Genomic DNA, 110,274 nt, shown 5'->3' on the forward strand with positions numbered 1-110,274 from the left:
CGGTCTATGCGTTCGCCGAGGACGGCACGGCCGACTGGTACACATGGCGCGGCTACAAGAAGTACGGCGCCAACTGTCTCCAGTGCCACGGTCCCGACGGCATGGGCTCGTCCTTCGCGCCGAACCTCCTCGAATCGCTCCAGACGATCGATTATTACGAATTCGCGGGCATCATCGTCGGCGGCCAGCAGAACCAGTGGGGCAGCAACAATTCGATCATGCCCGCCTGGGGCGAGGATCCGAACGTCATGTGCTCGCTGAACGCGATCTACACCTATCTGCGCGGTCGAAGCGACGGCGTGGTCGATCGCGGCGAGCCGAAGCGTCCGGGCAAGTCCGATCTGGCGCAGGCCGCTCAGCAGAAAGAATATGATTGCTTGGGCTTCTAGGATCATGACCAAAGCGACAACCCTGTCTGTCGGTCTCGCGAGCGCTTTTGCGCTCGCGATTTCGTGTGTGTTTGCGGGGCCGGTCTCGGCGCAGGACCGCGAGTTCGGCGGCGAGATCGAACTGGTCGATCCCGACGTGCTGCGCGTCTGCGCCGACCCCAACAACATGCCCTTCGCCAATCAGGCCGAGGAAGGCTTCGAGCAGGAAGTCGCCGAACTCCTGGCCGAAAAGCTCGGCCGCACGTCGGTCTCCTACACCTATTTCCCGCAGGCGACCGGTTTCGTGCGCATGACGCTCGGCTCGAACCTGTGCGACCTCATCGTCAGCTACCCCCAGGGCGACGAGCTCGTCCAGAACACCAACGCCTACTACCGCACGGCCTACGCGATCGTGGTACCGGCGGAAGGGGATCTGTCCGGCGTCACGAAGCTGGAAGACCCGGCCCTTCAGGGCAAGCGCCTCGGCATCATCGCCGGAACGCCGCCGGCGACCTATCTCGCCAAGGCCGGCCTCATCGGTCTGGCCAAGCCCTATCAACTGATGGTCGACACCCGCTACGACAATTCGGCCGAAGCCATGATGAAGGATCTGGAATCCGGCGAGATCGACGCGGCCGTTCTTTGGGGACCGCTGGCTGGCTGGTACGCCAAGCAGTCGGAGAAGGACTACAAGGTCGTTCCGCTGGTCAACGAAGGCCCGGGCCCGGCCATGGCTTACCGGATCACCATGGGCGTGCGCAGCGCCGACCAGGAGTGGAAACGCACGCTGAACGTCGCGATCCGCGACAATCAGGAAGCGATCAACGCCATTCTCCAGTCCTACGGCGTGCCGCTTCTGAACGAAGCCAATGAGCCGCTGCAGGCCGCCGCCGACACCGACGCCGAAGCGCCTGCCTCCGAAACGGACGGCGCGAGCGACGACGCCTCCGGACCACAGGACGCACCTGCGGCGGGCAACGGAGCGACGGCAACGGGCGCGACGGGCAGCCAGTCCGGCACGAACTGATCGCGAAGGACACTCTCGAGGAGGGACCATGCTGAGAAGGTGGAGCGTCTTTCGCCGCATGGCCCCTCTCCTGCTGCTCGCCTGTCTCAGCGGCGCGGCGGCCGCCGAAGCGATGGACGTCGACCGGGGCGACGATCTTCCGCTCTCGGTCGATACGGTGCCTGAGCCTGAAGGCTACCGGATGGACGACTATCGCGCTCCCGTGCCCTCGACGCTTACAGGCGGCACCGTCGCCGACATCGCCACTGTCAAGGCGCTTCACGACGAAGGCGTTCCCTTCGTCGATGTCCTGCCCCGCGCGCCCAAACCCGAAGGCCTGCCCGAGGGCACCTATTGGCGCCCGAAACCGCGCCTCAACATTCCCGGATCGGTCTGGCTCGTGGATACGGGCTACGGAAAACTGGCGCCGGTGATGGAAGACTATTTTCTCGAAGGTCTCGACGAAGCCGTCGGCAAGGATCGCTCCAGGCCGATCGTGATCTATTGCGACGACGATTGCTGGATGAGCTACAACGCCGCCCGGCGCGCCATCGAGAACGGCTTCACGAAGGTGTTCTGGTATCCGGAGGGCACGCAGGGCTGGGCGAAAGCCGGGTACGACCTGGTGCGGGCCGAGCCCCTCGATCGCCCGGACGAATAGCGGGCGTGACGTAAGGCGCGCCGTATGCGCCCGCCGGTGCATGGGATGCGCCGGCCGTCGGTGAGGTGACCCGTCTCGCTTGGCTCGAGCACCGGCGCGAACATCGGGATCGGTCTTCCGAAAGCCTGATGCATGACACCGGAGGGATGACTGGCGCAGCGCCCGGATGGTTCGACGCATCATGCTCTGGCCCCGATCCTCGGCAGCCTCTTGGCCTCTCTTCACGCGGCCCGCGCACGGATCTCACCGATGCCGGCGCGTCCGCTTTCGCAGGCGTTCGCGCCGGCCCTTGCCTAGAGCGAAATGCGATAAGTCTGGATCGACATTTCGCTCTAAGTATTTGTTTTTCCGCATGATGTTGTCCGAAAAGTCATGCAACTTTTCGGCATCATGCTCTAGATCAGATAGCGGATCGACAGGAAGCCGCCGATCAAAATGACCATGAAGAGGGTGAACAGGAGGCCGAGCCGACGCTCGATGAAGCTCTGGATCGGCGCGCCATATCGCTGAAGAAGCCAGGCGACAAGGAAGAACCGCGCCGCGCGTCCGACGATCGAAACCAGCGTGAAGACGACGATGTTGAGGCCGGTGACACCGGAAAAGATCGTCAGCACCTTGTAGGGAAACGGCGTGATGGCGGCGAACAGGACCGCCCAGCCGCCCCATTCGTTGTAGCGCGTGGTGAGCTCGGCGAACGAATCGGCCTTGCCGTAGATTTCCAGGATCGGCCGGCCGATGAGGTCGAAGAAGAAATAGCCGATCGCATAGCCGAGAAACGCGCCGAGAACGCTCGAAACGGTGCAGATCGACGCGATCCGTATCCACTTGTCGCGCTTGGCGATCACCATCGGGATCAGCAGGGCGTCAGGCGGGATCGGGAAGAAGGAACTTTCGATGAAGGAGATGGCGGCCAACGCCCGCTCCGCATGGCGCGTGGCCGACAGTGACATCACCCAGTCGTAAAGCTTTCGCAGCATGGCCCGTTCGTTCCGCTCATCGTCATCTTCGCGGTGCCGGCGCCATGCGGTCGCATCGCTCCGGCACTGTCAGTTCGTTTGTTGCCGCGCCGGATGGTGGAAAACCGGGTGCCGCGTCTTTGCCCGGAGCCGTGGGGCGAGGATCGAACCGCCCGCAGCGGACGAACCCTGGCGAGCCTCCCTTAGCCGAAAATGCTTTCCCGACACCTACTTTTCGCAAAACGGGGAACGTCGGGCCGCGATGGTCGCGGCAGCGGAGCGGCATCGCGCCTCCGGCCTCGCCTTGCGGCTCGTCCCGCGGCCGCCGGACGTCGCTTCGTCGGTTTGCGAAAGACCATACGATCGGCCGGCATGGATGCATCCGCGCCGGCGCCGGCGCGCTCATCGCCCGGTGGATGGAAACCATGTTGACCCCCGACACGGCGGCGTTGTATGCATCTGCCACGGGAAGCGGCCTCGCCGCCTCGTGCCCCTGTGGTGGAATTGGTAGACGCGCGCGACTCAAAATCGCGTTCCGAAAGGAGTGCTGGTTCGATCCCGGCCAGGGGCACCACCCATCGACGTCAAGCCGATCAGAAGCCTCGCCGACGCGATCGGGATCTTCCATCCCCGCCGCCTCGGCGTCCGGGTCGCATCGTCCGGCAGCCTCTCCCACATTCAGGCACTTTCGAAGGACGGACGCGACGGCGCACAGCTTTCGCCGACGGGCAACGCCCCCCCGCCGGGCCCGCGCTCCGCACTCCGCTCGGCCCCGTGCAAACGACCCTGGCGCCCACGGGGAAACCGGGCTTGACGCCGAATGCCGTAAAGCCTTACAGAGCGGGAACCGGGCGCGTAGCTCAGCGGGAGAGCACCTCGTTCACACCGAGGGGGTCACAGGTTCAATCCCTGTCGCGCCCACCATCAAATCAAGCACTTAGCCGATATCGCGAAAATCGCCGCTCAGATTGGTGCTCATTTACTCCGGTTTCTGAGCGCTGATCTCGGCTTGATCGAGTGGGGTGCGTGATGGGCTACAAGTTCAATCTGAAGCACCGCCCGGATTGGTGGGAATGCCCGTATTGCCTCAAGCCGGTTGGCCTCGTCGGGCGATGGGTCGCATGGCTTCTCGGCACAGGAGCGCATCAATGCACGTTCTCAAACGTCGTGCCGCCTGCAATCTCCCGACACCACCCCAACCATCAGGATGTCGATCGTGAAACTGACGAAACCTAATCCGTCATGGGTCATCGCAAAAAAAGTTTTTGCAGCATGGTATTCAAGCCGATCACCGCGCCCCACCCTGCTACAGGAGACCACCGATGTCTGATATGATCGGGCGCATGGCGAAGGCTATCATGGTAGCGCGCGACGATGGCGAATGCCTCGTCAAAGACTGGATGCGGGAAGGGGCCGAAAACCCGCATGTCGCCCAAGCTTTGCGCCAAGCCCGCGCTGCCCTCGCTGCTATCGAGGAAACGCATGTGGTGGTGCCGAGGGAGCCCACGAAGCAAATGGCGGTTGCCGGTGAAGATGCTATTCAGGAAGCCATAGACTACACGACCGACACCCATTCGACGTACATCATAGAACTGCCTATGGAATGGGCCATGGTTGGATACCGCGCCATGATCGCAGCGGCAGAGAAGCCGTGACCTTCCATCCAATCCACTATCTACGCGTGGCCTCTCACTTCTGGCCTTGGGAGCGGGCGTTCTGGCTGGCGCTGTTTCACGATGGCATCGAGGATGGGTGGGTTCCGATAAAGCCCTCATGGATCAGCGATCGTCGGACATTCTACGCGCAGATCCTATGCCTTTCGAGGCCGAAAGACGTACGATACTCGGACTATATCGCCATCATTTCCCGCATGGGCCATCAAAGTGATGTGGTTCGCATGAAGCGCGCCGACCTCGCCGAGAACTACGCCCGCGCCCCGGAATCTCTCCGCAAGCGCTACGCTAAAGCCATGGCGATGCTTGCTTGACCAGACAGTGACGCCTTTGTAGGGTGGCGTTGATAATAAGCCCCACGCTTCTCAACGATGCGCACCAGGGGCTTTTTCGTTTCAGGCGCTGACACGAATTTGGCCCGCGCCCTCAATCAAGAGAGACGCGGGCCGGGTAGGTCAGTGATGTCGGGGCAGCGCCTAGTTTGAACCGGGCGTAAACCGCGCAGGAAGGTCTGGAATGCCTTCGCCATACATTGAACCGGCGATGAAGCCGAACACGCACGCAATAACTGCGACGACGAGAACGACCCAACGCCAATTATTCGGCAACGATACACTGACGAACGTTGACGGCGACATCACCATCAAAAATGCACCTCCGACAGACCACAGCCGCATGAACCCGAGAAACGGACTAACGATCATCCAATCGGGATATCCGGTGTATCGCCATACCAACGTCCACAAAAGAATGCCGATGCTCGACAGCGCAAGCGAAACGATGCCGACCATTAACTGAGGACGGCCACCGGACCGCCCTTCCGCAAGATCCGCAAACGACACCGGAGCCCATCGATAGATCACGACCGCAAACATCCCGATCAAGGCCATGGTGACGATCTCAATTAGAAATCGACCCGGCACGAAGATCGCAAGCGACCAGTAAATCACGGTCACAAGGACCAAGCTCTGAACGAGCGTGTTTGAAAAGAACGCCCGAAAGCTGCGTTCCCTGTTTTCGGTTTTTTCAGACATTCCCGCCCCTATCGAACGCGGCCAACGTGTCATCGACAAGTCGCCGATGATCCTCCAGGCTGCGCTTAATGGACGACACCGTTCTACTATGCGCGATCCGGGCGTCGGCCAATTCGGCCTGTAAACTCATTATTTTATCCGTGTGAGGGACGACGAACGTGCATGACGCTCGCTTCTTTCGTCGGGAGAATGGCCACATTTACCGGCCCCTCCCCGACGAGATCAGTGTATCGAGGCTGGATTTTATCCCATCAAGTCGCCTTTCAAAGCTCGATTGCATGTCGTCCATGACCTCATCGCCCTTCCGAATGGAATCGATGGCCGATCGCATTTCATTTATCCTGCATGTCTGGATTTCTTCGATCCGCTTTTCTGCGGCGTCACGCACTGCGTCAGATGCCTTGTCGGCCTCCTTACGGTCTTTTCGCTCCATCCAGTAAAGAGTTGTCAGCGCAATCACCGCGATGCCGAGGACGCCATAACCGAATAGCTCTTTCGTCGCCGGCTCGATCAACGCCGTTATGTCCATTCATCCGCCCCCGGCTTGATGTGTTTGTTTCAGGCGTGCCGAGGCTTGCCACGGTTGAGGACGACCCACACAAGGCATCCATTCGGACTGCGGACGCAGATCATGCGCTGGCCTTCCCATTCGATCAGGGATGCCCTACCGGTGACGCCTTCGGTCTTGCATGATGGCATCGGGCGGGGCGTCGGGATCGGGACCACTTCGATGGGCGGGATGCGAGGCTCGGCATCGGCGCGAGTGACGAGCCCGAACAGGAACGCGAACGCGAGGATTGCGACGAAGACCGCGATGGGCCAGATTGCATTGCGCCACATGGTCAGGCCGCATTCTTGGGCGCAAAGAATGCTCCCACGTAGCCGCCGACCGCGAGCAGGAAGCCCGACAGAAGGATGACGGTCTCGGGGTCGGACGCGACTTCGGGCGGAATCCAGCCAAGCTTTGCGACAAGCGTGAGCAGGCCGGTGGCAACTGCAACGCCCGCAGCGCCTCCGTTGGCTTTCGCGCGAGGACCGCCGACAGGTGCCGGGGTGATGGGCTTCGGGGCTTCGACCATGGCGGGTTCGTCCTTCGGTTCGGCCCCGTACTTCGCAGCCTTGAGAGCGGTGAGCATCTGCGCTGCATAGCCTGCGATCATCGAAGCGCGGTCCGTGCCGTTGACCGTCCTGCGCGCGTTCACGTAGTCGGCCTTCGCATCGTTGATGTAGTCGGGGAGATCCTTGCCGGTGAACGTGCCGAGCATCATGCCCTCGACGCAAATGCGAGCCGCGATCGCGCGGTCTTTCACGAGCCCAGGGTTTGCAAGAAGATCCATGTCGAGGCGATCGGACCAGTCGGTATAGTTTGCCCGGCCAGTAATCATCACAAAGCCACGGCCCTTGAAGCGCTTCCCATCACCCGGTTCCGTGTTCCCGAGATCCTTCCGGCCCTCATAGGCGGCACCGCTGGCATATTCCTCCATTGACCGGAACCGATCGCACTCGTGAAAGGCCGTAGCGAGGATGTAGGCGAGCTTGCGCACGTCGCCGTCGCCATACTGGTCAAATGCAGCGATCAGCGCCGACAGGCCATCTACGGCACTCTGCGACAATGCCCCGCCAAACGGTCGGGCGCGAACGCTCTTGAAGAATGCGGCTCGATCCATGATGGTCTCCTGCGGACACGAAAAAGGCCCCTCGCGGAGCCTGTGGAAAGTCGGTTGTGGATTGCGGGGATTATCCGCCGCGCTGATAGGCCGGCCCGCCGCCGATCCTGACGGCCTGGTAGATCGCAGACCGCGCGAGTGCGGGGCACGTCTCCCGGCGCATCACGCCGTCCTCGTCATAGACACGGTACGGCAGACCGAGCGCCTCCCACAGGATCAGGTCGGCTGTCGCCCTGTCCATCTCGCGCGTGTGGTAGAGGCGATCGTGCAGCACATATGCCTGCGCCCAGAAATCATCGGACGACAGCCACCAGCGGGCGAAGGCCGGGATCGAGCCGAGGTCCGTAAGGAACCCGACCGGGACCGTGATCGAGCGCTGCGCCAGTTCCGAGTAGAACGTGAAGCCGGCCTCAAGCTCGTAGAGGCGCCGCCCGTTGCGCCAGTAATCGGTGGACCGGTAGGAGAGCGGTTCGGTGTATGCCGACATCAGCCCTGCCCGCCCAGCAACTGCGCCGCCAGCGCGTCGGCCTCGACGGTCAGCGCCGCCACCGCCTCGGCGATCTTCTCGGGCGTGTCGAGGCTCTCGTCGGTCAGCGTGTTCGTCGCGGTACGGCGCAGGTAGACCGCCGCGCGGAGCACCGACTGATAGCGCATGGCGTTCGTCCACACGTCGTCGGCGTAGGCCTCCAGCGTAATGCCCTTGTCGTCGGCGAGGCCGGGCAGGATCGCGTCCTCTCCCAGCGTGCCGCCGTCGCGGACGATCTTCGCCTCGTCTCGCTGCTGCGTCCAGGAGAACGGCTCGACGCCCGCCCACTGGTTGATCTCGCCCTGCGTGATGCGGTTGCCGTAGGCGATGGCGGTCGCGAGGGCTTCGGCACGCGCGGCAGGAGCGTCGAAGGGTTCGGGCTCGGGCGGCAAGAACTCGCCGTCTTCGTAGCGCCAACCTATGCCGATGCCTGCCGGCAGTTCGGGCCACCCTTGCGAGGCGGCGAAATCAGAAGTCGCCTCTGCCGCGTTAGCTACGACGCCGTTTTGAACTATTCCGTAAGCCATCAGATGATCCCCCACATGCGAACTTCCCCGGCTACGCCATCACCGCCCTTGGCTCCGGTCCCTGTTCCGCCGCCACCGGCAGACCTTCCGGTCCCATCTTCTCCTGAGGCAGCGATGCCCGAATTTCCACCACGAAATCCGAAGGTGGATCCTGGCTGTCCGATGGATGCACTGCCGCCAATCGCGTATGACCCGCCGGAGCCAGAGGAAAAGCTTTCGGCTCCACCCTGTGTGTCAGGGCCAGATTGACCGGCTTGAGACGTTTGCCCACCGACACCGCCGCTCGCGCCCAGTACTCCGACGAAAGTACCACCCCCCGCCGTACCGCTTGTGCCTACTGCCGTCGCACCTGACCCTGCGGCACCCACCGTAACTCCCGAACTCGATGCCAAGAACGACGACGCTATGCTAGGATAGATAATTACGGATCCTGCTCTGCCACCCTGCCCTCCGAGATTGCTTCCGTTACCCTTACCACCACCGCCGCCGCCGCCGAACAAGATGGCGCCGAACACGCCGTAGCCGGGGGGCTTGATGAAGTTTCCAGATGCGATGAACTCCTTGTAGAAGGGTGCCAGAACGATCGACCGCAACGTCGTCCCGTCGCACTGAAACAGACGCATCTCGCCCGGATACATGATCCAGTTGTTGCGTCCGTCCGAGGCGGGGATCGTTACGTCACCAGATCCGTTTTTAACGTAACAGAAGAAGCCGTCTCCAAGATCGGAGGGCGACGCGAACGTCTGCGTGAACGTGCCCGCCGTAATTTCGATCAGATTGCCCTGATCGGCCTTGACGATTTGCGTGTTCGACGTGCGAGCGGATCGGACGAGGGACGGCGTCGTATCGAGCGCAACAAATTCCGTGCCGGTTCCGTCCGCAGTCACGCGCCAATATTTCAGCGCGTCAGCTGCTGTGATCGGCGGGAGGTTCAGAGCCGCCGCGTAACCCTGCGCACGATCGGCCTCGGTCTTTGCTTTCGCCGCCCCGACTTTCGCCGAGAACAGCCCCGGCTCGACCTCGACCCCATCGTCCGCGCTCGCCCATGCCTGCGCCTTGTCGCGCGCGGTCTCCGCTGCGGTCCTCGCCGATCCCGCTGCCCCAGCCGACCCAGCCGCGCTCTCCGCCGCCGAGTTGGCGCTATCGGCCTTGTCCGCCGCGCCCTCGGCAACCGTTGCTGTATCCGTCAGCGCGGGGAAGAAATTGACCGGATGGCCGTCCTGGTCGAACCCGCCTGGATTCGTGGCCGGATTATAGGCGCCATTGTTGTACTTGTTCTTCAGACGGTCGATTGCGTCCAGGATGGTCTGGCCGAAGGGCATTACTGGATCTCCTTGATTTCGAAGGCCGTCGAGGCGCGCCGGTAGACGATCTGCTCAAGCGGGGACAGTTGGCGGAAGCGGCCGAGGAACGACGTTCGCGTGAGATTGACCTCGTCGCCCGGCTTCATGATGAGGAAGACCTCGCGGTCGATACCGGCTTGCCGCTGCAGGTCGAACGCCTTCTCAAGCGCCTCCTGCTCGGGCAGATAGTCCCAGCCGATCCGGGCGACGCGATAGGTCTTCCGCCGATCGAAGAACTCGTTCCCGCCGAGCGCTTCGTCGACGCGGGTCTTCGTTTCGAGCCCCAGGCCGCCCCCGTAGACGTAATTCATGCTCGGCTGGTAGCCGCCGGCCATGAACAGGCGGCCGATATCGAGATAGCCGTCCGGGTTGCCCTGGTCGTCGATCTCGATCTTCCAGTACCGCGCGAACGGGGCGGGATCGGGCAGATAGATCGCCTGTTGCGTCAGCCCTTCGAGGCTTTCCGAGGTCGGGCCGCCGAGCCAGAAGTTCGGATCGCGCCACGACAGGGACTTGGTGCTGTAGAGCCGCGGATAGACCCTGATCCACCCGCTGTTGTGGCGCTCGACCGTCATTTCAGGATCATCGAACGCCCGGATCCGCCACATGGCCGCGAGCGAGAAGTTGATGTTAGCCAAGGCCACCGCCTTCACGGTCTGCAGCCGGTCGAACGCGATGTCGAATTGCGTGTCGGCCAAGGCGGCGCTGGCGGAGCGCGCCACCCGCTTCAGGGGCGACGGGGCTTTGAGCCGATCCAGCGGGATCTGCCACTCGCCGCCGGTGATCACCGCCTTGTCCGCCCTGTTCGGGTAGAGGATCATCACGTTCTGCAAATTCACCCCCACAGGACGAGCGTGGTCTGCCCGTCCTCATAATTCGCCGTTTCGCCGAGCACTCGGAACAGCCGGCCCTCGTTCAGCCCGAAGCGCGACATCTGAAGTTCGACCACGCCGGCAAGGTCGATCGTCTCGATCTCGCGCCGCGTCACCGGCACCGAGAAGACGTCGCGCCGGACCGAATAGATCGGCGCCAGGCGGTTCGCCTCGGCGTGCGCGTCCGCTTCGTTGACGAACATCGTCTCGAAAGTCAGTTCCGGCGCGTCCGGCGAGATCGCGGCGACCGCGGCGTTCTCGATCTTCACCTGCCGCCACTCTTCCGTGGCGAACGCTCGGTATGCGTCCGTGGTGTCCGACGCGGTGCCGGTGTCCGTCACGAGCTCGTCGCGCCGCACCGGATAGTGGTTCAGCCCATACTTGACGGTGATCGTCCGCGCGGCCTTGCCGCTGCCCTCGTCGTCCGTGCCGATCCGGTCGATGCCGGATCCGCCGTCGAGGATCAGCACCTCATCAATGACAGCGCCGGGCTCGCCGGTTGGAAGCTCCAGCCGGCCAACGTGGAACTTGCCGGTCCGGTCCGGCAGGAGATAGCCGCCGACGCTCCCCAGAACTGCCGCGATCGCGTCCAGCGCGTCGACATCGCTGGTTCCGACCCAATACTGCACTTCGGCCGGGTTGAGAGCGTGGAGCGCTTCGAAGTCGGCCGCCTCGAAGTCCGTGCCGGCGACGAAGCCAGCGCGCTCTAGCATCCGCCGGGCGACGCGCGCCGCCGAGCGGTCCGCAGCCGTCGCACCCTCGCTGGCATCGACCGTGATCTGTCCGTCTGCCCGCGCGCCGAGCTTGATCAGCCCGAGCGCCACGCACGAGGCGTAGGTGCCTGCGGTGACGGTCGCCGCCTTGAGCGCGGCCAGCGTCGCGTAATCCGACCCTTTGGTGAGGGCAACGCCCCGGTCCCGGACAACATCTATGGACGCGAGCCCGTTCGCGGCGATCTGGTAGATGAGGTCGAACCGGTCCACCTCGACGGCCGGGACGTTCAGGACGCGCCCATAGGCTTCGGGCTTGGGCTTGTCCTTCAGGTCTTCGCCGCCTTCGGCGTCTGCCCTGCCCCCGCTGACGGTCTCGCCGGTGAAGGTCTCTTGCTGCAGTGTCTCGCGCAGCGCGTCCAGCCGGTCGCGGATGCTGACCGTCACTTCGGCGTAGCCGAACTCCGCGTCGTCGATCAGCCCCGAGAACAGAAGCTCCCGCGAGCCGAACGGCGCGCCGTCTTCGAGCGCCCAGATTTGCACCGGGCGTCCATCGAAGGTCATGTCGAGGAGGCCGTCGAGATCCCCGTCCGGATTGGCGAGCTTGATCACGCCGACCCCGATGTCGGATTCGCCATAGGTCCGGTTGCGGCCGAACAGATGACGCTCCAGATTGCCCGGATCAGACACCCGGCCCTCATATTCGGCATTGGCCGGGTCGTCGGTTGGCCGCGTGGTGTAGGCGCTCTCACCCCCGCAATAGCGGAGGACCACATCCCCGGCCGTTGCCGGATCGTAGCCTGTCAGTTCGACGAGGTAGATCATCCCACCTTAGCCTTCCGATCCAACGAGTTGCGCGTATTGGTCTTCGCAGCCGTTTTGGCCGCCTCTTTGCCCTCGCGTGCGAGTGACAAGTGTTCCAGCCCAAGGCCTGCAAGAGTTTCCGTTTGGCGATTGATCGCACGCTCCAGGCTTCGGACTTGCTCAAGAAGCTTGGTGTTGACCGCCGTCCCGCCGTCGTTCGCCGGCGCCGGCATCCGTGCCATGGTCGGCAGCTTCAGCCGGCCCTGATTTATGGCGTTCATGGTGGGCAGACCGTAGCTTTCGACCGCGGCGGCCCGCATCATGAACTCGCCGTTGGAAGCCCTGATATTGACGTCGTCCGAGGTGCCGGTGCCGGGGCCGGTGATCAGGCCGCCAGAGGCATAGGGGCGGCCCTCGACTTGGCCGAAGTTCTCGTAGTGCGCAGCGGCGATTGCGGATACGCTGGACCCCGCCGGCAGGCCGAAGGTGTCTCCACTCGATATGGCCTGCAAAACATCGGGGTTGCTCTGGAGATACGCGATGTTGCGGTCGACAGATGGAGACGGACTTCCACCGCCCGGGGCCGCAGGCGATCCGCCGCCGCCGCCGCCCGTTGAGCCGCCTGCCGCCGTCGTTGGGACGCCAACCGCCGTTTGTGCAGCGGTAAGGTTCGCCATAGCCGCAGTGAGCGCCGCCGTCAGTTCGCCAATGCTGTCATCCACGGTACGCATGGCGTCGAGTTGGGTCCTCGCCACATCAAGCTGAGACTTGGCGACGCCCAGTTCCGTAACCGCCGTGGCCTCGGCCTGTTCAAGCGTGGTCTGCACCTCGTTGAAGGCCGAATAATAGGCCTCGCTCGAAGCGTAGTAGGCGCGGAACTCGTTGAGATAGTCCTGGCTGGCCTTCGCCAGTTCCTCTTGCGCTTCCTCGTCGCCCCCGGCCGCACGCGCCGCCACGTCGCGGAAGCGGGTCTGCGCTTCCATGGCCTGCTGCAGCGGGCTCAATCCCGACAGTTCGTCATCAAGGCGCAGATCGCGCCGCAGGTCCGCCCACTCGCGAGACAGGCCTTCAAGCCGGCTGATCGTGCTCTCGATCTCCGACGTCTGCTCTTCGTAGGCGGCTCGCAGCCGCTCCTGGATCAGCACGACCTTCTCGGCGGCGAGCGCTGCGTTGAGCGTTGCCATGTTCTGGCCGCCGGCGTTTGCCTCCTGATAGCGCTCGATGCCCGACGCCCGATCGAACGCCTTCAGCGCGCCCGAGAGGCTGTTGTTGTCGTTCGTCGCCGCGAAATAGCGCTCCTGATAGTCGCTGAGACGGCGCGCCTGCTCCTGCACCGACTGCGCGAGAATCTGCGCCCGCTCGGCGGCGAGAGCCTTTTCGAGCTCGACGACGTGGTCGTTCCCCCGCTTGGCGACTTCTTCGCGCTCGCGGGCCGCCGACCGGTCGAACTCGGCAAGCTGACCTGCCAGCTTCGAATTGTCGTTCGTCGCGGCGAAGACGCGATCCCGGTACTGGTCGAAGACGCCGGATGCCTCTTCGACCACGCCCGCCAGCTTCGGAAACAAGGCGATCAGTTCCTTGAACGCTTCGCCGGCGATCCCGGCCCCGTCGACCATCGCCTGTGCCTGTTTCGCGAACCATGCGTCCACCAGAGAGGTGTCGACGTTGATCAGGGACGCGCCGGAAAACCGGTCTTCCAACTCCTTCGTGAGGTTGCGCATGTCGGCGAGGTAGCCCTTGCCGTCGAGGCTGGCGATCTCGTCCGTAAGGCCTTGCGAGACCTCCTTGCGCACCCGCTCGGTGCCCGCGGCAATGGCCTCCCCGATACGAACCTCCGCTTCGCCGGCCGAAAGCCCGAGATCCACGAGCGCGGTGCGCAGCCCCGCCGCGGCGCCCTGCATCTGGTCGAGCGCCTTCTCGATATCGGTCTGCTCCTTGCCGAGACCGGAGACGGTCTTGAGCAAGCCCTCGATCGCGGCGCTGCGCGCGTCAGCCAGGCGCTTCTCCGCGACAGCCAGTTCCTCGGCGATCGCTGCAAGCTGCGCGTCCCGGCGCGCCTCGGCCTCGGCCAGATCGACCGCCGAGCCACCGCCGCCACCTTTGCCGGCCTTCTCGAAGACCGTGTTGAACAGTCCCTGCACGCCCATGATGCCAGACGCGAGCGCGTCCTGTGCCTGCTGCTCCCGGCCCTTGATGACGGTATAGTCGTTGTACCGATCGCGAGCGGCGACCACTGCGCCCTCGGCCTGCGCGACGCGTGAGCCAGCGGAAGCGAAGTTGCCCTTGGCCGAGGCCTCCGCCTGGTCGAACTCGTCCATGATCCGCTTCTGCTCGGCGAACAGGTCGGCATAGGCGGTCGAAACGTCGTCCAGGAACCCGCGAAGCTGCTTGCCCTGTTCGAGGACCGCATCGCGAGCCTTGGTGAACTCGGTGTTCAGCCCAAGGCCGGCGGCCAGATCCTCGGTCATCTTCGGCAGCGACTTGCGGAAATTGTCGAACAAGAACGAGCGGTACTGCTCGGCGTCCTTGATGGCCGCGGCCACCTGGCTCTTGTTCCCGCCGTTGCCGGTCTTGTCAGCCAGCTTGCGGAACTGCTCAAGCGTCTGATCGATCGTGCGAAGCTCTTTCGTCAGCGGGCCGACCTCGATCCGCTGGACCGTGTCTCGGATCTCCGCGAACTGCGCGTAATTCTGTTCCCACGCGTCATGCGCCGCTTGGCGCTCCTGCTTCTGGCGCTCCTTTTTGGCCTTGGACTTGCCGAAGATACCGCCAAGGAGGCCGGCAGCGCCACCGATAAGCGCTCCAACGGGACCGAGGGGGGTCGCAAGGCCTGCGAGAGCGCCGGAGAAGGCGCCCCCGACCGGAGAACCTGACTGCATGCCGCTCGCAAAAGCGCCAATGCCCGCGAGCGCGGTCTGGCCGACGGGCGATTGAAGGAATCCGCCTACTGAGTTCTGCGGGAGGGATGCGGTGATGCCGCCAAGCCCGCCCCCACTTGCCGAGCGCATGCCGCTCCACGGATCACCGCCGGCAACCCGAATGCCACTCCAGGGATCGCCTGGGGAAACGGGAGCGGCGCCCGGAACTGCGCCTGAGACGATCTTGCGCTGGGCGTCGATGACGCCGGCGGAAACGTCGCCTGCGAAGCCGTACGTGGAAGACGACGAGAACTTCGACGATCCGCCGCCCATCCTCTTAAGTTCGCTGATGAACCTTTCGCCATAGCCGCCGACGGACGTGCCGAGCACATCCTTGCGCCCGAGCTTTCCGACCGAGCCGGGGCCGCCGAACCATGCCTGCGCCGCGCCCCGCTCACCAAATTTGGCGACGTAGCCTCCGAACTGGTTGTCGAAGATAGCGTCCTGCAGCTTCGGACTGCTCAAGAACTCCATCGAACTGACGACGCGCCCCAGCGCAGCCTTCGACCACTGCGGGATGTTCGCTTCCATGACCTGGTATCGGCCAAGGGCGCGCCCGAGCTTAGCGTTCGTTGGGCCGATCGCGGCATAGTCGCCCGATCCCCGGCTCTCGATTGCGGCGATCGCATCACGGTAGGCCACCGCCGAGCCGGTGATCTGCTTGTTGAGGCTCTTCAGCGATGAGCCGAGCCCCGAAACATCGCCGGTGATGTCCGGCAGCGGCGACCGAGTGATCTGCCCGACCGGCGATCCGAACTGCGGCGCGAACGGGGATGCGATCGGCGAGAATGCCGGCGCCCGGTTGATCATCTCGGGCAGCTTTGAAAGCGCCCCGATCACACTTGACGAAGACGACTGCGACCCATCCCCGAATAGGCCGCCGAACAGCTTGTCGAAGCCCTTGGCCGCGTTCGCGTTGCCCAGCTGGGCGAAAGCGGAAATGAACGTGTCGAGCGCGCCCTCGCCCCGGCCGAAAGCCTCGACGATGGTCTGGCCGACAGACTTCATCGCATCGTTCGTGCGCTTCGCCTCTTCCTGCGCCTTCTTCTGCGCTTCCTCGAACCGCTTCTCGCTTTCAGCGCGGGCGTCCGACAAGGCTTGCGTCTCGCGGATATATGCCGCGTATTGCTGACCGGCGGCGCTCTGCGCGTCGATGTCCGCAGTACGAAGGCGCGAATAGACCTGTTGCTCGTTTTGCGAACGCCCCGCCTGGTCACGTTCAAAAACAAGATCGTCGCGGAAGGACGACTCGGCGTCGAAAGCCTGCTTCGCCTTGGTTGCGGCATCCATCTGCGCGGTATATTCGCCGATCGCGGCGGCCGCGTCCTTGATGTACGCCGCCTCCTCTGGCGAGACCGCATAGCCGGCATCCGCCGCGGCGCGCTTCGCCGCTGCCAGAAGCTCGACCTCGGCGCGGTATGCTGCAGCTTCGCCCGCGGACATGCCGAACGTCTCGGCCTCCAGCTTCATGGAGGCGATCTGATCTTCGATGCTGCGGACGCGCGACGTGCTTGACTTCGCCCAGGCTTCCTCTGCCTTCCGGGCCGCCTCGACCTCCTTCTCGACGGCTTCCGCGATCTCTTCCGCGGCGTCGATCGAGGCCTGCTTCCTGATCGTTGCGAGCGCGACCTCTTTTTCGGTGCGCAGCGCCGCGACCCCGGCCGCATCATTGGTGGTCCTAATGTACTCCTGGATCTCCAGATCGTACTGCCGGGTCGTCGCATTGAGTTCCTGCTGCAACGGCGAAAGATCGAGATCGTTGAAGGCGCCCTGAACCTCGGAAAGGTTCTCGCGTGCATCGCGCGAAAGCTCTTCAAGCCCCAATTTGTAACGATCGCCGACAAGGGTCTCGTCCGCTTCGGTCGTCGCGTTCCGCATCGCCTCCCGGCGAAACTCTTCGAGCTGCTGGATTTGCGTCCGGGCAACGCCGCCCATCTTCGCGAGGCCGTCGATAGCCTCTTCGAAATTGATCTGCCGCATCTCATTCGCGGCTTCGCGAAGGGCAGTGATGGACGCTTCGGCTTCAAGGGCACGGTTGCCGACATCCCGAAGGCCATCAACAAGGGCGCGGACATCTTCCGGCGTATCGGCATCCAGCTTGATCTTCGAGATTTGGTCGATCAGCGAAGTCGCTTCGATCGTGCCCTCGCCGAAGCCGCGAACAATCTCTCGAACCTGCTCAACTGTTCGGGTGTAGTCAGAATCGAATAGGTTGCCGACCGCCCCGAGGCTTTCCAGGGTGGAGGGTGTCAAACCGAAGAAGCCCTTGCCGCCCATGGCTTCGGTCGCCACGGCTTCGGTCAGCGCCGACCGCGCCGCCTCGATCGCCTTCGTCTGATCCGATATGGCGGTCTGAAGTTGCGCGCGGATTGCGACAGGGGAAAGTTGCGAATTTCGGTCGAACACACGATCGGCCGCAGTGTTCGCAGCGTCTCCGAGACCTTCGAGCGATTTCTTGTAGCTGTCGGCCGCCTTGGCGCTGGCCTCCATGCTCTTTTCGGCCTCGGTCGATTTCATCGCGAGGTAGACAGATGCGCCGGCCACAGCCGTCAGCCCGACCGTGAGCGGGGTGATAAAGCGGGTGAGGCCCAAGACCTCCTTGCCGATCTCCTGCAATGCGGACTTCGCCCCGCGCTCCGTGTCCGCGAAGATTTCAACGATCTGCGCGCCCTGGCTGGAGAGGATCGCGAAGGGCGTCGCTCCCATCATGGACATGGTCGCGATGTCGCCACCCTGTCGAAACAGGTTGAGGCCCTGATCCGGGCGGAGCCCAGCACGCGCCAAGAGCCCGGCCTGCTTTTGCGTCTCGTTCATGCGCCGCAAGGCGGCGTTCTGAACGTCTGTCGCTTCGGCGGCCTTTACCCGTAGGACGGCCGCCTCGCTTGCGACGATCAAGCCGTCTTTTTCCAACGCCGTGATGGTCGCGACTTCCTCGCGGTATCGACGGCTGATAGCCAATGCTGGTGCATATTTCTCGCGAATAGACTGGAGCGCGCTGCCCTGGCGCTGGTATGCGGCATCCAGATCGCGCTGGGCCTTTGTGAGGCGGTCGCTCTCTTCGCGCAGCTTGCGCTGCTCTTCCGTCATCCTTGCGGCGGCGCGATCGGCTTCGACCATCGCCTTCGTCTCTTTGGCGAGCGCAGCGGAAACCTGATCGGCCGTCCCGCGCAGGTCTTCCATGGCCTTCTCGGCTTGCGACACACCCTTTGCGGCGGCCGCACCGGACGCGCCAACGCCGGCCATCGCGGCGCTCATCATCTTTTCGATGCGCAGCGCGGTCTCGTTCATTTTCCGCAGTTCGCGCTCGGCGATCGACATGCCGGCGCCAACCGCCTTGCCCGCCTCGCCGGCGGCTTTGCCGAACCCTTCTGCAGCCTTCTCCGCGCGCTGCGCAGCCGGTGCGACCTTTTCGAGATCGCGCAGGCCCTTTTCCATGCCCGACGAATCGATGGATAGGCCAAGAGCGGGTCCGGTCGTGTTGCTCATGTGGCCTCCTCAAGAAAAAGGCCCGCCAAGTTGGCGAGCCCGGAAATGCGTGATTATGTGCGCAAAGACCGAGTGGAGGGTGCTTTGAGCGATTGGAAGAAACGAGAACCGCGTGGCGAAGTGAATGTCGGAAAGTTCGGCCTGACAATCGCGGCCTTGGGGCTCATATCGCTGATAGGCGTCCGGTTTCTTGACGGACCTATAGGCATACCGTCCGCGATCTTCTTCTTCGCCATCCTGATCGGGATAGCGCTCTATCTTGGCGACCGCTGGCGCGAGAAGTAAGCCAGACGATTGCTGATCACGCGGGCTTTTTGAACCCGCGCATCATGGCCCGCATGGTCTCGCGAGCCTGATCGTTGAACTCTTCGACGGTCTCGGGAATATGCCGGGGCTCGTCCACTTTGAACCCGCCGATCCGGTATCGCTGCCGCCATTCTCGCGCGTCCGTCTCGCTCATGACCTCGACCGCGAACTGGAGACGGGCAAGGTCCATCTCCATGATGTCGCGATCGGACCATCCGCGAAGGGTGGTGACGGCAGCTTCATAAAGCTTCTCGCACCACTCCTCGAAGGTTACGAGACGTGGGGATCGTTTCCCTCATCGTCGTGGTCATCTTCGACATGGCCGATCGCCGGCGTGTCGCCGCGCTCTTCGTCGATCATGTCCTTCGGCACCTTGCCGCCGTTCTGGATGATCCGCAGGAAGCGGACGAGCGGCGTCAGCATGTTGCTCATGCCAGTGCGGTAGACCGCTTCGGCCGTGTCCGCCGTTGAGATGTTCGCGTCCTTCGGCAGTCCCGCGCGCGTGATGACGATGTATGCCTCGAGATCGGACTTCATCAAACCGTCCCATGCCGCCTGCATGTTGCCGAAGTGGCGGTTGATCGTGGTCGCAGCCTTGAGACTGGAGCGGAGGACGTAGTCTTCACCGTCCAGCGTGATGGGCGTGTCAGAGTTGAGTTTCGACATATCGGGTGTTCCTTGGTTGTCGGATTGTGCCGGGTGATGAAGGTCGGGTGGGGCGACGAGACCCGACGACGCGCCGCCCCTAGCTCACGTGAGCGTCGGTTAGGCCGCGAGGACTTCGATCGGGGCTTCCTGCGGCTGCATGCTGAAGGTGATCATCTGCGTGTCGTTCGGACCGCCGAGGCCGGTGTTCGCCGACATGACGAGGACCGAGGTGTAGTAGGTGTCGAAGGTGCCGGTCTCGGTCGGGATCTCGACCTTGACGTTGTAGGACGAGCGCGTTTCGGCCGCTGCGACCATGGCCTGCTGGCCCGGATCGTCAGAGCGGCGCGAGCAGACGAGCTCCATCGTGACGCCGTTCGCCGTGCCCTTGGCGTGACGGGTGCGGGGATCGTCCACTTCCTCGACGGTGATGTCCTGGAACGTGTCGCCGAACCCGGGCATGGTCCGGACGCCTTTGACCTGGATGTACGTGTCGGCCGCCAGCGCGACCTCGGTGTAATCTGCGGTGATGCCGCCGATGCTGAACTTGGCCGATGCGACTGGAAGGGGGTTGTTCGCCATGACCGTTTATCTCCTTGGATGGCACAAAAAAGCCGCCCCGAAGGACGGCCATGGTCTCGCGGAATGCGAGGATTGAAGCGCGATGGTCCGCGCTATTCGGGGTCGGCTTGGCCGAACGCCTTCTCGGCAGGGTCGACCGCCGCGGCCTTCTTGGCCGGCTTGGCGTCTTGGCCAACGCTGACGAGGCGTGCGTTCTCTTTGGCCTTCAGGCGGGTGTCGTCGCGATCGAGCGCGATCGACTTGGTTTCGCCCGGATCAAGATGGACGCGGGCGCCGGTGTTCGTGGTGAACGACTGAATTCGGTTGCTCGTGTTCGTGACTTTGATCGTCATGCGAACGTCTCCCATTCGATGGTGGTGGGGATCATCGCCAGAGCGCCGTCAACGAGCGTTGGTCCGACGCTGGGGCGCTTGGTGATGCGGGTGCGGACGCCGCCATCGGTCAGACGGAGGTCGACCGCGAAGTGATCGGCGATCTCACCGGCGAGCGCGACGTGATCCGTTTCCCCGGTGTTCTCGGGGGCGAAGACATCCACCTGGTAGAGGCCCATGTGCCTGTGCGGACCGTCGCTTGCGACGAACAAACGGCCAGTCTGGTTCGGAATGAGTGTTTCGCGCAGGTAAACGCCCGACGGCGCCGTGAACTGGCGGTTGGTGAAGGCGATCGGCAGGGTGCGATGCCGGGCGAAATCTATCAGGTGCGAGCGAAGGGCGCGGAGGATCGCAGGTTCCGGCGATGGCATCAGGGCTTCCAGCCTGAGCCGTCTGCAAACGTGATTTCGGCGAGTTCTTTCATCTCGCCCGTTGCAGGGTCCATCATGCGGAAAGAAGGGGCGGCGTCCAAGCGGTCTATCTCAACGGCTGAGAACGCAATGTCAGCACGAACGAAATCACAACCGACAATTCTGATGTCGATCTCGGTGATTCCGCGAATGCGCTCACCGGTCTCGCCGTTGAACACCTTTGTTTGGAAGCTTGTTCCGCCTTCGCTGACGACACGAACCGACTTCATGTGCTATCCCTTCCCGCGATGCCGAACCGCGAACCTTTGTCCGATGATGCCGCCTATGAGCGGCTGGCGAACGCTCTGAACGCCCTTGGCAACGAGCCGGGCGCGACCGTGCGGGCCGATACCGCGATCAAGGCCGCCAGGCGCTCGCTCAATCTGTTGATGTTCGGGCTTCTCGCCGCCCAGGCCGCAGGCTCCGATGAGGTGCCGGGGATCAAAGCCCCAGCCGCCTCTTCAGATCCCGCGTAACGTCGGCGACGATCTGCGGCCACCTCTGCGCAACCATCGTTACCCATGGCCGCGCCGGTCGCCCGCCAGATCCATAGTGGATGTACGCGCCATAGTTCGCGGTGTAGCCGAGGAAGATGGTCTCGCCGATCTCTGCGCCCTGGATGGCGAGTTCGATCGCTCCTTGATCGAGATCAGCCGCCACGCCGGGGTTCGCTCGTGACAGCGTCGGCATGGATGCTTTCGATGCCACGAGGGACGCCCGAAGGAAGCCGGTCCGCGCCTTGGCGTCCGGCGACTGCGGCCGCTCATAGACCAGCCGCTCGAGTTCAAGCGTCAGCTCCCGCGCAAGCCGTGATGCGCTCTCCCGAAAGATCGCTTCCATAGCGCCGGGGATCTTGTCCGCCCATGCGCCGACAGCTGCGGCGAAGCCGGCCATCAGGCGGCCTCCGCTCGGAACCGGCGAACCGTGCTGGCCAGATAGTCGACCTCCATCTGCAGGAAGCATCGGCAACCGACACGCTCGGATGCGGGCGCTCTCGGATCGCCGGGATATCTGATCGGCGCACCGGTGGCCGGCGAGATGAAGCTCTCGTTCAAGCCGACGGTCTGACCATGCAGAACGACATGACTGTCACGCACTCGCCTATCCCGCGCGTTCCGCCAGCCCTTCTTGACGGCCTGCGCGGCGACCTTGCCCTCTCGGACCTGCTGAAGGATCGCGTCCTCACGCCCCTTGTTCAGGACGCCGGTGGTCTCGGTGCGGGCGATGATCTCGCCGCGGAGTTCGAGGAGCCGGTCGGAATATCGTCCGACGATGCGGGTCGCGACATCGGCTGGGACCGGCTTGCCGGCCTCGATCGCTTTCTTCACGGTCGCGTCGAACCGCTTATCGCGGCGTGTGCGCGTCAGGTAGTGCCGCAGCGCTTCCGGATCGCCTGATGCGAGTTCGGCCCGCGCCGAGGCGACGAAGCGCTCCTGCGGGGCTGTGAGGCCGATGACGCCACCCTCGCGGCGGTTTGTCTGGCGTGATACCCGGCCAACCACGTCGAGGGCGGTCGAGCGCGGGTTGCGGCCTTCAGATAGGCCATCGGAGAGCGCGGCGCGGATTGCCTCGCGCTGGTCCTCGACGATGCGGGTGACGAGCTCGCTGGATTGCTGGCGAAGCTCTTGCTCGCCGATCGTGTTGCGCGTGCCGAACCGGAAGATGACGCGGGCGCCCTCAGGGTCGCGCAGGATCGGCAGGTTGTTGACCTCCGCCTGCCCGCCGGCGGCGTATGCTTCGGCCAGGACGCTCTCAAGCCGCTCGAAAGCGACAGGATCGAGGCCGATGGCTTCCACGGCGCCGGGGATGTCACCACGCTCGAGCTTTTCGACGACCACCCTGAGCGTGACCCGGTTCTTGATGTCGTCGACGGCGCGCAGGAAAGCTTCCGCAGCCTGGTCGCCGAACTGCGCGATGAGGCGTTCGATGGTGTCGCGGTGGGTCACGAACGGGCCTGCACTTCGAAGAGAATGTTCGTCGCGCCGTCCGGCGCCAACGGCTTGCTGTTTACCACCTCGTAGGTCTCACCGCCGAAGCTGATGCGATCTGAGCCGTTCGGCTGGTGGTCGAGCCCCTTGGCCGCGACAAGGATCTTGCAATCGCGGTTGCTGATCAGAGAGTTCTCGCGCTCGCCGAGGGTATATTCCACGCGGACCATCTTGGCCGTGAGCGGATCGGGCGTCGTGCCCGCGCCGTCCGGATCGTATGGATCTCGCGTGGACGGCCGCAGGATTTGCCCGTCGCCGCCGAACTTGTCGATCAATCGCAACGCCGTGGCCTGGGATCGGCCATAATCCTTCGTCGGCATGATCAGACAACCAGAATGGCGGGGCCATAGCCGGCCACTGGTACGAGAAGCGGGCGCAGCAAGCCGTCGATCGCAGTGATGCTCGGTATCGCGTCCTTGGCAGCGTCCGCGCCTTCGAAGAATTCGGTTTCCAGAGGCCCGACCTTCTCGCGCTTCACACGCTCGGCCGCGATGACCACCGGAGATAGAATGCCGGGATTGTTGATCTCGGCGATTGCCGCCTCATAGACCGCATATTCGACCCGAGCCGGGACGAGATCCGGAGTAATGACGTTGCCGTAGGTGTCTGAGGCACCAGTGCGCGGCCATTCACGGTCTTGGGCGGCCCCATCGGTTGGGCGTCCAGAGAAGCGGTCACCATAGACGCCGTCAACGAACAGGGAGCCCCGCTGGCGAGCGGCAGTTATGTTGCCGCCCGCTGGCATAATCAGGCCGTTGGCCGTCGCGTAGGCCGTCAGGCCGTCGTCTGTGCCATAGCCCGCCATGGGATCAGTCCTTGTTCGCTTCGACGAACGTGGCCTTCTCGTCCTCAGTCATGGCCGGAAAGAGTTCGACCGCATCCTTGCGCAGCGACTTCGTGACTTCCTCGCCGTCCTTCGTGACGGCGAACCAGCCGGCACCCTTCTCCTTCACCGCATAGGGCGATGGATCAGGCTCGCTCGCCGTGGTCGGTCCATTTGCAAGCTCGCGAAGCTCCGAGTGGCGAAGCCCGGCCCGGCCCTGATCGGCGGCGGGCTCGTCAGCGGTGATCGTTTCCGACTTCAGCCATGCGCGCACGGCCCCCGATGTGGAGGCCATGTGCCAGTTCTCGACCGTCCTCGACCCCTTGGGCGGGATGGTGACCCCGCCGACCTTGAGCGGCGACGTGTGGTTGTTCGTGACGGTCGCCATCAGATGCCATCCCCATAACGGACTTCCTTCGTAAGCCGGATGTCGAGGCCGCCCAGGCGGAAGATGCCGGGGATCTTGTAGGTGAGGCCGACGATCTGGACCGGCAAGAAGCGATGACGCATCGGGATGTGCATCTTCATGACCTCCGGCGCATTGCGATAGGCGATCATGCGCGTGGTACCGCCGGCGCCTGCCGTCTCCAAGCCGCGAAGCGACCGGATCGTGAGAGGCTGGCCGGTTTCGGCCGTGTAGGAGTTGTTCTGCTCCAGATAGGCGCGGATCGTCAGCGAGCCGTTGCCGTCGCCGAGCCGGCGCGAGCCGATGTAGCGGGTCTTCGACGGAGGAAGCAGAAGCGTGTCCGCCATCGCGACTTCGTTCGTGTCGGCCGCGACGCCTTCGAGAAGTTCGTTGACGTCGGCGAGGATCTGGTCCTCGGTGGCCGTTTCCCAGGAGCCCGTCAGGTCGCCATCGATCGTGATGCCGGGATAGTCGAAAAGGCCGTTGAAGCCCTTCGCCGCATCACCGGAGAACGCGATACGATCCACCATCCGCTCGTAGGCGAGGCGCGCGGTGTCCGCCTTCGTGGATTCGAGCGGGATCCCAAGCATCCGGGCCTGATTGATCTCTTCGAGACCGTAATCGTACCCGATACCGGCCATGTAGACCTGCGTGGACTGCTTGTCGTGCTGCATCCCGACGACGGGGATATCGTTCGCACGATCGGCTAGCCACTCGGCCTTGCCGGCCACGTCCATCGAGTAATAGTCGACGGTCTTGATCCATTCCGGGGCCGAGTAATCGACCGGAATGAGGCCGGTGTAGCGGATGGCGGCATAGCGGGTCTGGTAGACCTGCGTTTCCACGTAGGCGGTCTGCGACGTGACGAACCCGAGGTTCGACTGCATCGCGTCGTTGGTCATGAGCGTCTGCATATCGAGACCTCCTTACTTGAGCCGGAGCTGGGCGAGAGCGCCGTCGGCCGCGCTGGTTTCCCAGCGAGCGTTCGGCACAGCGAGAACACCGGCGCCGGCAGCTTTCGTGCCGTAGGCCCCGGTTGCGACGGTGACGGTCACGTCATCGCCTGCGGCGACAGCGCCGTCGGCCGTGACCCAGATGACGCCCTTGATGAGGATGGCGGCCGTGTCGCCCTGCGGATAGCCGTTGACGGTTGAGTTTTCGGTGGCGTTCGACAGGACCGAAACGCCCAAAGTGGACGCGTCGCCGGTCGTGGTCGGGTGGACGGACTTGTCGCCGGTGCCCTGGGTGACAGCCTTGCCGAACGGCAGGGCGGCGTCCTCGACCGTGCGAGAGATGATGTCCGCGAGCTCGGTGTTCGCGACCATGCCGGCGTAGGCGACCGGCATGTCATCGAGGTAGGTGGTCTGAAGCGCCATCGGTTAGGCCCCCTTCTTCACGTGCGCGCCGGTGTCGTGGGCGCAGAGTTCCTGGAACGCCTTTTCGCGCGCGGCGAAGGCGTCGGCGATCTGGACGACCGGGCCGCCTGCGATGGCGTCGGCGAAGCTGTCCTTCGGCTTGCCGGCGGCCTCAACTGCGAGATCGAATGCGGCATCGACATAGGCGTCGGACTTGCCAGCCATGGCGTCGGCGCCGCGAACGGCCGTGACGGCAGCGCGCCGGATCTCGGCGTCCGTCTTGCCGGAGAAATCGGCATCCTTCGCGAGCGTCTTCGCCTTGCCGACGAGTTCGGCCCGGGCGGCAACGCGCTTGTCGAGATCGGCGTCGGAAAGCACCTTGCCTTCCAGTTCGGCGATCTTCGCATCCTTGGTCGCGAGTTCGGCGTCCTTGGTCGCGAGCGCCTTGTCGTGATCCGAGACGAGAGCAGCCTTGTCGGCGGCGAACTGCGTCTTGAACTGTTCGATGATCGGGGCGTCCTTGTCCGTGACTTGCACGGCCTTGTCGCCCAGAACCACCGTCGTCAGATTGTCAGCCATGATGGCTTCCTTTCGGTCGTTGGTTTGGATCGGGGCAACGCCCCAAGATGAGGCCGCGGCCTCGGTATTCGCGCCGTCGCCGATGCGAAATTCATCACCCGCACGCGCCCGATCGACGATCGCGAGGTGGTTGAACCTGATGTTGCGCTGAACCGCCTGGTAGGACGCGCCATCTTCGGCAACGCCGTCCTTCCATTCGAGGTCGCAGACGTAGCCGGCGGACAGCTGGCGCTTGCCGGCCTTCACCTTGGCGACCGTGGCGGCGTCCTTGACGATGAGCGGAATGCGCAGGCGGCCGCCGTCACGCAGCACCTCGTCCGACACCTCGCCCTTGCCAAGGGACGCCCAATTCGCGGAGTCGACCGCGACCGATGGGTGATCATCCGTGACCGGGGCATGGGAGAGCGAGCGAAGGCTGTCAGCCGAGAACACTTCGCTCTCCGGGCGGTAGACGTTGACGGTCGCGAGATCCGATCGGCCGACTTCCGAGCCGAGATAGGTCTGCACGCCGGTCCGCAGCGCGAACGCGTCGGCGATCAGGTAGCCGTCAGCGGTCTCGCGCGCTCCGGTAAGCGGCGATGCGTCGGTGAAATTCATGGGATGCCCTCTTAGGCGGTGACGTGCTTGACCGCCCACATGACGGCTTCCTCGGTCTTCGTCTTGGCGATGGAAAGCTCGCGACTTCCGCCGATGCTTTCGATCAGCGTCAGAAGCTCCGCGCCCTTGTCCTTGACGGCGACCATCTGGGCCTTCTCGGCGTCGGACAGGACGCGATACTTGTGGCGCACGGCATTGTTCGAGGTGCGATCGTCGCTGGTGCTTTCGACTTCGGCCATGGTCAGTCCTCTCTCAACTCTTCGAAAATCTCGGGCCCCAGCATGATCTTGCCCCGATAGGGCAAGACCCCGGACAGATCGACCGGCGTCTTCGTCAGCGAGACGTGAGGCTGATAGTCGGGGAACCCGTGTTCGGCTCCGGCGTGAATGATGTCTTGGTGGCGCCATGACAGTTGCGACGATGCGAAAAGCAGAACGGCGGCCATGTTGCCGAGCGGCTCGACCGCACGTGGACCGCCCTCGGCGATGGTCAGGGTGTCCTTGCCGTCGCTGCCATACTCGTTGGCGTTGCCGGCCTTGATCCAATCCACCGGCGCCCGGCTGTAGATCAGGGTGACGTGAAGATCGTCGACGATGTCCGTCATGCCCTGCGACTTCGCCCAAGCGGTGATCTCGGCCGCGTTCACCACGTCCCGGCGCACATAAAGCGTGCGAGGCGCGGCGTCATTGGCCGGAGTTTGCATCTGGGCCGGCACCGCTGGCGTCGACGCCGCGGTGATCTCTTCCTCGCTCGGCTCTTCCTCGATCGTTCCGCCATACTCGTCGATTGCGGCGTCGAGACCTGGAAGAGCGCCATCCTCAACCAGCCGGTTCGCGAGAGCCTTGGAAAGCGGTTCAAGCGCGATGAGAGGCTTGTCCTGGCCGCCGCCGATGATCTTGCGCGCGGCCTCCGCCGTCTTCGAGAACACCTCGGCGCGCTCTTTCTCGTTCAGCGTCCAGAGCGGCGACCATTCGAAATAGACGTCCTTCGGTCGTGACCCGAGCGCAGACCTGATGATGACCTCGTCGAGCCGGTGAAGCTGCGGGGCAAGCTCCGTGCGCTGGCGGGCTCCGACGTTATCGTAATAGGTGATCAGCGCACTCTCGCCGTTCGATCCGAGACCAGATGGAGCCTCGCCGAGCAAGCGGATGGACGGGATGTCGGCCGCGCCGCACGCGACTTGAAGATATTGGCGGATCAGTTCTGGCATCTGGGCGAAGCTGATCTGCTTCTGCTCCCACTTCTCGCCCTGGGCGTTGTCGCCCGACGAGCCGTTACCCTCCAACAGGAGCGTCGAGAACATCGACCGCATCTGCGTGGCATAGGTGAAGCGCTTCGTGATCGCCTTCTCGCCGGCATCGGTCGCGACGGCCTTGGACAGACCCGGCACGTAAATGATGTCCGTCTTCAGTTCGGGGATCAGCGCCGCGATGTGTCCCTGTGCTGACGTGGCGTTCTTGATCGCCGAATAGGCGACCTGCAGGACGCTATCGCCCCACTGTTCAGTCTGCCGACCGGCGTCCTGCAAAACCTCCATTCCAACGAACCGGACCATGCGCGAAGGGTGGACGCGAGAGACCGCGCCGTTGGTGCCTTGCACCTCGTACCATTCCGGCTCGCCATGAAGCGGGCTGGTAACGTCGCGGATCTGCTGGCCTATGGTGACCTCGTCGCGCCCGAGCACGTGGAGATATTCGAGGTCGCCCGCCTTGATTCTGGCAGGGTCAAGCGGTTCGGCATGGTCCGCACCGCGGATGCCGATGAAGATGGCAGCGCCACCGCGCAGGCGGGCCTTGCGGAGAGCGCGGTTGACCTTGCGGGCCACATCGATCAGCGGGGCTTTCTCGACCGCCTCTATGGCCTCGATCTGGGGCTTCTCCGCCTGCCAGTCGCGCCATTCGCGCGTCATGTCATTCGGGATGATGTCGACGATCTTGCGAGACAGCCAATCGGCCCGGTACATCGCCTCGAGTTCGCCAATGCTGATCTGGTCGAAACCAAACCCGATGCCCGCGCTTTTGTCCTGGGTCGTGCCGAGGCCAACGGCGCCGGCCATTCCGACGACGAAGCTGCGAAGGCTGTCAGCAAGCATCATTCGACCACACCCAGCATGCCGTAATGGAAACCTTGTCGGATCATCGGGGAGACGGCGTAGCGAAGCGCGTCGATACCGTGATTGTGCGCGTCGACGATCGTCGGGAGAATGTCACCGGACAACCGATCGACCTTGTAGGAATAGAGCCGCATTTCGTCCTTGATGCCCTTGCATCGCGTGTGAACGACGATCTCGCGAAACGAGCGCAGGTATCGAATGCCGTCCTCGATACTGCCTTGCCACTTGTCGGTTGCGGTCGCCCTCGGCATCCCATGTCGGCTGATCAGTTCGATCGACCCGGGCGAAGCGCTGTCCCACCGGGACACGTATTCGGCATATCCGGGGATCTTCTCTTCGACGAACGCCGCCGTCCCATCGAGCGCAAGCTGCTTGGCGAATGCCTCGTGGCTCACATAGAGCCGGTCTCCGTCGATGTAGCACCGCACGGCCGCCGTCGGATCTTGGGAGAACCCGAAGTCACCGCCCTGGTATGGCCCGTCCCATGACGGGTTGATCTCGAAATCATCGACACGCCACTTGCCGGCGAACACCTGAGCGTCGGAATTGATGAGGTGCGCGCCTTCCCAGATGTGCGCGTAGGTGTTCGGGTCGAGCCGCGCCAGATCGTTCAGGCGCTCTTCGTCCAAGACGTCGGGGAACCACGGATTGTCCGTGTAATTGATCTGGACGATCTTCGAATTGTCGGGCGGCGCCTTGATAAACCGGTTGTGCGTCGGGCTGTCCGGTTTCTCCGGGTTCCACGTCACCCATATTTCGGACCCGTCCTCGCGAACGGTCGGAATGAGCTTTCGCCATGCCGTCTCGGAAACGTCCTCGGCCTCGTCGATCCATGCAACGATGATCCGCGCCTTGGACTTCAGGGATCCAACATTGTGGCGCAAGCCTGCGAATCGATAGTCGATCCGGCCCGGCAGGCCCTTTGTCCGAACGAACTTCTCGCCGATGTCGAACCACGGCGCCAGCCAGTCTGTCGCCTCGATCGCCGCCTTGATCTCGGGGAGCGAACTGTCGTCCAGCGAGTTGACGAACTCGCGGCCGCACAAGATGACACCGGACCGTCCCTCTGCCGCTGCCTGATATGCCTTCACGGCGGTCATCAGGGCAAAGGATCTGGTCTTGGCACTTCCGCGCCCGCCATGCGCCCCGCGGTATCGAGCGGGTCCGCTAAAGACGGGGATGAGTTTCGGCGGTAGCTCGACCTTAGCTGTCGTCATCGCCGGGGGCGACGAGTTCGATGCGGGTGGTGAGATTCAGCGGGGATCCATCCGGACCGGAATGCTCCATCGCCTGTGCCGGCTTGCCGAATGCCCGATCGAGGATCGCATTCGAAGCTGACACCCTGGCCGCCTCGCTTTCGCCGGTCATCGCGATCTGATGAAGGACGCCCATTGCGTCGTCGGCATAGCCGCGCGCCAGTTCTGCAATCGTTGCCTTCTGCCCCAACGTGGCAGCGTCTTGATTGCCCTTTTTGCGCCCAGCACCGGGGCGCTTGCCACCGCGCTGCGCCATTTTGATTTCCTTTGAAAAAATTCAAACCTGACAACAAAAGCCCCGCTTTTCGCGAGGCAAAGTTGCACAGAATTTCTGCATAGCTTCGCACATCGCCCCGCGCTACGCCTCGCTGGGGTCATCCGTCGCTAGAACTCTTTCGGGCCTCGGAAGGCGGGATGGTCTCTGGACGAATGTGCTATCGGATGAAGTTTCTAAGCGGCCTTCAGGAGATCGTCAAGAGGAACTACGGTTTCCTCGATCTTTCCGAACGCCTGGGTGATGACACGAGCCGCGTTCCTGCCTTCCAGTGCCGTGATCGCCGCAACGAATCCCTCGAACGCGCCAGACGCCAGAACGACAGGCTCGGTTGAAACCCTAACGCCTCTGCCCTTCAGCCATTTCTTCCGACGCTTGCGAAACTCTAGATCCTGTTCCAGCCAGTGGGATGCTTCCATCCGGCGGATGGCCTCGATGTCGCGATTGGAAATCGAGATCGGCGGGCACCAGTCACCCATCGGCAAGACACCCGCCACGCCGTCGCAGTCTCGGATCAGTCCGACGTCCGGCATCCCTGCATCCAGAAGCGCGAACACGTAGCCGACGATGAAGGGTGTGGTGCGAAGGATCGGCCGCTTCGACCGGGCGTCGTAGAGGCGCTTTCGATAGACTGGAGCGTAGGCGTGAACGCCGATCCGCAACATGGCCTCGATCGCCCGCATCTCGCATTGGGGATTGGTCTTGACGATGAACCATGCCTTACCAGCCAGGTCGGGCATCGAAATGAAATCACCGATCCGCCGATTGTGTTTCCTGGCGAGAGCGGCAATCCGCCCGCTTCGACCGACCGACTCATAGGTCCGAACGATCGCCGTGTATGGCCGACCAATTTCCGGCTTCGTCTTCGTGTCTGGCATTCTCGGCTTCCTCGATTTGATCAAATGGAAGCCTGCGGTGGTGCACTGACGAGGATGGCAGAGGGCGAATGGGAAGGCAAGGTGGGGAATGGCAAGTGGGGCGAGTGGCAACTGGCACTTTACAGTCCCCAATATATACCCATCCCCACGTGCATTTCATGCTGATTTATGCAACCTATTCGTTAAATCGTCGGACTATTCACCATCTAGTGTCACTTGAGCCACTTGATAATAATGTATGTATTTCAGTGCTTTGAGCCTAACCAAGTGGCAACTCAAGTGGCACCGACTGGAGCCACTTGCTATCGGTCAAGTGGCTCAAGTGGCACCAAGCGGCACCGCAAGAGGCACCAAAGAAAAACGGCCCGAAGGCCGCTAATTTCCAGTCAGGTACCACCGCTTTGGATGCCCTCCGTCATCGCGCTTTATCTCATCGACGGTGATGACGCCGCTGTCCGCCATGTGCGTCAGCAAGTCCTTCAGGTCCCGGCTGCGCATGTGCTTCATGCTCCGATAGATCGCTCGATATTCAAGCCTCCCGCCCTTCTCTCGGATCATGCGAGCAATCTTCTGCCAGTTCGCCTCCTGGTCATTCTCAGCCATGAAATCGGCCGCCCCTGCAATCATCGTGTCCGCGGATCGGCTTGCCAGCGTCATTCCATATTGCAGGTCTTCGAGATCAACCGTCTCAGACCCCCTTCCGATGGCAACGATGGTCGCAATTCGAACTGCCATCTCCGCCGTTCTGCCTCGAAGATCGGCCTGCGCCGGGTCGTCGGACATCAGGTCCTCAACCTGTTTCCTGTATTTTTTCCAAGCATCGCCGGCACCTTGTCCCCATGTCATATTCACCATGGAATCGGGGGCGGTCGTGGGGTCGAAATCAGCATTGTTCCGCTGGGATGCGTGCATCGTCCCCGATGCATTGTAGATGTCTTTGATTTGATCAATCAGCGATTTTGGGACGAGATCCCTTTGCGCTTGAGGATCGACGAATTTCGGCCGCCGCTCACCCTCCACGATCAGAAATCGATTGAGCGTTCCGTCGGCAACCGCCCCGTTCTCGAGCGCGGTATAGAATTGTTCGTGCGTAGACGCCCCGAACAGCGACAGGTGCGGCGCCGAAAGCGCTATACCCTCTCTGTCGGCCCATTCCGCCGTTCTCGCCTGGTCGAAGTTTGCACCCCACAAGCTCCTCAGAACCTTGGGGATTGCTCGGGCATGAATGGACCCCTTACGATCGAACACCCGGCGCATGAAGTCGCCGAACTCGTCCATGGGGGCGAGAACCAAAGCCCTGCGCGTCATCAAGTTGACGACCGACGAGAACGACATGAACTCGTCCGGCCCCAGATGATGACCAAGCGCCGCGGCATTCATGATGCGGCCGATTTGCTTGAGCGGCGTGTCCTTGCCCTGTGCGGTTGGGGCCAAGGCCAGAGCATAGAGCGCTGTTCCACCTCCCTCTGGACCTCGGAATTGACGGCCCGCCACGCACCCCACGACCGTAATTGCGGCAACGATCGAGATGGCTGGCTGAGGCTTGGTCGCCGTGGAAACGATCCATTTGGCGATATCCCCCACGAGGCCGGGTGGATAATCAAGCTTCGTCTGAGCAGGTGGATCCGTCTCCGTCGATGGATCATCGATCACCACCCCGTCCTGATCGACCAACGTCCCGTCATCGGTTTCTGTCAGATACCGAACGGGCGCCATGCCGACTGCTCGCGGCGCCTTGATCGTCCGCGCCACCTCCCGGCCGTGCATCACCATTGCCGCCCACTCCGGGTCTTCCGGCATATGGGCGATGCGAATGGCCGACAGATCGGCGCCGTTGTCTCTAGCGAGAGCCGCAAGGGTCGCGCCGGTGACGCCGGTCGACCTGAACGACGCCCACTTCTTCTCGACCTCGCCCGGCTTGTATTTCGAGCCCATGCGGCTCCAGTTGTCGGCGATCGCCAGCCCCTCGGCGGATCCTCCCGTCGCGGCGTGAACGGCCATCAGCGCGTTCAGCCAATCGTCATAGGGGCTGTCGGCCGGGATGGCGCTCAACAGATGGTCGATCTCGGAAAGACCCGTCGGGGAATTGGCCGTGTACTCGCCGAGGCGCAAGGGGATGACGTCGCGCGCCTGGTCGGCGCTGCCGATGACCTCGGACGCCGCCGCCAGAAACGCCCCTACCTGATCCTCGGTCACTTCCGTCAGCTCGTCAGCCGGCCAATCCTCGAGCGCCCGGTCCCATTGCAGGTCGACGCCGCTCGGGTGTTTGCCGTAGGCGACGAACTGCTGTCCCTTGCCCAGCACCTCGACCTTGCCCATCGCGCCCTTGATCGAACGCTTGCCCGGCTCCCCCTGGGCGGCCCGGTAGACCATCAGCCGGCGGCCGCTGTTCTCGCGGTGCCGGGTTGGCGCTCGCCCGAGCATTTCGCCGGCCATGCGCAACAGACGATCGGAGACGGATTGGTCGTCGACGTCGAGATCGATGACACGATATCCGTTCGCCATGACGCCGGTGTTCATGGCGTCCCCATCCGGCGCGCGCTTGACGCAAGTCGGCGGATCCAGAAGCGCCTCGCGCTGCCATGCGAACCCCTTGGGCTGCTTGCCCGGCGAGTTCACCCGCGCGTCGATATTATAGACGGCGAGAGGCCGGTAGCCCGACCTCCAGAGCGCTTCGCGCTGCGATGTGATGTCCTCTGCCGCACTCATCACGCTGCCCTCTCTCGTTCAATTTCAGACGCGATGCGCTCGACCATTTCGATCCGCTGACCAATCCAAGCCATGCAGTTCACCGCCATGGAATTTCCGAGGGCCTTGTACCGTGGCCCGTCCGCAGCAGGCTTGCCGTTGCGCAAGATCGCCGTGTAGCCGTCCTTAAATCCCTGAAGTCTTTCACACTCGGTTGGGGTCAGGCGGCGCACCGCCCATCCAGCGGACACTGCCTGCACTTCGGCGCGAGCCTCGAGCGTGTAGGAAATGCCTTCTTGCACACCGACCCCATCAGGGCCGCTGGAAGGGTTCTCACGGAAGGCCCCGGCTTGAATGGCATGTGCGACCGAATGCGCAGCACCGGCGTCAAGCGTCGGGGCGTGTTCCTCGTAGACGTTGAAACCGGTATCCCGCAGGCTGACGCGGCCTTCGGCGTCGGTGCTTGGCGTCTTGGCCTCACCCGACCGGGAAGCGTCACTGCGAAGGCCGTAGGCGATGGCTTGCGCCTGCGGCGAAGAAGATCCCAATGGTCCAGATCGGTCGAAGGTGACTTCCGGATCCTCGCGCGAGTTGAAGGCTATGGCCCCCACGCCGATGCCAGCCCGGCCCCCATTGGGCGTCAGGACCGCGTTGGCAGTACCATCTTGTCGGTATTCGAGATCGTGCCCGCCATTGCGGCCCCGGATGGCGAGGGTACAAGGATGCTCGACGGGGACAATCGGCGTCCCGCGCCCCGTCCCGTCCTCGCTGGCGTCAAACCCTTCCCCTCGCAGGGAATGGGCAATCATCGTCTCAGTTTCGTAATCCTGCCGACCCATGCCGCCTGCGTTCAGGCAATGTGCCACATTGCCTGTCGAGGAAATCAGCCCTCCGTCGCAGTCGAAATCGGTTCCAAGTCCGCCACCGCCTGTAGGGCGAGCGCTAATTGTGGGGGCAACGACTTGCCCCGCTTTTCGGCGCGGCGCAGTATGCCCGAACACGCTTTCGGGCTCAGAAAGAACCGCTGCGGCACGTCGCCAGTCTCCAAGATATCCGACAACGAACACACGCCGTCGTCTTTGCGGGACGGCCCTCTCCAGCCCGTCCACTCGGACATACTGCGCGTCCAGCACTCTGTAGCACCACCCGTACCCCAGTTGCCCCAAGCCTGCGAGAAAGGCTCCAAAATCCCTTCCTCCGTCAGATGACAGGACGCCAGGGACATTCTCCCAGACGACATAGCGAGGCCGGTATCGATCAGCGATTGCAAGGTAGGTAAGGGCGAGGTTTCCCCGAGGGTCAGCAAGCCCCTTACGAAGTCCGGCGACGGAGAACGACTGGCAGGGCGTTCCTCCAACGAGAATATCGATAGTTGCATCGGGCCAATCCTTGAACTTGGTCATGTCGCCGAGGTTCGGCACATCGGGGTAATGGTGGGCGAGAACTTCGGACGGGAACTTCTCGATCTCGGACAGAAAAGCCGCCTTCCAGCCAAGCGGCCCCCAGGCGACGGATGCGGCTTCGATACCGCTGCACACAGAACCGTAGATCATCAGAATGGTGCCTCGTTCTTCAGCCGGCCCTTCATGGCCTCGTGATATTCGGAGAAGACAGACGCCATCGCTTCTTCGAACTCGGTTTGATCGAACTCGCGAAAGTCCGTCTTGCCGATCCGGTCGCAATAGCGTTCGAGGGCATGGCCGGCGTCAGCGTGCGCCAGTCGCTCGATGCGGTTGAATTCGTCGTTCGGCATCTCGTATGTCTCTCTTGCAACCTGGATGCATTCCGGATCCTCGCAGACCCATGCGATGGGGCGCTTCGCCCCTTTCGGAGCGTAGCCGTACCCTTGCGCGTAGCGTGCGCAGACGGCGCACACGGCCTCGTCAAAGCGATGGGGCATCGCAGCCTCCCTCTCTGGCGACATCCAGTGCATCGGCGTGCGAAAGGTGATCTTCGTCCAGAGCGGCCCGATAGACTTCGACCTGATTGGGCTTCAGGCGCTTGACCGCTTTGACGCTCATCTGATCGGCGCCGATCGACCGCAAAAGGTTTGATATTTGCGACGGAACGACGCCCATATCGGTCGCGATCTCGCGCAGGAGATGATTGTTCGCCCGCGCCATGACGATCTCGAACATGGGCTGACGAAGCCTGCGATTGTCCCTGATCTTGGCGTTTCCACTGATCAAGACATTTCGGATGCCGGGAACCGACATTTCATAACGGGCGGCCAGCGCCCGCATGGATTTGCCCGACGCATAGTCGGCCAGTATGGCGGCGTTCCGGGCCGATCGGTCAGCGAAGTGGACGGACATATCGACCCCCTTTCGCGCGACGGATGGGATATCGGATGATCCCGCTCCAGACCGTTGTGTGATCTTTTCGGCCGCAATATTCCGCGATCTGGCGCAGGCTTTTGTCCGTCAGGCGAACCGCCCAATAGAAAAACGCATGACGCGCCAGGCAAACGCGCTGGTTCGATGTCGGCCCCTTCATCTCCTGGACTGAAACGCCGGTCTCCCGGCATATCCGAAGCATGATTTTGCACATGGTCGGACGGTGCGGTGCGAGCGGGTGAAATTCCGAAAACCGATCTTCCGGGTTTGGCTCCGGATCCAGTTCCGGTTCCTCGTGCCGCTCGATCGCAAGTCTGGCGCGATGGATAGATCGATTGGTGAAAGACGAATAAGCCGCAATTCCCATCACGCGCCTCCCTTCCGAACGTGATCCGGCCAGCCGCCGCGCTCATCGCGGGTGGCGATGCTCGCCCTGCCGATCCCGGCGTTCACGAGGTTTCGAGCCGTGTACCGATCGGGCCGGTTGTCGAAGACCAGATCGGCGATGGTCGAGACGGACATGCCTTCGCGGTAGAGCCGCAGGCACCATTCGTCTTTCAAGTTTGGCTCGTTCATCACGCGGCCCTCTCTTGATGATTTTTCAAGTGAGCTTCCCACGCCGCCAAGTCGCCGTTGCAAACTGATGCGCGGGGCGCTTCACCAAGCTTGTGAAATCCGAACGTGCCGTACCCAATCTTGCGTCCGGGGAAATCAAACGGCACCGTCGCTTGCTCGGTAACCCAAGGTTCGTCGGCACCTTTGCGCGTCACGTAGGCGTGCGCCCGCCCGTTCCATTTCTTGGCGTCGATTGGCGCGCACCAAACACCCGGCAAGGCCGCCAAGGCTTGGCGCCTCATGTCAGCAAGCGCTGCACTTTCAGCGGCTTTGCGCGAAGCGCGCATGGCTATGTCGTCCGCCCGGCATTTGGCGCAACAGTAAGTGTAGCCATCCCCCGCGCCGATCACACCGCGCCAGTCGAGTTTGTGCTCCCACATGGCGTCGCTATCAATGCGCATGCCGCAGCCGGCGCAATCGAACCACCACCCCTCAGCCACCATGGCAGAATGAGGTACGGGGCCGGGCGCATAACGGTCCGCCCACCGGGTCCGGCAGGCTTCAAGGTAATAGGCTTCGCCATAATCCAGACGTGCGCCTTTCCTTATCGCATCCGCCCTGGCGCGTTCGCTACGGTATCGCGTGAACACGATGCCTCCCGTGCGATCGTCCGTTTCCTGCACCGTCCACGCAAGCGGCGGCTTTTTGTGCCTTGGCTTTTTCATCACGCGGCCCTCTCTTGCTGTTCGTTGAAGGATCGACCGACGACATCGAAATATCGCGGGTTGTGCTTGGCCGGCTTGACGGTGACGCTGGACGGTGTGGCGAGCTCGTTGCGGCGCTCGATCGCCTCGACCGTCGTCTTCGGCGGCGGCATGGATCCGCCATGCATCGCCCACCATGACGCGGCCTTCTCACCGGCATATCCGCCGTGCTCGGGGCAGACCCATTCGGAATAGGTCGCAAGACCGGCGACGTAGGTGACGCGGATCGAGTCCGGCGACCCTTCCTTCTTCCACTTCTTCCAGTCCCACCGGACGACAGGAATGGCCTGGGGCGGCACCTTTTCAGACGACAGGATGCCAGTGGTGGCGTCCGCTTCGGCGTCGTGCCGCGGCGCAAGCTGCGCCGGCTCCCAGACGTGGCCACAGTCCGGGCACTCCATGACCGAGATCGAGACTATGGTGTCGCACTGCGGGCATTCCTTGGCGGGGAACCCGTCCTCGTCCTTGTCGTCCGCGCTCGGCACCGAAGCCTTCTTCGAAAGCACCGAAACGTCGTCCACCGGGCCGTGCATCCGGATGACGGATGCGAAATCAAGGATCAGGGCATTCTCCTTGCCCGGTGCGGTGCGGAAGCCCCGCCCTACCTGCTGGACGTACATGCCCGTCGATCGCGTGCCGCGCATCAGGGCGACCATATCGACGTGCGGGACGTTGAAGCCGATCGACAGGACGTTGACGGACGTCAGGCATCGGATCTCGCCGCGGCGAAACCGCTCGATCGCGCTCTCGCGCTCGCCCTTGCTCAATTCGCCATGGACGGCCTCGGCCGTCAGGCCATGCTTTCGGATCTCGTCCCGCACCGCGTGGGCATGCTTTACCGTCGTGCAGAAGGCCAGCCAGGCCCGGCGGTCCTGGCCATAGGCGACAAGCTCCTGAACGGCTCGCTCGACAAGATCGCCCTTCATGGCCGCAGCCTCCATCTCGGAGGCGACGAACTCGCCGGCGCGGGTGTGGACGCCGCGCATGTCGATCTTGGCGGCTGACGCCTTCGAGATCAGCGGCGACAGATAGCCGTCGCGGATCAGGTCGCCGACGTTCGCCTCGTAGACGATCGCGTCGAACATGGCGTCCGGCCCCTCGGCCAGCATGCCGCTGTCCATCCGGTACGGCGTGGCGGTCAGGCCGCAGATCCGCATGTCCTCGGTAATCTCGCCCATGCCGGCAAAGAACTTGCCGTACATGGTCGCGCTATTGCGAGGGATCAGATGGGCCTCGTCGACGATGATCAGGTCTCGGGGGCCGATCTGCCGCGTCTTGTTGTAGACCGACTGGACGCCGCAGAAGAGGATGCGGGAATGGGTGTCGCGCTTGCCGACGCTGGCGCTGTAGATGCCAGCCGGAGCACCAGGCCATAGCCCAATCAGCTCCTTGAAGTTCTGGACGATCAACTCTTTGGAGTGCGTGACGATCGCGATACGAAGCTCGGGGAACTGCGCAAGCAACTCCTCGACCATCTTGGCGATGACGAGCGACTTTCCGGCGCCGGTCGGCAGGACGATCAGCGGTGAGCCGCGCTGCGTGTCCCAATAGTCGTAGAGAGCGTCGAGGCTCTCGCGCTGATAGGGGCGAAGGGTGAGGGTCATGATGCCCTCATCGATCTGGAAATGATGGCACGACGTTCTTCCGAGGTCCGCTTGGGGAACAGATCGCGATTGCGAATGCTCATGCGGATGATGTTGACCCGGTCCACGTCGAGGGCGTCGGCGATTTCGAAGGACGATCGACCGGCCCTCCACATGGCGGAGGCTGTTGCCTTCTGATCTTTCGTCATTTCGAGCCCTCCTTTTCGAGGCGTTCGATCTCTGCAATGCGGATCGCAAGTGCGGCCGCGTAGACCATGACGCCGTGAAGCTCACGGATCGCAGCGCCATATTCACCGCGGCGGATCATGCCATCCGCTTCGTCGGACTTTTTTTCGATCTGGCCCAACGGAAAGCCTACGCCACGCCGCCTCGTGATCGTCATGATGGGCTGATCCGTGAACGGCTTTCCGTCGGCATGGCGCTCGCTGCCCTTGCCTTTGGTGGCCTGATCATATGCAGCCGATAGGGTGCGGCAGAGGTCTTCGTAGCCCTTGACGCCGTACATGGCGGGCAACGGCGCTGGATAGCTGAACCGGGACGATGAAACGTCGATTGGCGGGAAGTCCTTCGCGGTGTTTGGTGCGTCGCTCATTCGGCCGCCTCCACGATCTCGAAGGCGTCCATCTGCCCGCCCTTAACGGCACGGCACCCGCTGACGATGTTCTCGAGGTTCCGGACGGCTTGACGATAATAGCTCGTCTTCAGTTCCGCCCCGATGCCGCGACGGCCCTTAGTGACGGCCGAATAGACCTCCGATCCAACGCCCATGAACGGCGTCAACACGGTTTCTCCGGCGTTGCTGCGCATCTGGACGACGCGGTCGATCACATCTAGCTGGAGCGGGTGAACGTGCTTTTCGTCGTCTGCCTCTCGTCCCTCTTCGTATGGCAGGACGTTGCCCATGCGGATGTCGTCCCAGATTGATGACGCATACCGTCGCCAGATCCAGTGCGAGAACTTGTTCTGCTTCTGATCACCCTCGAAGCCGCGCAGGCGCCGAACATCATTCGGCATCTTGCTGTCGTCGCCGGCATATTCCATGAAGCCAACGGGGTTTGCGACCGGTACCGGGTTCTCGCCCTTCTTCTTGAAAATCAAGAGATAGTCCGCCGATGCCACGCCACATTGCGTGCTGTCGTCCACTGCGGTTTTGTGCGCGAGGTTCTTCTGCATGGTCCGGTTGCGGACCCATAGCGGCTCTTTCCAGATCGCGTGACGCGCAACGAAGTGGAAGCCATGGCGCTGGTGAAGCCGGATGATATCTCCTGGGAAGTCGATGTAGGCGTCCGACCCGGTGTTGCCGGTTGGAACGTCCATGCAGTGGACGGCGGAGCACCGGCCCGGAATGGTGACGCGTGCGATCTGTTCGACCACGTAGGCGTAATGCTCGAAGAACTGATCGTAGTCGCGGCAATTCGAGAGATCGCGCTCGTCGCTCGAATAATTGTAGAGGCCGCCGAATGGCGGGCTGTAGACCGAAAGATGAACGCTCGCTTTTGGAAGCCCGCTCATCACCTCGATGCAGTCGCCATTGTAGATGGCGTAGCTGTCGCTGATGACCTGATCGATGACTTTTACCATGATGGCGCCTCCATTGCGCGATCGAATGCCTTCGCCGTCGAGACGGCCATGGCGTTGTTCATTTCGGAGATGAGGTTGCCGAACATCACTTCGGCCGCGTCCGCTTTGCGGCGCAGGTTGTCCATGACCTTCCGCTCGCCTTCGGTCATGACGACATCGACGGTGACGGGGTTCTTCTGACCGAAGCGCCAGCACCGGCGGACGGCCTGATAATACTGCTCGAAGGAGTGCGACGGGAAATAGACGACGTGAGCGCAGTGCTGGAAATTGAGCCCAAGCGCGCCGATCTTCGGCTTCGTCACAAGGACGCGAATATCCCCGTTGATGAAGTCCATGAACCGGGCTTCCTTCACCTCGTCCTTTTGCGATCCCGATACCTGTTTCGCGCCTGGGATGATTTCCTCGAGTAGATCGGCCTCCTCGTTGAACTGGCACCAGACGATCGCCGGCTTTCCGTGATCGACAAGCGCCGCGGCACGCTCGCACCGCTCCTTGATCGTGCGCTTCTTCTCGTCCCGCTGCTCTGGAAGCGTCGAGGCTGGAAGGCTGAACAGAAGACCATTCGGAAGGCTGTTTGCTTCCACCAGGTGCGAGTTTTCGATCAATGGCGGAAGCTGAAATGCCCCATCATCAAAACCGAGATCAGACGGCCTGCGCATTGCGCGCGACCACGAACAGACCCACTGCCAGAACGGCAGTTCCGCATGGCCCTTGAAGCGCCATTTGGTCGCCTCGCCGTACATTCGTCGTGTCGCGCTGTTGTTCTGATCGTTTTTGAAGAACCGGTTCAGCATGTCCATGTAGCCCGTGTATCCAAGGGCTTCTGAGGACGTTCCGAGTTCGATGTAGTCGTTGGGTGCAGCCGTGGCCGTGGCGAGGAGCCGATACGGCACCTTGCGCATGAACTCGGTGATCTCGGCTTTGCGAGATCCGTCGAAGCTTTTCAGGATCGAGCTTTCGTCGCACACGACGCCGGCGAAGTCGGCCGGATTGAAAGCGCCGAGGCGCTCGTAATTCGTCACGACGATCTTTGCCGGGATCGAGCCATCGGAGGACCGGGCCGCCTGGATGCCGAACTTTTCGGCTTCACGGATGGTTTGGCCGGCCACAGCGAGCGGCGTCAGGACCAGGACCGGTCGGTTGGTGAAACGAACGACGTTCTCCGCCCATGCGAGAAACTGGATCGTCTTTCCGAGCCCGCAGTCCTCGAAGATCGCAGACCGCCCTTTCTCGACCGCATAGCCGATCATGGCCTCCTGAAAATCGAAGGCGCTTTTCGGCATGAACAACGGTTCGAAGCCGTGTTTCGCGCCCTCGTGGGTCTTGGCCTGCAGGAACCTCGTGTAGTCCTCGATGCGGATTGCAGGGGCGCTCGGCTCCACCGCCGCTTCGCCCCGCTTGATCTCGCCCGCGGCAATCATGCGATCGATCTTCCCGCAGATCGCGTTCTTCGTCCGGGCGCCGTGCCCGGCCTCTGTGATCGCTTTCGCGATCTCGCTGTAGCGCGTGCCTGCCCGATGAAGGCTGACGAGCATGGCGGTCGCTTCTGGCGTCCAATCCATCACGCGGCCTCCTTCATCTGGACCGCGCCGCTGTTGACGGCCTGCATGGTTGCCGAGCCCAGGCGGTAGGGCATGACGACAACCAAGCGGCTGTCGTCTTCCGGGTCGAACAGGACCGCCGGAGCCGATTGGTCGTTGAGCGCGATCTCGATTTCGGTGCAGTCGAGGCTCGAGAGCGACGAAACCAGCACCTCGGACTTGAAGCCGATCGTCAGGCTGGCATTGCCGTCCACCTCGATCTCGTCTTCAGCCTCTCCAGTTGAAGAGGACGCCGCGACGAGACGAAGGTTGTCTGGCGTGAAGACCAAGGCGATCTCACGCTCGCCGCCGCCGGCGAACGTCTCGACGCGCCTGATGGACGCGATCAGCGCTTCGCGATCCGTTCGGACCTTGAACGATCCCTCGGCGGGGATCACACGGCGGAAATCGGGATAGCTGGCATCGACGAGGCGGGACGTGAGAGAGAACCCGTCGGCAACGAACTCGGCGAAGCCATCGCCGATCGTCACGTCGACGACCTGCGCCTTGGTGAAGGGTGCAAGCGCCAGAACGAGCGTGTCGGGCAGGATAGACGCCGGAACGTCGTGCGTCCCCTCAGGCATCGGCATGGAGATCGTGGCAAGCTTGCTGCCGTCCGTACCGACCGCCGTCAGCTTGTCGCCCTCGGCCGTCCAGAACACGCCGCGCAGCTGAAACCTGCTTTGATCCTTCGACATGGCGAAGGCGCACGCCGAAATCATGCGATCAAGCTCCGGCCCGGTCATCCGCATGGCCGATCCGCCGACCGCTTCCTTGCGAATGTCGGGGAAGTCGTGGGCCGGCAGGGTCGGCATCTTGACCTTGGATCGACCGCACTTGATCACGGCCTCGCGTTCGCCAACCGACACGGTGACGACGTCGCCGATCTGGCGCTTGAGCGTGGTCGCGAGATTTGCGCACAGGACGCACGTCGCGCCGTGCCCTTCCTGCGTTTCGGCTCGCGACGTTGCGATGCCGCGCCGCTGAAGGTCGGTCGCCGTGACATGCAACGTGCCGTCCTCGGCGAGGTCGATCAGGACATGCGACAGGACGGGGATGGTCGCCTTCGGTGGCGCGATCTTCTCGACGCGCTCGACGGCTGCCAGGAAGTCGGCTCTTGGGATGGTGAAATCGAACATCAGACAAGGCTCCGCTGTTGCTGCCGATCGGCAGTCAGGCGCTTGACGGTGGATGGGTGGATGGTGTCCGGCGCGATGCGGCGCAGGAGATCAAGGGCGTCGTCTGTTGCGCCCTCGACGATCAGGCGTGCGAGGCGGTCGGTGTCGTCTGGTGTGATTACCGTTGGCGCTTTCAGTTGCGCCAAGAAAGCCGAGCAAAAATTACGATCTACCAGATGAAAGAGTTCGTCTTCGAATAGATCTCGGCACATCACGCCTGCCCTCCATTTAGAAGAGCGTCGAGCTTGGCTTCGATCCGGGCCAGCCGGTCGTCTTCGCCGTTCAGCGCGGTCGCGAGGATTGCGACGATCTCGGAATTGACGGATCGAGCGTTTGAGCCAGCACGCTTTTTGATCGCTTCGCGCATTCCATCGGGCACGCGAAGCATGATCTGATCGTATTTTCGTCCGGCTTGTATATTTTCAGTCATCGGCGGGGTCTCCGGCTCGCTCATGGTTTCACCGAAGCTCGCCAGAAGACGGGCCACGATCTCGCTGTTCATGCTGCGGTGATTGCTGGCGGCGGCCTCTTTCAGGCGGTCGCGGAGCGTGTTCGGAAAGCGTGCTTGCGCTTTTGACCCGTCAGGAAATCGGACAGCCAAAGGGAATTGTTCTTCGGCCATCACGCCGCCTCCTGCGCGATGCCATCGACCCACTGCGAGCCGTCCGGCATTTCGTAGGTGACGGACGAGCCGTCAGGCGAGACGTCGGTTTGCTTGCCCGGGACCAGTTCGGGAATGAACAGGTGCTCGCCGCAGCCGGCTTCCTGGTCCGCGACCGTCAGGATCGCGCCATGCTTTTCGCACTGCCATTCCGCATCGCCGCCCATGGCGGGCGTCGAGTGCAGGCAGGTCCGACAAGAGCGGGGCGCGAACACCTCGCCTCCGCAGACTGCCTTGGCCTTGCAGAACCGGCAGGCGCGAGCGCTTCGGTCATCCGAGATCGGTTCGGGCGGGCGGATAGCCTTCAGCACCCGTTCTGCCTTGACCATCAGCCGGATGGCTTCAGTCTCGTCGTATCGAATGCGCACGTCGGAGCCGGCGTATAGCTCGTCGGTGTCCTTGTTCACGGCGTAGTAGAAGAACCGATGGATGCCGGAACAGTGCATTTCGCTCTGCGCCTGGGCGAGGTGTTCGGGCTTCGCTACCGAAATGCCGTTCTTCTTCAATTCCTTGAAGTTCTTGTCGTTCAGCGTTTTTATGCCGATGATGTGCTCGGTCTTCGGCCTTTCGACAAAACCCGTCCCGCGACCGTCGATCTTGACGACGAAATGGCCGTCGAGTTCGGTGAAGGTCCATTGATCGCCGGTCTCGGGATCAACGTCGGAGAGCTTTATCCCGGCGTTTTGAAGCTCGCGCATGGCGCGCGGCTCGCGCAGATGACCGGTCTCGAACAGGCGCAGCATGCGCCCGGCGTGGCGTTCCGGTTCGTAGCACCAGCGGAACTGGAACCAGATCTCGCGCTCGCACTTCTTTCCGATCATCGAACCTGACAGGCGGCGTTGCTGGCGCGGGCGCTGGCGATCCTCCAAGGCGGCATCGATCGCGGCGATGGTTGGGGATGTGAGGTTTTGAGAGAGGGCGACCATCAGCTTGGCCCCCGGCCCTTTTCAGGGCGCACTTGTTCTGTCATCGCTGATTATCCTTCGAGCGACGTTGAAAGACGTGGGTTCGTTGGGGTGCCGGGCGGGGGTGTGTTTGGCGACTATGCCCGCCCGGCCGCTATGCTACCCGGCGCGCCGCGCCCATCCGCCGCCGGCAGGGGCCGAAGCTGTCTGCGGTGCGGACTGCGCGGCAGGCTTTGATTGCTGACGCGGTGCCGCGCTGGCGCTCTGGCCGTTCCAGGGCTTCACGCCCTTGACCTCGTTGCGCAGTGGGTACGGCTCGCCGGTGTTCGGGTTGATCTTCGGCTTGCTGGTGTTCGGATCAATCTGCGGCTTCTGGAAGCCCACCGAGATCTCGCACGGGATGTTGTGCAGTTCCTCGGTGTTCGCAGGCGCGAGCCGGCCCACGGCATGGCAGACGGCCGACAGGTTGCGTGAAGCGATCTCGCGCGTTTTGTCGCCCTTCTCGCCTGGCACCGTGTAATTGTGGAGGATGTCCTGGAAGACGATCCGACCTTCACAGGCGCCCGTCTGGATCTTCCACTGGAACGTGAGCTTCGTCCCCTTATCCCCATTGCTGCCGATTTCCTTCTCTTCTGAAGCAACTATCTCGGCGTGGTATTTGCCTTCCGGCAGGGCTTCGTATTCCTGGGTTGGCTCGTAATCGTTGGCGTTGAAGCCTGAAATGTCGACCATGGTCGTTGATCCTTATGCGGCGTTCTTGATGGGTTCGGCGTTCGCGTCGGCGTCAGCCGGCGCCGGTAGATATTGGGACAGGGCCGCAAAGCCCTCGCCTCGATTGAACATCAGCTCGGCCGGGATGCCGTAGCGGTTCTTCGCAACGAACGCCGGCTTGCCGACGGCGTGGATCTTGATCGTCGAGGCCGAGCCCTCGGCTCGAGCGCGCTTCTGGTTGAAGCCCTTGCCGTCCTCGACCTTCATGTTCACCGGCTTCTTGAGAAGCAGGATCGCATCCAGATCGCGGGTAAGCTGGCCGTTGAGCTGCTTGTGCATGTCGATCTCGTAGCGATCGTATGCCTGGGTCTCGGGATCGTTGAACGTCGTCACCACCGAATGCGCGATGAGGACGATCGACATGCCGCGATCGCGCCGAAGCGCATCGCATCCGTCCTGGAACTCGCGCAGAACCGGCTTGGCGTTGGCGTAGCCCTTGCCGTATCCGAAGTCCTCGATCCGGGCCTTGGGATTGCCGTGTTCGTCGCCGCGACGGCAGACTTCAGCGAAGATGTGCGCCTGAAGGGCCGTCACGCTGTCGACGACAAGCGTCTTGTGGTCGTGCTCGCCGTCGTAGAGCGCCGTCATGGCCTCGATGACCGAGTTGAAATCGGGCAGGAAGCCGAACGAATTGAGTTCGACCTCTCCGGGTGTGCCCTCTTCGCACTGAAGAAAGACTGCGCTCGGGAATTCACTCGCGAGCGTCGTCTTGCCGACGCCCTCGTTGCCGTAAATGAGGATGCGGGGCGGCTTGTCCGCTCGCATCGTTCGAAGATCAGACAGCTGAATCGCCATGATCGTCGTCTCCTTGTTCAAAAGGCGCCGGCAAAATCCACGAAGCGCTGGCACCGTTGGCGGCAACGTGGAGGGTCGCATCCGTCGCGCCTGGCGCAGCGGTGCGAATTTCGACGTGACAGTTCGCGCCGGCCATCGGGAGCCAGGCAGCGGAGAACGCGATAACGCGGCTGTCGTCGGTGATTGTCCCGGCCGTGACGATCGCGTCGAAGGCCGGCTTGATCCTGTTGTCCAGATCGGCGCTGTCGCTCATGCGTTCGACGCCGATGTTGATGATCACGTTGCCGGGCATCGTCCCGACCTTCTGACGCCGAATGGCTGCGACGGCTTCGCGCCTCCAGTCGTCATATTTGCTCGTCTTGACCCTGCCCCTGCCTTTCACGTTGCGGAACAGCTTGTTCACGCTCGGCGGGGTCGGGATGATGAAGGACACCGGGGGAAACGGGGAGGATTGGGAGGCGCCTCCCCCGGTGGTTGGCCTGCGCACCACCGCAGGCAACTCGGAATTGTTCGTGTCGACGATCACGGGCATTGCTCCTTATCGTCCCGCTCGGCGTACCGGCGCCGCGGACGACGGAACATCCGGACGATCCAGTAGACGGCCGCCTTCGTTGCCGCGCGGGCCGCTTTCCAGATCAACCTCATGCAAAAGCTCCTTCGTCGCCGCATCGTAATGGTCGGCAATCGCGTCCATCCGGGCGCATTCGAGTTCGTAGGCATTCCGGATAGCGCGGTAGGCTGCACCGGAAACGTCCGTCATGGTCTCCCATCGCTGCCACAGCCGCTTCGCGTAGCTCGGTTCGAGACCGATTTTTCTGGCCTTCCGATCGCGCGCCGCCGTCCATGTGTCGGCGGGTCCGCGATGCTCGCGCTTCATCAGCTCCTCGAGCATGTTCCGGGCTTCAAAGGCGACCGCATCGCTCATTTTGCCCTCGGCACGCTTGGTGTCGCGCACGACACTTCTGATGTCGGACATGCACTCTTCTCCGTGTCAGATTGATCGACATGGAGAAGGCGGCGAACACGGAGAGAAACAGCACGGATGCCATCAGCAAGAGGCCCACCATGAACGGGTGCGACGGGCCGAAACACATCGGAGAGATCGCGGAAACGATCGTCAACGAAATCAGAAAGCGAAGGGCGGACGGCGAAAGCCGGGCCGCTCTGACGCTGTTGAGGAAATGAAAAAACGAACACGGCTCAATACCAGTCGCGGTCGTCGTCGAAGAACGACGGATCGTCCTCGTCGCGGATGCCGATGATGGTGAACACGATGCAGATGCAGGCGGCGAATAGACAAAGCGCGACGATCATGCTGCGGCCTCTCGATCGAAGAACGAGTTGATGGTCACAATCCCCCCGGTCGCATCAACAATCTTCCGGATCGTCTCTATGCGCGGCGTTCGCTCACGCCGAATGATCCGAGTGATTGTGGACGCCGGAACTCCGACCTCAGCCGCGAAAGCGGCTGTCGTCTTGTTCTCGCGAGTGAGGAATTGTTCGAGTGTCATGCACGCAGTTATTTGCCATATGGCAAGTTAAGTCAAGCGGGATTTGCCAACTGGCTATGGAGAATTTTCACCTCACCGATCAAACTTGCCAGATGGGCGCACTTTTAATCCGTGATTTTCGTGAGGCGGCACACCTCACACTGGAAGCTTTGGCCGGCGATGCGGAAATTTCAGTTTCGCAGCTTTCCCGCATTGAACGCGACGAGCGCGTTGCTAGAATAGACGAGCTTCAACGGATCGCTGGCAGGCTCAAGGTTTCCGTTGGAGCCCTAGTAGGCGAACCCACCCCTACCCTCGTCCCGCTCGTGACGTGGATCAGCGCCGGGACCATGACGAAAGCCGACGGCGTCATGCCTTCAAAAATCGAGCGCCACGTCCCGGTAGCCAATCTCGGCCGAGGCGATTGGATCGCGCTTGAGGTGATGGGCGATTCCATGAACCGGATTGCACCGGAAGGCTCGGTCATCATCGTGAACCGGGCAGACGAAACGCTCGTCAGCGATCGGTTTTACGTTTTCGCCTTGGAGGATGGATCGGCGACGTTCAAGCAATGGAGGCGGGAGCCGCGCCCCATGCTGAGGCCCTATTCGACAAACCTCGACCACTTGGCGATCCCTGCCGATGTGGATGATGTGTATGTCGTCGGAAGGGTTCGGAAAGTCGTGACGGACATATGACCCGATGACGCTTGCCGACTTTGCGAGTACGATCGCCGCTGTCGCATCGTGCGTAGGGGCCTATTTCGTCGTCATGCAATGGGTAAACCAAGTCATCGCTTCCGCGACCGTCGAATGGCGTCAACCCATGGCGCGCGAGCGGGACCAATACGATCCAGACGACAAAGGCGAGCCCGATCTGGACTCGCCTCTAATTGCCGAACTGCACCTGACCGTGACGAACAAGACGACCGGCGCGCTTTACATCGAGCGGTTCGACGTCGAAACCATCGGCTCGCCCCCGCAGTCCTTCGACGTGAAAGAGCAGATACCGCCGGGGGAGAGCCGGACCTATCGCGAGGATCTGTCAACCGACTGGTCGTCGCCCGACTGGTCCCGGCGCAACTTGTCGAGCGCCGTCAGCATCTCACTGATATCCCGCCGCCAAAGCTTCGCCTCTCTGGCGCTCAAGAAAACGCTGAAGACGCACATGCATGACGTGAAGGTCGCGCACAACGTCACGAAGACCAAGGCCGTTTCGTTGGAAAGCATGTCGTGACCCTCACTGCGCCGAGGCGTGGTAGATCGTAAGCGGGCGACCGCCAGACGGCCCGTGATGGAAGTATGAGACGCGCAACAGGCCATCACGCACAAGGCTGTTGATCCGGTCCATAAGCGTCTCGTTCGACCACCCCCGCTGGCGGGCCACCCGATAGATCGCCGTCTTGGACGCGCCGCCACTGACCCTAGTCGCCTTGAAGATCATCTGGTCAATCCGATCGGCTTCGTTCGGCGCGGCAATCCGTTTGCCGTTGGGCTTCACCGGGTGATAAGTCCGCAACGGCCATCCAGCGCCTCGGCCCTTCGTTTCGCAGACGATCCGGCCAGCCTGTTGAAGTTCGTCAAGGACTATCCGCAAGCGGTGCGCATCTAGCGGCTTGCACCGACGGTAGACCTCGCGATAGGTCGCCGATCCGGTGCGGGCTATCGCGGCGTAGACGCGCGCGGCGTCTTTGTCGTCATCGGCAACGTCGGCATCGGGCGCGAACCGCTCCTCACTGGCCGGCATCGGTAGGCCGACATCGGCCCAAACCCGTGCGGCGGCCTCGACGCCCAGCGTCTTTCTGGCTTCGGCGACGATGCGCAGTTGCTGGTTGACCGATAGGGCCGGCTTCGCCCCTTCGCGCAGCTCGGCCTCCATGCGGTTGAACTCGGCGATGTAGTCTTCCTTGAACTTCGCAGCCCGACTGCCGGTGAAGCCAAAGACGATGAAGACGAACCCGTCTCGGGTCATGTCGATCGAACGCCGCAGCTCGCCTTTTTCGTCGCGATAATCGACCAGTCCATAATTGGACCGGTTGAATTCGGCCGAACATTCCAGGCGGTCATAGGCTCTCAATACGTGGCTATGCTGCTTCTCGAATGTCTTCGCGACATCACGGCTGTTTGCAAACGTCGATCCATTTTTGACGAACACCACCGGCGCGGCCGGTGTGGGCAAAGCCAATTCCATATCTGTCTCTCCATTGTTTATTTGCCATACGGCAAAAACTGTTTGACAGATGATTTGCCATATGGCAATAGATTGGTTGTAGCCAAACACATCCCCGCCCGATGGAGACCAGACCAATGACACAGACCAACCGCCACCCAGTCGATGAACTCGTCGACGTGAAGGCCAAGATGGCCGCGCTGGCCGAGCGCGAGAAGTCGCTCAAAGCGAAGATCATCGAAATGGCCGGCGAGCGTGACGCCGTCGGCGGTGACGAGTTCATCGCGACCGTCGCCCTCCAGTCCCGCAAGTCGCTTGATCGCAAGGGCCTTGAGAAGCGGGTCGGCAAGGACGTCGTCGCCGGGTTCGAGCGCGAGGGCGAGCCCTACTACGTCGTCCGCACCGCGCCGCGGGCGATCGAAGAAGCCGCCTGATCCTCGCTTCACTCCTCGCATCCACCCATTATCACCCGAGAGGATACCCGACATGGCCTCCATCAATTCCGATATTCACGACATGACCGTTTCGCAGATGCGATCCGAGGCCATGCGTATCGCGGTCCGGCTGAACAAGATCTGCGATCGCCTGTACGAGAAGGACATCGAGTACGAGCTCGCGCACGACGCTGGCGACTGTCCGGCGCAGGAAGTGCTGACCGATCTCGCTCTCATCCTCGGCGATATCGAACAGCACAACGTCGATAAGGGCCGGCATCAGCGCACGCCCGCCGCCGACCGCGCAGACGCGGCGCATCAGACTCGCATCGAAGCGAGGGCAGCATGAGCGCGCTAATCCCCGACTTGGAGCCATGCTCGTTCTGCGGCGGCGAAGCGCATTTCAGCGGTTTCAGCGATGAGATCGAATGCGAAGGATGCGAGGTTGAAGTCGCATTTTTCAAAAACGGGTCTTCAGCCAAAGCATGGAACACCCGCGCCGAAGACCCCCGCCTTGTAGCGCTAGAGAATGAGCTTGACGAAGAGCTGCGCTTTATCGGCGGATGTGGAGACGGCGGGTGCATTATTGTCAAGCCAGTCGGCATGCACACCAACGGCGGATGCAAGTGCAGCCGTGACTGGCTGAAAATGCAGCGATTTGCCTACGCTCACAATCGTTTTGCCGATGGCATCCGTTCCGCCCTCTCACAGCCGGTAAAGCCGGAAGGCGGGGCAGCATGAACGGTCCTACTACAGGCCCATGGGCGCGGCATGACACGCCTGATTATGCGGAAATCCACCCGGCATCTGGCAAGCTTAAATCGGCCATAGCGCTCGTCGGCAAACCCGAAGACGCGAACCTGATCGCCGCCGCTCCTGACATGCTCGCTGCTCTGAAGATGGTCCATCGCGGCATGATGCAGTGGGCAATCATGGATCATGCGCCCGAGTGGAAAGTGATTTCTGAAGCCATTGCCAAAGCGGAGGGCCGGACATGAACACCAACCCCCTCGCCCCCGCTCGCGGCGTCGTCAACGGCGTGATCCTCGGCTCGATCATCTGGGGCCTGCTCGGCTTCGTGTGGGCCGCGCTCGCGAATGCCGAGGCGAATTTCGCCCGCCAAGACACTATCAACCAGGAAACCAATCTCGGCAGTTCGTATCGGGCTGCAAGCGCGGAGGCAGGACGATGAAGGCAGCAATCTATGACATCGATGGAACGCAAGTGGTCGCTTACACCGAGCCGGATGGCGACGATCTGATCGTTCACCGCTGCTTCGAAGTGAACGGCGTCTTCGTCGATTTTTCAGTCACCGGAACCCCGTCGGGGAAGATGACAGACGGGATGGAGACGAAGCTATTCGATGCGTTTGCGTCCGAAGCAAAGTGTCGAGCCGCATTCGACGAAGTGCGGGGCATGATGCCACCGGTGCAGGACGACGAGGCATCGTCATGACGGGAACCCACACGAACGCCGCGTCGTCGATCGCAAGCCTCTCCATGCTGCTGGTCAAGCGCGCCCGCGAGCTCGCATCGATGTGCCCGACCCCGAGCCCCGACCAGGACGAGGACCTCTTGCGTCTCCATTGCGAGATCGGACAGCGCCTCGGTGTCCACCACGATGCCCGCGAGGCTTCCATTCATTCGCTTGACGATATGCTCAAAGTGAGGACCGTCCGATGAAGACCGAAGAACAGGCCCGCGATGGCGTGCGGGTGGCAATAGCTCCCGGCTGTTGCTCCGCGATATCGCCGTGCGCGCATCAGCGGCGCGACCCGTCAACAATATGCGACATTTGCGAGAGGGCTGACCAAAAGAGCAACGCCGCTCCCTGCATCACAGACGGGGGAGAGACAGAGGCGGGCACTGCGAATTGCTGCCACTGCGGGCGCATCGTGGACACCCGAGAGAAGTCGGAAGGTGGCGACGATTTTGGGTGTGAACTGTCCGATGGACGGTGGACATGCTCGTCGGATTGCTGGAACGCCGTCGTTGACCCTGACGACACCACCCCGCCCGTCCAGTCCGAAGCCGACCTGCGGGCTGAGATCGAGCAATGATTGACGACCAAGAATTTGTCGAAGCATTTAACAGAAATGTGGACAAGCGTGGTCACAACGAATGTTGGCCATGGAAAGGCTCAAAGTTCAGAAAAGATGGGCGCGGCACCCTTAGTTGGAAAGGGCGAAACCACACTGCGCCACGAATTTCGCTATCGATACATACTGGATTTGACCTTCAGAGCAGTTTGTTCGCGTGCCACTCATGTGACAACCCAAACTGCGTTAATCCAAATCATCTTTGGGCGGGGAGCAATTCCGAAAACCTATCGGATGCCGCGAACAAGCGCCGTCTCCCAGGCCAGAAGAAGACCGAATGCCTTCGAGGGCACCCATACACTGAAGAGAATACAATTCTCCGAAATGGTCGAAGAGCGTGTCGAGTTTGTCAGCGGCAATCAAACAAAAAATACGGGCATCGGTCACGCAAACTAGCCCGCGCCCGCGCCCGCGCAGCCCTCACCAAAGGAGCCGACCATGCCGGACAGCGCTGAACTACACAACGAGCTTGCCCGCAAGTTCGTCATGGATGTCGCCAGTCAGGTTAAAACCGAAGCTGAAATGATGGTGGTTGTCGAAAGCACCCTCTTGGCTGCGATGCTGGTGATGACCAAAGGCTTCAATGCCAAGCCCGGAACAAGCGTAGGCATGATTGAGGCCGCCGTCCAGCGCGCGACAGAACGCTTCACCGAGAAGCTCGCAGGAGCCGACGCCGGGAAGGATGCTGGACGATGAGGGATATGACGAACGCCGAACTGGCTGACGCCCTTGGGGGCGAAATCTCGTCCGCAGTCCAGCGGTTGATTGCCGGCGCGTTCCGGCGCGATGGCGAGCGGCTTGAAAGCGAAAAGAGACCTCGGTTCTCGATACCGTGCCGCCCGAAACACGACGATGACACCGTGGTTCTTGATGCGCTCAAGGAAGCCGCCCGCCGTCTCCGCGAGGCAGACGACGCTATCGCAAGGGCGGTGGAGACGGAGAGGCCTTACACCCCCGTGCGCGAGAACGCCGCTATTCGGCGGTTTCGCGGTGACTTCCGATCGATGACGGTTGCCGAGGTCCGAAAATACGCCTCAGACGCTCAAGAAGTCATTGATCGTGAAGAGGAATGGGTGGAAGCGGCGACGGCGTTCTTGAGTCGGCTTGTAGATCACCCGCCTAAGCCCACCGCAATCTCCGGAGGCAAGACAGATGCCGAGTAAATCGGGAAAGATTGTTAGAACGATCGGAACGGTGGCCCTTTCGATGTACGCGGGAGCCGGCCTTTTCGCAGGGCTGATGATGCAGCGGGCGATCCCGCCGTTGAACCCGCTCGGCGTGACCTTCATCGCGTTGACGTGGCCGAACCAAATCCGTTGCGCACGCGTATCCAGCGGATGCGATCCGACGCCTTATGGCTGGATGGAGCCATACCTGTTCACGTTCCCGGAGGAGCCCCGCCATGCCCTGTGATGCGCAGACGCCAAACCCCGGATCGGAAGCCGCGATCCTCGCCGGCTGCACCTGCCCGGTGATCGACAACCACCACGGCGCGGGCGTGCCGACGAAGGGCGGGCCGCGCTTCTGGATAACGAAGGGTTGCCCTGTTCATCGGCCTGCGCCCGAAGATCGGAAACATAAGGAGCGCCGTGATGGGTAGCCGGTCATTACGCGGTCGCGACGAACTGCGGCCCGACGATCTATTATCGCTTGCGGACGCCTGCGCAATCCTCCTCAATGGAGCTCTGCCCCCGTCATCGCTTCGCACCGAACGCGACCGTGGAAACCTGCGAACAATCAAGGTCGCCGGTCGAGAGTTCGTGACGCCGGCAGACATAGAGGACATGATCGAAAAATGCCGCGTCCAAAACTCCCTCCCCGCCTCGTCCTCCGAGAAGACTCGATGTCCGACGGAGCGACCCGCCGCTCGTGGGTCATCCGCGACGGCCAGCGGTTCGTCCGAACGGGATGCCCGCAGAGCGAAATTGCGCGCGCTGAAGGAAAGCTTGCCGAGTACCTCGGCCAAAAACATGAGCCAAAAAGACAAGCCGGCAAAAGTTCTGAACTTCTCGTCGGCGACATCCTGATGATTTATGCGACGGACCGTGCGCCCGCAACGGCGCGACCGAAGGAGACCCTGGCGGCGATAGGGCGGCTGGAGGACTTCTGGGGAGAAATGACTGCGGCCGAGATTGTCGGGGCGAACTGTCGGGCCTTTACCGCGGAGCGTGGAACGCAGTCCGGCGCCCGTCGCGATCTGGAGATCCTGCGCGCAGCGGTAAAATACTACAAGGGCGAGATCGGCATGGAGTACGAGCCGGTCATCACGCTGCCGGACAAGAGCCGTCCTCGCCATCGCTGGCTGACGCGATCTGAGGCCGCCCGCTTGCTGTGGGCCTGTTTGCGTCCGAAGGAATCCAAGACGGCGATCGGCGCGTCGGTGCGGGCTCGGCGCCGGCACCTTGCTCGCTTCGTTCTGATCGGCCTTTACACGGCCACCCGGCACGAGGCGATCACAGGGATGCAGTGGCACCCCAACACGGTTTCGGGCTGGTTCGATCTGGAAGCGGGCGTGATGTACCGCCGGGGCGCGGGCGTAGCCGAGACGAACAAGCGCCGCCCACCGGCTCGCATTCCCGACCGCCTGATGGCCCACCTTCGCCGCTGGCGCCGGATGGACAGCGCCGGCGCGACGCACGTCTGCGCCATTGGAGGCGAAGCTCTGAAGCGTGTGAGCAAGGCCTTCCGCCGTGCGCGCGAAGACGCCGGCCTTGACCTCGACGTGAAGCCTCACAGCCTCCGTCATACCGGGATCACCTGGCTTGTTCAGGCGGGCGTGGATCCGAACGAAGTTTCAGGGTTCGCTGGCGTGACCATTCAGGAAATGCAGCGGACCTATCTTCACCACCACAGCGATTTCCAAACCGGCGTCGCCGGGGCGAAAATGCGCAAACCGGCAAAGCGGGCAATCTGAGCAGCCTGCTCATCTATTCTCGCTTTTGCCCCGAATAAAACCTGAACATCGCCAACGGACATCAACGGAGAGCACTGGAAATGCTGGGTTCTTGCCAGAGACCTCGACGTTCACACCGAGGGGGTCACAGGTTCAATCCCTGTCGCGCCCACCATCCGTCCCGCGCTTTCAGTCGCCCAAATCCTCGATTTTAGCCGGATCGGTCGTGTCCCGTGACGGGGTGTAGCCGCGCTGGCGTGACGGTTTCTGCGGTTTGGTCGAACGGCTCAAGCTTGGGACCGGAAGCGGGCTGGCGATGGCCTTGCTCCGACACGCCATGAGCCAGATCTTGACGGCCTATGCCGGTCTCGTTCCCCTGATCCGAACGTTAGAATGTCGGGCGTTGCACATCGCCCCGGGCGCAATGTGGTGCGATTTCACCACATCGTGACCAAAGACGACGTCGGGGAACGTGACGCCTTGCCCGCCCTACCCCCGCACGATATAGGACGGATCAACTTCCAGCAGGGGTTCTAAACATGCGACTTTGGCGAAACTCCTACCTGGCCGCGTTGATGCTCCTTTGGCCGTCGTCGGTTCAGGCCGGCGACCTCGTCTATCAGCCGATCAATCCTTCGTTCGGCGGCAATCCCCTGAACTCGGCCCATCTCCTGGGGACGGCCAACGCGCAGCGCCAGGCGACGGCGAGCGACGCGGTGACGAGTTCGCTCGGGTCCGTGGGCACGGGAGCCGGAGCAGGAGCCGGCGGCGGCACCTCCGACGCCGATCTGTTCGTGCGCCAGCTTCAAGGTCGCCTTCTGTCCGCCCTCGCGGGGCAGGTGACGGAGGCGATCTTCGGCGACCAGCCGCAGGACAACGGGACCGTGCGCTTCGGCGATACGACCGTGACCTTCTCGCGCGGGCTGGGCGAGATCCGGCTGAGCATCGTCAATGCGACCGACGGGACGGTCACGGACATCGTGGTGCCGCAACTTCTGACCAGCGGCCGCTGACGGGGACCGACGCCGAAAAGCGTCGTTATTGTGGGGCGGAGCGCGATCCGGGGGGATCGCGCCCGAAGGGGATCTTCATGAAACTGCATGTGCGTGCGGGCAAGACTCGCTTGCCCTTCCTTGTCCTCGGCGCCAGCCTGTTGGCGCTTTCGGGCTGCGTGACGGCCGGCTCGCGGATCGACGCGCTGCCGGTGGTGGCGCCGGTGAACGGACCCAACGACGCCTTGCGCCGGCTGCCGCCGCCGCGCGAGCGCACCGTCGTTGCGGTCTACGACATCGAGGACCTGACCGGCCAGTTCAAGGAGCGCGACAATGTCCAGTCGCTTTCGCGGGCCGTCACCCAGGGCGGCGCGGCGATCCTGATCAAATCGCTCCAGGATGCGGGCGAGCGTCGCTGGTTCACCGTCCTGGAGCGCAAGGAGCTGGAGAACCTTCTTCGGGAGCGCCAGATCCTCACCGAAATGCGCCGCATCTACAATGGCGAGACAGACATCGACGCGCGCGTGCTGCCACCGCTGCTTCATGCCGGCATCATCATCGAGGGCGGCATCATCGGTTACGACACCAATATCGTGACGGGCGGAATCGGCGCGCGGTTCCTGGCGATCGGCGCCGACACCCGCTACGTGCAGGACGTGGTGACGGTGACGCTTCGCGCGGTGTCGACCAAGACCGGCGAGGTCCTAACCAGCGTGACCAGCCGCAAGGCCGTCGCCTCCTACGCGCTGCAGGGCGGCGCCTTCCGCTTCGTGCGTCTCGACGAGCTTCTGGAAGCGGAAACCGGAACGACCTACAACGAACCCAAGCAGATCGCGGTGCAGTCGGCCATCGAGAAGGCCGTGGAGGCGCTGATCATCGAGGGGGCCGAACTCGATCTGTGGCAGTTCGCCGACAAAGCCGCCGGACAGGCCTATATCCAAGCCTACCGCAATGAGAAGTTCGGCGATCGCTATACGCTGGCCGCGCAGAACCCGCCGTCTCCCCGGACCACCGATGCGGCCCGGATCGCCGCGACGGTGCCGGGGCGGCCGCGCCCCGTGCAGGTGACGCAGCGCCGCATCAAGCAGCCCGCGCCGCAGCCGGCGCAGGCCTCGGGGGCGACGCGCACCGGCGGTGCCGTTCGCCAGGTTCCCGGTGTGGGCTTCGTGCCGTCCGAGGCCGCGCCGGCCGTTCGCCAGCAGAGCCAGCCGCCGCAACTGCCGCCCGCGCCCCAGCCTGACGAGCCGGTGCTCGGCCAGGGCGGCGACGCCTCCCCGGACGTTCGGGTGGCGCAGAGCGCCAGTCTCTGAAAAGCGGAGTGCGGCCGCGGCTCCCGGGGCCGAGCGGCCCTGCCTGAGCAGGAAACTTAACAGGAAACTTAAGAAGGGGCGCTTCGCAAGAGGCGCCCCTTTTTGGTTTGAGACAAGTCCGCTGCGTCCCGCTTGCTACCTTGGTCACCGGCCGGAGACGCCGGGGGTGGTTCGGCCCGTCATTCCGCCGGCCGGCCGGGACTCGGATCCTCGCGGACGGGGTCGGGCGTTTCCATCGTCATGGAGCAAGAGCGCCGGTCGCGGCACCCGCCGCCGGATCGACCAGCCGTCCGGTGGCGAAACCGATCGTCCGCGCTCAATGCCGGCATCATCATGCCGGTGGGAACGACCGCGGAATGGCGCAACCTGTTGTTGCTACAGGCTCGAACGCCTGCGGGGCGGATAAGAGGCAATTCGCTCAAATTGTCCAATTAACAATATGTGATGATCCCATCCGATAAACAACCGGAAATGATTGACGATTCGTTAGCTTAGGTAGTAAAAGAACCCTTAAGACGGGTCGGGCGTAGACACACCATCGGCCATACCCGTCCGGGGCGGGGGATCCTTGCTTCATAGCGTGCGCCTCGGCGGTGCATCGACGGTTCCGACCGGGCCCGGCATGCCTCGCTGAAGACATGGGAGATTGCAACCATAGCGGCAGCGCTGCGGGTGCCGAGAGACCGTCTCGCACCCTCGGTTCCGTCGGTTGACGATCGCCCGCTGCAAGACAGCAAGGCCTGCCGGCAGCCCCCGGAAGGGTGCAGCCAAAGCCGGGGAGCGCCCGGCACGGATAACGAATGGGCCGCTCGTGCCGGATGGTCGAGTGTGAGCTTACCAACAGGGGAAAACCACAATGAACATCTTCAAGACCTCTCTTCTCGCCGCGACCGCGCTGACGCTGATGGGCGGCGCCGCGAGCGCCCAGGCGATCAACTTCTCGAACACGACCCAGGATGGCAACGGCAACTCCGCCCTGGTCTCGCAGGAGCAGCTGACCTCGCGCGGCGCAGGCAACGCCGTCGGCACCGCCGGCCGCGCGGTGCTTCAGGATGGCAGCGACAACGTTCTGGTGATCGAGCAGCTTTCCTCGTCCGACGTGGCGAAGAACAGTGTCGGCGGCAACAGCCCTGTGAACGCCGAAACCTTCGAAGGCTTCGCCGGCGGCTTCGTCCAGCGCGGCAACAACAACGAGGCCATCGTCCAGCAGGGTGCGAACGACGGTTCGGTCCAGGGGAACAACGTCGTCACCAACGTGCTCCAGTCCGCCAGCGGCACGGCGGGTGCCGATGCGCCCAACACGCTCGACGTGGCGCAGACCTCCAAGGGCAGCGCGGTCACCAACGTTCGCCAGAGCCAGACCGGTTCCGCCGACGCCACCAACAACACGCTGCTCGTCAATCAGACCGGGGTCGCCGCCAATAACGGCCGGACCAACCTGATCAACGACATCGAGCAGGTCGGCACCGCGGGCGTCAACGCGCTCGTCCTCTCGCAGACCGCCACCGCCACGGGCGCCGCCAACAGGATCGGCTCTCTGACCTAGGTCGGCACGGGCACCGGCGCCAACGTCTCCGATATCGCCCAGCAGGGCACCGGGAACGTCATTCGCAGCGGCCGCCAGAACAACACCGGCGCCGGTATCAACGAAGTCTTCATGGATTTCACGGGCGACAACAACGGTACGGCCGGTGGTTTCAGCGGTGCGGCTGCATCGGTGGCCCTGTCGCCGGAGAACGGTGAAAATGCGGCCGGCAGCTATCGTCAGGTCGGCACCGACAACGTGCTGTCCTACAGCGTCTTCGGAAACGGCAATCAGTTCGGCTTCGAGCAGATCGGCGACGCCAACAGCGTCACCGGTATCGTCGGGGGCGACGACAACGACGTCGCCATCAGCATCACGGGCGATCTGAACTCGGCTCAGTCTGTCCAGGTCGGCACGTCGGACTCGTTCGGCCTGACGATCACTGGCGACCTCAACGCCGTCGACTCCTTCCAGGGCGGTAGCGACAACGACCTGACGGTTTCGATCGACGGCGACGAGAACGAGGTGAATTCCACCCAGTTCGGCGCCGACGACATCGCGAGACTGACGCTCAACGGCGACAACAACCTGCTGAGCACCTACCAGGACGGTTCCCGCAATACGATGAACGTGTCGATCAATGGCGACGGCAACAACGCCAATGGCTTCTCGCCGGCCTTCACCGGTTTCGCGGCCGACGTTCGCGATATCGCCCGCGCCGAGCTTCCCGCTGGCGTCAGCGGCTTCCGTCGCGGCAGCCTGGTGCAGTCGGGCAGCAACAACGACTTGCTGATCTCGGTGCAGAACAGCAACAACAACAGCTTCGCGACGCTCCAGAACGGCAACGACAACTCGATCACCGGCACCATCTCCGGGATCGGTGGAAACCAGGCCACGATCGCTCAGTTGAGCAACAGCAACACGGTCGTGTTCACGCAGAACGGCTCGGGCAACAACCTCGGCGTCGTCCAGCAGTAACACGCTTCCCATGAATGCCGGCCGGGCGCGAGCCCGGCCGGTTCTTTCCGTTTTCAATCCCGATGGGGGCTCACATGCCGTATCGCGCTTCATGGACCGCCGTCTTTCTGGTCGCGTTCGGCACGCCCGTGCTCGCCCAATCCAACGAAGTGTTCCTGGGCCAGATCGGTGAAGCCAACACGGTGAAGATCGAGCAGACCGGATCGCTGAACGTGGTGGGCGCCAATTCGGACGACCGGCGCCTGAACCAGATCGGGTCCGGCAACACGATCACCATCGAGCAGGTCGGCGATGGAAACCGTATCGGGCCGCTCAATCTGGTGAATCGGCCCGGCTTCCTGACCGGCACCGACGGCGTGGCCGCGGGGCTCAACCAGCTCGGCACCGCCAACAGCCTGACGATCGAACAGCGTTCGGCCCGCCAGGCCGGCGGGGGAAGCCTGATCGGCGCGATCTCGCAGACCACGGCAGGCGCGGTTTCCGCCCAGGGCGGCAACACCGCGAGCGTGGTCCAGATCGGCGGCGCCTACGACCCGTCCGACAGCACGCTCGGCGTGTCCACCGGCCCCGCCTTTCACGAAATCTACGAGCTTTCGCAGGATTTCGTCGCGCAGGCGGACGCGGCTGGCCGCAACGTGCTGCGCGTCGAGCAGGTCGGCACGTCGCAGACCGTCTGGCAGGTTCGCCAGCGCGGTGCGTCGAACGATCTCTTCCTCAGCCAGAGCGTTCGCGGCAACGCCGTGCGGCTGGCCCGACAGGACGGCACCGTCAACAGCATGTCGCTGGTGCTCAGCGGTCTTTCCAACACGCTCGGCATCGTCAACCAGATCGGCGACGGCAACCAGGCCGATGTTTCGGTCAGCGGCGAGCGCAACTTCGTGGACCAGGTTCGCCAGACCGGATTTTCCGTCGGCGCCGGCGGCGGCAACATCGCGCGCGTCACGATCGTGGGCAACGACAATGGCGGCGAGACGATCGGCGGATACCGCGCCATGAGCGCCCAGGGCTCGACGCTGGCCGGCTATGCCGCGGCGATCGAGCAGACCGGCGACGACAACCTGCTCGTACTCACCATCGGTTCGGACCTTGCCGGCGGGGGCTCGAACGGCAACATGTTCTCCCTGGTGCAAACCGGCGACGCCAATTTCCTGACGTCCGTGATGAGCGGCGACGACAACGAGCTTCGCAGCTTCCAGGACGGTGAGGGGAACATCATCGACGTGGTGCAGACCTCGCAGGCCCGCTTCGGCGGGCGTGCCGCCGGCACCAGCGATGCGCGGCTCGGCAATCTCGCCTCGCTTCGCACGGACGGCGACGGCAACACCGTGGCCCTTTCCCAGGACGGGACGACCAACAGCGCGGCGGTGACCGTTTTCGGCAACGACAACGACATGGGCTCGCGGGTCGCCGGGGGCGCGGTTCGCACGGCAGGGGTTTCGCGCACCGTCTTCCTGCCGTCCGGCCTTCTGCAGAGCGGCAGCGGCAACGATCTCATGGCCACCCTCACCGGGGATCGGAACCGGTTCGGGCTGGTGCAGCTCGGCGCCGGCAACCAGGCGGATCTGACGATCGTCGGCAGCGACAACCAGGCCGCCATCGACCAAATGGGCGACGGCTACGCCGCATCCGTGACCCAGCTGGGCATGGCGAACATGACGGCGGTGATGCAGACCCGGGCCGTCATCGCTCCTTAACCCTCAGTCCCATTCGATCGCAGCGTGCGAGGGATACGGACAATTTGAGACAATAAGACAAAGCGCGGTCAATCGGTGGCGGGCATTCTCGATCCAGTTCACAGGATCAGGAGCCCCAAAATGCGTTGCCTTCTTGCCGCCACCACCGTTCTTCTTCTTTCCGCCCCCGTGCTCGCCAACGAAAACCTCCTCACGATCGACCGGGGCGATCTGTCGTCCAACCAGCTGACCCTGGCGATCGAGGGTTCGTCCAACAGGCTGGACATCGTCCAGCAGCATGCGGACGGACCGGGGGACGCGAACCGGATGACCGTTCGCGTAACCGGCGATTTGAACGGCGGCGCGTCCGCGCTTTCGGCCCCCCCGCTGATCTCCGGCCTGACCTTCGGGCAGTTGAGCCAGGCGGGACGGGGCAATATGATGAATGTCGACGTCGCGGGCTCGGGCAATCTCTTCGCCTTCGCCCAGTCCGGCTCGGGCAACCAGCTGTCCGCCGCCATCCAGGGAACGGGAAACCAGATGATGGTGAGCCAGACGGGAAGCGCCAACATGGCGGGAATATTCCAGTCCGGCAGCGCGAATTCCGTATCCATCACGCAGAGTTCGTGGTAGTAGTATTCCACACGCCAACCAAGGAGTCGAAACGCCATGTCCGGTGTCGGAAAGCTATGCGCCGCGGGTTTCCTCGCGCTGTCCCCGCTTCTCGCTGGCGCGGCTTCGGCGCAGCAGAACGAGCTTCGGATCCTGCAGGAGGGCGAGCGCAACACGCTGTTCGTGGATCAATCCGACGCCGCCGAAAGCACCGTCGGCGGACTGGGCTCGCCCCGTTCGGGGCTCTCGACCTCGCCCGAAGGCAGCGCTCTCACCGGCCCGGCGCTGGCCTTGCCCTCCAGGCTCGACCTGTCCCCCTTCCGCTCGCCGGACGCGTTGCAGATCGGCTCGGACAACACGGCAAGGGTGGATGACGACGGCACCGGCAACCGCATCGTGCTCCAGCAGGTCGGACGTCCGAACGGCGGGGCGAACGAGGCGACCATCGCGGTCAATAGCGGCGGTTCGCAGGCGGCCGCGCGTTCAATGGACATGGACGTCGAGCCGGCGCTCGCAACCGAGTTCCTTCAGGGCGGCGGGTCCAACACGGCCTTCGCGCTGCAAAACGGCAACGGTAACAGCGCCGACGTCAATATCGACGGAACCGGATCCCTGGGCGGTCTCGCCCAGCAGGGGAGCGGCAACACGGCCGCGCTCGCGGTGATCGGCAGCGGCATTTCCGGGGTCGGCGTCCAGATCGGCGACGACAACGATCTGGGTCTCGTGGTTCAGGGGACGGCGGGTTCCGATGTGAGCTTCACCCAGATCGGCAACGGCATCACCAATGCGGCAGCGCCGAGCATCGTCACCAATGGCGCGACCGTGGTGATCACCCAGCAATCCTTCGCCCAGTGACATGCACCGCATTCTTCCGCTCATTGCAGCCCTGTTCGGGCTGGGCCTGATGGGCCAGCCGGCCGCCGCCCGGGATGCCATGGCCCTGGCCGCGATCGCCGTGGAGCCGGGCGCGGGCGCCGTGACCATTGTCGGGCAGGTGGTCGCGCTGGCGCCGGGTCGTTATGGCGGGCGCCTTACGGTCGACAGGTCGGGGGCCTCGGGGACCGTGACATCGAAACAGGGCGGCAGTGCCGAACTCCGGGCGGGCGAGGTTTCGTCCATGGCGCGGGTCGATCTGTCCCTGTCGCCGGGCGACGGGCTGGAGGTGTCGTTCGTGGTGCTTTCGGACGGTGTCGAGATCGCCTCCAGCAAGATGACCGTGACGCCCTGACATGCGGGCGCCGGCTTCAACGAACACCATACGAGCAGACGACATTCGACGGGGGAACGGGAAATGTCGAAATCCATGATCATCGGCGCCGTCGTTCTTCTCGCGGCCGCCGTTTCACCGGCGGCCGCGCAGAGCGAGGCCGATTTCGTCGCCGCATTCGCGGGCCAGTGGCAGACGCTGGATCCGAGCTACACCGACGAGGGCGCGTGCCGGCTCGATCTGAAGCCGGATGCGGTGGAATCGGGCTATGACCTCGACGCCTCGCGGTGCGGTGGCGCCCTTTCGGACCTCGTGCGCTGGTCGATCGTCAACAATCAGTTGGCGCTCGTGCGGGCCGACGGGGACGTGGTCGCCCTCATGGGCGGAAACCAGACCCGCCTGAGCGGCGACACGGCGGATGGAAACGTCGTGTTCGACCGTATCGTCGAAACGGCGCCGCCGCGTGCCGCATCCGCGGGCGCCCAGCCGTCCTGCGTCTATCTGGGTTACACGGCCAGCTGCGCCAAACCCGACGATCTGACCGCGCCGCAGGCTTCGGCCGAGGACGGCGTGGCACGGGCCGCGGTTCTGGTTGCCCTCAACGCCCGTTCGCAGGCCAAGAGCGACGCGGACGTGGTCGCCACCATTCCGGCCAACACCTGCGTCGTGGTCGACGAGTGCACCACGCAGGACGGCGTGAACTGGTGCCGTGCACAGGTCGCGAACTTTTCCGGCTGGATCCGCCAGCAGGCGGTGCGCAGCGATCGCTGGCCGGTGCTGACCTACCGGCCGAGCTGCAAGGCCGCCCGCTAGACCATCCCTTGCGTCTCTTCAGACGCAAGGGATGGTCTCACGATCGTTTCGATCTCACGCATCGGGCGTTCCGAACATCCCGCCCGATCTTCGGGCCGATGCCTCGGGCCGTGGCCGATGCGGGACTTCGGCATGCTCGGCGCGTGGACGGGTCCGCAGCCGGAACGATGGCAACGCGCAGATCTTCGGGCCTTCAAAGCGCACCAGAGCCCGAAACGATCGCTTGGAGCGAAACCTTGGCGGGCTGATTGGACGTTTGCGACACGGCCCGAACCTCAGCGTCCGGCCCGCGACGACGAAGTCCGCCGGACGGGCGGAGCGCGGATTAGCGTGCGCCCTCCCCTGATGCCTTTGCCTCGGCCGATGCCTTTGCCTCGGCGAGCCTTCGGGCATGGTAGGCCTGGAAATGTTCGCCCGTCTCGTAGCGCTTGGCCTTCACCCATTCGAACATGTGGAGGACGATCTCCTTGCCGAACGCGCCAGGCATGGTGGCGACGGCCGCCTCGGCGACCGTGCCGCCGTCCGGCGCATCCTCCGGCAGGAACAGGATCGTCGGCGTGAACACGACCCCCCAGCGGCGCACCGCCGTCTTTTCGCTCAAGGTCTCGCCGTCCAGGTCCGTCACCGCCTCGTCGCCATAGAGGTTGTACTGGACGATATGGAAGTTCGCCTCGATATAGGCGGCGACGTCCGGATCGGAGAACACCTCCTCGTGCATCCTGATGCAATAGATGCATCCGCGCTGTTCGAACAGGATCGCGAGCCGCTTGCCCTCGGCCTTCGCGCTTTCGATGTCCTCGGCGACATCCTTGAAGGTCAGCTGGAACCAGTCCTGCTTGTGCAGCCCGTCGTCGCCGATCTCGGCAGCAGGCGCCGCGCCCGCCGCGGCGATGGTCAGCAAGGCGGCCAGCAGCCAGGTCTTGCGCATGACATGATTCTCCTTTGCGTCGAACGCCGGTTTTCGCAGCCAGCCTACAGCGCGCGGCGACGAAATTGCACTGCCCCCGCGCCGATGGTTTTTCCCACCGCGCCGGGCGACCCGAAAACCGGAGGCCGGCACGAGGCCCGGCGCGTCAGCCGATCGCCGAGAAGACGGGAAACGTCTCGAGCAGCCAGAAGGCGATCGCCGACATCTGGCCGGTGACGAACAGGATGCCGGTGACGACCAGCGCGCCGCCCATGATCGTCTCGACGTTTCCCATATGCCTGCGGAGGCGCGACGCGAGGGCCAGGAAGCGTGTCGCGAACAGGGCGGCCAGCATGAAGGGCAGGCCGATGCCGAGGGAGTAGGTGGCGAGCAGGCCGGCGCCGCGCGCCAGGGTCTCCTCGCTGCCGGCGACGAAGAGAATGGCGGCCAGCACCGGGCCGACGCACGGAGTCCAGCCGAACGCGAAGGCAAGGCCCATGACGTAGGCGCCGAGCGGCCCCGCTGGCCTCGCCGACACCGCGACACGGGCCTCGCGCGCGAACAGCGCCAGCCTGAAGAGCCCGAGAAAGTGCAGCCCCATCGCGATGATGAGAACGCCCGCGATCACCGAGAGGGTGTCGAACCATTCCGCAAGGGCCTGGCCGATGAAGCTGGCGGTCGCGCCGAGCGCCACGAAGACGGTGGTAAAGCCGAGAACGAAGGCGAGCGCGGCGCGAACGATGCGCCGTGCGATCGCCGGATCGTCGCCGCTCGCCCGAAGCTGATCGAAGCCGAGGCCCGCGAGATAAGCGAGATAGGGCGGCACGATGGGCAGGACGCATGGGGAGACGAAGGAAAGCAGGCCGGCCAGAAACGCGGCGCCAAAGCCCACATCGAGCATGATGTCTCCTTTTTTCGTGCGGCGCGCGACGCGGTCGTCGAGCCCGGCTTCACCGCAGCCATGGCAGGTGAACGGCCCCCATCGCAACCGCTTTCCGGCGAGCTTGGAGACCCGACGCGGCAATCGCGAGCGAATGGCGAGGCCATCATCCCTGTCCGCGAGCCCGGCCTGTCGGCCGACGCTGCGCGCCGCCGCTCTCAGCCCTCGGCCACGTAGCGGTAGGCGCGCCCCTGGCGCTCGACCCGTCCGAGACCGCCGGCCGGAAGGTGGAAGCCGACGAACCGCATGGTCTCGCTTGCCAGCCGATCGAGCAGCCGCGTCCGGGTCTGCGCGCCCATCTGCGGGTCGTGATCGGCGCCCCAGGCGGTGCCGGGCGCCTCGAACGACACGGGATCGTTGGCGATCGCGTCCCCGACGATCATGGTGGGGACCGCGCCGTGAACGACGAACGCCGTATGGCCGGGCGTGTGCCCCGCCGCGCCGACCGCCTCGATGCCGGACAGGACTTCCGCGTTCGGCTTGAAGAGGCGCGTGCGCGCTTCGATGGCGTCGAACCGATTGCGCGCGCCGATGAAGAAATTCTGCCGTTCGCTGCCCGCGCTGGCCATTGCCGTATCCGAGCGCCAATAGTCCCACTCGGCCTCGCCGATATGGTAGCGGGCCCCGGGAAAGAGCAGGTCGTCGAAGGCGTCGATCACCCCCCAGATATGGTCGGGATGGGCGTGGGTGAAAACGATGTCGGTCACATCGGCAAGCGCGATTCCGGCCTGCGGCAGCGTCTCGGAGAGCCGTCCGGCGCTCGCCATGAAATTGGGGCCGGCGCCCGCATCGAAGATCACGACGCCTTCGGGCCGGTGCAGGGCCGTGACGTTGCAGGAGACGGTCAGCCTGTCCGATGCCGCAATGGCGGCACGGGCCGCATTCGAAGCGGTGTCGGGAATGCCGTTGGGCAGAAGGAACGCCCGCGAAAGGCTCAGGGATCCGTCGCTGACGGTCGTGACACCGGTGTCGCGCAGCGTCTCGGCGCGGCCCAGTCCCCCCGTCGCGGCGATGCCGACGCCCAGCGCCGCCGCGCCCCATGTGAAATCGCGCCGGTTCATGCCCTCACCCCGTTCCTGACCGCTTCGGTTCCGGGCCGGCATCCTAGAGCATCGGCCAGGAGATCGGAATCGATTTTCGCAAAGCTTGATGGGGGGACGTCGAGGACATGGCCGCAGCATCGTGTGTCTGAAGCCACGCACGATGCTCCGGTCGCTCCCGGCGACCCTTGCCATGCCGGACGATGGCACACGGAGGCGGCCGGGATGGCAGATGCTCGGGTCAGGCGGGAACGGCGAGGCGCGCGTCCTGCTTCACCCGCGGCGCGGCGTAGCCGCCGCGCTTGGAGGTCTTGAGGCCCATCGTCAGGGCGCCCTCCATCAGCTTCACGGCCGACGCGACGCCGTCTATGACGGGAACGCCGAAGCGTGCGGAGAGATCGGCGGCCATATCCGCCATGCCGGCGCATCCCAGGACGATCGCCTCGGCGCGGTCCTGCGTGATGGCCCTTTCGATCTCGGCGCCGATCTTGGCGTCGGCCGCCTCCGGGTCGGTGTCGAGCGCCAGAACCGGAATCTCGCTGGCGCGAACGCTCGCGCAATTGCCGGCCAGACCGGCACGGGCCAGATTGTCCTCCAGGATCGGGACCGAGACGGACAGCGTCGTCACCACCGAGAAACGCCGCGCGACGAGGCTTGCCATGCGTGCGCCCGCCTCACCAATGCCGATGACCGGACCGGTGAGCATGGAGCGGGCGGCATCGAGGCCCGTATCGTCGAAGCAGGCGATGATATGGGCTTCGGCGCCATCGCTCTCGGCGACCGCCAAAGCGTGGAGAAGGCCCGGAACGGCGTGCGCGCCGTCGACATAGCCCTCGATCGACAGCGGTCCGGCATCGTTCTGGTAGGCGAGGATCTCGGTGCCCCGCGCCGCCGCCTGCCGGGCCGCCTTGGCGACGGTATCGGTCATGGACCGGGTGGAGTTCGGGTTGACGATCGAAATTCGCATGACTTTCCAGCGCCCCTGGCCTCGGAGGGCGGACATGTCCGCCTGATCCCGTTTCCGTAATGCAAGTGATTGATTCCTTGCATGCCATGGCCGGGAGTGCTGCCACCCATCGGCAACAGGACCTATCCCTTCGCCCGGCGCCTGCGCCGCCGCTGGAGGGAGAGAAAGGCTGCGAGCGTGCCGAAGATCACCGTGAAGGAGACCGCCGTCACCGACGTACCGAGCGCGTAGATCTCCGGCGTCGTCACCGTGGTGGTGAGGGCGGCAAGCTCGAGGGGCAGCGTGTTGGTCGCCCCCATGGCCTGGCTGGAACGGGCGATCTCGTCGAAGGACAGGGTGAAGCCGAACAGCGCGATGCCGATGAGAAAGGGCGCGATCATCGGCAGGACGACATGGCGGAAGCTCTGCCAGTTGGTCGCACCGAGATCGCGCGCGGCCTCTTCGTAGGATTTGTCGAGCCGGTTGAAGACCGCGAACATGATGAGAAGGCCGAAGGGCAGCGTCCAGGACAGGTGCGCCCCGAGCCCGGAGGTGAACAGTCCGAGCGAGTTGCCGCGCTCCGAGACGAGGCCGAGTGCGCTGAGATAGGGCCGCAGGATCTCGTCGAGGATGCGGAATTCCAGCGCGATTCCGAGAGAGACGACGATGGAGGGCACGATGAGGCTGGCGACCGCGATGTAGAACAGTGCGCTCGCGCCATGGAAACGCTTGCGGAAGGCAAGGCCCGCCAGCACCGAGATCACCACCGTCAGCACCATCACCGTCAGCCCGAGCGCCAGCGAGCGCCGGAAGGCCGAGCCGATATCCACCGTGCCGCCGCCGCCCCACAGCCGCTCGAACCAGTAGAGCGAGACGCCGTTCATGGGAAATGTCAGGCCGCCCGACGGGCCCTGGAAGGACAAGGCGAGGATCGTCACAACGGGGCCGTAGAGGAACACCACGAAGAGCGCGAAGAACGCGGCGAGCGCGTAGAAGCTGCGTGGGCGCCGCTCCTCGCGGGGCATGGGTCTGGTCGCCATGGGTCTTTTTACAGCTCCTTGCGGATATCGACGAGGCGCAGCATGCCCCAGATCGTCAAGAGGACGACGGCGAGAAGCACGATGGCGTTGGCGGCGGCGATCGGGAATTGCAGGAAATTGATCTGGGTCTGGATGATCTTGCCGACCGAGGCGATCTGCTGGCCGCCCATGATGCCGATGGTGAGATAGTCGCCGGTCACGATGGTGACGACGAAGATGGAGCCGATGACGATGCCGGGCTTGACCAGCGGAATGACGACGTTGGTCAGGGTCTGCCAGCCTGACGCGCCCGCATCGTAGGCCGCCTCGACCAGCGCCTTGTCGATGCGCATCATCGAGTTGAAGATCGGCACCACCATGAACAGGGTATAGAGGTGGATCAGCGCGAGCGCGACGGCGAAATCGGAATAGAGCAGCCATTCGAGCGGCGCATCGATGAGGCCCACCGACTGCAGCGTCTCGTTGACGAGCCCGTTGCGTCCCAGCAGCGGGATCCACGAGATCATGCGGATGACGTTCGAGGTCCAGAACGGGATCGTGCAGACCATGAACAGCGCGATCTGCATCGGCAGGGTGCGAACATGGAAGCACAGGAAATAGGCGACGGCAAAGCCGATCAGCAGCGTCGCCACCCAGACGATCGCCACGAACTTCAAGGTCGAAAGATAGGTCGCGAAGGTGGTGCACAGGCTCGGCAGGCTCGCCGCGCAGCCGTAGAAGACATCCGAATAGTTGGTCGTCACGAATGCCGGCACGATGGAATATTCGGTATAGTTCCAGAACGAGACGACGAAGGTCGCGGCCAGCGGCAGGACGAAGAACAGGAGAAAGACCAGCGCCATCGGCGCGGCCTGCAGATAGGCGACCCATGCGGGCGTCCAGCTCGCGCGTGCCTTGCGCCTTTTGCGCGCCTTCGGCGAGATCGCGGCGGCCCCGGATGTCTCCGGGGCCCCCGTTCCGTGCGTGATGGCCGATCGGGTCATGGCGTCAGGCCGCAATGAACTCGTTCCACTTGCGGATCATGTAGATGTTCTCGTCCATGACCGCGTTCCAGCACGCCACCTTGCCCATGCGCTCCTCGTAGGAGCCGCCGTCGCGGGTCGCGCCGGCCTTCTCGAGAAGCTGACCACCGGGCGACATGATATCCTGCTCGGCCGGCTTGCCCTCGAACCAGTAGGCCCATTCGTAAGGCTCCATGGCCTCCTTCGTCGTGTCGAGAACGGCGGTGTAATAGCCCTGTTTGGCCAGATGCGCGCCGGCCCAGCCGGACAGGAACCAGTTGATGAACTCGTAGGCCGCGTCCTTCTCGCGCTCGCCGATGGCGGGCGGAAGTCCGAAGCCGGACGCCCAGGCGCGGTAGCCCTCCGCCAGCGGCTGGTACCTGCACTCGATCCCTTGCGTGCGCACGGCGGTGATCGCGGGCGACCACATGGACTGGATGACGACCTCGCCCGAGGCCATCAGGTTCACGCTTTCGTTGAAGTCGGTCCAGAAGGCGCGGAACTGGCCGGCGCGCTTGGCCTCGATCAGCGCGGCGATCGTCTTGTCGATCTCCTCGCGGGTCATGTTGCCCTTGTCGCCGTAGGTCATGTCGCCGCGCGCCTCGATCGCCATCGCCGCGTCCATGATGCCGATCGACGGAATGTTGAGGATCGCCGCCTTGCCCTTGAACTTCGGGTCGAGAAGTGAGGCCCAGCTCGTCACCTCGCCGTCGATGAGGTCCGGCCGGATGCCGAGCGTATCGGCGTTGTAGGTGGTCGGGATGAGGGTGAGGAAACCGGTTTCCTCGCCGGCGAACTCGGTCGCCTTTTCGGACGGCAGATAGAGGGTTTCGGCAGGCGCCGTGCCGTCCATGCCGACCTTCTTGCCGCCGATCGTGCCGTTGCGCAGGACGGAGGCGATCTTGTCGGCGAGCTTGATCCGATTGGCGTCGAGACCCATGATGTTGCCGGACGGCAGGAGCTTGGGCAGGGCGAAATATTCCGTGTCCACGAGGTCGAACGAGTTCGGCTGGGTGATCACGCGCTTGGCGACGTCGTCGGTGGTGACCGCGATATATTCGATCGTGATGCCGAGATCCTCGCTGGCCTTGGCGGCGATTCCCGGCGACTGGTTCACCGCCGTCGACAGATAGCGCAGGGTCACCGGCTCCTGCGCGATGGCGGGCGTCGGAAAGCTGGAGAACCGCGCCGTGGCCGCAAGGCCGGCGACGGCGACGCCGCCCTTCAGCAAGCTGCGGCGCGAAAACGGCGTGGTGGTCTTGTCGGTCATGTCTGGCTCCCTTTGAGGATGGTCTTCAATGCAGGCGAAGGTGAGGGTTCAGGCGGCCAGGACGTGCCGGTCGCCGGCATGCCAGCCGACCTGCACCGTGTCGCCGACGGCGAACGGCGTGCGGTCGAACTCGTGTTCGGGCAGGGTTGCGAGCAGATCCGTTCCGTCGGCGCGCTTCAGGGCGACGTGCACCGTCATGCCCTGATATTCGACGTCCGAGACGGTCGCCGTCCGGTCGGCCGCGGCCGACGGATCGGTGGCGAGCAGTCTCAGCTTGTCGGCGCGGATGGCGTAGGCGCCCTCCCCGTCGGAAACGATGTTGTGGCCGCCCATGAACTGGGCGACGAAGCGGGTGCGGGGACTGTTGAAGACCTCGCGCGGGGTTCCGACCTGCTCGATCCGGCCGTCGTTCATGACGACCACCATATCGGCGAGCGCCATCGCCTCCTCCTGGCTGTGGGTGACATGCACGAACGAGATGCCGAACTCGCGCTGATAGCGCTTCAACTCGGCACGCATGCGGATGCGCAGGAACGGGTCGAGGGCGGACAGCGGTTCGTCGAGGAGGAGAACGGTCGGGTTGGTGACGAGCGCGCGGGCGAGCGCGATGCGCTGCTGCTGGCCTCCGGAAAGCTGCGCCGGAAGGCGCTCGGCATACGCGCCCATGTCGACGAGGGCGAGCATCGCGTCGGCCTTCTTCAGGCGCTCGGCCTTGGCGACGCCCGCCATCTTCAGGGCGAAGGCGACGTTCTCGCGCACGTTGAGATGGGGAAACAGGGCATAGTTCTGGAACATCATCGCCGTGCCCCGCCTGGCGGGCGGCAGATCGTTGACGATCGTATTGCCGATCATGATGTCGCCGTCGGAGATGAACTCATGGCCGGCCACCATGCGCAGGGTCGACGACTTGCCGCAGCCCGACGGGCCGAGCAGGCAGCAATAGGTGCCGGCCGGAATCTTCAGCGAGATGTGATCGACGGCGAGCGTATCGCCGTAGGCCTTGGTGACATCGGCAAGTTCCAGATCGGCGGCATTTGATGGCACGGGCGAAACGCTCCTTACGTCACGGGTCTCGCCTCCCAGCTTGCAATCGTCGTGCCATTTGCTTCGCATCCCTTGGAAATACTGGACCGGCGCCCGAGGCCTCCGCCGTCCGCTGCAACCATTCGCCGTCCGGCGAACCGGCGCGGCCTGACGAACGATCTCAATATTCGGGCATCATGCTTTTATTTTAAGCACTATACGCTTACTGACCATAAAAACGGCGAGAGCTTCGCGATGGACGCCATCGCCCGCCGAACGCGGCCATGAAAAAAGCCGCGCCCGAACGAATCGGGCACGGCTTTTTCTGGATGCGGATCGAAAGGGACGCCCGAACCGATCGCGACGGTTCAGCGATCGTCCTTGTCGCCGTCTTCGTCCGGCTTGCTCTTCATCGAGGTCAGCTTGGCGAACACGGCCGCGGCGTCGAGCTCCTGGTCCTCGTCGGGCTTCTTGTCCATGGACGGGCCGGAGGACAGCCAGTTCTCGGTCTGGGACGCCGACAGGAGACGCTCCTCCTCGGCCAGGTCCTCGGGCCGCTGCGGCAGGCCGCGCATGGCCTTCTCGACTTCCAGATCGAGGTCGATCTGGGTGCACAGGCCGAGCGTCACCGGATCCATCGGCACCAGATTGGCCGAGTTCCAGTGCGAGCGGTCGCGAATGGCCTCGATCGTGTTCTTCGTCGTGCCGACGAGGCGCGAAATCGCCGCGTTATCGAGTTCGGCATGGTTGCGCACCAGCCAGAGAATCGCGTTCGGACGATCCTGCCGCTTGGACACCGGCGTATAGCGCGGCGCCTTGCGCTTGGCTTCGGGCACGCGGACCTTGGGCGGCGCGAGCTTCAGCTTCAGCTTGTCGTTCTTCTCGGCGTTCTCGATGTCGGCGCGCGTGAGCTGCCCGTTGCCGATCGGATCGAGGCCTTTGATCCCCTGCGCCGACTCGCCGTCGGCGATCGCCTTGATCTCCAGCGGATGCATCAGGCAGAAATCGGCAATCTGCTCGAAGGACAGGGACGTGTTGTCGACGAGCCAGACGGCCGTCGCTTTCGGCATCAGGAGTTGCTGGGCCACGAATACGATCCTTCTTCTGCTCCGCCGGGTCTGGGGCGGGGCGTGGGCGTTACCACAATGTGCGGGAATTTGCCCCATTATAGGGTTTAGAACGCCCGCCCGCAACATGCCGTTTCAAACTGATACCGCCGAGCCCATGACGTGGCTGCCCTGCCCCGAGCGCGGCGCCCGAGCGGGATGATGCGCAGCACCTTCGGCGGCGCGGCTCCGGACATCGCGGCAGGCCCGGCCGGCGCGGCGGTTCGTTCGGCCGGACAATCCGGACGGGCCGTTTCGGGCGCCGCAGAGGGCGGCGGGTTCGAAGCGGCCCGCGCTCAGGCGCCGAGCCCGGTCGTCAGCACGATCTTGCCAATATGGTCTTCGTCGAGATGGCGATGGGCGCTCGCCGCCTCTTCCAGCGGGTAGGTCCGCTCCATCACCGGCCCCAGCTTGCCGGCGGCGATGAGCGGCATCACCTGACGCTCGAGCTCCGCGACGATCGCCGCCTTGAACGCGACCGGCCGCGCCCTGAGCGTCGACCCGGTGAAGACCAGACGCTTCAGCATGATCCGGCTGAGATCGATCTCGACCTTCGGGCCCTTCAGGAACGCGATCTGCACGATGCGCCCCTCGATGGCGGCGCATTCGAGGTTGCGGTTGGCATAGTCGCCGCCGACCATGTCGAGGATCACGTCGGCACCGTGTCCCTCGGTCCGCGCAAGCAGGGTCTTGGCGAAATCGGTGTCCCTGTAGTTGAAGCAGGCCTCCGCGCCGAGCGTCTCGGCGGCCCGGCACTTCTCGTCGCTGCCGGCGGTGGCGAAGACGCGGGCGCCGAAGGCGTTCGCAAGCTGGATCGCCGTCGTGCCGATGCCGCTGGTGCCGCCGTGGACGAGAAAGGTCTCGCCTTCGGCCAGCCGCGCGCGCATGAAGACATTGCTCCAGACGGTCATGAAGGTTTCCGGAACGGCCGCCGCCCGGGCAAGGCTCAACCCCTCCGGCACATGCAGGACGTTGGTCTCGTGGACGGTCGCCGCCTCCGCATAGCCGCCGCCCGGCACGAGGGCCATGACCCGGTCGCCGACCGCAAAGCGCGAGACGCCCGCACCGAGCCCGTCGACGACGCCTGCGATTTCGAGGCCCGGCCAGTCCGGCGCGCCCTCGGGCGCCGGGTAGAGCCCCTTGCGCTGCATGACGTCGGGACGGTTGACCCCGGCCGCGGCGACCGCGATGCGGATCTCGCCCTCGCCCGGCTCCGGCATCGGGCGCGTCTCGACGACGAGCACGTCCGGGCCGCCCGTCCCGTTCATCGCGACGACGCGCATGTCTCTTCCTTCGCTCATGTCAACATCTCTCCGCTGCCTCGTTTGCGCAGGAGAGCTAGCGGGGTTTCGCCATCCGGGGAGGGTTGCGGGCCCCGCTCTTCACGGTCGATTAAGGTTTACAAGGTCTAATCACCACAGTTCGGCTATGCGGGTCTTCGACCCGTGACGCCGGACAGACGAGGCGCCTTCGGGCGTCTGGTTTGACGCCTCCCTGTTGAAACTCTGAGAGCCGTTTTCTCGAACGGCTCTTTTTTTCGCGCGCCATGCCCTTTGCGGGACGCGACGCCTGTTTCCGATAAGCCAGGCGTGGTATTCATCCACAGGTCAGGAGACGCCATTAACCGTTTACGTCTGCGGTTTCTTGTGTTTGTGACGGCCAGCCGGCATCTTCCGGTCGGAAATCATGCCGGCGACGATCATCGATGCCAGGCGAGTGGAGCAGCTTTCGAGTTCATGAGCCACAGCACGAAAGACAGCCAGTCGGCCGGCGCGCCGGTTTGCCTTGCAGAACACAAGGCTCACAGCCGCGCGTTCCAGCCCATGTTCGACGAGGGCATGGAGCTTGTCGACGAGACCGCCACCTATCTCGACGGCGAGGGGCGCAAGGCCTCCAGGATGCTGCCGAAATCGGCCTCGACGCTCTATGCCGCCGAATCCATGCGGCTGACGACGCGCCTCATGCAGATGGCGTCCTGGCTTCTCCTCCAGCGCGCGCTCAACGAGGGCGACATGACCCGCGCCCAGGTCGAGGCGGAGAAGAAGAAGGTTCGCCTCAACGGCGAGTACGACACGTCGACCGACGAGCAATACGCCCACTTGCCCGACCATTTCCGCGATCTCGTCATGCGGGCAAGGCTTCTGGAGCGCCGGATCGCGCTGCTCGACCGCGAGCTCTACGGCTTTTCCGACCAGCATGAGGAGCGCGCCGTCGGCAATCCGGTCGGCGAGCAGATCAACCTGTTGAAGACCGCGTTTCACCGGTAAGCCGCCGCAGGGTCCAAACAGACCGGGACGCGCCGCGAGCAAGCGGGCGACCGCATCGGGCGAAACGTGAATAAAACGGGAACGGTTCTTCCCAAATCCGGAGAGACGCCGTACCGTTCCGCGGATGCGCGCAAACGTCTATTCGATCCCGCTCCGGTCGCCCTTCCTTCGAACGCTCGCCGACGGTCTCCTGTCCGGCCGGCTGGACGTCGGCTATCGTCACGACGGCGACCCGCTCTCCCTTGCCGATGTGCTGATCTACGTTCCGAGCCGGCGCGCGGCGCGCGCGCTCGCCATCGCCTTCCAGGACCGGCTCGGCGGCCAGGCGGCGATCCTGCCGCAGATCCGGACGATCGGCGAAGGCGAGGAAGCCGAACTCCTGCAAGGGGCCGATCCGGCGATGGCGCTCCAGCCGATCATGGGCGAACTCGAACGGCGCCTGGAGCTTGCGCGGCTGGTGCGCCGATGGCGCACGATGACGCGGGAGGCCGAACTGAAGGCGCTCGTGGGCGAGGACGTGATTCTGCCGGCGTCCGCCGCCGACGCGCTCCATCTCGCCGGCGATCTCGGCGTGCTGCTCGACGAGATCGAGACCGAAGGGGTCGCCTTCTCGCAGCTGTCAGAACTTGCGCCGGACGATCTCGCCGAATGGTGGCGTCTCACCCTCACCTTTCTGACCATCGTCACCCGGCACTGGCCCGACCGGCTCGAGGCCGATGGTCGGATCAGCGGTGCGCGCGCCAAGAACGAATGGCTCCGCTCCGAGGTCGAACGGCTTCGGACGCACCCGCCCGCCGGCCCCGTCATCATCGCGGGATCCACCGCGACGGCACCGCAGACGATCGCGCTGATGCGCACCATCGCGCGCATGGACCGCGGCGCGGTCGTCCTGCCGGGTCTCGACATGCACCTGAGCGAAGCCGCGTTCGCCACGATCGACCGGACGGTGTCGATCGCGTCCCCCGGCCATCCGCAATATGGCGTGAAGCGCATTCTCAGCGGCATGATGATCGAACGCGGCAGCGTCGCGGAACTTGCAGCAACGGACGATCGCCTCGCGATCCGCGAGCGCTTCCTGTCCGACGCATTGCGGCCCGCCGAGACGACCGAGCACTGGAGCGGGAGCGCTGCATCCTACGGGGACGATGCGCTGGAAGGCCTGGAACTCGTCGAGGCGGCCGATCCGCGCGAAGAGGCGCTCGCCATCGCCTGCGCCATGCGCGACGCGCTGTGCGAGGAGGCGGCAAGCTGCGCGCTCGTCACGCCGGATCGCAACCTTGCGCGCCGGGTCGTCATCGAACTGGAACGATTCGCCATTCGCGCCAATGATTCGGCGGGCCGGCCGCTCAAGGCGACAGCGCCGGGAACACTCGCGGCAACGCTGCTTTCGGTGGCGTTCGCGCCGGGCGATCCGATCCCGCTCCTCGCCCTCCTGAAGCATCCGCTGGTGCGCCTCGGCATGGCATCGGGCGAAGCCCGCCGGGCGGCGCGCGCGATCGAGCTTCTGGCGCTGCGCGGCACGGTGGAGATCGCCGATGCCGCGCGCCTGTCCACGATCGTCGGCGAACGGCTTCTCGCGCTTGCCGAACAGGGCGAGCCGGAGATTGGCGGGGCGCCGGGCGGCGGCGAGCGCGGCGGCGTTCGGCTGAGCCGGCCCGCACGGCTGGTCTCCGGCGCCGATCGCGAACTCGCGCTCCTTTATGCGGCAAGGTTCGAGGCGGCGATCGCCCCGCTGATCGCGCTGCGCGGCGACGATCCGCGCGAATTGCCCGACTATGCCCGCATCCTCACCCAGGTTCTCGAAGCGCTCGACCGCGACGAGAGCGGGCGGGCGCATGAACTCTACGCCGAAGAAGCGGGCCACGCGTTCCAGGCGTTCATGTCCGATCTCGTCGATGCGCCCCGGACCGACTTCGCGTTCGCGTCCGGCGAACTGGAGGACGTGATCGACGCCCTGATGACCGGCGTCACGGTGCGCCCGCGCGGCGGCCTCTCGGCCAGGGCCTTCGTCTGGGGAACCCTCGAAGCACGCCTGCAGAGCGTCGACACCGTGATTCTCGGCGGTCTGAACGAAGGCACCTGGCCGGCCGGCGCCAGGAGCGGCGCGTTCCTGTCGCGCATGATGCGGCGGGACATCGCGCTCGACCCGCCCGAGCGTCGCATCGGCCTTGCCGCCCATGATTTCTGGATGGCGATGGGCGCAAGGCGCGTGATCCTGACACGCTCGCTGCGCCAGGACGGCGCGCCGACGATCGCGGCGCGCTGGATCCAGCGCATCGCGGCGCTCGCAGGCCCCCGCCGGTCCGAGGCTCTGGCACGGCGTGGGTCGGTCTATCTCGAGGCCGCGCGCGGGCTGGAGGCGGCCGAACCGGTCGCGCGTGCGGTGCGACCGGAACCGAGGCCTCCGGTGGAGTTGCGGCCGAGAGGCTATTCGGTGACGGAGGTCGAGCGGCTGATCCGCGATCCTTACGCGGTCCACGCCAGGCGCATCATGAAGCTCGAACCGCTCGATCCGCTGATGCGCTCGCCCGATGCCATGGAGCGAGGCACGCTCTACCACGCGATCCTCGCCGACTTCGCGACGTCCGGCAACGATCCGATGGCGGACACGGCGCTTCAAACCCTTCTCGATATCGCCCGCACCCATTTCGACACCGAAGCCCTGCCGCCGGACATCGAGGCCTTCTGGTGGCCGCGCATGGAAGCGATCGCGAAGGGCTATCTCGAGTGGGAGCGGGCGCGCGATCCCCGGATCGCGGTGCGCCATGCCGAAATCGGCGGTGGCCTCGACTTCCCGGCGATTAAAACCCGGCTGACGGGCAAGGCCGACAGGCTCGACGTGATGACGGACGGGGCGATCCACATCGTCGATTTCAAGACCGGCGCCGGCCCGTCCCTTGCGCAGGTGCGCAGCCTGCTGTCGCCGCAACTGCCGCTGGAGGGCGGCATGGTGCTGCGCGGCGGTTTCGAGCTCTGCAAGGACGCGACGCGTCTTCACGACCTTTCCTATGTGCGTCTGCGCGAACGCGAGGTCTACGAGGAAAGCCTTGCAAGGGCGGCCACGAAGACGAGCGAGGGGAGCGACCCGACCGAACTTTCGCAGCGCGCCATCGAGAAGTTCGAGCGCCTGGCCGCAAGTTTCCTCGACCCAGCGACCCCGTTCACCTCGCGCTTCCGCCCTGCTTTCGCGGGCGATTTCTCGGGCGATTACGATCATCTGGCAAGAGCGCGCGAATGGGCGGTCGCGGGCGGGACCAGCGAAGGAGCATCGGACGAATGAGCGCCTTTGCCGTCAGCGACCATACAACGCAGCAGCAGCGCATCGCCGCCGATCCGAACCTTTCGGTCTTCGTCTCGGCCAATGCCGGGGCGGGCAAGACCCATGTCCTCACCGAACGGGTCGTCCGGCTGCTGCTCGCCGGTTTCGATCCGTCGCGGATCCTTTGCCTCACCTTCACCAAGGCGGCGGCGGCGGAAATGTCGAACCGGGTGTTCAAGCGGTTGAGCGCCTGGGCGACCATGCCGGAGGCCGATCTTCTCGCGCAGATCGAGGCGCTCGAGAAGACGCGGCCGGCGCCCGAACGAATCGCGCAGGCACGCCAGCTCTTCGCGCGCGCGCTCGAGACGCCCGGCGGCCTGAAGATCCAGACGATCCACGCCTTTTGCGAAGCGATCCTGCATCAGTTTCCGCTCGAGGCGAACGTCGCGGGCCATTTCGAGGTCCTCGACGATACCGAAAGCCAGCTGATGCTCGGCGAGGTCAAGCGCCGGCTGATCACCGGCGCCGCGGCGCTGTCGGCCGGGCGTGAGGCCGCGCAGGATCTGCGGGACGCCTTTGCCGAGGCGCTGGCGATCGGCGGCGAGTTCGGCTTCGACGGGTTGCTCGGCGAGATCGTCCAGAAGCGCGACGATATCCGCCGCCACATCGACGGGTGCGGCGGGCTGGGCGGCGCGGTGGCGTTCCTGGCGGAGGCGCTCGACATCGATCCCGATGAGGACGACGCCAGCATCGTTGCCGCGCTCGGCCCGGTTCCGGGCTTCGATCGAAGCTTCTGCGAGGTCCTGCAGCACGTCGCGGGCCTGAGCGACAAGAAAACGGACGTTCGTCTCGCAGGGCTCCTGCCCGCGTTGAAAGACGCCGCCGGGCCGCTCGACGCCCTGCACGTCCTGAGGCAGATCGTCATGACGCAGGCCGGCGGGCGGCGCAGCGTCGCTTCCGTGGCCACCAAGGCCGTGACCGGCGAGGTGCCGGACCTCGAGGACCGGCTGGACCGGGCGCAAACGTTCGTCGAAGCGGCCGAGGACCGGCTCGCCGCGCTGAAGCTCTTTCGCGCCAGCCGCGCCGCCCTCGTCATCGCCGACGCGCTCGAGCGCGACTATGCCGTGATGAAGCGCCGCCGGGGCCGGCTCGATTTCACCGATCTCATCGCGCGCACCGCAGACCTCCTCTCACGTTCGCAAGCGGCGAGCTGGGTGCACTACAAGCTGGATCAGGGCATCGACCATATCCTCATCGACGAAGCGCAGGATACGAGCCCGCGCCAGTGGGAGGTGATGCGCCAGCTCGTCGACGAGTTTTTCGTCGGGCGGTCGAGCCACAACCGCACGCGCACGGTGTTCGCGGTCGGGGACGAGAAACAGTCGATCTACTCCTTCCAGGGCGCCTCGCCGAAAAAGTTCGACGAGGAACGCCGCGCGGTCGAAGAAAGGGCGCAGAGTGCCGGACTGGTCTTCCGGAAGGTCTCGCTGAACCAGTCCTTCCGCACGCTCCAGACCGTTCTCGGCGCGGTCGACACGGTGTTCGCGGACCCGCAGAACCGGGAGGGTCTTTCGACGAGCGGCGAGGCGCCCGCCCATACCTCGGCGCGAAAGGACGGCGAAGGGCTCGTCGAGATCTGGCCGACGTTCAGGGCCGACAGCGCGCCCGAGCCCGACGACTGGCGCGCGCCGATGGACGAGGAGCCGACCTCCTCGCCGGCCTATCGCCTCTCCCTGCGGATCGCGCTTCAGATCAAGGAGTGGCTCGGCGATCCGGTGGTCGAGAAAGGCGAAATGCGCCCGCTTCATGCCGGCGACGTCATGATCCTCGTGCGCAAGCGGACGAATTTCATCCCCGCCATGGCGGCCGCCCTGCGGGACGCGGACATCGCGGTCGCGGGCACCGACCGGATCACCATCACCGAGCATATCGCGGTGCAGGACCTCGTCGCGCTGGGGCGCGTCGCGACGAACTACGAGGACGACCTGTCCCTGGCGGCGCTCCTGAAAAGTCCGCTCTTCGAATTCGACGATGACGAGCTGATGGCGCTCGCCTTGTCGCGGGGGCCGGGCGAACATCTGTCGGGCGGGCTGCGCCGCCTCGCCGGTCCCGAGGGGCCGGGCCGGATTCCGGACGTCTTCCCCGACGGTGCGCGCGCGCGCGACCTGTTGCGCAAGGCGAAGGTTGCGATCGACCGGCTCGACGAATTGCGCAACCGCACCGGCTTCCAGTCGGTCTTCGCCTTCTACGCCCGCATTCTGGGGCCCGAAGGCGGCCGCGCCAGGCTCATGGCCCGGCTCGGCCGCGATACCGGGGACGTGGTCGACGCGTTTCTCGATCTCGCTCTGTCCGAGGAAGCGGCGGGCGTCTCGGGCCTCGACGCATTCCTCAGCGCGCTCGAACAGAGCCCGCCGGAGGTCAAGCGGCAGATGGATGCCGGTGCCGGCGAAGTCCGCATCATGACGACCCACGCTTCGAAAGGTCTCGAAGCCCCGGTCGTCTTCCTCGTCGATCCGGGCGCGGCCCCCTTTCACGGCTCGCACGGATCGCGGCTGATGCGGTGGGACACGATGCCCGGCCTCGTCGACGGGCAGGCGCCCGGCCTGTTGTGGCGGGCTTCGAGCAAGGTGGAGACGTCCGCGATCGCGGCCCTGCGCGAGGCCGAGAAGCGGCACGCGGAAGAGGAATATCGACGGCTTCTCTATGTCGGCATGACGAGGGCGGCGGAACGCCTCGTCATCTGCGGCACGGCCGGCACGCGCGGCCCCGACGAGAACGCCTGGCGCGAGCGTGTCGAGACCGCGCTGAAATCGGAAGCGAGCGAGATTGTGGACGCGAGCGGAAACCTGTGCGGCTGGCGCATCGGCTCGCGGCGAACCGGCGAGGCCGGAAGCCTGCGTCCCGCGAGCGAAGAACTGCCGCTGCGAACGCTCGATCTGTCGAAGCTGGACGATGAGCCGCTTCCGCCGCGCCCCCTCACCCCGTCCTCCGCCGGCGCGGCCTTCGACGCGGACGCGGCGGACGAAGCTTCGGCCCCGCCGCCCGGTGAGGCGGTGGGGGAGCCGGACGAGGCCGGCCTCTCGCCGGTGCTCGGCACGTCCGCCGCACGCACGCTCGGCATCCGGCGCGGCCTTCTCGTCCACCGCCTGTTGCAGCATCTGCCGACGATCGCTCCCGAGGGGCGGCGGGAGATCGCGCGCGCCTACGCCGAAAGGGCCCTTCCCGGCGTCGGCGAGGAGGACCGGGAGGCGCTGCTTCGCTCCGTCCACACGGTCATGGAAGACGCACGCTTCGCGCCGCTCTTCTCGCCGACCAGCCGGGCGGAAGTCGCCATTGCCGGAACCGTGCGCATCGGCGCGACCGACTTTGCGGTGAACGGCACGATCGACCGGCTCGCCGTCGGCGCGCACGAGGTCCTGATCGTCGACTACAAGACGAACCGACCGCCGCCGCGGACCCTCGAGACCGTCCCGCGCGAATATATCCGCCAGCTCGCCATCTACCGGGCGCTCGTCGCTCCGCTCTTTCCCGACAGGCCGGTGCGCGCGGCGCTCCTCTTCACCGAGGGCCCGCACATCCTGTCGCTCGACGATGCGATGATGGACGCCGCGCTGCGGATATTGGAAAACAATTCCGGATCGGGGAAGCCGGGAGACATGGGATCAGCTTGAATCGGGCTTTCCCAACGTCTACCTGTCAGTCAACACGGAAATGAACCGACAACGATGAATTGAACTGGAGCCGAACATGGCCACGAAGACCGTCACCAAGGACAATTTCCAGACCGAGGTGCTGGGCGCCTCCAAGCCCGTCGTCGTCGATTTCTGGGCCGAATGGTGTGGCCCGTGCAAGATGATCGCGCCGAGCCTCGAAGAGATTTCGGAAGAGAACGACGGCGTCGACATCGTCAAGGTCAATATCGACGAGAACCAGGAACTGGCCGTCCAGTTCGGCATCCGCTCGATCCCAACCCTGATGATCTTCAAGGACGGCGAGCACAAGGACACGCTCATGGGTGCCCAGTCCAAGTCGAAACTCGCATCCTGGATCAGCAGCGCGCAGTAGGCGCGCCGACCCATCGACGCGGCATGACGAACGCCCGGTTGCGCCACGCAGCCGGGCGTTTTCGTCTGCGGGCCGGCCGACGTTCGCCGTGACACGGGCTGCGCGCGATCCGGGACCGGGTGGCAGCCTTTCGGGTGCCGGCGCGGCCCTTTGGAGCATCGCCCGAACAAGCGGTTTTCGGAAAGCCTGATGCGCGACATCGAAAACATGGCTAGAGGATCGTGCGTCTGAATTGATGCAAGATGGCTCTCAGGAGAGCGGCGAGGCGCGCCTGTCCGGCAGGACGGGTCGGGTCCTGCGCGACGGGTTGCAACGCGGGTCGGAAGGGCGGTCATGGAGCGAAAGCGCGGTTCCGGCTCGAAACAGGTCTACGATCTGCTGCGGAACGAGATTCTCGATCTCGTCCTGCCGCCGGGCAGCGCAATCGACGAGGTAAGCCTCGCCGCCCGCTTCGAGGTGTCCCGCACGCCGATCCGCGAAGCCCTGGTGCGGCTTGCCAGCGAAGGGCTGGTCACCACCCTGCCGAACCGTTCGAGCATGGTGTCGACCATCGACTATCTCAATCTCCACACCTTCTTCGACGCGCTCGTCCTGATGTACCGTGTCACGACCCGGCTTGCCGCGACACATCACGAGGCCGCAGACCTTGCCACGATCCGCGCGCGGCAGACGGTCTTCCGGCAGGCCGTCGAGGCGCAGAACGCGCTGGCGATGATCGCGACGAACCAGGCATTTCACCTCGCCATCTCGCAGGCCGGGCGAAACCCCTACTTTCACGGCCTGTTCAGTCGGCTGATGGACGATGGACGGCGGATCCTGCGGATCTACTACAATTCCTACCAGGACCGGCTTCCGCAGCGCTTCGTCGACGAGCACGAGGCGATGATCGCCGCGATCGAGGCGCGCGATCTCGAAACCTGCGACCGGCTCGCGAAACGTCACGGCGAGCAGATCGTCGACCAGATCCGGACGCTCCTGGCACGCGGCGGCGAGCTCGACATCACCCTGTAGCAAGTTCGTGATGGCGCCTCGCACATTGTCGACAGACATAATACAATAGCGTATCCTGGACGCGACGCGAGGCCGGGTGCCCTGCCGCCACCGGTTCGCCGCAGCCGATCCACGAAAAGGTCCAGCCATGAAAGCCGACATCTTCACCGGTACCGTTCCCGCCCTGATGACCCCGTGCACGCCCGACCGCACGCCGGATTTCGATGCGCTGGTGAAGAAGGGCAAGGAGCTGATCGCCGCCGGCATGTCCGCGGTCGTCTATTGCGGCTCCATGGGCGACTGGCCGCTCCTGACGGACGAGGAGCGCATGACGGGGGTTTGCCGGCTGGTGGAGGCCGGCGTGCCCGTGATCGTCGGAACCGGGGCGATGAACACCCGGCTTGCGAGCGCCCACGCGGCCCATGCCCAGAAGGTCGGGGCGAAGGGCCTCATGGTGATTCCGCGCGTGCTGTCGCGCGGCAGCGCGCCGGCCGCCCAGAAGGCCCATTTCAAGGCGATCCTCTCGGCCGCGCCCGACCTTCCGGCCGTGATCTACAACAGCCCCTATTACGGGTTCGCCACGCGGGCCGACCTGTTCTTCGCCCTGCGCGAGGAGCATCCGAACCTTTGCGGGTTCAAGGAATTCGGCGGCTTCGAAGACCTGCGCTACGCGGCCGAGACGATCACCAGCCGCGACGACGACGTCTCCCTGATGATCGGCGTCGATACGGCCGTGGTGCACGGCTTCGTCAATTGCGGGGCGACCGGCGCCATCACCGGCATCGGCAACGTCCTGCCGAAGGAGGTTCTGCACCTGTGCGCGCTGTCGCGGGAAGCGGCGCGCGGCAGCGTCGCCGCACGCCGCGCGGCCGAAGAGCTGGACAAGGCGCTGGCCGTACTTTCTTCATTCGACGAAGGCCCGGACCTCGTGCTCTACTTCAAGCACATGATGGTCCTGAAGGGTGAAGAGGAGTACCGGCTGCACTTCAACGAGACCGATGCCCTGAGCGACAGCCAGCGTGGCTATGTGGAGGCGCAGTTCGCCCTGTTCCAGCGCTGGTACGGCGAATGGGCAAAGGAGAATTCGGTGGAACAGGTCGGGCGCGCCGCCTGAGGTGCCGCGCGCCGCGAGGGGTTCCGATCCTCTTTGGGACGGGGTCCGGGCCGGCGCCCGACGGGAACGACACATGTCGGACCGAAGCCCGGGAAGGGCCCGGCCCATCCTCGAACAACACGAACGGCGTGCCGGTGATTCATGGCGCACGCACCAGGGCTCGGGCTTCCCGATCGAAAGGGATCGTACCATCCGTACCGGTCAACGAGATCATCGCGCCGATATCGTCGTCGTCGGGGCCGGCGTCATCGGCCTGTCGGCGGCGCTGGCCGCGCAGGCGCGCGGGCTGCAGGTCACCGTCCTCGACCGGGAAGGCCCGGCGGCCGGCGCATCTTCGGGCAATGCCGGCGCGTTCGCGTTCACCGACATCCTGCCGCTGGCCTCTCCCGGCATCATCCGCAAGGCGCCGCGATGGCTCATCGATCCGCTCGGCCCGCTGAGCATTCCCCCATCCTACGCGCTCGCCGTCACGCCCTGGATGCTGCGCTTTGCCCGCGCCTCCTCACCCCGGCGTTTCGCGCTTGCCACCCGCGCCCAGACCGCGCTGATGGCGCTCTCGAAGGCCGAGCTCGAACCCTTCATGCAGGCGACCGGCACCCGTGACATGCTGCGCAGGAACGGCAATCTGGAGGTCTACGAGAGCGAGGCCGAGTTCGAGGCCTCGCTTCCCGGCTGGGTCGCCCGCGAGCGGCACGGCATCGCGTTCGGCCATCTGACGGCGCAGGAGATGAGGGACATCCAGCCCGGCCTTTCGTCGCACTTCCGGCGCGGGACGTTCACGCCGGAATGGTATTCGATCGCCGATCCGTCGGACTATGTCCTTGCGCTCGCACGCAGGTTCGAAGCGTCCGGCGGCACGATCGAACGCCGCGACGTCGCCCGGCTCGTCCCCCGCGAAGACCATGTCGCGGTCGAGACCGGGTCCGGCATCGTCACGGGGGCGAAAATCGTGCTGGCGGCCGGCGCCTTCTCGCACCGGATCGCCAGATCGCTGCGCGAGACGATCCCGCTGGAGACCGAGCGGGGCTACAATACCAGCCTTCCCTCCGGCGCCTTCGATCTTCGCACCCAGATCACCTTCGGCGGCCACGGCTTCGTCGTCTCGAACCTTTCGAGCGGCGTGCGCGTCGGCGGCGCCGTCGAGTTCGGGGGCCTTGACCGTCCACCGAACTACGCGCGGGCGGACGCCATGCTGCGGAAGGCGAAGCGGTTCCTGCCCGGCCTGAAGACGGACGGCGGTCAGCGATGGATGGGCTTTCGCCCGTCCCTTCCCGACAGCCTGCCGGCGATCGGCCACGCGAAGGCCACCTCCCGCGTCGTCTACGCCTTCGGCCACGGCCATCTCGGCCTCACCCAGTCGGCAGGCACCGCACGGCTCGTCGCCGACCTTCTGACGGACCGGACCCCGCCGATCGACCTTTCACCCTTCTCACCCCAGCGCTTTTGACGGACGAACCCGATGGCGAGCCACACCTTTTCCTGTCTCGACGGCCACACATGCGGCAATCCCGTGCGGCTGGTCACCGGCGGCGCGCCGTTCCTCAAGGGCGCGACCATGCTGGACAAGCGCGCGCATTTCATCGCGCACTACGACTGGATCCGACAGGGGCTGATGTTCGAGCCGCGCGGCCACGACATGATGTCGGGCTCGATCCTCTATCCGCCGACGCGCGAGGATTGCGATGTCGGCGTTCTCTACATCGAAACCTCGGGCTGCCTGCCCATGTGCGGCCACGGCACCATCGGCACGGTGACCATGGCGATCGAGAACGGGCTCGTCAGTCCGCGCACGCCCGGCCGCCTCGCCCTCGACACGCCGGCCGGCCGGGTCGACATCGTCTATCGGCAGGAGGGCCGGTTCGTGGAAGAGGTCCGGCTCACCAACGTGCCCGGCTTTCTGCACTCGGAAAATCTTGCGGTGGAGGTCGAAGGCCTCGGCGAAATCGTCGTCGATGTCGCCTATGGCGGCAATTTCTACGCCATTGTCGAGCCTCAAAGGAACTTTCGCGATATCGAGGATTTTTCGGCGGGCGACCTCATCGGCCATTCCCCGCGCCTGCGCGCAGCGCTCAACGAACGTTACGAATTCGTTCATCCGCTGCACCCCGAGATCAGGGGCCTCAGCCACATCCTGTGGACCGGCAAGGCGCGTCGCCCGGACGCCGATGCGCGCAACGCGGTCTTCTACGGCGACAAGGCGATCGACCGCAGCCCGTGCGGGACCGGCACCTCGGCGCGGATGGCCCAGCTTGCCGCCAAGGGCAGGCTGAAGGTCGGCGACGCGTTCGTCCACGAATCGATCATCGGCTCGCTGTTCAAGGGCCGCGTCGAGGCCGAGACGATGGTCGGGACACGAGCGGCGATCGTTCCGTCCGTCGCCGGATGGGCACGCCAGACCGGCATCAACACGATCTTCATCGACGACCGGGACCCGTTCGCCCACGGCTTCACCGTTCTCTGACGGGCAATCGTTCGCGGGCACGGCTTGTCGGATGGAAGCAACTTTGCGGCGCGATGGATCGTTGCATCCTCACACGCCCGTCGAAATACGCCGCCGGATCCGCCCCACGGACATCCGCACTGCCCAGGTACGGGCATCATCCGAACGGCGCGCCCTCTATGCCCCGACGATTTGAACTGGATGCCGATGCAAGCCGAATTCATCCGAAACCGTCTTCTGGCGGTGATCGCCATCATCCTGACGATCGCAGCCGTCAAGATCGGCTACCCGGTGCTCATGCCGATCGTCGTCTCCTTCTGCATCATCGCGTCGGCCTGGCCGATCAAGACCTGGGCCGACAGGCTCGGTCCGCCGGCGGTCAGCTATGCGGCGACGATCATCATCCTGATCGCCGGTCTCCTGACCTTCTTCGGCATCACCGCCTACGCGCTCTCGCAGGTGGTGCAGAACTTCGCGGGCCGGGAGGGCGAATTCCGGACGCTGTTCGAGAGCTATTCGCAATGGGCGAGCGAGAACGGCCTGCCAAGCCTGCCCGACGGATCGAGCGCCTTCCAGCGGATCCTGTCCATGATCCGGGCGGTCCTCGGCGATGCCTACAGCGTTCTCAGCTATACGGGCATCGTCGCGGTCATCGTCATCCTGGGATTTCCGGAGGTGCCCAAGCTCGCCCACAAGTTCAGGCATGAATACGAGTTCGAAGACAATCGCGTAATGTCCAGGACCGTCGCGGAAATGGCCGCGAGCCTGCGCCGCTATCTCGCCATGACGACCCTGGCGAGCCTGATCACCGGCGTTGCATCCTTCGCCTGGGCCCTCGTCCTCGGCCTCGATCTGGCGGTGATCTGGGGCATTCTCAACTTTCTCCTGAACTTCATCCCCGTCATCGGCAACATCATCGGCATCCTTCCGCCCACCCTCTACGCCTTCATCCAGTATGGCGGCTGGGTGATGCCGCTCGTCGTCTTCTCCGGATTCGTCGTCCTGCAACTGTTCATCAGCAATTTCGTCTATCCGATGCTGCAGTCGAAGGGCGTATCGATGCCGCCGATCACCATCATCCTCTCGCTCCTGTTCTGGGGATGGATCTGGGGCGTGGCGGGCGGGCTTCTCGCCGTGCCGCTGACGGCGATGATCGTCATCGTCTGCTCGCGTTTCGAGCCGACCCGCAGGTTCGCGATCTTCGTCGGCGGCCATGAGGACGCCGGATCGACGAACAAGGGCGAAGCGCCGCGGGGCTGAACGCCTCTTGCGCCCGCCGTGCGGCGGCAAGGCCGGCGGCGCCGAATGAAACAGGCGTCGGGGCTGGCCGTCGGGGAACGCACGGCGGCGGCGCATTCCCCGCTCGGCGACAGCGTCTATCGCTGGCCGTGGCTGGCGGCGTGGAAGAGCTGGTTCAGCCCGTGCGGCTGGCAGCGGAAATATTGCGGCGGCGCGGTCACGCTCGCCCCGAGTTCGGCCGCGGCATGCCAGGGCCAGCGCGGGTCGTAGAGCATGGCGCGGGCGAGCGCGACCGCGTCGGCCTGACCGGCCTGAAGCACCTGTTCTGCCTGCTGCGCCTCGGTGATGAGACCGACGCCCATGACGGGGATCGAGACGGCCTTCTTCACCGCCTCGGCGAAGTGAACCTGATAGCCGGGTCCGATCGGAATGGACTGGAGCGGCGACACCCCGCCGGACGATATGTGCATCGCCGCGCATCCGCGCGCCTCGAGCGCCTTGGAAAAGGCGATCGTCCCGTCGATGTCCCAGCCGCCCTCGACCCAGTCGCTGGCCGAAACGCGAACCCAGACCGGAACGTCGGCCGGGACCGCCGCCTTCACCGCGTCGAAGACCTCGAGCGGGAAGCGCATCCGGTTCTCCTGCGATCCGCCATAGGCATCATCGCGCCTGTTGGCGATCGGCGAGAGGAACTGGTGCAGGAGATAGCCGTGGGCGGCGTGCAGTTCGATGCCCTGAAGGCCGAGACGGACGCTGCGCCGGGCGGCGGCGACGAAATCGTCGACGACCTTTTTCAGGCCGTCCGCGTCGAGGGCCTCGGGAGCCTCCTCGCCATCGGAATGGGGTACGGCGGACGGGGCGCGCGTGCGCCAGCCCATCGGGTCGGTCGCCGGAATCTGATGGCCCCCGTCCCAGGGCTTCGCACTCGATGCCTTGCGGCCGGCATGGGCGAGCTGAATGGCCAGCGGCATGTCGGAATGGACCCTGACAGCCGCGATGACCTGAGCGAGCGCGGCTTCGTTCTCGTCCGAATAGAGCCCGAGATCCCAGGCGGTGATGCGCGCCTCCGGCGAAACCCCCGTCGCCTCCAGGATCAGCAGGCCCGCGCCCGACAGGCTGAGCGAGCCCAGATGCATCATGTGCCAGTCGCTCGCCGAACCGTTTTCGGCCGAATACTGGCACATGGGCGCGACAACGATGCGGTTGGGCAAGGTGAGAGAGCCGATTTCGAGCGGCTGAAACAATGCGGCGGTCATGGACGGGTCCACTCTCTTTCTAGGTTTGTCGTTTGCCGACGACAGGCGCGGGAGGCGTGAAACTGTCCCCGCGCCGAGCCGGCCCGAACGCAGATGGTTCGCTTGCCTGATAAAAGGAAGGAGAAGCTGTGTCTTCGAACGGTGCCCGGCCCGGTCGAGACCACCCGGCCGGGACCGGGCGTCAGGGCATCGCGCCGTCGGCGTCGCGGGTCAGAACGAGTTCGTTCTTCTTGAACCAGGCGGCCAGATAATCCACGAACAGACGCACGCGGGCCGGCAGGTGGCGGCGGTGGGGGAAGACGGCGTAGATGCCGGCTTCGCTCTCCATGTACTCCGACAGGACGTTGACGAGGCGTCCGGCCTTCACGTCGTCGCGCACGACGAAGGTGGGCGAGAGCGCAAGGCCGAGGCCGGCGATCGCTGCGGCTCGCACGGTCACCGGACTGTTCGCGGTGAACTGGCCGGCGACCTGCACCGGCAGGGACTGGCCGGTGTCGGGATCGCGGAACATCCAGGAGGTGAAGATCCGCGCATTGGAATCGATGACCACCGGATAGTTCGGGATCTGCGAGGGGTGGGTCGGCTTGCCGAGCCGCTTCAGGAGATCGGGGCTTGCGACCACGCTGAAGTCGAGGGAGGCCAGCCGCCGCGCGATCAGGGCGGAATCGGCCAGCCGCGTCATGCGGATCGCGACATCGAAGCCCTCGTTGACGAGATCGACGAAGCCGTCGTCGAGATTGATGTCGAGGCTGATGTCGGGATGCTCCACCGCGAAGTCGACGAGGCTGAGGCCGAGATGGGCGTCGCCGAACGTGCGCGCGGCGCTGACGCGGATGAGGCCCCGGGCCTCGCCGGTGGCTTCCCGCGCCGCCTCGTTGAGCGTCTCGATGTCGCCGAGAAGCTGGCCGGCCCGCGCCATGTAGACTTCGCCGGCCGCCGTCAGCGCCACCTGGCGCGTGGTCCGGTTGATGAGAAGCACCCCGATCTCGTCTTCGAGCTCGCGCACATATTTGGACAGGAGCGCCTTCGAGCGGCCGGTCTTGCGGGCCGCCGCCGAAAAGCCCTCGTTCTCGACGACCGCCATGAAGGCGCGCATTCGCGTCAGGGTGTCCACGACGAATTCCTTCTTGAAGTACGGCCCATTCGCTAAGGTGATTTTGACGGGGAAATCAACCGAATCCCTAAATTTGATGGTAGGCGAAATTTCTCCTTGCGTATGACAACGCGCGTCTCTATTTGCAGTTTTGCCCAATGTCGCACGTGCCCATTGGCGTCCCCCGGTCCTCACGATAGCGAGGATGAACCGGGACGGTACCTGGACGTAACACACCCAGTCGGAATCGCGAGCCGCGCGAATTCCGAGGACGCCTGAAGCAACGACGGTCCGGGCCTTTCTGGTCTCTCCCGGTGTCCAAACCCGGGAATACTGCAGAGGCACACCTTCCTTGCCTGACGTGCGGCGGGTCCAAGCCCTCCAATCCATGGCAGACCGATACCCTGAGCCGGCTCGCATCCTGTGCCGTTTCCGGACCCATCGCGTCGCGCGATCTGCATGAACCGAAAACGGGCGTCTCCGACGCCCCTTGTCGGCAACGCAACATCGCGTCTCGTCCTCGTCGACCCGCCCGGTGAGATCCGGGCCGCCTGGTTTATGGGAGAGCCTACCATGGCCTCACAGCGCATCATCGATTTCCTCGCCGCCAATCCGACCGACGGCCCTTGCCTCGTCGTGGACCTGAACGTGGTCGAGGACAATTTCAACGCCTTCCGCAAGGCGCTGCCCGACTCGTCGATCTTCTACGCCGTCAAGGCGAACCCGGCGCCGGAAGTCCTCAAGCTCCTCGCCTCGCTCGGCTCGAACTTCGACTGCGCCTCGCTCGCGGAAGTGAAGATGGCGCTTGCCGCCGGTGCCGGTCCCGACCGCATCTCGTTCGGCAACACCATCAAGAAAGAGCGTGACGTGGCAGCCGCCCACATGCTCGGCGTTTCGCTGTTCGCCGTCGATTGCGTCGAGGAGGTCGAGAAAATCGGCCGCGCCGCCCCCGGCGCACGCGTGTTCTGCCGCGTCCTCACCAATGGCGAAGGCGCCGAATGGCCACTGTCGCGCAAGTTCGGCTGCGTGCCGGCGATGGCGATCGACGTTTTGACCCATGCCCGCGATCTCGGCCTGCGCGCCACCGGCATCTCGTTCCATGTCGGGTCGCAGCAGACGGACACGAATGCCTGGGACGCGGCCATCGCCGACGCCAAGTTCGTGTTCGAGGCGCTGGAGAAGCGGGGCATCGTGCTGACGCTCGTCAACATGGGCGGCGGCTTCCCGACGCGCTACCTCAAGGACGTTCCGACCGCGCAGGCCTACGGCACCGCGATCTTCCAGAGCCTGAAGAAGCATTTCGGCAACCGTCTGCCCGAGACCATCATCGAGCCGGGCCGCGGCATGGTGGGCGATGCCGGCGTCATCAAGGCCGAGGTCGTGCTCGTCTCGCGCAAGTCGGACACGGACGAGAACCGCTGGGTCTATCTCGACATCGGCAAGTTCGGCGGCCTGGCCGAGACCATGGACGAAGCGATCCGCTACCCGATCCGCACCAAGCGCGACGGTGGCGAGACGGCGCCCTGCGTCCTCGCCGGCCCGACCTGCGATTCGGCCGACGTGCTCTACGAGAAGAAGCCCTATCCGCTGCCGATCGCACTCACGATCGGCGACGAGGTTCTGATCGAAGGCACGGGCGCCTACACCACCACCTACTCGGCCGTCGCCTTCAACGGCTTCGAGCCGCTGGCGTCCTACGTGATCTGATCATGGGGCTTCCGACCGTCATGCTTCGACGACGAAGCGATCTCGACTGACCCGGCGCCTCGGCGCGCCGGGTTCTCGTACCCGCGCGCCATGCCCGTTCCGGGATATGGCTGTCCTTCACCGCCTTGTCCCGATGGGTGGTTGCCATGCTTCACGTTTCTCCGTCCGATCTCGCCGCGTCCTCCATCGAGGCGCTGCGCGTCCTCGTCCCGGCCGCCCTGCCCGCCGCCGGCTACGTCATCACCGCCGAGACTCCGGCCCATGTGCCGGCGCGCGAGGCGCTGCTCGACCGCGCCATGGGGCCGGGACGGGTGCGCAAGTCCTCCGAAGTCATCCGGCGCGGCCGCCTGCCCGCCGATGGCCTCGCCTTTGCGGCCACCGGGCTCGATCAGTCCCTCCTCGGCACGCTTCGCCTCTGGCACGTCGCCGCCGGCACGCGCGACGGCGCACCCGTCGCAGCCTTGCTGCTCGGCCCGCTGGCGATCGAGCCCTCGGCCCAGGGTCTCGGCCTCGGCGGCGCCCTGATGCGGCACGCGGTCGGCGAGGCGAAGCGTCTCGGCCACGGCGCGATCCTCCTCGTCGGCGATCCGGCCTATTATGCCCGGTTCGGTTTTTCCTGCGCGTCGACCGCGCGGCTCGCCATGCCCGGCCCCTTCGAGCAGCACCGGCTGCTGGCGCTCGAACTGAAGGCCGGCGCGCTCAGCGCCGCCGGCGGCCTGATCGTCGGCACGGGTCGGGCGGCAGGTTCGCGCGCCACCCGCGCGCTCCAGCTTTCCCAGCGCGTCGGCGTCGCCGCCTAGGCGGCGTGCACGCAGAGCGGATGCCGTTTTGCGAAAAAGCTTTATCTGTCCGATGTTTCCGTTTGGCTCCCGACCAAATCGCGTTTATGTTCGCCTGGATCGCTGCCTGAAGGGATACAGGCCCTCTCGAGCCGATTTGAGAGGCTCAGGCTGACGGAACAACGGACCATGAGTTTAGCCCAGGACCATCGCCTCGCCTCGCTCCAGGCCGAGAACGAGGATCTGCGCCTGCGGCTGTCGCGCATGGAAGCCGAGCTCGCACGCAGTGCGGATCGGCCGCCGGAAGCCGCGACAGTTTTGCAGAGCCGGCGTACGTCCCCCAAGCGCCATGACGACGTCTATCGGCTGATCGTCGAGAGCGCCGTCGACTATGCCATCATCGCGACCGACCTGAACGGAACGATCACCACCTGGAACGATGCGGCCGAAATGGTGCTCGGCTGGTCGGCGCGCCAGGTCGTCGGGCGCTCCATCGCGACGATCTTCACGCCGCAGGATGTCGAAGCCGACATTCACGGGCTGGAGATGCGGCTGTCCCTCGGCGAGGGAAAGGCGCGGGACGAGCGCTGGCACCTCAAGGCGGACGGCTCGCGCTTCTTCGCCTCGGGCGAGATGATGCCGCTTTACGGGGACGACGAAGAGGCGGTCGGCTATATCAAGATCCTGCGGGACCGCACCCGCGAAATCGAGGCCCAGAAGGAACTCCGGACCAGCCGCGAGCGCCTGCAACTGGCCCTCGACGCCTCCGCGATCGTCGGAACCTTCGACTGGGACCTGGAACGCGGCAAGATCTGGGCCGATGCGCGGTTCGCCTCCGTCTTCGGCATCCCGCCGGACGTCGCCGAAGCGGGCGCGACATTGTCCGCCTTCCTCGACGGGGTCCATCCCGACGACCGCGAGCGCGTGACGGCGGCCATTCGCGAGGCGTCCGAGACCGGCGACCCCCTCGTCCAGGAATATCGGACCATCGATACGGAGGGCCGCGTGCGGTGGGTGTTCACCCGCGGCCGGTGTTTCATGGACGAAGCCGGGCGTCCGGTGCGGTTTCCCGGCGCCGTCGTCGACATCACCTTCGAGAAGGAGCGTGGACTTCGCCAGAGCGCGCTCCTGCGTCTGGGCGACGATCTGCTGAAGGAGATCGGACCGAACGAATATTCGATGAATGCCCTGTCGATCCTCGGCGAGACGCTGGGCGTCGCCCGCGTCGGCTACGCCTCCGTGGAGGCCGACGGCGTCACCGCCCGGATCGTCAACGAATGGACGGCGGACGGCGTCGGCGCCCTGACCGGGCGGTTCGACCTCAACGATTTCGGCAAGTCGTTCTATTCGTCCCTCTCCGGCGGGCTCCTCACCATCGACGACATCGGCAAGCATCCGGTGACGGCCGGCTCGGCCAAGCGCTTCGCAGCCATTTCCATCCGTTCGCTCGTCAACATCACCGTCGTCGAGAACGGCACGGTGCGGATGATCTTCTACGTCCACAACGACAAGCCGCGCGCCTGGTCGCAGGACGATATCGGCTTCATCCGCGAGATCCTGTCGCGCTCGTGGACCTATACGCGGCGCAGACGCGCCGAGCTGGCGCTGGTGGAGACCGAGGCGCGCTTGCGCCTTGCCCATGAGGCCGCGGAGATCGGCACGTTCGACTACGATCTCGTGCAGGGCAAGCTCGTCTGGGACGAGCGCTGCCGGGGCATGTTCGGCATTCTGGGCGATGCGCCCGTCACCTACGAGGGCACCTTCCTGCGCGGCCTTCATCCCGAGGACCGGGATCGGGTCGGCGAAGCCGTCGCCGCGACGCTCGATCCGGACGATCCGGCCGATTTCGACATTTCCTACCGCACCATCGGAATCGACGACAACATCGTCCGCCATATCCATGCGAGCGGGCAGACGCTCGTGGAGAACGGCAAGACCGTCCGCTTCGTCGGCGCCGTGCGCGACGTCACCGAAGAAAAGCTCGCCGAAGAACGCCAGCTTCTCCTGACCGGCGAATTGCAGCACCGGGTCAAGAACACGCTGGCCATGGTGATCGCGATCGCCAACCAGACGCTTCGGCGCGCCGCCAATCCCGAGGACGGCCTCAACGCCTTCTCCGCCCGGATTTCCGCCCTCTCCAAGGCGCATGACATTCTCGTGCAGACGAGCTGGACATCGGCGCCCATGGGCGACGTCGTCGAGCAGTCCCTGATCATGCACCGGCCCGGCCGTGCCCACCGTCTCACCTGGGACGGTCCGCAGATCATGCTGAACGCAAGGCAGGCGCTGGCCCTCTCCCTGGCGCTCCACGAGCTTGCGACGAACGCGACCAAATACGGCGCCCTGTCGAACGACGAAGGCATCGTCGCGATCTGCTGGACGCTGGAGCCGCGCAGCATCGAAGGATTCGCCATGACGTTCCGGTGGCACGAAAGCGGCGGGCCGGTGGTCGTCGCGCCCTCGAAGAAGGGCTTCGGCTCCCGCCTCATCCAGCAATCGCTCAGCGCCGAATTCAACGGCGTCCTGACCTTGAACTACGGCGCCGACGGCTTCACATGCGCCATGGAAGCCGTCCTCGACACCTGATATACCGGACACTGGCGGCCGAGACGCCGCAGATGTGGCGGCAGGGCGCCCGAATTGCCTGCGCCTGACGCCGACCGGATGCCTTGCACGAGGGCGCACACCGTCAAGCGCCGCATTCCCCTCTCGAACATGACAGGATCCCGACCCCATGACCGACGCCAAGGAGATCGCAGGCATCGCGTCCGAGACCGGCTTTTCCGAGGACGCCGTGCGCGCGATGACGGACGCCCTGCGCGCCGGTAACGGCACGATGGCGCAGTTCAACCATTCGGAGTTCGGCGGGTTCGGCCAATGGTCGGCAGGCGGCATGCTGATGATCGGCGACATGTTCAACAATCAGTTGAAGAGCCGCGTCGCAACGCTCGCCGACAGGGTCTCCGGCGCATTGTCCCGAGGCGACCTGCCGATGCGCTCGCCCGCGCCCGCAGGCACGGGCTTCGGCTCGTCCGGTCAGTGGTGGCCGGACAATCTCGGCCAACCCTCGTCGAGCGGCGCCCAGAACGGCGTGCGCTACGCCGTCTTTCCGGCAACCTCGCGCCTCGCCATCGAGAGCGGTGGCAGACTGACGGTCCACGACACCGGCGAGCACCGCATCGGCGGCGTGTCGCAGCAACAGCGCAGTGGATCGTCGCTGCGTTTTTCGAGCCAGCTCGGTTCGGTCGAAGCCCGCGATCTCCCTGTCGTCGACGGCGGCGACGGCAACGAGCGAACCGCTCAAGGTCACGAGGATCGGCGGGCGATGGGCGGCGAGGACGACCGATCCGGCGAGCGCCGACCGCCCGCGCCCTCGTCCGACCCGTCGAGGTCGCAAGCCGCGTCCTTTGCGGCCGACGACCGCAGCCCCGCATCCTTCGGCGCGGGCCAGCCGGACATCAGGAGCGAGGTTCTGACATCGGCCATGAACGCGGCCAGCGAGAGTGCCCCGCTCTCGTCGCAAAGGGCCGTGCCCGAGCGGTCCGGCATGCCCCGGACCTCTGGCGTTGAAGGGGCGGGCGGCGGATCGCACAGGCCGGCCGGCGACCCGATGCAGCTCCTGCGCGGCCTTGCCGAACTCAGGAGCGAAGGCATCCTCACCGAAGAGGAATTCGCAGCGAAGAAGGCCGAACTGCTCGCCAGACTCTAGGAGCATCGGCCCGAAGATCGGGATCGATTTTCGCAGATCCTGGCGCTTGACATCCATGAGATAGCCAAAGCGCCGCGCGTCCGGATAGACGCACGGTGCTCCAGGGATCAGTCCCGGCCGGGCTTGGCCTTGGGGCGGCGCGGCTTGTGACGCGAGGGGCCGCCGGCGCCATGTTCCGGCTTGTTGAACTTCGGCTTGCCGCCAGGCTTGCCGTCCCGCGGACCTGCACGGTCGCCGCCGCCTGTCGGCGCTCCGTCCGCGAGCGTGATCGTGATGTCGTCTCCCTCGCTCACCTCCGCCTCCTTTGCGAAGCGCTTGGCGACGCTGTCGGCGATCTCGAACTTGGTCTCGCGATCGAAGATCTTGATCGAGCCGATCTCCTGGCGCGTGATCTTCCCGCGGCGGCACAGAAGCGGCAGGATCCATTTCGGATCGGCATTGTTCTTGCGGCCGACATCCATGCGGAACCAGGTGCTCGGCCCGTCGCGGTCGTGCTTCTTGGGCCCGCGTTCCTCGCGTCCCTCGCGTCCGCCCTGATGCGCCGCCTTGGCGTCGCGGCCGAAATTCGGATCGAACACGTCTTCGGGCGACGGCAGCCGGGCGCGCCACTGGCGCACCAGCGTGGCGGCGAGAACCTCCGGCGAATGGGCCTCGAGAAGCCGGGCGGCGGTGGCCGCATCGTCCTCCGTCGGCTCTTCGGAAAAGATCGGGTCGGCCAAAAGCCGCGCTTCGTCGGCCTTGCGGATCTCGTCGGCCGAGGGCGCCGCGCCCCAGGTGGCCGTGATGCGCGCTTCGGCAAGAAGGCGTTCGGCCTTGCGGCGACGCGAGATCGGCACGAGAAGCACCGAAACGCCCTTGCGCCCGGCCCGGCCGGTACGGCCCGAACGGTGCTGCAGGGTCTCGGCGTCGCTCGGCAGGTCGGCATGGATGACGAGGCCGAGGCTCGGAAGATCGAGACCGCGCGCGGCGACATCCGTCGCCACGCAGACGCGGGCACGCCCATCGCGCAGAGCCTGGATCGCCTGGTTTCGTTCGGACTGGCCGAGTTCTCCCGACAGGGTCACGGCGGAAAAGCCGCGCTCAGCCAGTGCAGAGGACAGGTGCCGCACGGTCTCGCGCGTGTTGCAGAACACGATCGCGCTCGGTGTCTCGGCCTGGCGCAGGACGTTGGTCACCGCATGCTCGACCTCGTTGGGCGCGATGCGAACGGCGCGATATTCGATGTCGACATGGCCGCTCGTGCCCTTGGCGATCTCGATGCGGTGCCCGTCCTGCTGATAGCGCTTGGTCATCTGCACGATGGGGCGCGGCAGGGTGGCCGAGAACAGCAGCGTGCGGCGCGAGGCCGGCGTCGCCTGGAGCAGGAACTCCAGATCCTCGCGGAAGCCGAGATTCAGCATCTCGTCGGCCTCGTCGAGGACGAGGACCTTGAGCGCGCCGATCTGCAGCGCGCCGCGCGTCAGGTGATCGCGCAGGCGGCCCGGCGTGCCGACGACGATGTGTACGCCCTGGGCGAGGCGTCGGCGCTCGGCACGTGGGTCCATGCCGCCGACAAGGGTCGCGAGCTTCGCGCCGGCCTTGGCATAGAGCCAGGTGAGTTCGTTCGTGACCTGCATGGCAAGCTCGCGGGTCGGCGCGACGATCAGCGCCATCGGGTCGCCGGCCTCGTCGAAACGTTCGGCGTCGCCGAGAAGGGTCGGCGCCATGGCGATACCGTAGGCGACGGTCTTGCCGGAGCCGGTCTGGGCGGAGACGAGCAGATCGCGGCCGGCGGCCTTGTCTTCGAGAACGGCGCTCTGGACGTCGGTGAGGTCGGAATAGCCGCGCTCGGTGAGGGCAGCCGAGAGCGGCGCGCTCATGATTGGCAGTGACATGGTATGTCCTTGGGTAGGCAGGATGGATGCCTCGTTCACGGCGTGCGATTGTTCGCGTCACCCAAGGCTTCAAAAAGCGCGGTATGGCACATCCCGCGCCCTGCCTCAATGACATGGCGGGCCTGTCTGCGTCTACGGGGCCTCTTTCACCCCGAAAATCGGCAATTCGGCTTCAGTTCGCACCGATCGGCATCGTTCCGCCATCGGCGCGTCAGGTCGGGATGGGCCCCGCCGGCTCGCGCCTCGTCGGGCAAGATGCGCCCGGACGATCCCGGCGAGCGCCGGAAACCGGGCTCAGCCGGCAATGTCGACGAGGCCGGCTTCTCCCGCTTCCGACCCGAACGCCAGACGTCGCCCCGCCTTGTCCCAGGCCAGCGTCCGAACCGGCGCGGTTCCGCCGCGCCGCAGCAGCGCTTCCTTGGAATCCTGGAAGCGCACGGCGAGGATCATCCCGTCCTGATAGCCGATGGCCAGCATGTCCTCGGCCGGATGGCAGGCGACGCTCGTCACCATCGTATCGCCGCGGGTGCCGAGTTCGAGCGGCGCCTTTCCCATCGGACCGTCCTTGCCCGAGAACGGCCAGAGGATGGCGGCGGGAGCGCCGCTGGTGGCCAGGAACCGGTTCTTGGCGGACCATGACCAATCCTTCACCTTCGCCGGATAGCCGGTCATGCGCATGTGCTTGCCGTCCGACAGCCGCCAGCCATGCAGGGCGTTCTCCTGCATGGTGGTGACGAGGAACCTGCCGTCCGGCGAGAAAGTGACGCCGATATGGGCGCCCTTCCATTCCATGAAGATCGGCTCGGCGTCGGTCGCGGGAAAGTAGAGCGAAGCGCCGTCATAGCGGGCAACGGCCGCGCGCAGCCCCTTCGGCGCGAACGCGATGCCCTCGACGGTGCGCGAAAAGACCTCCTCGCGAACCGTGCCGTCCGTCATCCGCGTATAGGCGGTGCGGCCCGATCCGAACCCCACGACGTCGTTCGGTCCGCCGGCGACGGTGCTGACCCATTTGCGACCGATCGAGGCGATTTCCGTCACCCTGCCCTGCCCGTCGATCGCCATCACCTTGCCGTCCTCGCCGCCGGTGAGGAGACGGTTGGCAAAGCGATCGAGGGAGGCGGTCAGAAGCCCGCCATCATGGGCGGTCAGAACGCTTCCCGCCCCGCTGAGAGGCATGTGCACGGTTCCGTCGGCAAGGGCGAAGAGGGGCGCATCGTCCAGAAAGACCGCGCGCTCGACGAATTCGCCGAGATCGTAAGGGGCAATGGACGGCATCGCGTTATCTCGACGCCTCGCTATTCGAGGCGGCGCAGGCGGCGAATCCGGCCTCCAGCGCGGCCCGGTCGAGATTGCGGCCGATGAACACGAGACGGCTTTCCCGCTTCTCGTCGTCGCGCCAGGCCCGCTGGTGGTCGCCCTCGATGATCATGTGGACACCCTGCACGACGTAGCGGTCGGGATCGTTCGCGATGGCGATGATGCCCTTCAGGCGCAGGATGTTCGGCCCCTGCTCCTGGGTCAGGGCCTGGATCCAGGGAAAGAACGCCTTCTGGTCGATTTCGCCGGCCCGCAGCGAGATCGACGTCACGGTCACGTCGTGGATCGCGGACGCTCCGCCATGGGCATGGCCGTGATCATGGTGACCATGGTCGTGATGGTCGTGCCCGTGCCCGTGCCCGTGGTCATGGTCATGGTCACAATCGGGGCCGCAGACATGCTCGTCATGGGCCTGCGCGGCCTCTTCGAGGAAGGCCGGATCGGAATCGAGAACGCGCTTCAGGTCGAAAGCCTTCCGGCCGAGAACCTTGTCGAGGTCGATCTCGGCGCGCATCGTCCTGTGGATCACCGCATGGGGATTGATCGCCCGGATGGTCGCCTCGACCTTGGCCAGCTCGTCCGCCGACACGAGATCGGTCTTGTTGAGAAGGACGACGTCGGCGAACGCGATCTGGTCTTCGGCCTCGCGGGAATCCTTGAGCCGCAGCGGCAGGTGCTTGGCATCGACGAGCGCCACCACCGCGTCGAGCTCGGTCTTGGCGCGCACGTCTTCGTCCATGAAGAAGGTCTGGGCGACCGGCACGGGATCGGCAAGGCCCGTCGTCTCCACGAGGATCGCGTCGAAGCGGCCCTTGCGGCGCATCAACCCCTCGACCACCCGCACGAGATCGCCGCGCACCGTGCAGCACACGCAGCCATTGTTCATCTCGTAGATCTCCTCGTCGCTCTCGACGATGAGGTCGTTGTCGATGCCGATCTCGCCGAACTCGTTGACGATGACGGCATATTTGCGCCCGTGATCCTCCGACAGAATCCGGTTGAGGAGCGTCGTCTTGCCCGAACCGAGATAGCCGGTGAGCACGGTGACGGGGATCGGGGCGGTCTTGGGGGCGGTTTGCGACATGGAATTCCAGGGCTCCTTCGTCTGTCGCGCCGGATATAGGCGGGATGGCACGAGAATGCACGAGGCTTGTGTCGGATTGCGGACGGCGTATATACAGTTGAGATCGATCTACCGCGAAATCTTTGACGATGCGTGACTGACAGAGGAAGCCGGACATTCGCGGATGGAATTCGAATGGGACGAAACCAAACGCGAGATGGTTCGCAGGCAGCGAAACGTCGATATCGTTCGCGCGGCCAGGATCTTCGAAAACCCTGTCCTCCAGAGCGCGGATCGCCGCGAGGATTATGGGGAGGACAGGTTCATCGCGATCGGGTTCGTCGACAACGAATTTTACGTCGTCGTATGGACGCCTCGCGGTGACCGCAGGCGTCTGATCACAGCATGGAAAGCAGGTTCCGATGAGCGAAGAGCGTATCGTAAGCGCCACCCTTGACGAAATCGTCGAAATGGATCGGCGTGGAGAACTTCACCACAATCCCGACGCCCCCGACGGTCCGAGCCTCGGGGCCGATTTCTGGCGGAATGCGGAAATCGTCTATCCCGAGCCGAAGACGCCGATCTCGATCCGGGTGGACGAGGACGTGCTCGCCTTCTTCAAGAAGGACGGGCCCGGCTACCAGACCCGCATGAACGCCGTCCTGCGCAGCCATGTCGAGGCCGCGCGCAAGGCGGGCTGAGGGTCTCAGGCCAGATGCCGCGCAAGCTCGACCAGCGCGGCCTCGTCGGCGGGGCCCAGGCGGCGGCGCTTGCGGGCAAGCCCGATATAGGCCTCGACGATCTCGCTTTGCTCGTCCTTGAGCGCCACCCGGTCGCCGGCGCCGCCGAGGCGGTTCGCGATCGCCATCAGGTCGGATCGGATCTGCGGATAGATGTTCGGCTGATCGAGCGCGGAGGCGACGAGCCTGCGCGCGGTCTCGATCGCAGGCTTTCCGACGATCGTCTTCATGGCGCGGACGCATCCGAAGGGGGAAGATCGAACGCCGCGACGTCCCGGATGAAGCCGATGAACGCGTCCGCCTGATGGGCGGCGATGGCCGCGCCGATCTCGCGGGTGGCGAGCCTCGCGTCGCCGACGACGCCGCACGGGTTGAGATCGTCCGACATCCAGCCGAAGCCGTGACGGCCATGGGCGGTGAGGTAGCGATTGTCCCCGCGCATCCGCGTCTGGCGGGACGGAAAATCGGCGATCTTATCCCCGCGCACGAGATCGGGCCTGAAATGCAGCATGAGGCTCGTCTCCACCGCGCCGCCATGAATGCCGTCGAGGATCTCGTCGGAAGGCAGGAGCCCGGCGGGATAGCCGAACCGCAGCCAGGCGGAGGTCGCGGCGAGAAGGCCGAGCCGGGCCCTCAGATCCACCGATACCTGTGCCATCGTCGGCGAATTGCCCCCATGGGCGTTGACCAGCGCGATCTTCGTGAAGCCGGCCTTGCGGAGGCTTGTGCCGATCGCGAGGACCGTCTCTCCCATCGTCCGCCAGCCAAGGTCGATCGTGCCGGGGAAATGCGTGTGCTCGCTCGAGACGCCGAAGCTCTGGACGGGCAGGAACAGGCCCGGCCAGTCCGCATTGGCCCGCGACGCGACGAGATCGACCATCGCCTTTGCGAGGATCGCGTCGGTGCCGAGCGGAAGATGCGGGCCGTGGCTCTCGATGGCGGCCAGCGGCAGGATCGGAACGATGTGGCAGAGTCGTTCGCGCGCGGCCCGAAGCTCGTCGGTCGTCCAGTCCTCGAAAAAGCGCTGCATCACGGATCCGTTTTCGTTGGATTCCCACCGAACACGAGCGCGCCGCCTTGGACAAGAGGCCTTGGCTCCCGCATGGTGTCGCGGACAGGAGAGGAATATGGAATGCTACGTGACAAGCGCGATCTGATCGGACAACTGACCCTGACATCGCGCGCCGTGCGCGTCGAAAGCGGACGGGAACTGGCCGCACTCGGCCTCCATGCCGGACAGGACACGGTTCTTTCGGCGATCTGCGAGTCGGAAGGCATTTCGTTGAAGGATCTGGCGGTCAAGCTCGGCGTGCGCCCCCCCACCGTCACCAAGACGATCGCGCGGCTCGGCGCCCAGGGCTTCGTCGAAAAGCGCGCATCCCCCGACAATACGCGCCAGAGTCTCGCTTATCTGACGGTCGAGGGCCGGATGGTCGCCAGGGAGCTGAAGGCCGTGCGCAAGAAGATTCGCAAGATCGGCCAGGACGGCCTTTCGAAGGACGAGCAGAAATTGCTCGTCAAACTTCTACGCAAAGTCGAAGGCAATTTCGGTGGCGCCACGAAAGGCGAGGAAAACACGGCCTGACCGGCCGGCCGCGCGGCCACCGGGCGCGCTTTTCTTTGCGCTTTTCACCGGCTTTTGCCATAGATCGTCGGACGAAGTGACGAACGCGTGACGAGGGCCGGTGGCGCAGAAGGTCAAACTATCGACGATCGCCGACGAACTCGGCGTCTCCACGGCAACCGTGTCGCTTGCATTGCGGGACAGCCCGCTGGTGGCCGACGTCACGCGGAACCGGATCAAGGAGACCGCCCGGGATCTGGGCTACATCTACAATCGTCGCGCCGCGTCCCTGCGCACCTCGCGCTCCGGCATCGTCGGGGTGTGCGTCCACGACGTGATGAACCCGTTCTACGGCGAGATTCTGAAATATGTCGAGCACGAACTCGACCGCCGACGCCAGACCTTCATCCTGTCGAACCATTATGACGACCTGTCCAAGCAACGCGCCTTCGTCGACACGCTCCTTCAGCTGGGCGCGGACGGGCTGATCCTCTCGCCGGCCGTCGGCACGCCTGCGGCCGACATCAAGCTGGCCGAGGGCAACGACCTGCCGACCGTCCTCATCGCGCGCACCATCGAGGGCGCCGGTGTTTGCGGCTTTCGTGGCGACGACGCGTTCGGCATGGCCCTTGCCGTCGATCACCTGATCGGCGAGGGCCATCGCGAGATCGCCATGGTGGGGGGCACGCCCCAGACCTCGACGGGCCAGGATCGCGAGGCCGGATGGCGGACCGCCCTCCTGAAGGCGGGCATCGAGCCACGGCCCGAATGGCGCATCGAAGGGCCGCGCAGCCGCGACGCCGGCTTCCAGGCCGCGCTCGGTTTCGCAAGGCTCGAACGGCGCCCGACGGCGGCCGTCTGCTTTTCCGACCTCGTGGCGCTCGGATTCATGTACGGGCTGGCCCGCGCGGGCCTCACGCCCGGCGTCGACGTCGCCGTCGTCGGCTACGACGATATCGAGGAGGCGGAGATCGCCACGCCGTCCCTGTCGACGGTTTCCAATGGTCAGGCCGAAGTCGGCCATCGCGCGGCCGGGGCCCTCCTCGACCGGCTTTCGGGAAATCCGGCGAGCGACGAGACGGTGCTCATCAAGCCGGTCCTGCGCATGCGCGACTCCAGCCATTTCGCCGGCCGGCTCCCTCTAGGAACGAGCGGATAGCTCAGTCCCGTTCGAGCGTGCGCGCCAGGCTGCGCGACACGTCGATCAGGCTTTCCAGCAACGCGTCGAAGCGCATGCGGACGCTGTCTTCGGCAAGCCCCGTCTCGTCGTCGAACGCCTTGCCCGCATTGGGGACGGCGCATTGGGAGGTGATCACCTCCGCACCGACGGACCGCATCACCGGGCGCCATGCCTCCAGACCCTTCATGCCGCCGCCCGAACCGGGCGAGACCGAGGCCAGACCCACGACAAGCCCCTTGAACGGCTGGACCGGACGATCGCCGAGCCGGCGCACGCGACTTGCCCAGTCGATGGCGTTCTTCAGGAGCGGCGGCACCGAGGAATTATATTCCGGCGATACGATCAGAAGCCCGTCCTGCCGGTTGATCTGTTCGGCCAGTTTCATGGCGTTGACCGGGATGCCGCGCTCGACCTCGTCGTCGCCGTCGTACAATGGCAGGGGATAGTCGACGAGATCGATGAGCGTCAGATGGACGTCGGTCTTGCCGAGGCGGCGCGCCGCTTCCATGGCAAGCTTCTTGTTCACCGAACCGGTTCTCGTCGAGCCCGCGACGATGGCGATCTTGGGATTCACGCGTCGATCTCCGAAAATGCCAGATCGCGCTCGTAGATCCAGACCCGAGCCGGCGGAATATTGTCCCAGATGAAATCGCTCGAGGAGACCGAGAAGACCCCCGGCACCGCCGGCACGGGCGGCTTCCACATGTAGGAGAGCTGGGTGATGTTGCCGCCCGATCTCAGGCGCGAGAAATAGTCCCGGAACAGGTTCTGGCGCCAGGACGCCTTCTGCGAGACGATCGGAATGGCGAACAGGATGGCGGCGAACGTCTCGTTCCGGCGCTCGCCCAGCGTCTTGTCGAGATCGAAGCCATCGCCCTGAATGACGTTGATTTCCGGAAAGCGCTGCTTCAGCGCGTCGGCGAAATTCTCGCTATATTCGATGGAGGTGATGCGGGACGGATCGACCCCCTTTTCGAGGAGGGCGCGCGTGACGGCTCCAAGGCCGGGCCCGAGTTCGAGGATCGGCCCTTCGATGGCGACGCTGGATTTCTCGACCATGGTCCTGCAATAGGACCGGCTCGACGGCGCCACCGCGCCCATCGCGATCGGGTGGCGTATCCAATTGGCGAAGAACGGTCCGAAGTCCCCGTTCCTCCCGTCGCGCGCCAGGATTTTCGAATTGTCCGTCATAAGACCTCGTCGGCTTACCAGAATGCGGGAGCGTCCATCAGGGAAAGAGGGGGCGCTCGTCCTCCCCCTAGGTTTTAGCTGCGATGCAGCATAGGGCAAGGGAGGGCGGACGGCCCGACCGTTCGAAGGCCCGCCGTCAGCCGGCGCGATAGACGATGACGCGGGCCGGCGGCAGGTTGCGCTTCACCCAGGGGCTCGTCTCGACCTGCGCATCGATGGCCTCGGGCCTCACCGGAAGCTTCAGGGAGTAGGAGAACTGGATGAAGGGCGCTCCCTCTTCCATCACGCTCAAGGGATGCCGCACGACTTCCTCGCGCATCGCGTCCGGCTTGGTGAGAAGCGGCAGGCCCGAAACCACCGCTTCGAGGCGGCGCTGGCCGAGGATGGAGCCGAGATCGGCCGCGATCGCGTAGGCATCACCCTGCACGATGGTGGCGTTCGGAAACCGCGCCCGCAGCAGCCCGCAGAACTCTTCGGAAAACTCCACGAGGACGAGCGCGCTTTCGGGCACCCCCCGTTCGATCAGGCATTGCGTCACGACGCCCGTGCCGGGTCCGAGCTCCAGAACGACCGACCGATCGTCGAACTCCTCCGGGTCCGGAAGGTAGGCCGCCATCGTCTGACCGAGCAGGCGGGACGATGGAGAGACGGCGCCCATGGTCAGCGGACTGCGCAGCCATGTGGAGAAGAACCGTGCCTCGTCGCCGATCGTCATCCGTGGCCTGGGCGTCTTCGTCTTGGGCACGAGCTGCGCGACCGAGGGTGAAAGCGGCTCCAGAAGCGACATTGGGCACATATCCTGTCCGATGCGGTCCACAGGAACATCCGCCCTGCACTCGTCGACGTTCATATAGACATTGCGTCGCAGGAATGTGGACAACTAACTGTGTTCCCGGCTTCCATCCCGTCCATCACGGCCCAACCAGGGACACGATCAGTCGCTGAGATTTTCGAAGAACTCCTTCATCCGCGAGAAGAAACCGTTGGACTGGGGCGAATTCTCGTGGCTGCCGATCTCGTCGAACTCTTCCAGGAGCTCGCGCTGGCGCTTCGACAGGTTCTGCGGCGTCTCGATGGCGACCTGGATGAACAGGTCCCCCACCTGCGGCGAGCGCAGCACCGGCATGCCCTTGCCTTTCAGGCGGAACTGCTTGCCGGTCTGGGTGCCTTCGGGAAGCTTCACGCGGGCGGTGCCATTGTCGATGGTCTGCACCTCGAACGAGCCGCCGAGCGCCGCCTTGGTCATGGAGACCGGCACGGTGCAGTAGAGATCGGCGCCCTCGCGCTGGAAGAATTCGTGCGGCGCGATCGACAGGAAGATGTAGAGATCGCCGGCCGGGCCGCCGCGCAACCCGGCCTCGCCCTCGCCGGCAAGGCGAATGCGCGTGCCGTCCTCGATGCCCTCGGGAATGTTGACCTGGAGGGTGCGCTCCTCGGGCAGGCGCCCGTCGCCGCCGCATTTGGTGCAAGGATCGGTGATCACCGTGCCCTTGCCCTGGCAGGTCGGGCAGGTCCGCTCGATCGAGAAGAAGCCCTGAGCGGCGCGCACGCGCCCGACGCCGCCGCAGGTTGGACAGGCCGAAGGCGCCGTACCGGGCTTTGCGCCCGCGCCGGAGCAGGCATCGCACTGGATGGTGGTGGGAACGGAAATGTCCGCCGTCTTGCCGGTGAAGGCCTCGGCGAGGCTGATTTCCATATTATAGCGCAGATCGGACCCGCGTTCGCGGCTCGAGCCCCCTCCCGGGCTGCGGGGGCGTCCGCGTCCCCCCATCATCTCGCCGAAGATATCGTCGAAGATGTCGGCCATCGAGGACGAGAAATCGCCGCGGAATCCGCCGGCCTGTCCGCCGCCGCCGTTCTGGAACGCGGCATGGCCGAAGCGATCGTAGGCCGAGCGCTTCTGCGGGTCCTTCAGGACCTCGTAGGCCTCGCCCAACTCCTTGAAGTGGGCTTCGGCCGCCGCATCACCCGGATTCCTGTCGGGATGATATTTCATGGCGAGCTTGCGAAATGCGCTCTTGAGCCCCTTTTCGTCGGTGTCGCGAGAAACTCCGAGCGTCTCGTAGTAATCGGCCTTCATTCACACTTCCAAACTGCTCTTGCGGTCAGATCAGGGGCGCCGTGCCCGACCGATGGTCGGGTGTCGCCTCGCCTCGATCGCCCACCGTTCAAAGGTCTTCGGCCGGACGCTGGCGACGTCGACGGCTTCGTTCGAGATAAGGGTCCGCCTTAACGGATCGGTTGAGGACAACAAGTGCCGCAACACCAGATGTCCCGGTCCAACCGACTGTAGCGGCCCCCGATGTAGGAATGGACGCGCGCCGATACCACAGCAGACGCACATTTCCTATGACCAAGAAGGAACCTTTCCATTAAGGCAGGTCCCCACAGGCAAATGCCGCCCGGCAGCGCGAGCGGTCGTCCGGGGCGAGCCTCGGGCGCGGCGCGCGGAAAGCCCGCGGCCCCCGCGCCTCAGGCGGTCGGGACTGCGCCGCTCCTCGGATGACCGGCAGGTCGCGGCCCGATGATGTAATGCGCCATGCGCGGCTCGAGATAACGGAACGACAAGACGGCCACGAGGATCGAGATCGCCATCGGCACCAGCATGAAGACGTAGAAGCTGATCCAGCCGGCATCGACGAGCCAGCGGTCCCACAGGGCGCGCAGGAAGATGAACTCGAACACCGGGTGCCAGATATAGATGCCGAACGCGGCGGCGGTGACGGGCATGGCGAAGGCCAGCCGCTTCGTCGAATCCGGGTTCCGGGTCTCGGCGACCGCGCTGAGATAGAGCGACAGGACCAGGACGGCGAAGGATACGTACCACGGCACCATCATCAGCATTCCGATGACCGCGACGGCCATCAGCACGATGCCGGGAAGCGGCGATCTCAGCGCGACAAGGTCGGCCGCCACGACCCGTGCCAGAAGTCCGCCGACCATGAAGTCGGCGAAGGCGCGATAGGCCCCGAACGTATCGGCGCTGGTCCAGTGGCCGCTGGGGAAGACACCCTGGCGCGAGGCGACCTCCAGCACGAGCAGATAGGCGGCGATCAGACCGGCAAGGCCGGCAATGCCCCTTATGCGGAGCGCGACGATGATGACCGGGAACATGGCGTAGGAGAAGAATTCGGCGCTGACGGACCAGGACACGTAGTTGAGCGCCAGCGCGTCGGTGATGCCGAGTGCGTGGATGCCGAGCAGATGGTAGGGCAGGTTCGCGAAATCGACAGCATAGGGATAGTTTTCAGCCCCGAGCGACCAGGCGTAGAGCGCGGCGAGGAGGAAGAACAGGGTCGTCAGAAGATGAAGCGGATAAAGGCGCGCGACGCGGCGTCTCAGGAACGATCCGTAATCGGACAGCGAGTTCAGCCGGCTCGCATAACGGCTGGTGATGAAGAACCCCGA

121 protein-coding genes and 2 tRNA genes (2 of these 123 cut by a window edge) are annotated in these 110,274 nt (G+C 64.6%); 50 read left to right on the top strand and 73 right to left on the bottom strand.

Features of this window, described 5'->3' with window-relative positions; translation table 11 throughout:
• The 3 genes in view from U0C82_RS03600 to U0C82_RS03610 are tightly spaced (at most 28 nt apart) and all read left to right on the top strand, a layout consistent with a single transcriptional unit that may run on beyond the window.
• On the top strand, positions 1-389 hold the end of the coding sequence (locus U0C82_RS03600) for a cytochrome c family protein (protein WP_322185679.1). Its footprint begins 424 nt before the window's first position; the window shows 389 of its 813 coding nt (coding positions 425-813); its start codon lies beyond the left edge, outside the window; the stop codon is at positions 387-389.
• 4 nt (positions 390-393) lie between these two features.
• Positions 394-1,395, top strand: a complete 1,002-nt coding sequence (locus tag U0C82_RS03605; protein ID WP_322185680.1) for a substrate-binding domain-containing protein — start codon at positions 394-396, stop codon at positions 1,393-1,395.
• 28 nt (positions 1,396-1,423) lie between these two features.
• Complete coding sequence (locus tag U0C82_RS03610; RefSeq protein WP_322185682.1) at positions 1,424-2,035, top strand: PQQ-dependent catabolism-associated CXXCW motif protein; 612 nt, start codon at positions 1,424-1,426, stop codon at positions 2,033-2,035.
• 395 nt (positions 2,036-2,430) lie between these two features.
• On the opposite strand, the gene U0C82_RS03615 is transcribed toward U0C82_RS03610, so the two are convergent.
• A complete protein-coding gene (locus U0C82_RS03615) occupies positions 2,431-3,012 on the bottom strand; it encodes a YqaA family protein (protein WP_322185683.1) in 582 nt (193 codons plus the stop codon).
• A 468-nt stretch (positions 3,013-3,480) separates the two neighbouring features.
• On the opposite strand from U0C82_RS03615, the gene U0C82_RS03620 reads away from it, so the two are divergent.
• The 4 genes from U0C82_RS03620 (at position 3,481) to U0C82_RS03635 (ending at position 4,978) form a co-directional block, all read left to right on the top strand.
• Positions 3,481-3,565 (top strand) — tRNA-Leu (locus U0C82_RS03620).
• 275 nt (positions 3,566-3,840) lie between these two features.
• Positions 3,841-3,915 (top strand) — tRNA-Val (locus tag U0C82_RS03625).
• Between the two features lie 398 nt (positions 3,916-4,313).
• Positions 4,314-4,646 (top strand): hypothetical protein, encoded by a 333-nt coding sequence (locus U0C82_RS03630; RefSeq protein ID WP_322185685.1) that lies wholly within the window; start codon positions 4,314-4,316, stop codon positions 4,644-4,646.
• Positions 4,643-4,978 (top strand): hypothetical protein, encoded by a 336-nt coding sequence (locus U0C82_RS03635; protein ID WP_322185686.1) that lies wholly within the window; start codon positions 4,643-4,645, stop codon positions 4,976-4,978. The genes U0C82_RS03630 and U0C82_RS03635 overlap by 4 nt, the downstream gene beginning before the upstream one ends.
• 162 nt (positions 4,979-5,140) lie before the next feature.
• Here U0C82_RS03635 and U0C82_RS03640 read toward each other — a convergent pair whose 3' ends face one another.
• From U0C82_RS03640 to U0C82_RS03685, 10 genes are all read right to left on the bottom strand, one after another.
• Positions 5,141-5,737 (bottom strand): hypothetical protein, encoded by a 597-nt coding sequence (locus tag U0C82_RS03640; protein ID WP_322185688.1) that lies wholly within the window; start codon positions 5,735-5,737, stop codon positions 5,141-5,143.
• A gap of 160 nt (positions 5,738-5,897) precedes the next feature.
• Entirely contained in the window at positions 5,898-6,227 is a 330-nt protein-coding gene (locus U0C82_RS03645) for a hypothetical protein (protein WP_322185689.1), read from the bottom strand.
• Between the two features lie 29 nt (positions 6,228-6,256).
• Positions 6,257-6,538 (bottom strand): hypothetical protein, encoded by a 282-nt coding sequence (locus tag U0C82_RS03650; RefSeq protein WP_322185690.1) that lies wholly within the window; start codon positions 6,536-6,538, stop codon positions 6,257-6,259.
• Positions 6,539-6,540: 2 nt separating this feature from the next.
• Positions 6,541-7,365 carry a hypothetical protein gene (locus tag U0C82_RS03655; RefSeq protein WP_322185691.1) on the bottom strand — a complete coding sequence of 275 codons (825 nt, stop codon included), beginning with the start codon at positions 7,363-7,365 and terminating at the stop codon, positions 6,541-6,543.
• A 70-nt stretch (positions 7,366-7,435) separates the two neighbouring features.
• Positions 7,436-7,852: a DUF1353 domain-containing protein gene (locus U0C82_RS03660; protein ID WP_322185692.1), complete on the bottom strand. Its 417-nt coding sequence runs from the start codon at positions 7,850-7,852 to the stop codon at positions 7,436-7,438.
• Entirely contained in the window at positions 7,852-8,418 is a 567-nt protein-coding gene (locus U0C82_RS03665; RefSeq protein WP_322185693.1) for a hypothetical protein, read from the bottom strand. Before U0C82_RS03665 ends, U0C82_RS03660 begins: the two co-directional genes overlap by 1 nt.
• A complete protein-coding gene (locus tag U0C82_RS03670; protein ID WP_322185694.1) occupies positions 8,418-9,740 on the bottom strand; it encodes a hypothetical protein in 1,323 nt (440 codons plus the stop codon). The genes U0C82_RS03665 and U0C82_RS03670 overlap by 1 nt, the downstream gene beginning before the upstream one ends.
• Positions 9,740-10,582 (bottom strand): hypothetical protein, encoded by an 843-nt coding sequence (locus tag U0C82_RS03675; protein ID WP_322185695.1) that lies wholly within the window; start codon positions 10,580-10,582, stop codon positions 9,740-9,742. Before U0C82_RS03675 ends, U0C82_RS03670 begins: the two co-directional genes overlap by 1 nt.
• Before the next feature lie 14 nt (positions 10,583-10,596).
• Complete coding sequence (locus tag U0C82_RS03680; protein ID WP_322185696.1) at positions 10,597-12,168, bottom strand: hypothetical protein; 1,572 nt, start codon at positions 12,166-12,168, stop codon at positions 10,597-10,599.
• Positions 12,165-18,551, bottom strand: coding sequence for a phage tail length tape measure family protein (locus U0C82_RS03685; protein ID WP_322185697.1), 6,387 nt, complete (start codon positions 18,549-18,551; stop codon positions 12,165-12,167). Before U0C82_RS03685 ends, U0C82_RS03680 begins: the two co-directional genes overlap by 4 nt.
• 84 nt (positions 18,552-18,635) lie before the next feature.
• On the opposite strand from U0C82_RS03685, the gene U0C82_RS03690 reads away from it, so the two are divergent.
• Positions 18,636-18,836, top strand: a complete 201-nt coding sequence (locus U0C82_RS03690) for a hypothetical protein (RefSeq protein WP_322185698.1) — start codon at positions 18,636-18,638, stop codon at positions 18,834-18,836.
• A gap of 16 nt (positions 18,837-18,852) precedes the next feature.
• On the opposite strand, the gene U0C82_RS03695 is transcribed toward U0C82_RS03690, so the two are convergent.
• The 6 genes from U0C82_RS03695 to U0C82_RS03720 all read right to left on the bottom strand — a co-directional run bounded on the left by U0C82_RS03695 (position 18,853) and on the right by U0C82_RS03720 (position 21,095).
• Positions 18,853-19,047 (bottom strand): hypothetical protein, encoded by a 195-nt coding sequence (locus U0C82_RS03695; protein WP_322185699.1) that lies wholly within the window; start codon positions 19,045-19,047, stop codon positions 18,853-18,855.
• An 80-nt stretch (positions 19,048-19,127) separates the two neighbouring features.
• Positions 19,128-19,523 carry a hypothetical protein gene (locus U0C82_RS03700; protein ID WP_322185700.1) on the bottom strand — a complete coding sequence of 132 codons (396 nt, stop codon included), beginning with the start codon at positions 19,521-19,523 and terminating at the stop codon, positions 19,128-19,130.
• Positions 19,524-19,622: 99 nt separating this feature from the next.
• Positions 19,623-20,084, bottom strand: a complete 462-nt coding sequence (locus U0C82_RS03705; protein ID WP_322185701.1) for a hypothetical protein — start codon at positions 20,082-20,084, stop codon at positions 19,623-19,625.
• Positions 20,085-20,176: 92 nt separating this feature from the next.
• Positions 20,177-20,416: a hypothetical protein gene (locus U0C82_RS03710; protein ID WP_322185702.1), complete on the bottom strand. Its 240-nt coding sequence runs from the start codon at positions 20,414-20,416 to the stop codon at positions 20,177-20,179.
• Entirely contained in the window at positions 20,413-20,826 is a 414-nt protein-coding gene (locus U0C82_RS03715; RefSeq protein WP_322185703.1) for a phage tail terminator-like protein, read from the bottom strand. Before U0C82_RS03715 ends, U0C82_RS03710 begins: the two co-directional genes overlap by 4 nt.
• Positions 20,826-21,095, bottom strand: coding sequence for a hypothetical protein (locus U0C82_RS03720; RefSeq protein WP_322185704.1), 270 nt, complete (start codon positions 21,093-21,095; stop codon positions 20,826-20,828). Before U0C82_RS03720 ends, U0C82_RS03715 begins: the two co-directional genes overlap by 1 nt.
• Between U0C82_RS03720 and U0C82_RS03725 the strand changes: the two genes are divergently transcribed.
• Complete coding sequence (locus tag U0C82_RS03725) at positions 21,096-21,341, top strand: hypothetical protein (protein WP_322185705.1); 246 nt, start codon at positions 21,096-21,098, stop codon at positions 21,339-21,341.
• On the opposite strand, the gene U0C82_RS03730 is transcribed toward U0C82_RS03725, so the two are convergent.
• From U0C82_RS03730 to dnaN, 26 genes are all read right to left on the bottom strand, one after another.
• The gene (locus U0C82_RS03730) at positions 21,307-21,759 is read right to left on the bottom strand and encodes an HK97 gp10 family phage protein (protein WP_322185706.1); all 453 of its coding nucleotides are present in this window, start codon (positions 21,757-21,759) and stop codon (positions 21,307-21,309) included. The two genes, U0C82_RS03725 and U0C82_RS03730, sit on opposite strands and share 35 nt — an antisense overlap.
• Positions 21,759-22,811, bottom strand: a complete 1,053-nt coding sequence (locus U0C82_RS03735; RefSeq protein WP_322185707.1) for a phage minor head protein — start codon at positions 22,809-22,811, stop codon at positions 21,759-21,761. The genes U0C82_RS03730 and U0C82_RS03735 overlap by 1 nt, the downstream gene beginning before the upstream one ends.
• Complete coding sequence (locus U0C82_RS03740; RefSeq protein WP_322185708.1) at positions 22,808-23,128, bottom strand: hypothetical protein; 321 nt, start codon at positions 23,126-23,128, stop codon at positions 22,808-22,810. The genes U0C82_RS03735 and U0C82_RS03740 overlap by 4 nt, the downstream gene beginning before the upstream one ends.
• Before the next feature lie 47 nt (positions 23,129-23,175).
• The gene (locus U0C82_RS03745; protein ID WP_322185710.1) at positions 23,176-23,658 is read right to left on the bottom strand and encodes a DnaT-like ssDNA-binding protein; all 483 of its coding nucleotides are present in this window, start codon (positions 23,656-23,658) and stop codon (positions 23,176-23,178) included.
• Positions 23,659-23,662: 4 nt separating this feature from the next.
• A complete protein-coding gene (locus tag U0C82_RS03750) occupies positions 23,663-24,064 on the bottom strand; it encodes a hypothetical protein (RefSeq protein WP_322185711.1) in 402 nt (133 codons plus the stop codon).
• A complete protein-coding gene (locus U0C82_RS03755) occupies positions 24,064-24,996 on the bottom strand; it encodes a DUF2184 domain-containing protein (RefSeq protein ID WP_322185712.1) in 933 nt (310 codons plus the stop codon). The genes U0C82_RS03750 and U0C82_RS03755 overlap by 1 nt, the downstream gene beginning before the upstream one ends.
• A gap of 12 nt (positions 24,997-25,008) precedes the next feature.
• Positions 25,009-25,458: a structural cement protein Gp24 gene (locus U0C82_RS03760; RefSeq protein ID WP_322185713.1), complete on the bottom strand. Its 450-nt coding sequence runs from the start codon at positions 25,456-25,458 to the stop codon at positions 25,009-25,011.
• A gap of 3 nt (positions 25,459-25,461) precedes the next feature.
• Positions 25,462-26,613, bottom strand: a complete 1,152-nt coding sequence (locus U0C82_RS03765) for a DUF2213 domain-containing protein (protein WP_322185714.1) — start codon at positions 26,611-26,613, stop codon at positions 25,462-25,464.
• 11 nt (positions 26,614-26,624) lie between these two features.
• Complete coding sequence (locus U0C82_RS03770; protein ID WP_322185716.1) at positions 26,625-26,852, bottom strand: Acb2/Tad1 domain-containing protein; 228 nt, start codon at positions 26,850-26,852, stop codon at positions 26,625-26,627.
• Between the two features lie 2 nt (positions 26,853-26,854).
• Positions 26,855-28,708, bottom strand: a complete 1,854-nt coding sequence (locus U0C82_RS03775) for an anti-CBASS protein Acb1 family protein (protein WP_322185718.1) — start codon at positions 28,706-28,708, stop codon at positions 26,855-26,857.
• Positions 28,705-29,943 (bottom strand): PBSX family phage terminase large subunit, encoded by a 1,239-nt coding sequence (locus U0C82_RS03780; RefSeq protein WP_322185719.1) that lies wholly within the window; start codon positions 29,941-29,943, stop codon positions 28,705-28,707. Before U0C82_RS03780 ends, U0C82_RS03775 begins: the two co-directional genes overlap by 4 nt.
• Positions 29,930-30,238 carry a hypothetical protein gene (locus tag U0C82_RS03785; protein WP_322185720.1) on the bottom strand — a complete coding sequence of 103 codons (309 nt, stop codon included), beginning with the start codon at positions 30,236-30,238 and terminating at the stop codon, positions 29,930-29,932. The genes U0C82_RS03780 and U0C82_RS03785 overlap by 14 nt, the downstream gene beginning before the upstream one ends.
• A 194-nt stretch (positions 30,239-30,432) precedes the next feature.
• The gene (locus U0C82_RS03790; RefSeq protein WP_322185721.1) at positions 30,433-30,996 is read right to left on the bottom strand and encodes a transcription termination/antitermination NusG family protein; all 564 of its coding nucleotides are present in this window, start codon (positions 30,994-30,996) and stop codon (positions 30,433-30,435) included.
• 513 nt (positions 30,997-31,509) lie between these two features.
• A complete protein-coding gene (locus tag U0C82_RS03795; RefSeq protein ID WP_322185722.1) occupies positions 31,510-33,843 on the bottom strand; it encodes a PriCT-2 domain-containing protein in 2,334 nt (777 codons plus the stop codon).
• A complete protein-coding gene (locus U0C82_RS03800) occupies positions 33,843-35,375 on the bottom strand; it encodes a DNA cytosine methyltransferase (protein ID WP_322185723.1) in 1,533 nt (510 codons plus the stop codon). The genes U0C82_RS03795 and U0C82_RS03800 overlap by 1 nt, the downstream gene beginning before the upstream one ends.
• Positions 35,375-35,722 (bottom strand): hypothetical protein, encoded by a 348-nt coding sequence (locus U0C82_RS03805; RefSeq protein ID WP_322185724.1) that lies wholly within the window; start codon positions 35,720-35,722, stop codon positions 35,375-35,377. The genes U0C82_RS03800 and U0C82_RS03805 overlap by 1 nt, the downstream gene beginning before the upstream one ends.
• Positions 35,706-36,137: a hypothetical protein gene (locus U0C82_RS03810; protein WP_322185725.1), complete on the bottom strand. Its 432-nt coding sequence runs from the start codon at positions 36,135-36,137 to the stop codon at positions 35,706-35,708. Before U0C82_RS03810 ends, U0C82_RS03805 begins: the two co-directional genes overlap by 17 nt.
• On the bottom strand, positions 36,118-36,525 hold the full coding sequence (locus tag U0C82_RS03815; RefSeq protein ID WP_322185726.1) for a helix-turn-helix domain-containing protein: 408 nt from the start codon (positions 36,523-36,525) through the stop codon (positions 36,118-36,120). The genes U0C82_RS03810 and U0C82_RS03815 overlap by 20 nt, the downstream gene beginning before the upstream one ends.
• Complete coding sequence (locus U0C82_RS03820) at positions 36,525-36,734, bottom strand: hypothetical protein (RefSeq protein WP_322185727.1); 210 nt, start codon at positions 36,732-36,734, stop codon at positions 36,525-36,527. Before U0C82_RS03820 ends, U0C82_RS03815 begins: the two co-directional genes overlap by 1 nt.
• Entirely contained in the window at positions 36,734-37,441 is a 708-nt protein-coding gene (locus U0C82_RS03825; protein ID WP_322185728.1) for a hypothetical protein, read from the bottom strand. Before U0C82_RS03825 ends, U0C82_RS03820 begins: the two co-directional genes overlap by 1 nt.
• A complete protein-coding gene (locus U0C82_RS03830; RefSeq protein ID WP_322185729.1) occupies positions 37,438-39,081 on the bottom strand; it encodes a DEAD/DEAH box helicase in 1,644 nt (547 codons plus the stop codon). The genes U0C82_RS03825 and U0C82_RS03830 overlap by 4 nt, the downstream gene beginning before the upstream one ends.
• Positions 39,078-39,269, bottom strand: coding sequence for a hypothetical protein (locus U0C82_RS03835; RefSeq protein ID WP_322185730.1), 192 nt, complete (start codon positions 39,267-39,269; stop codon positions 39,078-39,080). Before U0C82_RS03835 ends, U0C82_RS03830 begins: the two co-directional genes overlap by 4 nt.
• Positions 39,266-39,673, bottom strand: a complete 408-nt coding sequence (locus U0C82_RS03840; RefSeq protein ID WP_322185731.1) for a hypothetical protein — start codon at positions 39,671-39,673, stop codon at positions 39,266-39,268. Before U0C82_RS03840 ends, U0C82_RS03835 begins: the two co-directional genes overlap by 4 nt.
• Positions 39,670-40,593, bottom strand: coding sequence for a DNA-methyltransferase (locus U0C82_RS03845; RefSeq protein WP_322185972.1), 924 nt, complete (start codon positions 40,591-40,593; stop codon positions 39,670-39,672). The genes U0C82_RS03840 and U0C82_RS03845 overlap by 4 nt, the downstream gene beginning before the upstream one ends.
• 62 nt (positions 40,594-40,655) lie before the next feature.
• Complete coding sequence (locus U0C82_RS03850) at positions 40,656-42,224, bottom strand: helicase-related protein (RefSeq protein ID WP_322185732.1); 1,569 nt, start codon at positions 42,222-42,224, stop codon at positions 40,656-40,658.
• Complete coding sequence (dnaN, locus tag U0C82_RS03855; RefSeq protein ID WP_322185733.1) at positions 42,224-43,381, bottom strand: DNA polymerase III subunit beta; 1,158 nt, start codon at positions 43,379-43,381, stop codon at positions 42,224-42,226. Before dnaN ends, U0C82_RS03850 begins: the two co-directional genes overlap by 1 nt.
• 17 nt (positions 43,382-43,398) lie before the next feature.
• Between dnaN and U0C82_RS03860 the strand changes: the two genes are divergently transcribed.
• Complete coding sequence (locus U0C82_RS03860) at positions 43,399-43,620, top strand: hypothetical protein (RefSeq protein WP_322185734.1); 222 nt, start codon at positions 43,399-43,401, stop codon at positions 43,618-43,620.
• A gap of 11 nt (positions 43,621-43,631) precedes the next feature.
• Here U0C82_RS03860 and U0C82_RS03865 read toward each other — a convergent pair whose 3' ends face one another.
• The 7 genes from U0C82_RS03865 to U0C82_RS18925 all read right to left on the bottom strand — a co-directional run bounded on the left by U0C82_RS03865 (position 43,632) and on the right by U0C82_RS18925 (position 48,063).
• Positions 43,632-44,042 (bottom strand): Arc family DNA-binding protein, encoded by a 411-nt coding sequence (locus tag U0C82_RS03865; RefSeq protein WP_322185735.1) that lies wholly within the window; start codon positions 44,040-44,042, stop codon positions 43,632-43,634.
• Positions 44,042-45,007 (bottom strand): hypothetical protein, encoded by a 966-nt coding sequence (locus U0C82_RS03870; RefSeq protein ID WP_322185736.1) that lies wholly within the window; start codon positions 45,005-45,007, stop codon positions 44,042-44,044. Before U0C82_RS03870 ends, U0C82_RS03865 begins: the two co-directional genes overlap by 1 nt.
• A gap of 138 nt (positions 45,008-45,145) precedes the next feature.
• Entirely contained in the window at positions 45,146-45,718 is a 573-nt protein-coding gene (locus U0C82_RS03875; RefSeq protein ID WP_322185737.1) for a DUF669 domain-containing protein, read from the bottom strand.
• Between the two features lie 12 nt (positions 45,719-45,730).
• A complete protein-coding gene (locus U0C82_RS03880) occupies positions 45,731-46,552 on the bottom strand; it encodes an ATP-binding protein (protein WP_322185738.1) in 822 nt (273 codons plus the stop codon).
• Positions 46,533-47,078, bottom strand: coding sequence for a RusA family crossover junction endodeoxyribonuclease (locus U0C82_RS03885; protein ID WP_322185739.1), 546 nt, complete (start codon positions 47,076-47,078; stop codon positions 46,533-46,535). Before U0C82_RS03885 ends, U0C82_RS03880 begins: the two co-directional genes overlap by 20 nt.
• Before the next feature lie 12 nt (positions 47,079-47,090).
• The gene (locus U0C82_RS03890; protein WP_322185740.1) at positions 47,091-47,528 is read right to left on the bottom strand and encodes a hypothetical protein; all 438 of its coding nucleotides are present in this window, start codon (positions 47,526-47,528) and stop codon (positions 47,091-47,093) included.
• Between the two features lie 334 nt (positions 47,529-47,862).
• Positions 47,863-48,063 carry a helix-turn-helix transcriptional regulator gene (locus tag U0C82_RS18925; RefSeq protein ID WP_416186609.1) on the bottom strand — a complete coding sequence of 67 codons (201 nt, stop codon included), beginning with the start codon at positions 48,061-48,063 and terminating at the stop codon, positions 47,863-47,865.
• A gap of 56 nt (positions 48,064-48,119) precedes the next feature.
• Between U0C82_RS18925 and U0C82_RS03895 the strand changes: the two genes are divergently transcribed.
• Both U0C82_RS03895 and U0C82_RS03900 read left to right on the top strand, forming a co-directional pair.
• A complete protein-coding gene (locus U0C82_RS03895; RefSeq protein WP_322185741.1) occupies positions 48,120-48,740 on the top strand; it encodes a LexA family protein in 621 nt (206 codons plus the stop codon).
• 4 nt (positions 48,741-48,744) lie between these two features.
• A complete protein-coding gene (locus tag U0C82_RS03900; RefSeq protein ID WP_322185742.1) occupies positions 48,745-49,278 on the top strand; it encodes a hypothetical protein in 534 nt (177 codons plus the stop codon).
• A gap of 3 nt (positions 49,279-49,281) precedes the next feature.
• On the opposite strand, the gene U0C82_RS03905 is transcribed toward U0C82_RS03900, so the two are convergent.
• On the bottom strand, positions 49,282-50,232 hold the full coding sequence (locus U0C82_RS03905; protein ID WP_322185743.1) for a Rha family transcriptional regulator: 951 nt from the start codon (positions 50,230-50,232) through the stop codon (positions 49,282-49,284).
• Between the two features lie 116 nt (positions 50,233-50,348).
• Between U0C82_RS03905 and U0C82_RS03910 the strand changes: the two genes are divergently transcribed.
• The 21 genes from U0C82_RS03910 (at position 50,349) to U0C82_RS04010 (ending at position 64,746) form a co-directional block, all read left to right on the top strand.
• Positions 50,349-50,645: a hypothetical protein gene (locus U0C82_RS03910; protein WP_322185744.1), complete on the top strand. Its 297-nt coding sequence runs from the start codon at positions 50,349-50,351 to the stop codon at positions 50,643-50,645.
• A gap of 52 nt (positions 50,646-50,697) precedes the next feature.
• A complete protein-coding gene (locus U0C82_RS03915; protein WP_322185745.1) occupies positions 50,698-50,994 on the top strand; it encodes a hypothetical protein in 297 nt (98 codons plus the stop codon).
• Positions 50,991-51,386, top strand: a complete 396-nt coding sequence (locus tag U0C82_RS03920) for a hypothetical protein (RefSeq protein WP_322185746.1) — start codon at positions 50,991-50,993, stop codon at positions 51,384-51,386. The genes U0C82_RS03915 and U0C82_RS03920 overlap by 4 nt, the downstream gene beginning before the upstream one ends.
• Entirely contained in the window at positions 51,383-51,643 is a 261-nt protein-coding gene (locus U0C82_RS03925) for a hypothetical protein (protein ID WP_322185747.1), read from the top strand. The genes U0C82_RS03920 and U0C82_RS03925 overlap by 4 nt, the downstream gene beginning before the upstream one ends.
• A complete protein-coding gene (locus U0C82_RS03930; RefSeq protein WP_322185748.1) occupies positions 51,640-51,837 on the top strand; it encodes a hypothetical protein in 198 nt (65 codons plus the stop codon). The genes U0C82_RS03925 and U0C82_RS03930 overlap by 4 nt, the downstream gene beginning before the upstream one ends.
• Complete coding sequence (locus tag U0C82_RS03935) at positions 51,834-52,100, top strand: hypothetical protein (RefSeq protein WP_322185749.1); 267 nt, start codon at positions 51,834-51,836, stop codon at positions 52,098-52,100. Before U0C82_RS03930 ends, U0C82_RS03935 begins: the two co-directional genes overlap by 4 nt.
• Positions 52,097-52,327, top strand: a complete 231-nt coding sequence (locus tag U0C82_RS03940) for a hypothetical protein (RefSeq protein WP_322185750.1) — start codon at positions 52,097-52,099, stop codon at positions 52,325-52,327. Before U0C82_RS03935 ends, U0C82_RS03940 begins: the two co-directional genes overlap by 4 nt.
• Positions 52,328-52,704: 377 nt before the next feature.
• Positions 52,705-53,139, top strand: coding sequence for a hypothetical protein (locus tag U0C82_RS03945; protein WP_322185751.1), 435 nt, complete (start codon positions 52,705-52,707; stop codon positions 53,137-53,139).
• Positions 53,140-53,181: 42 nt separating this feature from the next.
• Complete coding sequence (locus U0C82_RS03950; protein WP_322185752.1) at positions 53,182-53,439, top strand: hypothetical protein; 258 nt, start codon at positions 53,182-53,184, stop codon at positions 53,437-53,439.
• Entirely contained in the window at positions 53,436-53,906 is a 471-nt protein-coding gene (locus U0C82_RS03955; RefSeq protein WP_322185753.1) for a hypothetical protein, read from the top strand. The genes U0C82_RS03950 and U0C82_RS03955 overlap by 4 nt, the downstream gene beginning before the upstream one ends.
• Positions 53,907-53,937: 31 nt before the next feature.
• A complete protein-coding gene (locus U0C82_RS03960) occupies positions 53,938-54,156 on the top strand; it encodes a hypothetical protein (RefSeq protein ID WP_322185754.1) in 219 nt (72 codons plus the stop codon).
• A gap of 430 nt (positions 54,157-54,586) precedes the next feature.
• On the top strand, positions 54,587-55,657 hold the full coding sequence (locus U0C82_RS03965) for a site-specific integrase (protein WP_322185755.1): 1,071 nt from the start codon (positions 54,587-54,589) through the stop codon (positions 55,655-55,657).
• Positions 55,658-56,175: 518 nt separating this feature from the next.
• Positions 56,176-56,649 carry a curli assembly protein CsgF gene (locus U0C82_RS03970; protein WP_322185756.1) on the top strand — a complete coding sequence of 158 codons (474 nt, stop codon included), beginning with the start codon at positions 56,176-56,178 and terminating at the stop codon, positions 56,647-56,649.
• Between the two features lie 77 nt (positions 56,650-56,726).
• Positions 56,727-57,938 (top strand): CsgG/HfaB family protein, encoded by a 1,212-nt coding sequence (locus tag U0C82_RS03975; RefSeq protein WP_322185757.1) that lies wholly within the window; start codon positions 56,727-56,729, stop codon positions 57,936-57,938.
• 856 nt (positions 57,939-58,794) lie between these two features.
• Entirely contained in the window at positions 58,795-59,484 is a 690-nt protein-coding gene (locus tag U0C82_RS03980) for a hypothetical protein (RefSeq protein WP_322185758.1), read from the top strand.
• A 111-nt stretch (positions 59,485-59,595) separates the two neighbouring features.
• Positions 59,596-60,441 (top strand): hypothetical protein, encoded by an 846-nt coding sequence (locus U0C82_RS03985; protein WP_322185759.1) that lies wholly within the window; start codon positions 59,596-59,598, stop codon positions 60,439-60,441.
• A 74-nt stretch (positions 60,442-60,515) separates the two neighbouring features.
• Positions 60,516-62,135: a hypothetical protein gene (locus tag U0C82_RS03990; protein WP_322185760.1), complete on the top strand. Its 1,620-nt coding sequence runs from the start codon at positions 60,516-60,518 to the stop codon at positions 62,133-62,135.
• Between the two features lie 120 nt (positions 62,136-62,255).
• Complete coding sequence (locus tag U0C82_RS03995) at positions 62,256-62,747, top strand: hypothetical protein (protein WP_322185761.1); 492 nt, start codon at positions 62,256-62,258, stop codon at positions 62,745-62,747.
• 36 nt (positions 62,748-62,783) lie between these two features.
• Entirely contained in the window at positions 62,784-63,581 is a 798-nt protein-coding gene (locus U0C82_RS04000; protein ID WP_322185762.1) for a hypothetical protein, read from the top strand.
• Between the two features lies 1 nt (position 63,582).
• Positions 63,583-63,954: a curli-like amyloid fiber formation chaperone CsgH gene (csgH, locus tag U0C82_RS04005; RefSeq protein WP_322185763.1), complete on the top strand. Its 372-nt coding sequence runs from the start codon at positions 63,583-63,585 to the stop codon at positions 63,952-63,954.
• A 63-nt stretch (positions 63,955-64,017) separates the two neighbouring features.
• Positions 64,018-64,746, top strand: coding sequence for an SH3 domain-containing protein (locus U0C82_RS04010; RefSeq protein ID WP_322185764.1), 729 nt, complete (start codon positions 64,018-64,020; stop codon positions 64,744-64,746).
• Between the two features lie 325 nt (positions 64,747-65,071).
• Here U0C82_RS04010 and U0C82_RS04015 read toward each other — a convergent pair whose 3' ends face one another.
• The 10 genes from U0C82_RS04015 to U0C82_RS04060 all read right to left on the bottom strand — a co-directional run bounded on the left by U0C82_RS04015 (position 65,072) and on the right by U0C82_RS04060 (position 75,320).
• Positions 65,072-65,674 carry a thioredoxin family protein gene (locus U0C82_RS04015; RefSeq protein ID WP_322185765.1) on the bottom strand — a complete coding sequence of 201 codons (603 nt, stop codon included), beginning with the start codon at positions 65,672-65,674 and terminating at the stop codon, positions 65,072-65,074.
• Positions 65,675-65,819: 145 nt separating this feature from the next.
• Entirely contained in the window at positions 65,820-66,554 is a 735-nt protein-coding gene (locus U0C82_RS04020) for a cytochrome c biogenesis CcdA family protein (RefSeq protein ID WP_322185766.1), read from the bottom strand.
• A 197-nt stretch (positions 66,555-66,751) separates the two neighbouring features.
• On the bottom strand, positions 66,752-67,654 hold the full coding sequence (locus U0C82_RS04025; protein ID WP_322185767.1) for an MBL fold metallo-hydrolase: 903 nt from the start codon (positions 67,652-67,654) through the stop codon (positions 66,752-66,754).
• Between the two features lie 220 nt (positions 67,655-67,874).
• The gene (locus tag U0C82_RS04030) at positions 67,875-68,600 is read right to left on the bottom strand and encodes an aspartate/glutamate racemase family protein (protein ID WP_322185973.1); all 726 of its coding nucleotides are present in this window, start codon (positions 68,598-68,600) and stop codon (positions 67,875-67,877) included.
• 122 nt (positions 68,601-68,722) lie between these two features.
• A complete protein-coding gene (locus U0C82_RS04035) occupies positions 68,723-69,619 on the bottom strand; it encodes an ABC transporter permease (protein WP_322185768.1) in 897 nt (298 codons plus the stop codon).
• Positions 69,620-69,627: 8 nt separating this feature from the next.
• Positions 69,628-70,602, bottom strand: coding sequence for an ABC transporter permease (locus U0C82_RS04040; protein WP_416186610.1), 975 nt, complete (start codon positions 70,600-70,602; stop codon positions 69,628-69,630).
• Positions 70,603-70,606: 4 nt separating this feature from the next.
• Entirely contained in the window at positions 70,607-71,890 is a 1,284-nt protein-coding gene (locus U0C82_RS04045; RefSeq protein ID WP_322185769.1) for an ABC transporter substrate-binding protein, read from the bottom strand.
• Positions 71,891-71,938: 48 nt separating this feature from the next.
• On the bottom strand, positions 71,939-72,934 hold the full coding sequence (locus U0C82_RS04050; protein WP_322185770.1) for an ABC transporter ATP-binding protein: 996 nt from the start codon (positions 72,932-72,934) through the stop codon (positions 71,939-71,941).
• A 347-nt stretch (positions 72,935-73,281) separates the two neighbouring features.
• Positions 73,282-74,001 carry a DUF1013 domain-containing protein gene (locus U0C82_RS04055; protein WP_322185771.1) on the bottom strand — a complete coding sequence of 240 codons (720 nt, stop codon included), beginning with the start codon at positions 73,999-74,001 and terminating at the stop codon, positions 73,282-73,284.
• Positions 74,002-74,315: 314 nt separating this feature from the next.
• Positions 74,316-75,320 (bottom strand): NAD(P)H-quinone oxidoreductase, encoded by a 1,005-nt coding sequence (locus U0C82_RS04060; RefSeq protein ID WP_322185772.1) that lies wholly within the window; start codon positions 75,318-75,320, stop codon positions 74,316-74,318.
• A 435-nt stretch (positions 75,321-75,755) separates the two neighbouring features.
• On the opposite strand from U0C82_RS04060, the gene rcdA reads away from it, so the two are divergent.
• The 9 genes from rcdA to U0C82_RS04105 all read left to right on the top strand — a co-directional run bounded on the left by rcdA (position 75,756) and on the right by U0C82_RS04105 (position 89,414).
• The gene (gene rcdA, locus U0C82_RS04065; RefSeq protein WP_322185773.1) at positions 75,756-76,286 is read left to right on the top strand and encodes a protease adaptor protein RcdA; all 531 of its coding nucleotides are present in this window, start codon (positions 75,756-75,758) and stop codon (positions 76,284-76,286) included.
• Between the two features lie 124 nt (positions 76,287-76,410).
• A complete protein-coding gene (gene addB / locus U0C82_RS04070) occupies positions 76,411-79,566 on the top strand; it encodes a double-strand break repair protein AddB (RefSeq protein WP_322185774.1) in 3,156 nt (1,051 codons plus the stop codon).
• Entirely contained in the window at positions 79,563-83,216 is a 3,654-nt protein-coding gene (addA, locus tag U0C82_RS04075; RefSeq protein WP_322185775.1) for a double-strand break repair helicase AddA, read from the top strand. Before addB ends, addA begins: the two co-directional genes overlap by 4 nt.
• Before the next feature lie 76 nt (positions 83,217-83,292).
• Positions 83,293-83,610 (top strand): thioredoxin, encoded by a 318-nt coding sequence (gene trxA / locus U0C82_RS04080; RefSeq protein WP_322185776.1) that lies wholly within the window; start codon positions 83,293-83,295, stop codon positions 83,608-83,610.
• 333 nt (positions 83,611-83,943) lie between these two features.
• Positions 83,944-84,621 carry a GntR family transcriptional regulator gene (locus U0C82_RS04085; protein WP_322185777.1) on the top strand — a complete coding sequence of 226 codons (678 nt, stop codon included), beginning with the start codon at positions 83,944-83,946 and terminating at the stop codon, positions 84,619-84,621.
• Between the two features lie 127 nt (positions 84,622-84,748).
• On the top strand, positions 84,749-85,714 hold the full coding sequence (locus tag U0C82_RS04090) for a dihydrodipicolinate synthase family protein (protein ID WP_322185778.1): 966 nt from the start codon (positions 84,749-84,751) through the stop codon (positions 85,712-85,714).
• Between the two features lie 73 nt (positions 85,715-85,787).
• Positions 85,788-87,161: an NAD(P)/FAD-dependent oxidoreductase gene (locus tag U0C82_RS04095; RefSeq protein WP_322185779.1), complete on the top strand. Its 1,374-nt coding sequence runs from the start codon at positions 85,788-85,790 to the stop codon at positions 87,159-87,161.
• A 12-nt stretch (positions 87,162-87,173) separates the two neighbouring features.
• Positions 87,174-88,175 carry a 4-hydroxyproline epimerase gene (locus U0C82_RS04100; RefSeq protein WP_322185780.1) on the top strand — a complete coding sequence of 334 codons (1,002 nt, stop codon included), beginning with the start codon at positions 87,174-87,176 and terminating at the stop codon, positions 88,173-88,175.
• A 180-nt stretch (positions 88,176-88,355) separates the two neighbouring features.
• Entirely contained in the window at positions 88,356-89,414 is a 1,059-nt protein-coding gene (locus U0C82_RS04105) for an AI-2E family transporter (RefSeq protein ID WP_322185781.1), read from the top strand.
• Positions 89,415-89,530: 116 nt separating this feature from the next.
• Here the strand turns inward: U0C82_RS04105 and U0C82_RS04110 are convergent, their stop codons facing one another.
• Positions 89,531-90,649 carry an NADH:flavin oxidoreductase/NADH oxidase gene (locus U0C82_RS04110; protein WP_322185782.1) on the bottom strand — a complete coding sequence of 373 codons (1,119 nt, stop codon included), beginning with the start codon at positions 90,647-90,649 and terminating at the stop codon, positions 89,531-89,533.
• A 181-nt stretch (positions 90,650-90,830) separates the two neighbouring features.
• Positions 90,831-91,763 (bottom strand): LysR family transcriptional regulator, encoded by a 933-nt coding sequence (locus tag U0C82_RS04115; RefSeq protein ID WP_322185783.1) that lies wholly within the window; start codon positions 91,761-91,763, stop codon positions 90,831-90,833.
• 552 nt (positions 91,764-92,315) lie between these two features.
• Here U0C82_RS04115 and U0C82_RS04120 point away from each other — a divergent pair.
• From U0C82_RS04120 to U0C82_RS04135, 4 genes are all read left to right on the top strand, one after another.
• Positions 92,316-93,449 carry a type III PLP-dependent enzyme gene (locus tag U0C82_RS04120; RefSeq protein ID WP_322185784.1) on the top strand — a complete coding sequence of 378 codons (1,134 nt, stop codon included), beginning with the start codon at positions 92,316-92,318 and terminating at the stop codon, positions 93,447-93,449.
• A 146-nt stretch (positions 93,450-93,595) separates the two neighbouring features.
• Entirely contained in the window at positions 93,596-94,249 is a 654-nt protein-coding gene (locus tag U0C82_RS04125) for a GNAT family N-acetyltransferase (RefSeq protein ID WP_322185785.1), read from the top strand.
• Between the two features lie 168 nt (positions 94,250-94,417).
• Entirely contained in the window at positions 94,418-96,814 is a 2,397-nt protein-coding gene (locus tag U0C82_RS04130) for a PAS domain-containing sensor histidine kinase (protein ID WP_322185786.1), read from the top strand.
• Between the two features lie 148 nt (positions 96,815-96,962).
• Positions 96,963-97,937 carry an SHOCT domain-containing protein gene (locus U0C82_RS04135; RefSeq protein ID WP_322185787.1) on the top strand — a complete coding sequence of 325 codons (975 nt, stop codon included), beginning with the start codon at positions 96,963-96,965 and terminating at the stop codon, positions 97,935-97,937.
• Between the two features lie 107 nt (positions 97,938-98,044).
• On the opposite strand, the gene U0C82_RS04140 is transcribed toward U0C82_RS04135, so the two are convergent.
• The 3 genes from U0C82_RS04140 to U0C82_RS04150 form a co-directional block, all read right to left on the bottom strand.
• Entirely contained in the window at positions 98,045-99,811 is a 1,767-nt protein-coding gene (locus tag U0C82_RS04140) for a DEAD/DEAH box helicase (protein WP_322185788.1), read from the bottom strand.
• 294 nt (positions 99,812-100,105) lie between these two features.
• On the bottom strand, positions 100,106-101,086 hold the full coding sequence (locus U0C82_RS04145; RefSeq protein ID WP_322185789.1) for a WD40 repeat domain-containing protein: 981 nt from the start codon (positions 101,084-101,086) through the stop codon (positions 100,106-100,108).
• 4 nt (positions 101,087-101,090) lie between these two features.
• Positions 101,091-102,212 (bottom strand): CobW family GTP-binding protein, encoded by a 1,122-nt coding sequence (locus U0C82_RS04150; RefSeq protein WP_322185790.1) that lies wholly within the window; start codon positions 102,210-102,212, stop codon positions 101,091-101,093.
• Positions 102,213-102,408: 196 nt separating this feature from the next.
• On the opposite strand from U0C82_RS04150, the gene U0C82_RS04155 reads away from it, so the two are divergent.
• Both U0C82_RS04155 and U0C82_RS04160 read left to right on the top strand, forming a co-directional pair.
• On the top strand, positions 102,409-102,648 hold the full coding sequence (locus tag U0C82_RS04155) for a BrnT family toxin (RefSeq protein WP_322185975.1): 240 nt from the start codon (positions 102,409-102,411) through the stop codon (positions 102,646-102,648).
• Positions 102,614-102,892: a BrnA antitoxin family protein gene (locus U0C82_RS04160; protein ID WP_322185791.1), complete on the top strand. Its 279-nt coding sequence runs from the start codon at positions 102,614-102,616 to the stop codon at positions 102,890-102,892. Before U0C82_RS04155 ends, U0C82_RS04160 begins: the two co-directional genes overlap by 35 nt.
• A 5-nt stretch (positions 102,893-102,897) precedes the next feature.
• Here U0C82_RS04160 and U0C82_RS04165 read toward each other — a convergent pair whose 3' ends face one another.
• Together U0C82_RS04165 and U0C82_RS04170 are read right to left on the bottom strand one after the other, a co-directional pair.
• The gene (locus U0C82_RS04165; protein ID WP_322185792.1) at positions 102,898-103,161 is read right to left on the bottom strand and encodes a hypothetical protein; all 264 of its coding nucleotides are present in this window, start codon (positions 103,159-103,161) and stop codon (positions 102,898-102,900) included.
• Complete coding sequence (locus U0C82_RS04170) at positions 103,158-103,961, bottom strand: creatininase family protein (protein ID WP_322185793.1); 804 nt, start codon at positions 103,959-103,961, stop codon at positions 103,158-103,160. The genes U0C82_RS04165 and U0C82_RS04170 overlap by 4 nt, the downstream gene beginning before the upstream one ends.
• A 102-nt stretch (positions 103,962-104,063) precedes the next feature.
• Here U0C82_RS04170 and U0C82_RS04175 point away from each other — a divergent pair, with 102 nt between their 5' ends.
• Both U0C82_RS04175 and U0C82_RS04180 read left to right on the top strand, forming a co-directional pair.
• Positions 104,064-104,516 (top strand): MarR family winged helix-turn-helix transcriptional regulator, encoded by a 453-nt coding sequence (locus U0C82_RS04175; protein WP_322185794.1) that lies wholly within the window; start codon positions 104,064-104,066, stop codon positions 104,514-104,516.
• A 100-nt stretch (positions 104,517-104,616) separates the two neighbouring features.
• On the top strand, positions 104,617-105,654 hold the full coding sequence (locus tag U0C82_RS04180; RefSeq protein ID WP_322185795.1) for a LacI family DNA-binding transcriptional regulator: 1,038 nt from the start codon (positions 104,617-104,619) through the stop codon (positions 105,652-105,654).
• A 1-nt stretch (position 105,655) separates the two neighbouring features.
• On the opposite strand, the gene U0C82_RS04185 is transcribed toward U0C82_RS04180, so the two are convergent.
• The 5 genes from U0C82_RS04185 to U0C82_RS04205 form a co-directional block, all read right to left on the bottom strand.
• Positions 105,656-106,249 (bottom strand): NADPH-dependent FMN reductase, encoded by a 594-nt coding sequence (locus tag U0C82_RS04185; protein WP_322185796.1) that lies wholly within the window; start codon positions 106,247-106,249, stop codon positions 105,656-105,658.
• On the bottom strand, positions 106,246-106,866 hold the full coding sequence (locus tag U0C82_RS04190; protein WP_322185797.1) for a class I SAM-dependent methyltransferase: 621 nt from the start codon (positions 106,864-106,866) through the stop codon (positions 106,246-106,248). The genes U0C82_RS04185 and U0C82_RS04190 overlap by 4 nt, the downstream gene beginning before the upstream one ends.
• A 136-nt stretch (positions 106,867-107,002) precedes the next feature.
• Positions 107,003-107,653, bottom strand: coding sequence for a class I SAM-dependent methyltransferase (locus U0C82_RS04195; protein ID WP_322185798.1), 651 nt, complete (start codon positions 107,651-107,653; stop codon positions 107,003-107,005).
• 147 nt (positions 107,654-107,800) lie between these two features.
• Entirely contained in the window at positions 107,801-108,946 is a 1,146-nt protein-coding gene (dnaJ, locus tag U0C82_RS04200; protein WP_322185799.1) for a molecular chaperone DnaJ, read from the bottom strand.
• A 392-nt stretch (positions 108,947-109,338) separates the two neighbouring features.
• Positions 109,339-110,274: the 3' portion of an acyltransferase family protein gene (locus tag U0C82_RS04205; protein ID WP_322185800.1), read on the bottom strand. 150 nt of this gene lie beyond the right edge of the window; the window shows 936 of its 1,086 coding nt (coding positions 151-1,086); the start codon falls outside the window, past its right edge — the gene reads right to left on this strand; its stop codon occupies positions 109,339-109,341.

Source organism: Fulvimarina uroteuthidis (genome assembly GCF_034321785.1).
GTDB classification, from domain to species: Bacteria; Pseudomonadota; Alphaproteobacteria; order Rhizobiales; family Rhizobiaceae; genus Fulvimarina; species Fulvimarina uroteuthidis.

Coding starts and splice junctions, on each gene's coding strand:
- U0C82_RS03610 (WP_322185682.1), top strand. CDS start 1,424: ATGCTGAGAAGGTGGAGCGTCTTTCGCCGCATGGCCCCTCTCCTGCTG.
- U0C82_RS03715 (WP_322185703.1), bottom strand. CDS start 20,826: ATGCCATCGCCGGAACCTGCGATCCTCCGCGCCCTTCGCTCGCACCTG.
- U0C82_RS03840 (WP_322185731.1), bottom strand. CDS start 39,673: ATGAGCGACGCACCAAACACCGCGAAGGACTTCCCGCCAATCGACGTT.
- U0C82_RS04150 (WP_322185790.1), bottom strand. CDS start 102,212: ATGTCGCAAACCGCCCCCAAGACCGCCCCGATCCCCGTCACCGTGCTC.
- U0C82_RS03750 (WP_322185711.1), bottom strand. CDS start 24,064: ATGGCGACCGTCACGAACAACCACACGTCGCCGCTCAAGGTCGGCGGG.
- U0C82_RS03870 (WP_322185736.1), bottom strand. CDS start 45,007: ATGGTCGCCCTCTCTCAAAACCTCACATCCCCAACCATCGCCGCGATC.
- U0C82_RS03720 (WP_322185704.1), bottom strand. CDS start 21,095: ATGAAGTCGGTTCGTGTCGTCAGCGAAGGCGGAACAAGCTTCCAAACA.
- U0C82_RS04175 (WP_322185794.1), top strand. CDS start 104,064: ATGCTACGTGACAAGCGCGATCTGATCGGACAACTGACCCTGACATCG.
- U0C82_RS03970 (WP_322185756.1), top strand. CDS start 56,176: ATGCGACTTTGGCGAAACTCCTACCTGGCCGCGTTGATGCTCCTTTGG.
- U0C82_RS04095 (WP_322185779.1), top strand. CDS start 85,788: ATGTCGGACCGAAGCCCGGGAAGGGCCCGGCCCATCCTCGAACAACAC.
- addB (WP_322185774.1), top strand. CDS start 76,411: ATGCGCGCAAACGTCTATTCGATCCCGCTCCGGTCGCCCTTCCTTCGA.
- U0C82_RS03695 (WP_322185699.1), bottom strand. CDS start 19,047: ATGGACCTTGCCCGTCTCCAGTTCGCGGTCGAGGTCATGAGCGAGACG.
- U0C82_RS04045 (WP_322185769.1), bottom strand. CDS start 71,890: ATGACCGACAAGACCACCACGCCGTTTTCGCGCCGCAGCTTGCTGAAG.
- U0C82_RS04030 (WP_322185973.1), bottom strand. CDS start 68,600: ATGCGAATTTCGATCGTCAACCCGAACTCCACCCGGTCCATGACCGAT.
- U0C82_RS04105 (WP_322185781.1), top strand. CDS start 88,356: ATGCCGATGCAAGCCGAATTCATCCGAAACCGTCTTCTGGCGGTGATC.
- U0C82_RS03905 (WP_322185743.1), bottom strand. CDS start 50,232: ATGGAATTGGCTTTGCCCACACCGGCCGCGCCGGTGGTGTTCGTCAAA.
- U0C82_RS04165 (WP_322185792.1), bottom strand. CDS start 103,161: ATGAAGACGATCGTCGGAAAGCCTGCGATCGAGACCGCGCGCAGGCTC.
- csgH (WP_322185763.1), top strand. CDS start 63,583: ATGCACCGCATTCTTCCGCTCATTGCAGCCCTGTTCGGGCTGGGCCTG.
- dnaN (WP_322185733.1), bottom strand. CDS start 43,381: ATGTTCGATTTCACCATCCCAAGAGCCGACTTCCTGGCAGCCGTCGAG.
- U0C82_RS03775 (WP_322185718.1), bottom strand. CDS start 28,708: ATGATGCTTGCTGACAGCCTTCGCAGCTTCGTCGTCGGAATGGCCGGC.
- U0C82_RS03700 (WP_322185700.1), bottom strand. CDS start 19,523: ATGTCGAAACTCAACTCTGACACGCCCATCACGCTGGACGGTGAAGAC.
- U0C82_RS04010 (WP_322185764.1), top strand. CDS start 64,018: ATGTCGAAATCCATGATCATCGGCGCCGTCGTTCTTCTCGCGGCCGCC.
- trxA (WP_322185776.1), top strand. CDS start 83,293: ATGGCCACGAAGACCGTCACCAAGGACAATTTCCAGACCGAGGTGCTG.
- U0C82_RS03605 (WP_322185680.1), top strand. CDS start 394: ATGACCAAAGCGACAACCCTGTCTGTCGGTCTCGCGAGCGCTTTTGCG.
- U0C82_RS03915 (WP_322185745.1), top strand. CDS start 50,698: ATGGCCTCCATCAATTCCGATATTCACGACATGACCGTTTCGCAGATG.
- U0C82_RS03665 (WP_322185693.1), bottom strand. CDS start 8,418: ATGGCTTACGGAATAGTTCAAAACGGCGTCGTAGCTAACGCGGCAGAG.
- U0C82_RS04110 (WP_322185782.1), bottom strand. CDS start 90,649: ATGACCGCCGCATTGTTTCAGCCGCTCGAAATCGGCTCTCTCACCTTG.
- U0C82_RS03865 (WP_322185735.1), bottom strand. CDS start 44,042: ATGGCCGAAGAACAATTCCCTTTGGCTGTCCGATTTCCTGACGGGTCA.
- U0C82_RS04170 (WP_322185793.1), bottom strand. CDS start 103,961: ATGCAGCGCTTTTTCGAGGACTGGACGACCGACGAGCTTCGGGCCGCG.
- U0C82_RS03660 (WP_322185692.1), bottom strand. CDS start 7,852: ATGTCGGCATACACCGAACCGCTCTCCTACCGGTCCACCGATTACTGG.
- U0C82_RS03925 (WP_322185747.1), top strand. CDS start 51,383: ATGAACGGTCCTACTACAGGCCCATGGGCGCGGCATGACACGCCTGAT.
- U0C82_RS04145 (WP_322185789.1), bottom strand. CDS start 101,086: ATGCCGTCCATTGCCCCTTACGATCTCGGCGAATTCGTCGAGCGCGCG.
- rcdA (WP_322185773.1), top strand. CDS start 75,756: ATGAGCCACAGCACGAAAGACAGCCAGTCGGCCGGCGCGCCGGTTTGC.
- U0C82_RS03990 (WP_322185760.1), top strand. CDS start 60,516: ATGCCGTATCGCGCTTCATGGACCGCCGTCTTTCTGGTCGCGTTCGGC.
- U0C82_RS04140 (WP_322185788.1), bottom strand. CDS start 99,811: ATGTCACTGCCAATCATGAGCGCGCCGCTCTCGGCTGCCCTCACCGAG.
- U0C82_RS04085 (WP_322185777.1), top strand. CDS start 83,944: ATGGAGCGAAAGCGCGGTTCCGGCTCGAAACAGGTCTACGATCTGCTG.
- U0C82_RS03805 (WP_322185724.1), bottom strand. CDS start 35,722: ATGCCCCATCGCTTTGACGAGGCCGTGTGCGCCGTCTGCGCACGCTAC.
- U0C82_RS04090 (WP_322185778.1), top strand. CDS start 84,749: ATGAAAGCCGACATCTTCACCGGTACCGTTCCCGCCCTGATGACCCCG.
- U0C82_RS03790 (WP_322185721.1), bottom strand. CDS start 30,996: ATGCCCGACCTGGCTGGTAAGGCATGGTTCATCGTCAAGACCAATCCC.
- U0C82_RS03645 (WP_322185689.1), bottom strand. CDS start 6,227: ATGGACATAACGGCGTTGATCGAGCCGGCGACGAAAGAGCTATTCGGT.
- U0C82_RS03755 (WP_322185712.1), bottom strand. CDS start 24,996: ATGCAGACGCTCATGACCAACGACGCGATGCAGTCGAACCTCGGGTTC.
- U0C82_RS03980 (WP_322185758.1), top strand. CDS start 58,795: ATGAACATCTTCAAGACCTCTCTTCTCGCCGCGACCGCGCTGACGCTG.
- U0C82_RS03995 (WP_322185761.1), top strand. CDS start 62,256: ATGCGTTGCCTTCTTGCCGCCACCACCGTTCTTCTTCTTTCCGCCCCC.
- U0C82_RS03845 (WP_322185972.1), bottom strand. CDS start 40,593: ATGAGCGGGCTTCCAAAAGCGAGCGTTCATCTTTCGGTCTACAGCCCG.
- U0C82_RS03680 (WP_322185696.1), bottom strand. CDS start 12,168: ATGATCTACCTCGTCGAACTGACAGGCTACGATCCGGCAACGGCCGGG.
- U0C82_RS04035 (WP_322185768.1), bottom strand. CDS start 69,619: ATGGCGACCAGACCCATGCCCCGCGAGGAGCGGCGCCCACGCAGCTTC.
- U0C82_RS03615 (WP_322185683.1), bottom strand. CDS start 3,012: ATGCTGCGAAAGCTTTACGACTGGGTGATGTCACTGTCGGCCACGCGC.
- U0C82_RS03800 (WP_322185723.1), bottom strand. CDS start 35,375: ATGATCTACGGTTCTGTGTGCAGCGGTATCGAAGCCGCATCCGTCGCC.
- U0C82_RS03795 (WP_322185722.1), bottom strand. CDS start 33,843: ATGAGTGCGGCAGAGGACATCACATCGCAGCGCGAAGCGCTCTGGAGG.
- U0C82_RS04040 (WP_416186610.1), bottom strand. CDS start 70,602: ATGACCCGATCGGCCATCACGCACGGAACGGGGGCCCCGGAGACATCC.
- U0C82_RS03940 (WP_322185750.1), top strand. CDS start 52,097: ATGACGGGAACCCACACGAACGCCGCGTCGTCGATCGCAAGCCTCTCC.
- U0C82_RS03900 (WP_322185742.1), top strand. CDS start 48,745: ATGACGCTTGCCGACTTTGCGAGTACGATCGCCGCTGTCGCATCGTGC.
- U0C82_RS03820 (WP_322185727.1), bottom strand. CDS start 36,734: ATGAACGAGCCAAACTTGAAAGACGAATGGTGCCTGCGGCTCTACCGC.
- U0C82_RS03780 (WP_322185719.1), bottom strand. CDS start 29,943: ATGACGACAGCTAAGGTCGAGCTACCGCCGAAACTCATCCCCGTCTTT.
- U0C82_RS03835 (WP_322185730.1), bottom strand. CDS start 39,269: ATGACGAAAGATCAGAAGGCAACAGCCTCCGCCATGTGGAGGGCCGGT.
- U0C82_RS04120 (WP_322185784.1), top strand. CDS start 92,316: ATGGCCTCACAGCGCATCATCGATTTCCTCGCCGCCAATCCGACCGAC.
- U0C82_RS03895 (WP_322185741.1), top strand. CDS start 48,120: ATGGAGAATTTTCACCTCACCGATCAAACTTGCCAGATGGGCGCACTT.
- U0C82_RS03935 (WP_322185749.1), top strand. CDS start 51,834: ATGAAGGCAGCAATCTATGACATCGATGGAACGCAAGTGGTCGCTTAC.
- U0C82_RS03745 (WP_322185710.1), bottom strand. CDS start 23,658: ATGGCGGGCTATGGCACAGACGACGGCCTGACGGCCTACGCGACGGCC.
- U0C82_RS04100 (WP_322185780.1), top strand. CDS start 87,174: ATGGCGAGCCACACCTTTTCCTGTCTCGACGGCCACACATGCGGCAAT.
- U0C82_RS04160 (WP_322185791.1), top strand. CDS start 102,614: ATGAGCGAAGAGCGTATCGTAAGCGCCACCCTTGACGAAATCGTCGAA.
- U0C82_RS03705 (WP_322185701.1), bottom strand. CDS start 20,084: ATGGCGAACAACCCCCTTCCAGTCGCATCGGCCAAGTTCAGCATCGGC.
- U0C82_RS04190 (WP_322185797.1), bottom strand. CDS start 106,866: ATGACGGACAATTCGAAAATCCTGGCGCGCGACGGGAGGAACGGGGAC.
- U0C82_RS03655 (WP_322185691.1), bottom strand. CDS start 7,365: ATGGATCGAGCCGCATTCTTCAAGAGCGTTCGCGCCCGACCGTTTGGC.
- U0C82_RS03675 (WP_322185695.1), bottom strand. CDS start 10,582: ATGATCCTCTACCCGAACAGGGCGGACAAGGCGGTGATCACCGGCGGC.
- U0C82_RS03950 (WP_322185752.1), top strand. CDS start 53,182: ATGCCGGACAGCGCTGAACTACACAACGAGCTTGCCCGCAAGTTCGTC.
- U0C82_RS03685 (WP_322185697.1), bottom strand. CDS start 18,551: ATGAGCAACACGACCGGACCCGCTCTTGGCCTATCCATCGATTCGTCG.
- U0C82_RS04025 (WP_322185767.1), bottom strand. CDS start 67,654: ATGAACCGGCGCGATTTCACATGGGGCGCGGCGGCGCTGGGCGTCGGC.
- dnaJ (WP_322185799.1), bottom strand. CDS start 108,946: ATGAAGGCCGATTACTACGAGACGCTCGGAGTTTCTCGCGACACCGAC.
- U0C82_RS03830 (WP_322185729.1), bottom strand. CDS start 39,081: ATGACCCTCACCCTTCGCCCCTATCAGCGCGAGAGCCTCGACGCTCTC.
- U0C82_RS03630 (WP_322185685.1), top strand. CDS start 4,314: ATGTCTGATATGATCGGGCGCATGGCGAAGGCTATCATGGTAGCGCGC.
- U0C82_RS18925 (WP_416186609.1), bottom strand. CDS start 48,063: ATGACACTCGAACAATTCCTCACTCGCGAGAACAAGACGACAGCCGCT.
- U0C82_RS03650 (WP_322185690.1), bottom strand. CDS start 6,538: ATGTGGCGCAATGCAATCTGGCCCATCGCGGTCTTCGTCGCAATCCTC.
- addA (WP_322185775.1), top strand. CDS start 79,563: ATGAGCGCCTTTGCCGTCAGCGACCATACAACGCAGCAGCAGCGCATC.
- U0C82_RS03920 (WP_322185746.1), top strand. CDS start 50,991: ATGAGCGCGCTAATCCCCGACTTGGAGCCATGCTCGTTCTGCGGCGGC.
- U0C82_RS03930 (WP_322185748.1), top strand. CDS start 51,640: ATGAACACCAACCCCCTCGCCCCCGCTCGCGGCGTCGTCAACGGCGTG.
- U0C82_RS04000 (WP_322185762.1), top strand. CDS start 62,784: ATGTCCGGTGTCGGAAAGCTATGCGCCGCGGGTTTCCTCGCGCTGTCC.
- U0C82_RS04195 (WP_322185798.1), bottom strand. CDS start 107,653: ATGTCGCTTCTGGAGCCGCTTTCACCCTCGGTCGCGCAGCTCGTGCCC.
- U0C82_RS03955 (WP_322185753.1), top strand. CDS start 53,436: ATGAGGGATATGACGAACGCCGAACTGGCTGACGCCCTTGGGGGCGAA.
- U0C82_RS03770 (WP_322185716.1), bottom strand. CDS start 26,852: ATGGCCGAAGTCGAAAGCACCAGCGACGATCGCACCTCGAACAATGCC.
- U0C82_RS03880 (WP_322185738.1), bottom strand. CDS start 46,552: ATGGCGATTCAGCTGTCTGATCTTCGAACGATGCGAGCGGACAAGCCG.
- U0C82_RS04135 (WP_322185787.1), top strand. CDS start 96,963: ATGACCGACGCCAAGGAGATCGCAGGCATCGCGTCCGAGACCGGCTTT.
- U0C82_RS03910 (WP_322185744.1), top strand. CDS start 50,349: ATGACACAGACCAACCGCCACCCAGTCGATGAACTCGTCGACGTGAAG.
- U0C82_RS03760 (WP_322185713.1), bottom strand. CDS start 25,458: ATGGCGCTTCAGACCACCTACCTCGATGACATGCCGGTCGCCTACGCC.
- U0C82_RS03710 (WP_322185702.1), bottom strand. CDS start 20,416: ATGACGATCAAAGTCACGAACACGAGCAACCGAATTCAGTCGTTCACC.
- U0C82_RS03815 (WP_322185726.1), bottom strand. CDS start 36,525: ATGGGAATTGCGGCTTATTCGTCTTTCACCAATCGATCTATCCATCGC.
- U0C82_RS03670 (WP_322185694.1), bottom strand. CDS start 9,740: ATGCCCTTCGGCCAGACCATCCTGGACGCAATCGACCGTCTGAAGAAC.
- U0C82_RS03850 (WP_322185732.1), bottom strand. CDS start 42,224: ATGGATTGGACGCCAGAAGCGACCGCCATGCTCGTCAGCCTTCATCGG.
- U0C82_RS04125 (WP_322185785.1), top strand. CDS start 93,596: ATGCTTCACGTTTCTCCGTCCGATCTCGCCGCGTCCTCCATCGAGGCG.
- U0C82_RS04155 (WP_322185975.1), top strand. CDS start 102,409: ATGGTTCGCAGGCAGCGAAACGTCGATATCGTTCGCGCGGCCAGGATC.
- U0C82_RS04130 (WP_322185786.1), top strand. CDS start 94,418: ATGAGTTTAGCCCAGGACCATCGCCTCGCCTCGCTCCAGGCCGAGAAC.
- U0C82_RS03785 (WP_322185720.1), bottom strand. CDS start 30,238: ATGGCGCAGCGCGGTGGCAAGCGCCCCGGTGCTGGGCGCAAAAAGGGC.
- U0C82_RS03765 (WP_322185714.1), bottom strand. CDS start 26,613: ATGAATTTCACCGACGCATCGCCGCTTACCGGAGCGCGCGAGACCGCT.
- U0C82_RS03965 (WP_322185755.1), top strand. CDS start 54,587: ATGTCCGACGGAGCGACCCGCCGCTCGTGGGTCATCCGCGACGGCCAG.
- U0C82_RS03975 (WP_322185757.1), top strand. CDS start 56,727: ATGAAACTGCATGTGCGTGCGGGCAAGACTCGCTTGCCCTTCCTTGTC.
- U0C82_RS03985 (WP_322185759.1), top strand. CDS start 59,596: ATGGATTTCACGGGCGACAACAACGGTACGGCCGGTGGTTTCAGCGGT.
- U0C82_RS04020 (WP_322185766.1), bottom strand. CDS start 66,554: ATGCTCGATGTGGGCTTTGGCGCCGCGTTTCTGGCCGGCCTGCTTTCC.
- U0C82_RS03875 (WP_322185737.1), bottom strand. CDS start 45,718: ATGGTCGACATTTCAGGCTTCAACGCCAACGATTACGAGCCAACCCAG.
- U0C82_RS04060 (WP_322185772.1), bottom strand. CDS start 75,320: ATGAGCGAAGGAAGAGACATGCGCGTCGTCGCGATGAACGGGACGGGC.
- U0C82_RS04015 (WP_322185765.1), bottom strand. CDS start 65,674: ATGCGCAAGACCTGGCTGCTGGCCGCCTTGCTGACCATCGCCGCGGCG.
- U0C82_RS03810 (WP_322185725.1), bottom strand. CDS start 36,137: ATGTCCGTCCACTTCGCTGACCGATCGGCCCGGAACGCCGCCATACTG.
- U0C82_RS03890 (WP_322185740.1), bottom strand. CDS start 47,528: ATGTCCGACATCAGAAGTGTCGTGCGCGACACCAAGCGTGCCGAGGGC.
- U0C82_RS03730 (WP_322185706.1), bottom strand. CDS start 21,759: ATGGCCGGCTTCGCCGCAGCTGTCGGCGCATGGGCGGACAAGATCCCC.